Origin of the sequence: Floridaenema evergladense BLCC-F167, assembly GCF_041929205.2 — a bacterium.
In the GTDB taxonomy this organism is placed as follows: domain Bacteria; phylum Cyanobacteriota; class Cyanobacteriia; order Cyanobacteriales; family Aerosakkonemataceae; genus Floridanema; species Floridanema evergladense.
This window is the reverse complement of record NZ_CM171625.1, coordinates 1142745-1258087: the sequence shown is the minus strand read 5'-3', so window position 1 is coordinate 1258087 and position 115343 is coordinate 1142745. Positions and strand designations below refer to the sequence as shown.

The 115343-nt window shown below is 41.3% G+C and carries 97 protein-coding genes, 1 tRNA gene and 5 pseudogenes (2 of these 103 cut by a window edge); 60 read left to right on the top strand and 43 right to left on the bottom strand.

Translation table 11 applies throughout. The annotated features are described in order from the left end of the window. From petC to ACE1CA_RS05810, 5 genes are all read right to left on the bottom strand, one after another. A protein-coding gene (petC, locus tag ACE1CA_RS05830) for a cytochrome b6-f complex iron-sulfur subunit (RefSeq protein ID WP_413278484.1) crosses the window boundary here: on the bottom strand, positions 1-384 show its 5' portion. 150 nt of this gene lie to the left of the window's left edge; only the first 384 of its 534 coding nucleotides appear in the window; its start codon is at positions 382-384; the stop codon falls past the left edge of the window. Positions 385-477: 93 nt separating this feature from the next. Further along, entirely contained in the window at positions 478-2229 is a 1752-nt protein-coding gene (locus ACE1CA_RS05825) for a SulP family inorganic anion transporter (protein WP_413278485.1), read from the bottom strand. Between the two features lie 23 nt (positions 2230-2252). Next, the gene (locus tag ACE1CA_RS05820; RefSeq protein WP_413278486.1) at positions 2253-2666 is read right to left on the bottom strand and encodes a DUF6691 family protein; all 414 of its coding nucleotides are present in this window, start codon (positions 2664-2666) and stop codon (positions 2253-2255) included. Then, positions 2663-3091 (bottom strand): YeeE/YedE family protein, encoded by a 429-nt coding sequence (locus ACE1CA_RS05815; RefSeq protein ID WP_413278487.1) that lies wholly within the window; start codon positions 3089-3091, stop codon positions 2663-2665. The genes ACE1CA_RS05820 and ACE1CA_RS05815 overlap by 4 nt, the downstream gene beginning before the upstream one ends. Positions 3092-3102: 11 nt before the next feature. Continuing rightward, the gene (locus tag ACE1CA_RS05810; RefSeq protein ID WP_413278488.1) at positions 3103-3807 is read right to left on the bottom strand and encodes an MBL fold metallo-hydrolase; all 705 of its coding nucleotides are present in this window, start codon (positions 3805-3807) and stop codon (positions 3103-3105) included. 300 nt (positions 3808-4107) lie between these two features. Between ACE1CA_RS05810 and ACE1CA_RS05805 the strand changes: the two genes are divergently transcribed. Continuing rightward, a complete protein-coding gene (locus tag ACE1CA_RS05805) occupies positions 4108-5412 on the top strand; it encodes an NAD(P)/FAD-dependent oxidoreductase (protein ID WP_413278489.1) in 1305 nt (434 codons plus the stop codon). A gap of 425 nt (positions 5413-5837) precedes the next feature. On the opposite strand, the gene ACE1CA_RS05800 is transcribed toward ACE1CA_RS05805, so the two are convergent. The 3 genes from ACE1CA_RS05800 to ACE1CA_RS05790 all read right to left on the bottom strand — a co-directional run bounded on the left by ACE1CA_RS05800 (position 5838) and on the right by ACE1CA_RS05790 (position 9996). Continuing rightward, the gene (locus ACE1CA_RS05800) at positions 5838-7022 is read right to left on the bottom strand and encodes a 2-isopropylmalate synthase (protein WP_413278490.1); all 1185 of its coding nucleotides are present in this window, start codon (positions 7020-7022) and stop codon (positions 5838-5840) included. A gap of 164 nt (positions 7023-7186) precedes the next feature. Then, positions 7187-8899 carry an aconitase/3-isopropylmalate dehydratase large subunit family protein gene (locus ACE1CA_RS05795; protein WP_413278491.1) on the bottom strand — a complete coding sequence of 571 codons (1713 nt, stop codon included), beginning with the start codon at positions 8897-8899 and terminating at the stop codon, positions 7187-7189. Between the two features lie 5 nt (positions 8900-8904). Continuing rightward, positions 8905-9996, bottom strand: coding sequence for an isocitrate/isopropylmalate dehydrogenase family protein (locus ACE1CA_RS05790; RefSeq protein ID WP_413278492.1), 1092 nt, complete (start codon positions 9994-9996; stop codon positions 8905-8907). Positions 9997-10431: 435 nt separating this feature from the next. On the opposite strand from ACE1CA_RS05790, the gene ACE1CA_RS05785 reads away from it, so the two are divergent. From ACE1CA_RS05785 to ACE1CA_RS05775, 3 genes and pseudogenes are all read left to right on the top strand, one after another. Beyond that, positions 10432-11229 (top strand): Uma2 family endonuclease, encoded by a 798-nt coding sequence (locus ACE1CA_RS05785; protein WP_486517674.1) that lies wholly within the window; start codon positions 10432-10434, stop codon positions 11227-11229. Further along, positions 11226-11315: pseudogene (locus ACE1CA_RS05780) on the top strand (aspartyl protease); the annotation flags it as partial. The gene ACE1CA_RS05785 and the pseudogene ACE1CA_RS05780, both read left to right, overlap by 4 nt. Before the next feature lie 181 nt (positions 11316-11496). Beyond that, positions 11497-12759 (top strand): PrsW family intramembrane metalloprotease, encoded by a 1263-nt coding sequence (locus ACE1CA_RS05775; protein WP_413278494.1) that lies wholly within the window; start codon positions 11497-11499, stop codon positions 12757-12759. On the opposite strand, the gene ACE1CA_RS05770 is transcribed toward ACE1CA_RS05775, so the two are convergent. Continuing rightward, on the bottom strand, positions 12752-12994 hold the full coding sequence (locus ACE1CA_RS05770; RefSeq protein ID WP_413278495.1) for a hypothetical protein: 243 nt from the start codon (positions 12992-12994) through the stop codon (positions 12752-12754). The genes ACE1CA_RS05775 and ACE1CA_RS05770 overlap by 8 nt on opposite strands. Here ACE1CA_RS05770 and ACE1CA_RS05765 point away from each other — a divergent pair. The 14 genes from ACE1CA_RS05765 to ACE1CA_RS05700 all read left to right on the top strand — a co-directional run bounded on the left by ACE1CA_RS05765 (position 12983) and on the right by ACE1CA_RS05700 (position 32515). Then, the gene (locus tag ACE1CA_RS05765; RefSeq protein ID WP_413278496.1) at positions 12983-13606 is read left to right on the top strand and encodes a hypothetical protein; all 624 of its coding nucleotides are present in this window, start codon (positions 12983-12985) and stop codon (positions 13604-13606) included. The two genes, ACE1CA_RS05770 and ACE1CA_RS05765, sit on opposite strands and share 12 nt — an antisense overlap. A 30-nt stretch (positions 13607-13636) precedes the next feature. Then, positions 13637-14413: a hypothetical protein gene (locus ACE1CA_RS05760; RefSeq protein ID WP_413278497.1), complete on the top strand. Its 777-nt coding sequence runs from the start codon at positions 13637-13639 to the stop codon at positions 14411-14413. A 53-nt stretch (positions 14414-14466) separates the two neighbouring features. Next, positions 14467-14898: a hypothetical protein gene (locus tag ACE1CA_RS05755; RefSeq protein ID WP_413278498.1), complete on the top strand. Its 432-nt coding sequence runs from the start codon at positions 14467-14469 to the stop codon at positions 14896-14898. Between the two features lie 138 nt (positions 14899-15036). Further along, complete coding sequence (locus tag ACE1CA_RS05750) at positions 15037-15633, top strand: hypothetical protein (protein WP_413278499.1); 597 nt, start codon at positions 15037-15039, stop codon at positions 15631-15633. A gap of 86 nt (positions 15634-15719) precedes the next feature. Then, positions 15720-20027 carry a beta strand repeat-containing protein gene (locus ACE1CA_RS05745; protein WP_413278500.1) on the top strand — a complete coding sequence of 1436 codons (4308 nt, stop codon included), beginning with the start codon at positions 15720-15722 and terminating at the stop codon, positions 20025-20027. 107 nt (positions 20028-20134) lie between these two features. Beyond that, positions 20135-20371, top strand: a complete 237-nt coding sequence (locus tag ACE1CA_RS05740; RefSeq protein ID WP_413278501.1) for a CsbD family protein — start codon at positions 20135-20137, stop codon at positions 20369-20371. A 456-nt stretch (positions 20372-20827) separates the two neighbouring features. Next, complete coding sequence (locus ACE1CA_RS05735; RefSeq protein ID WP_413278502.1) at positions 20828-25081, top strand: beta strand repeat-containing protein; 4254 nt, start codon at positions 20828-20830, stop codon at positions 25079-25081. A 194-nt stretch (positions 25082-25275) separates the two neighbouring features. Further along, positions 25276-26556: a PrsW family intramembrane metalloprotease gene (locus ACE1CA_RS05730; RefSeq protein WP_413278503.1), complete on the top strand. Its 1281-nt coding sequence runs from the start codon at positions 25276-25278 to the stop codon at positions 26554-26556. A gap of 12 nt (positions 26557-26568) precedes the next feature. Then, positions 26569-27054, top strand: coding sequence for a hypothetical protein (locus tag ACE1CA_RS05725; RefSeq protein WP_413278504.1), 486 nt, complete (start codon positions 26569-26571; stop codon positions 27052-27054). Continuing rightward, positions 27044-28216, top strand: coding sequence for a lipase family protein (locus tag ACE1CA_RS05720; protein ID WP_413278505.1), 1173 nt, complete (start codon positions 27044-27046; stop codon positions 28214-28216). The genes ACE1CA_RS05725 and ACE1CA_RS05720 overlap by 11 nt, the downstream gene beginning before the upstream one ends. Before the next feature lie 65 nt (positions 28217-28281). After that, a complete protein-coding gene (locus tag ACE1CA_RS05715; RefSeq protein ID WP_486517673.1) occupies positions 28282-28962 on the top strand; it encodes a TIGR00266 family protein in 681 nt (226 codons plus the stop codon). Positions 28963-29009: 47 nt separating this feature from the next. Next, entirely contained in the window at positions 29010-29510 is a 501-nt protein-coding gene (locus tag ACE1CA_RS05710; RefSeq protein WP_486517672.1) for a hypothetical protein, read from the top strand. A gap of 103 nt (positions 29511-29613) precedes the next feature. Next, positions 29614-30480 carry a CPBP family intramembrane glutamic endopeptidase gene (locus ACE1CA_RS05705; RefSeq protein ID WP_413278508.1) on the top strand — a complete coding sequence of 289 codons (867 nt, stop codon included), beginning with the start codon at positions 29614-29616 and terminating at the stop codon, positions 30478-30480. Between the two features lie 244 nt (positions 30481-30724). After that, entirely contained in the window at positions 30725-32515 is a 1791-nt protein-coding gene (locus ACE1CA_RS05700) for a mechanosensitive ion channel family protein (RefSeq protein ID WP_413278509.1), read from the top strand. Here ACE1CA_RS05700 and ACE1CA_RS05695 read toward each other — a convergent pair. Next, positions 32512-33057, bottom strand: coding sequence for a Uma2 family endonuclease (locus ACE1CA_RS05695; protein WP_413278510.1), 546 nt, complete (start codon positions 33055-33057; stop codon positions 32512-32514). The two genes, ACE1CA_RS05700 and ACE1CA_RS05695, sit on opposite strands and share 4 nt — an antisense overlap. A 565-nt stretch (positions 33058-33622) precedes the next feature. Between ACE1CA_RS05695 and ACE1CA_RS05690 the strand changes: the two genes are divergently transcribed. Together ACE1CA_RS05690 and ACE1CA_RS05685 are read left to right on the top strand one after the other, a co-directional pair. After that, positions 33623-36343 (top strand): PAS domain-containing protein, encoded by a 2721-nt coding sequence (locus tag ACE1CA_RS05690; RefSeq protein WP_413278511.1) that lies wholly within the window; start codon positions 33623-33625, stop codon positions 36341-36343. A 192-nt stretch (positions 36344-36535) separates the two neighbouring features. Further along, on the top strand, positions 36536-36847 hold the full coding sequence (locus ACE1CA_RS05685) for a late competence development ComFB family protein (RefSeq protein WP_486517671.1): 312 nt from the start codon (positions 36536-36538) through the stop codon (positions 36845-36847). 323 nt (positions 36848-37170) lie between these two features. Here ACE1CA_RS05685 and ACE1CA_RS05680 read toward each other — a convergent pair whose 3' ends face one another. The 8 genes from ACE1CA_RS05680 to ACE1CA_RS05645 form a co-directional block, all read right to left on the bottom strand. Beyond that, a complete protein-coding gene (locus ACE1CA_RS05680; protein WP_413278513.1) occupies positions 37171-37422 on the bottom strand; it encodes a hypothetical protein in 252 nt (83 codons plus the stop codon). A gap of 788 nt (positions 37423-38210) precedes the next feature. Beyond that, positions 38211-40418: an FUSC family protein gene (locus tag ACE1CA_RS05675; protein ID WP_413278514.1), complete on the bottom strand. Its 2208-nt coding sequence runs from the start codon at positions 40416-40418 to the stop codon at positions 38211-38213. Between the two features lie 20 nt (positions 40419-40438). Further along, the gene (locus tag ACE1CA_RS05670) at positions 40439-40591 is read right to left on the bottom strand and encodes a DUF1345 domain-containing protein (RefSeq protein WP_486517670.1); all 153 of its coding nucleotides are present in this window, start codon (positions 40589-40591) and stop codon (positions 40439-40441) included. Positions 40592-40871: 280 nt separating this feature from the next. Further along, on the bottom strand, positions 40872-41237 hold the full coding sequence (locus tag ACE1CA_RS05665; protein ID WP_413278515.1) for a hypothetical protein: 366 nt from the start codon (positions 41235-41237) through the stop codon (positions 40872-40874). A gap of 327 nt (positions 41238-41564) precedes the next feature. Then, a complete protein-coding gene (locus ACE1CA_RS05660; RefSeq protein WP_413278516.1) occupies positions 41565-43982 on the bottom strand; it encodes a heavy metal translocating P-type ATPase in 2418 nt (805 codons plus the stop codon). A gap of 159 nt (positions 43983-44141) precedes the next feature. Then, positions 44142-44789, bottom strand: coding sequence for a DUF1345 domain-containing protein (locus ACE1CA_RS05655; protein WP_486517669.1), 648 nt, complete (start codon positions 44787-44789; stop codon positions 44142-44144). Continuing rightward, the gene (locus ACE1CA_RS05650; RefSeq protein ID WP_413280415.1) at positions 44790-45947 is read right to left on the bottom strand and encodes an IS4 family transposase; all 1158 of its coding nucleotides are present in this window, start codon (positions 45945-45947) and stop codon (positions 44790-44792) included. It lies immediately after the preceding gene. A gap of 225 nt (positions 45948-46172) precedes the next feature. Continuing rightward, entirely contained in the window at positions 46173-46496 is a 324-nt protein-coding gene (locus tag ACE1CA_RS05645) for a DUF5132 domain-containing protein (RefSeq protein ID WP_486517668.1), read from the bottom strand. Positions 46497-46988: 492 nt separating this feature from the next. On the opposite strand from ACE1CA_RS05645, the gene ACE1CA_RS05640 reads away from it, so the two are divergent. The 5 genes from ACE1CA_RS05640 to ACE1CA_RS05620 all read left to right on the top strand — a co-directional run bounded on the left by ACE1CA_RS05640 (position 46989) and on the right by ACE1CA_RS05620 (position 53625). Next, positions 46989-48122, top strand: a complete 1134-nt coding sequence (locus ACE1CA_RS05640) for an EcsC family protein (RefSeq protein WP_413278520.1) — start codon at positions 46989-46991, stop codon at positions 48120-48122. 235 nt (positions 48123-48357) lie between these two features. Beyond that, positions 48358-49530, top strand: coding sequence for an EcsC family protein (locus ACE1CA_RS05635; RefSeq protein ID WP_413278521.1), 1173 nt, complete (start codon positions 48358-48360; stop codon positions 49528-49530). 12 nt (positions 49531-49542) lie between these two features. After that, positions 49543-51036, top strand: a complete 1494-nt coding sequence (locus ACE1CA_RS05630; protein WP_413278522.1) for a YegS/Rv2252/BmrU family lipid kinase — start codon at positions 49543-49545, stop codon at positions 51034-51036. 57 nt (positions 51037-51093) lie between these two features. After that, the gene (locus ACE1CA_RS05625) at positions 51094-51939 is read left to right on the top strand and encodes a hypothetical protein (RefSeq protein ID WP_413278523.1); all 846 of its coding nucleotides are present in this window, start codon (positions 51094-51096) and stop codon (positions 51937-51939) included. A 243-nt stretch (positions 51940-52182) separates the two neighbouring features. After that, the gene (locus ACE1CA_RS05620; RefSeq protein WP_413278524.1) at positions 52183-53625 is read left to right on the top strand and encodes an MFS transporter; all 1443 of its coding nucleotides are present in this window, start codon (positions 52183-52185) and stop codon (positions 53623-53625) included. A gap of 375 nt (positions 53626-54000) precedes the next feature. Here ACE1CA_RS05620 and ACE1CA_RS05615 read toward each other — a convergent pair whose 3' ends face one another. After that, entirely contained in the window at positions 54001-54411 is a 411-nt protein-coding gene (locus tag ACE1CA_RS05615) for a DUF6335 family protein (protein WP_413278525.1), read from the bottom strand. A 181-nt stretch (positions 54412-54592) separates the two neighbouring features. Here ACE1CA_RS05615 and ACE1CA_RS05610 point away from each other — a divergent pair, with 181 nt between their 5' ends. The 13 genes and pseudogenes from ACE1CA_RS05610 (at position 54593) to ACE1CA_RS05550 (ending at position 66549) form a co-directional block, all read left to right on the top strand. Further along, positions 54593-55003, top strand: coding sequence for a DUF2267 domain-containing protein (locus tag ACE1CA_RS05610; protein WP_413278526.1), 411 nt, complete (start codon positions 54593-54595; stop codon positions 55001-55003). A 36-nt stretch (positions 55004-55039) separates the two neighbouring features. Then, positions 55040-56137: a DJ-1/PfpI/YhbO family deglycase/protease gene (locus tag ACE1CA_RS05605; protein ID WP_413278527.1), complete on the top strand. Its 1098-nt coding sequence runs from the start codon at positions 55040-55042 to the stop codon at positions 56135-56137. Between the two features lie 129 nt (positions 56138-56266). Next, entirely contained in the window at positions 56267-57145 is an 879-nt protein-coding gene (locus tag ACE1CA_RS05600) for an SDR family NAD(P)-dependent oxidoreductase (RefSeq protein ID WP_459563628.1), read from the top strand. An 18-nt stretch (positions 57146-57163) separates the two neighbouring features. Further along, positions 57164-57820, top strand: a complete 657-nt coding sequence (locus ACE1CA_RS05595; RefSeq protein ID WP_413278529.1) for a phosphoribosyltransferase — start codon at positions 57164-57166, stop codon at positions 57818-57820. 21 nt (positions 57821-57841) lie between these two features. After that, entirely contained in the window at positions 57842-58204 is a 363-nt protein-coding gene (locus tag ACE1CA_RS05590) for a hypothetical protein (protein ID WP_413278530.1), read from the top strand. A 48-nt stretch (positions 58205-58252) separates the two neighbouring features. Next, positions 58253-59422: a zinc-dependent alcohol dehydrogenase gene (locus tag ACE1CA_RS05585; RefSeq protein WP_413278531.1), complete on the top strand. Its 1170-nt coding sequence runs from the start codon at positions 58253-58255 to the stop codon at positions 59420-59422. A 33-nt stretch (positions 59423-59455) separates the two neighbouring features. Then, positions 59456-59664: pseudogene (locus tag ACE1CA_RS05580) on the top strand (acetyltransferase). Between the two features lie 242 nt (positions 59665-59906). Then, positions 59907-60245: a cupin domain-containing protein gene (locus tag ACE1CA_RS05575; protein WP_413278533.1), complete on the top strand. Its 339-nt coding sequence runs from the start codon at positions 59907-59909 to the stop codon at positions 60243-60245. 275 nt (positions 60246-60520) lie between these two features. Continuing rightward, positions 60521-61378: a manganese catalase family protein gene (locus ACE1CA_RS05570; protein WP_413262742.1), complete on the top strand. Its 858-nt coding sequence runs from the start codon at positions 60521-60523 to the stop codon at positions 61376-61378. Between the two features lie 255 nt (positions 61379-61633). After that, positions 61634-64366, top strand: a complete 2733-nt coding sequence (locus ACE1CA_RS05565) for a tetratricopeptide repeat protein (protein ID WP_413278534.1) — start codon at positions 61634-61636, stop codon at positions 64364-64366. Positions 64367-64471: 105 nt separating this feature from the next. Further along, positions 64472-65122 (top strand): Uma2 family endonuclease, encoded by a 651-nt coding sequence (locus ACE1CA_RS05560; RefSeq protein ID WP_413278535.1) that lies wholly within the window; start codon positions 64472-64474, stop codon positions 65120-65122. 12 nt (positions 65123-65134) lie between these two features. After that, positions 65135-65644, top strand: coding sequence for a DUF29 family protein (locus ACE1CA_RS05555; protein WP_413278536.1), 510 nt, complete (start codon positions 65135-65137; stop codon positions 65642-65644). A gap of 194 nt (positions 65645-65838) precedes the next feature. Continuing rightward, positions 65839-66549, top strand: a complete 711-nt coding sequence (locus ACE1CA_RS05550) for a GDSL-type esterase/lipase family protein (protein WP_413278537.1) — start codon at positions 65839-65841, stop codon at positions 66547-66549. Here the strand turns inward: ACE1CA_RS05550 and ACE1CA_RS05545 are convergent. Next, positions 66520-67068 carry a pentapeptide repeat-containing protein gene (locus ACE1CA_RS05545; protein ID WP_413278538.1) on the bottom strand — a complete coding sequence of 183 codons (549 nt, stop codon included), beginning with the start codon at positions 67066-67068 and terminating at the stop codon, positions 66520-66522. The genes ACE1CA_RS05550 and ACE1CA_RS05545 overlap by 30 nt on opposite strands. A 101-nt stretch (positions 67069-67169) precedes the next feature. Here ACE1CA_RS05545 and ACE1CA_RS05540 point away from each other — a divergent pair, with 101 nt between their 5' ends. From ACE1CA_RS05540 to ACE1CA_RS05530, 3 genes are all read left to right on the top strand, one after another. Beyond that, positions 67170-68036, top strand: a complete 867-nt coding sequence (locus tag ACE1CA_RS05540) for a Uma2 family endonuclease (RefSeq protein WP_486517667.1) — start codon at positions 67170-67172, stop codon at positions 68034-68036. A 149-nt stretch (positions 68037-68185) separates the two neighbouring features. Further along, positions 68186-68701 carry a hypothetical protein gene (locus ACE1CA_RS05535; RefSeq protein WP_413277269.1) on the top strand — a complete coding sequence of 172 codons (516 nt, stop codon included), beginning with the start codon at positions 68186-68188 and terminating at the stop codon, positions 68699-68701. A gap of 287 nt (positions 68702-68988) precedes the next feature. Further along, the gene (locus ACE1CA_RS05530; protein ID WP_413277270.1) at positions 68989-69954 is read left to right on the top strand and encodes a protochlorophyllide reductase; all 966 of its coding nucleotides are present in this window, start codon (positions 68989-68991) and stop codon (positions 69952-69954) included. A 34-nt stretch (positions 69955-69988) separates the two neighbouring features. Here ACE1CA_RS05530 and ACE1CA_RS05525 read toward each other — a convergent pair whose 3' ends face one another. From ACE1CA_RS05525 to ACE1CA_RS05500, 6 genes are all read right to left on the bottom strand, one after another. Continuing rightward, a complete protein-coding gene (locus tag ACE1CA_RS05525; protein WP_413277271.1) occupies positions 69989-72970 on the bottom strand; it encodes an ATP-binding protein in 2982 nt (993 codons plus the stop codon). A gap of 273 nt (positions 72971-73243) precedes the next feature. Further along, positions 73244-75049, bottom strand: coding sequence for an ABC transporter ATP-binding protein (locus ACE1CA_RS05520; protein ID WP_413277272.1), 1806 nt, complete (start codon positions 75047-75049; stop codon positions 73244-73246). Between the two features lie 89 nt (positions 75050-75138). Next, positions 75139-76908 (bottom strand): ABC transporter ATP-binding protein, encoded by a 1770-nt coding sequence (locus ACE1CA_RS05515; RefSeq protein WP_413277273.1) that lies wholly within the window; start codon positions 76906-76908, stop codon positions 75139-75141. A 446-nt stretch (positions 76909-77354) separates the two neighbouring features. Beyond that, the gene (locus ACE1CA_RS05510) at positions 77355-77963 is read right to left on the bottom strand and encodes a hypothetical protein (protein WP_413277274.1); all 609 of its coding nucleotides are present in this window, start codon (positions 77961-77963) and stop codon (positions 77355-77357) included. A 271-nt stretch (positions 77964-78234) separates the two neighbouring features. Continuing rightward, entirely contained in the window at positions 78235-79839 is a 1605-nt protein-coding gene (locus tag ACE1CA_RS05505) for a serine hydrolase (RefSeq protein WP_413277275.1), read from the bottom strand. Positions 79840-80005: 166 nt separating this feature from the next. Further along, positions 80006-80887 (bottom strand): RNA methyltransferase, encoded by an 882-nt coding sequence (locus ACE1CA_RS05500; protein WP_486517666.1) that lies wholly within the window; start codon positions 80885-80887, stop codon positions 80006-80008. A gap of 281 nt (positions 80888-81168) precedes the next feature. Here ACE1CA_RS05500 and ACE1CA_RS05495 point away from each other — a divergent pair, with 281 nt between their 5' ends. Together ACE1CA_RS05495 and ACE1CA_RS05490 are read left to right on the top strand one after the other, a co-directional pair. Next, the gene (locus ACE1CA_RS05495; protein WP_413277277.1) at positions 81169-81324 is read left to right on the top strand and encodes a DUF2256 domain-containing protein; all 156 of its coding nucleotides are present in this window, start codon (positions 81169-81171) and stop codon (positions 81322-81324) included. Between the two features lie 60 nt (positions 81325-81384). Next, a complete protein-coding gene (locus ACE1CA_RS05490) occupies positions 81385-82341 on the top strand; it encodes an isoaspartyl peptidase/L-asparaginase (protein WP_413277278.1) in 957 nt (318 codons plus the stop codon). Between the two features lie 252 nt (positions 82342-82593). Here the strand turns inward: ACE1CA_RS05490 and ACE1CA_RS05485 are convergent, their stop codons facing one another. From ACE1CA_RS05485 to ACE1CA_RS05470, 4 genes are all read right to left on the bottom strand, one after another. Further along, positions 82594-82842: a hypothetical protein gene (locus ACE1CA_RS05485; RefSeq protein WP_413277279.1), complete on the bottom strand. Its 249-nt coding sequence runs from the start codon at positions 82840-82842 to the stop codon at positions 82594-82596. Between the two features lie 90 nt (positions 82843-82932). After that, positions 82933-84303, bottom strand: coding sequence for a bifunctional UDP-N-acetylglucosamine diphosphorylase/glucosamine-1-phosphate N-acetyltransferase GlmU (glmU, locus tag ACE1CA_RS05480; protein ID WP_413277280.1), 1371 nt, complete (start codon positions 84301-84303; stop codon positions 82933-82935). A 92-nt stretch (positions 84304-84395) separates the two neighbouring features. Then, complete coding sequence (locus ACE1CA_RS05475) at positions 84396-85430, bottom strand: HD-GYP domain-containing protein (RefSeq protein WP_459563594.1); 1035 nt, start codon at positions 85428-85430, stop codon at positions 84396-84398. Positions 85431-85768: 338 nt separating this feature from the next. Then, positions 85769-86629: a tRNA (5-methylaminomethyl-2-thiouridine)(34)-methyltransferase MnmD gene (locus ACE1CA_RS05470; RefSeq protein ID WP_413277282.1), complete on the bottom strand. Its 861-nt coding sequence runs from the start codon at positions 86627-86629 to the stop codon at positions 85769-85771. A gap of 358 nt (positions 86630-86987) precedes the next feature. Here ACE1CA_RS05470 and ACE1CA_RS05465 point away from each other — a divergent pair, with 358 nt between their 5' ends. Continuing rightward, positions 86988-90362 (top strand): PAS domain-containing hybrid sensor histidine kinase/response regulator, encoded by a 3375-nt coding sequence (locus ACE1CA_RS05465; RefSeq protein WP_413277283.1) that lies wholly within the window; start codon positions 86988-86990, stop codon positions 90360-90362. A gap of 68 nt (positions 90363-90430) precedes the next feature. Continuing rightward, complete coding sequence (locus tag ACE1CA_RS05460; protein ID WP_413277284.1) at positions 90431-92284, top strand: GGDEF/EAL domain-containing response regulator; 1854 nt, start codon at positions 90431-90433, stop codon at positions 92282-92284. Positions 92285-92340: 56 nt separating this feature from the next. On the opposite strand, the gene ACE1CA_RS05455 is transcribed toward ACE1CA_RS05460, so the two are convergent. Next, entirely contained in the window at positions 92341-93450 is a 1110-nt protein-coding gene (locus tag ACE1CA_RS05455; protein WP_413277285.1) for an acyltransferase family protein, read from the bottom strand. A 112-nt stretch (positions 93451-93562) separates the two neighbouring features. On the opposite strand from ACE1CA_RS05455, the gene ACE1CA_RS05450 reads away from it, so the two are divergent. After that, positions 93563-94873 (top strand): PQQ-dependent sugar dehydrogenase, encoded by a 1311-nt coding sequence (locus ACE1CA_RS05450; RefSeq protein WP_459563595.1) that lies wholly within the window; start codon positions 93563-93565, stop codon positions 94871-94873. Positions 94874-94907: 34 nt separating this feature from the next. Here ACE1CA_RS05450 and ACE1CA_RS05445 read toward each other — a convergent pair. From ACE1CA_RS05445 to ACE1CA_RS05435, 3 genes and pseudogenes are all read right to left on the bottom strand, one after another. Next, positions 94908-95219 (bottom strand): annotated as a pseudogene (locus ACE1CA_RS05445) (Uma2 family endonuclease); the annotation flags it as partial. 123 nt (positions 95220-95342) lie between these two features. Then, a complete protein-coding gene (locus tag ACE1CA_RS05440) occupies positions 95343-95945 on the bottom strand; it encodes a cysteine hydrolase family protein (RefSeq protein WP_413277287.1) in 603 nt (200 codons plus the stop codon). A gap of 4 nt (positions 95946-95949) precedes the next feature. After that, positions 95950-96639 carry a lecithin retinol acyltransferase family protein gene (locus ACE1CA_RS05435; protein WP_413277288.1) on the bottom strand — a complete coding sequence of 230 codons (690 nt, stop codon included), beginning with the start codon at positions 96637-96639 and terminating at the stop codon, positions 95950-95952. 232 nt (positions 96640-96871) lie between these two features. Between ACE1CA_RS05435 and ACE1CA_RS05430 the strand changes: the two genes are divergently transcribed. From ACE1CA_RS05430 to ACE1CA_RS05395, 8 genes and pseudogenes are all read left to right on the top strand, one after another. Further along, a complete protein-coding gene (locus ACE1CA_RS05430; RefSeq protein WP_413277289.1) occupies positions 96872-97612 on the top strand; it encodes a glutathione peroxidase in 741 nt (246 codons plus the stop codon). Positions 97613-97761: 149 nt separating this feature from the next. Beyond that, positions 97762-98211 carry a hypothetical protein gene (locus ACE1CA_RS05425; RefSeq protein ID WP_413277290.1) on the top strand — a complete coding sequence of 150 codons (450 nt, stop codon included), beginning with the start codon at positions 97762-97764 and terminating at the stop codon, positions 98209-98211. 83 nt (positions 98212-98294) lie between these two features. Next, positions 98295-98426, top strand: coding sequence for a hypothetical protein (locus ACE1CA_RS05420; protein ID WP_413277291.1), 132 nt, complete (start codon positions 98295-98297; stop codon positions 98424-98426). Beyond that, positions 98423-99375, top strand: a pseudogene (locus tag ACE1CA_RS05415) (NAD(P)-dependent oxidoreductase). Before ACE1CA_RS05420 ends, ACE1CA_RS05415 begins: the two are co-directional and overlap by 4 nt. A 227-nt stretch (positions 99376-99602) precedes the next feature. Beyond that, positions 99603-99836, top strand: a complete 234-nt coding sequence (locus ACE1CA_RS05410) for a DNA-directed RNA polymerase subunit omega (RefSeq protein WP_413277293.1) — start codon at positions 99603-99605, stop codon at positions 99834-99836. A 75-nt stretch (positions 99837-99911) separates the two neighbouring features. Further along, positions 99912-100520: a hypothetical protein gene (locus tag ACE1CA_RS05405; RefSeq protein WP_413277294.1), complete on the top strand. Its 609-nt coding sequence runs from the start codon at positions 99912-99914 to the stop codon at positions 100518-100520. Between the two features lie 41 nt (positions 100521-100561). Further along, positions 100562-100933 (top strand): DUF1818 family protein, encoded by a 372-nt coding sequence (locus tag ACE1CA_RS05400; RefSeq protein WP_413277407.1) that lies wholly within the window; start codon positions 100562-100564, stop codon positions 100931-100933. Between the two features lie 46 nt (positions 100934-100979). After that, positions 100980-101053: transfer RNA gene (locus ACE1CA_RS05395), tRNA-Pro, on the top strand. Between the two features lie 165 nt (positions 101054-101218). On the opposite strand, the pseudogene ACE1CA_RS05390 reads toward ACE1CA_RS05395, so the two are convergent. Next, positions 101219-101470, bottom strand: a pseudogene (locus ACE1CA_RS05390) (transposase); the annotation flags it as partial. Between the two features lie 356 nt (positions 101471-101826). Here ACE1CA_RS05390 and ACE1CA_RS05385 point away from each other — a divergent pair. Then, complete coding sequence (locus ACE1CA_RS05385; protein ID WP_413277295.1) at positions 101827-102309, top strand: hypothetical protein; 483 nt, start codon at positions 101827-101829, stop codon at positions 102307-102309. A gap of 56 nt (positions 102310-102365) precedes the next feature. Here the strand turns inward: ACE1CA_RS05385 and ACE1CA_RS05380 are convergent, their stop codons facing one another. Continuing rightward, positions 102366-103283 (bottom strand): hypothetical protein, encoded by a 918-nt coding sequence (locus ACE1CA_RS05380; protein WP_413277296.1) that lies wholly within the window; start codon positions 103281-103283, stop codon positions 102366-102368. 58 nt (positions 103284-103341) lie between these two features. On the opposite strand from ACE1CA_RS05380, the gene ACE1CA_RS05375 reads away from it, so the two are divergent. Both ACE1CA_RS05375 and ACE1CA_RS05370 read left to right on the top strand, forming a co-directional pair. Next, positions 103342-103998, top strand: coding sequence for a hypothetical protein (locus ACE1CA_RS05375; protein WP_413277297.1), 657 nt, complete (start codon positions 103342-103344; stop codon positions 103996-103998). A gap of 22 nt (positions 103999-104020) precedes the next feature. Continuing rightward, on the top strand, positions 104021-104950 hold the full coding sequence (locus tag ACE1CA_RS05370) for a tetratricopeptide repeat protein (protein WP_413277298.1): 930 nt from the start codon (positions 104021-104023) through the stop codon (positions 104948-104950). Between the two features lie 14 nt (positions 104951-104964). On the opposite strand, the gene ACE1CA_RS05365 is transcribed toward ACE1CA_RS05370, so the two are convergent. Genes ACE1CA_RS05365 through ACE1CA_RS05355 form a run of 3 tightly spaced genes read right to left on the bottom strand, consistent with a single transcriptional unit; the run spans position 104965 to position 110676 of the window. After that, complete coding sequence (locus ACE1CA_RS05365) at positions 104965-105840, bottom strand: nuclease A inhibitor family protein (RefSeq protein ID WP_413277299.1); 876 nt, start codon at positions 105838-105840, stop codon at positions 104965-104967. Between the two features lie 13 nt (positions 105841-105853). Continuing rightward, entirely contained in the window at positions 105854-106798 is a 945-nt protein-coding gene (locus ACE1CA_RS05360; protein WP_413277300.1) for a hypothetical protein, read from the bottom strand. Between the two features lie 23 nt (positions 106799-106821). Next, entirely contained in the window at positions 106822-110676 is a 3855-nt protein-coding gene (locus ACE1CA_RS05355) for a hypothetical protein (RefSeq protein ID WP_413277301.1), read from the bottom strand. Positions 110677-110795: 119 nt separating this feature from the next. Between ACE1CA_RS05355 and ACE1CA_RS05350 the strand changes: the two genes are divergently transcribed. The 3 genes from ACE1CA_RS05350 (at position 110796) to ACE1CA_RS05340 (ending at position 112805) form a co-directional block, all read left to right on the top strand. Further along, complete coding sequence (locus tag ACE1CA_RS05350; protein WP_413277302.1) at positions 110796-111335, top strand: GNAT family N-acetyltransferase; 540 nt, start codon at positions 110796-110798, stop codon at positions 111333-111335. A gap of 829 nt (positions 111336-112164) precedes the next feature. Next, the gene (locus ACE1CA_RS05345) at positions 112165-112638 is read left to right on the top strand and encodes an after-VIT domain-containing protein (protein WP_413277303.1); all 474 of its coding nucleotides are present in this window, start codon (positions 112165-112167) and stop codon (positions 112636-112638) included. 35 nt (positions 112639-112673) lie between these two features. Beyond that, positions 112674-112805: a hypothetical protein gene (locus ACE1CA_RS05340; RefSeq protein WP_413277304.1), complete on the top strand. Its 132-nt coding sequence runs from the start codon at positions 112674-112676 to the stop codon at positions 112803-112805. Between the two features lie 118 nt (positions 112806-112923). On the opposite strand, the gene ACE1CA_RS05335 is transcribed toward ACE1CA_RS05340, so the two are convergent. The 4 genes in view from ACE1CA_RS05335 to ACE1CA_RS05320 are tightly spaced (at most 56 nt apart) and all read right to left on the bottom strand, a layout consistent with a single transcriptional unit that may run on beyond the window. After that, positions 112924-113052, bottom strand: coding sequence for a hypothetical protein (locus ACE1CA_RS05335; protein ID WP_413277305.1), 129 nt, complete (start codon positions 113050-113052; stop codon positions 112924-112926). A 6-nt stretch (positions 113053-113058) separates the two neighbouring features. After that, entirely contained in the window at positions 113059-114753 is a 1695-nt protein-coding gene (locus ACE1CA_RS05330; RefSeq protein ID WP_413277306.1) for an iron uptake porin, read from the bottom strand. A gap of 56 nt (positions 114754-114809) precedes the next feature. Then, positions 114810-115247 carry an NUDIX domain-containing protein gene (locus ACE1CA_RS05325; RefSeq protein WP_413277307.1) on the bottom strand — a complete coding sequence of 146 codons (438 nt, stop codon included), beginning with the start codon at positions 115245-115247 and terminating at the stop codon, positions 114810-114812. A 2-nt stretch (positions 115248-115249) separates the two neighbouring features. Beyond that, positions 115250-115343, bottom strand: the final stretch of a protein-coding gene (locus ACE1CA_RS05320; protein ID WP_413277308.1) for a TIGR03364 family FAD-dependent oxidoreductase. 1124 nt of this gene lie beyond the right edge of the window; only the last 94 of its 1218 coding nucleotides appear in the window; the start codon falls outside the window, past its right edge; its stop codon occupies positions 115250-115252.

Sequence of the window (115343 nt, the reverse complement as noted above, 5' to 3'; positions counted from 1 at the left end):
ACCGTGACAAGGACATTGAAATTGTTGGTCGATTTCATTCCAAGGAAATGTGCAACCTAAATGGGTACAATTATCAACAATTCCGATATTGTCGATCGCGCCGTCTGGTTTCACAATTAAGTAAGTAGGTTCGCCAGCTAAACCAGCAACTAAAGCGCGAGTTCCAGCTGGTTCTGCTAAAATTTGGCTCGCAGGAATGAGATTTCCTAATATATCTTTAGCCAAAATTGCTCCGCCTTCGCTACTTTCTGTTGGTGGAATAAAATATTTTACAACTGGATAAAGTGCAGCAGAAGCAGTAGAGGCGACGACAGCACCAGTCAGAAAATTTAGCAACTGACGACGCGACATAGAAGGATTTTCGAGGGGAAAACTATTATTCATTGTGAATTATCCTTTAATTTTTGATTCAAAAAAACAACAACGAGAATTATTTGTCAGTGCGTTATGAAACTTGCCTATTCTGAATATGAAATATCAAACACATTCCAAAGTTCGCATTGCTCGATCGGTAGTTAGGAAAATATGGTCTTTTCCTAATTCATCTATGAACCCAACTTTTAGCAATCCATCCATTACTGGCCCTTTGACTTCAGACATATAAAATTCAATTTCCCTAGTTTTTAAGTCAAGAATCAAACTTTTTAGCGTTTCCAAAGCGCTACCATCGATCGAATTAACTGCACTACAAACCAGTACTAAATGCTTTACCTCTGGGCGATCGCTTACTGCTTGGATCAAGTAATCTTCTAGATATTTGGTATTGACAAAGTAAAGACTGGCATCGACCCTGACGGCTAAAACATGAGGGCAAGTTTTAACATCATGGCGCAAAACATTACGAAAATGTTCAGTATTTCCTACTCTACCTACAACTGCAATATGCGGTTTACTAGTACGCCACAGATGCAATAAGATTGATACAGCAGCACCGAACAAAATACCTTTTTCTACGCTAGTTATTAGGACGGCAAGAAATGCTGCTATCCAAGCAATACCATCAGCTTTATTGTAAATCCATAAGCGTTTCAAGGTAGCAATATCTAGAAGTTTGCTCACAGCGATCACAATAATTGCCGCCAAACAAGCTTGAGGTAAGAAATAAAATAGCGGCGTTAAAAACATGACTGTAAGCGCAACAATTAATGCCGTAATTATTGAAGCTAAAGGAGTATTAGCACCAGCAGAAAAGTTCACACCCGATCGACTCACGCCTCCAGCAACTGGATAACCTCCAGTGAAAGCTGCGCTAATATTTGCTACCCCTAAAGCAATAAATTCTTGATTTGCCTCAACTTTTTGCCGTCGCTTACTAGCCAAAAATTTACCAACTGAATATGCTTCCATGAAACCTACAAAGCTGATGGCAACAGCAGCAGGCATTAACATATTAATCGTATTTCCATCAAGATTAGGAAAGGTTAAAGAAGGTAAGCCTTGAGGAATCTTACCAACAACTTTTATTCCCGCAATTCTATCTAGGTGAAAAAACCAAACTAGCAGCGAACTGACAATTACTAGGAGAAGTGGCGCACTTTTAGTAATTGGCATTATTGTAAATTCAATAAATCCTAATTTTTTCAGGTACTTCCCCAACCATTTTGGCAAGTAAATCAACATTAAAATGCTGACAGTACCCAAAGTTAACGTAGCCCAATTAATTGCTGTAATTCCTTGGATCAGATAAGTTAGTAATTGAGGAAAAGATTCGGTTTGGGGAATTTTTAACCCTAATAAATGTTTAACTTGGCTAAAGGCAATAACGATCGCAGCTGCACTAATAAAACCAGAAATTACCGCTTGGCTGAGAAAATTTACTAAAAATCCTAACCGAAAGACACCCATTAAAATGTCGATCGCACCAATCATTAATGCCAGCAATAATGCTAACCCCAAATATTGAGGCGTATTTTCAGCTGCCAAGGGAGCAATTGCCGCACCAACCATCAATGAATCCAATGCTACTGGAGCAACTGAAATCAGACGACTAGTGCCAAGAAACGCATAAACTATTGGTGGCAAAATACTAGCATATAACCCGATTTGAGGTGGTAAACCTGCTAATAAAGCATAAGCCATTGCTTGCGGAATCAAGACAGTACCAACAACAATTCCAGCTGTTAAATCTCCAGCTAAATATTCGCGTTGATAGTGTAAACCCCAATCTAAAATCGGAACAAATCGACTCCAGTTATCCAACCATTTTTGCTGTTGCGATCGTACAATCATTGTCTTTTTATCAAGCAGTAGAATTACTTTACAGAAAAGTTTTTAAAGGCTAAAGAACCGATAATGAACGCCACCACAAACAAAATCGGATTCCAAATACCTAACACTAAAGCAGTGATACTTGGCCCAGGACAATATCCAGCAATTCCCCAACCAATACCGAAAATAGCAGCCCCAATAACTAAAGGTTTATCGATATCTTTCTTGCTGGGTAAATTAAATGCGTCAGCAAATATTGGGTGAGGAAGTTGTAAGACAAATCGGAAGGCAATTACTGTTACCGTAACCGCACCACCTAACACAAATAATAATGTTGAATCCCAAGCACCAGTAACATCTAAAAAGCCCAGTACTCGATCGCGATCGATCATCTGTGAAAGCCCCAATCCTAAACCAAATAACACTCCTGACAACAGAGCTATTAGCTTCTCTTTCATATACTTAACCGTAAAACATGACGGACAATAAAAACTGTCAAGATAGCAGTAATCATAAAAGTGAGAACTGCTATTAGCGATCGCGCAGATAATCGACCTAATCCGCACACTCCATGACCGCTAGTACAACCGCTACCCATTCTAGTACCAAAACCAACTAGAAAACCGCCAATAATCATTGCCCAAGGGACAAATGTAGACTTAGGAGTTGGTTGAGGTGCTAGTACATATTCGGAAAATATTCCTCCTAACAACATACCCAGGATAAACATCCATCGCCAAACTTCTTGCTTGTTAAAGGCGATCGCACCATTAAAAATTCCACTAATACCAGCAATTCGACCATTAAATGCTAGTAATAAGGTGGCACTTAAACCGATGAGAATGCCACCAATTAAAGCATAAATCCAGTTAAAATTAGCCACGATCTAAATCCTCAAGCTTCTGCCATTACAGCGACGTTTCCACATTTTTGATTAGCCGGAACAGCTTCGGCAATTTTCTTCGGATTCGGCAGATTCAAGTTATTCATTTGTTCAATAAAACTCGCCCGATCTTTACCAACGAATCTGGGATTATATTGCTTTTCTTCGCCAATTGTAGAAACTAAATGTCCTCTGTAATCGTGACCAGGATAAACTAAAGTTTCATCTGGTAAAGTGAATAATTTTTGTGTAACGCGATCGTACATCAAACCCGGATCGCCACTTTGGAAATCAGTCCTTCCACAACCACGAATAAAAAGAGAATCTCCGGTCAGCAATATGTTTTGATTGACTAAGTAAGAATTATGGCTGTCAGTATGTCCTAAAGTAGCGATCGCCAAAATTTCCACATCGCCTAATTTTAATACTTCCCCATCTTTAATAAAGCCATTAGCACAAACAGCTTGGGCATTTTCTGGCACTATTCCATCACAACCTGTGATTTCCCGCAACTTACCCGTTCCCGTAATGTGATCGGCGTGAATGTGAGTTTCTAAACAATAGCGCAACGTTAATCCTAATTCTTGAATTAGCTTTAAGTCGCGATCGACTTGCTCGATTACCGGATCGACCAAAGCGGCTTCTTTGGTCTTCTCATCAGCAATTAAATAAGTATAAGTGCTGGTTTCTTTGTCAAACAATTGGCGGAATAACATAGCTGGAGACTCCTTATCAATCTAAAATTGCTGGCTCGCTGTATTTATTTATTGTTTATATTGCTATATAGTAATTTAGATTCTATAATTTGACAAGAGCAACAAAAAATTTGGCAGAGGGAGTAGATTTACTTAGACTTGCACTAGGAGGTAGAGCCTCTGTTCCTCGTTCCCAGGTTCAACTAGGGAACGAGGATAGGGAGATTCTACCTCCCCTGGGGCAAGATTTGAGTACTTACTAAATTTGCCAGAGCTTATTGATTAGCGATCGAACTCTTCTCACAACGAAAAAGAAAACTTATGATAACATCAACTTTCCAGCCTTCTGAAACAACACCCGTAATTACCAAAACTTTGCACCACCAAATCGTTTTTATTGGAGGTGGATCTGCCGGACTGACCACCGCTTCTATATTATTGAAAAGAAATCAATCCTTAGATATTGCGATTATCGAGCCATCGCAGAAACAATACTACCAACCCGGTTGGACGATGACAGGTGGAGGAGTATTCCGAATTGAAGATACAGTGAGAGATAAAAAAGATTTTATTCCTCAACAAGCAACTTGGATTGCAGACCGAGTAGTGAAACTAGACCCAGATAATAATGCTGTTCTGACCCAAGAGGGCATCTTGGTTGAGTATGATTATTTAATTGTTTGTCCTGGTATCCAGTTGGACTGGCATTTAATTAAAGGGTTGAAAGAAGCGATCGGCAAAAATGGCGTTACCAGTAATTATGCTCCGAATTACGCACCTTATACTTGGGAACTAATCAAAAATTTCTCAGGTGGAAATGCTTTATTTACATTTCCCAATACACCTGTCAAATGTGGTGGTGCCCCCCAAAAAATCATGTACATGGCAGATGACACCTTTCGCAGTAAATTTGGAGTTCGTCAACGCACTAACGTCATGTTTCTCACGCCAGCTACCAAAATGTTTTCCGTGCCAGAATATTCAGCACTATTAGATAAAGTTGTTGTCGATCGGGAAATTGATGTTAAATTTCGGCACAATTTGAAAGAGATTAAAGCTGAAACTAAAGAAGCGATTTTTGATGTTTTTGATGATAGCGGCACTGCTGTAGATGAAATTACTCACAAGTACGACATGATTCACGTCGCTCCACCACAAAGCGCCCCCAACTTTATTAAACAAAGCCCTTTAGCAGTTCCAGGTAGTACATACGGCTGGGTAGACGTGGATAAATACACACTACAGCACAACCGATATTCCAATGTATTTAGTTTAGGAGATGCTTCTTCCCTGCCGACATCTAAAACAGCAGCAGCAGCACGCAAACAAGCAGTAATTGTAGCTGAAAATTTGTTAGCTTTTATAAACTCTCAACCATTATTAAATAAATATGATGGCTATACTTGTTGTCCTTTAATCACTGGCTATGGTAAAACAATCATGGCTGAATTTGATGGCTATACTGGCACAGTGCTGTCTAGCTTTCCCCTTAATCCCATTAAAGAACGTTGGATTATGTGGCAGATGAAAACAACTCTTTTGCCTTGGATTTATTGGCATCGAATGCTAAAAGGAGAGCAGTTTGAAGGAGATTACATCAAGTTCATCCAGTGGCGAAATAATTGACTATCCCCCATAATTAATTGACTTTGGGTATCACCATGAGTACGGGAGAGCCATTCTTATTCATTCAAGACTCTCATTTTTGCGCCGAAAAAATTTGTTCGGCTGTGAGATTGAGTTCGGGGAATAGGTGTGATAAGCTGTCACGCATTTAAATCACTTATTAAGATTGCAGGGGAGCAGGGGGGCAGGGGGGCAGGGGAGAGAATTAGACGAATTTTCTTCTGTTTCCAAACAATCCAATTTAAATGCGGAACAGCTTAGGATGCGATCGCTCCCGCAAAACTGGCGCACTTGATATTCCCCATCGAGCAGCTGGTATACAGAGAGTCCTGCATTGAGCCGGAAAACTTGGAAAGGTAGTACATCATGTTTTAGCCTGACATCAAGGAGACAGAAGCTACAACTAGAGTTTCTTCTCTGAATCCTTAAAAATTATCAAATATACCATTTTTCCATAACTCTACAACCTCATTGGCTGTAAAATATCGTTCTTGTTCCAAAGCCAGAGATTTAATTGTTGAGCGCATTTTTTCGTATTTCTCTCTCGGTTGAGGATTTTGCAGTAGTTTTTCAAATAGATATTGAAAATTGCTAACTCCACTCCATTTGCCAAACACAACTTCGATCGTATTATACTGGAATACTGCATAACTTTTAGGATCGCAAAATAAAGAATTGACATGGATACCTGATTCATGGCGTTGAGTAGCCTTAGAGTAAGGAGAAGCAGGACGAATCCCCAATTTTTCAATGTAATTTGTCACCTCGGCAATAGCATCATAGTTAATTCCCTCAACTTCTATACCGAAGCGAATTCGCAACCCATTTAACACCTGCTCCAAGGCAACATTTCCGGCTCGCTCTCCTAAGCCGCAAAATGTCCCTGAAACTAAAGTGGCTCCTGCCATGACAGACTGGAGAGTATTTTCCAAAGCCATACCCATATCATTGTGATAATGTACCCCCAATGTAACTCCTGTGGTAGATTGGAGCAGATCGTTAACCCAGATATAACTTTTTTCTGGATTCAAAATACCAACTGTATCACAAAGTAAAAAGTTTTCAATATAAGGACTAAAGGAGCGAATACATTGCACTAAATAATCAAAATCGGCTCTCGAAGCATCCTCAGCAGCAAAATCTACTCTGAGTCCAGCAACCCTTGAAGCATAGTGCAAATTTTCTACAGCTAAATTAATAGCATCTTGGCGGATTTTATTAATTATTCCTGCGGGAATATTATCATCAATGGTTTTGCCTTTAAATTCGCTCATCAGTCGAACTTCGGGGTTTCGCAGAAACAGCAGTCGGTCAGAAAGCCCAAGAAACAAAATAATACGTTTAACACCGTAGTTTTTCGCTTTATCAATATACTGCTTTCCCATCATTATAGAAGCAGTGATGAGTTTGTCCCATCCTTCGCTGACTAATGATTGGACTAACTCTTCTTCTTGCTGACAAACAGCAGGCATAATGGCAAGCCCATGAACTCTTGTTTGACCAATCAAATGGGCAAGTTTATGTTTGGTTGGATAGGAGAAGAAAATGCCTGCTTGTTGTTCTCCATCCCGCAAAGTTTCATCATAAATTTTGAGTGAAATAGTTTCCATGATTTCTCCGATCGAACTAATTTCTTGTCAAAGTTAACTTCTGGCTGCGGAATTTATTTATTATTGATAGTTGCAATAACTACCTGTCTAGTATCTACCTCAGCCGATGATTCTGTTGAAATTTCTTGAACTGTATCAGTTGATATTTCAACTTTTTTTATTTTTTAAGCTAGAGCATGACTAATTTTTCCTTGTATAGCTGAAATTGCCACTGTTCTTGGAGAGGCTAAATAATTTTTACCTGATGGGTCGCCGCTACGTCCTTTAAAATTACGATTGGTTGCATAGATTCCGGTTTCTTCTTTGGCTAAAACTCCCAGGCCAGAATTAATACAAGCTCCACAACCTGACTTAAGAATCTGTGCTCCTGCTTGTGCAAAAATATCAAGATAACCTAATTCTTGGGCTTGTTGACGAATTTCTATACTAGCAGGAACTATATACAATTTTACGCCTTCTGCTACTTGCCGATCGCGTAAAACTGCTGCTGCTTGGGCAAGATCGTAAAGTTTTCCTCCTGTACAAGAACCAATAAAAGCTTTAGTAATGGGAACTTCTCCTAATTCGCTAATGTTTACTACTTGGTCGGGTTTGGGGGGACGTGCCACTTGGGGTTCTAAGTGGCTCAGATCAAATTGATAAATTTTTTCGTATTCTGCATCGGAGTCTGCAACAATTTCGGTAAATTCTTGAGAAGTGCGATCGCTCACATACTGACGAGTTACTTCATCTGTTGCTATCAAACCACACATTGCCCCACATTCGATCGCCATATTTGCCAATGTCATGCGTTCGTCGAAAGGCAATTCTTCAATAATAGAGCCGCGAAATTCCATAACTTTTCCCGTTGCACCAGCACAACCAATTTGTCCCAAAATAAACAAAATTATATCTTTGGCACTAATATTAGCAGGTAGGGTTCCCGACAACTCAAATACTAAAGTTGTTGGCACTCGAATCCACATATCTCCCATCGCAAAAATATTTGCCATATCTGTCGTTCCCACCCCAGTAGAAAACGCTCCTAATGCGCCATAAGTGCAGCTATGAGAGTCTGTTCCAGCAATTACCATTCCTGGTCGAATCAACCCTTTTTCTGGTAATAAAACATGACAAATTCCCGCTGCTTCTCCGGGTGAAACTACATCAAATAAGTGACATCCTTGAGTTTTAGCAAAGTCAATCATCTCTTCATACATTAAATAAGCTTTGTTATCTTCAGGACGAATGTCAGTAACTTGAATAAAGTGATCGGCAACTAAAACTACTTTTTGTGAGTCCCATAATTTCGCATTTTTGCCATAATTTTGATAGAATACTTTGGCTACTGGCCCAGCTACGGCATCGTGGGATAAAGCTAGGTCAACTTTAGCAAAAACTACTTCTCCGGGTGCCACGTAGGAATTACCAGAAGCTTTAGCTAAGAGTTTTTCAACTAGAGTCATCGGTCTAGGAGAAGTTAAGCTGGAAGGAATGGTAATTTCTCCCTGACGACGCTTTTGATTAAAGGGAATTAATCCTCCCGCAGCGGCGATCGCATTCACTACTGGATTCTCTCGTTTTTCCCCTAAAATTTCTAGAGTTAGCCCTATATTAATACTATTGCGATAAAAAATTTCGGCGAACGATCGCGCCCGAATTTTTTTAATTCCCGCCGCTCGCAAAGCAATAGGAGCAACTTCTCGACTCGAACCGCAGCCAAAATTTTCCCCCGCTTCAATCACATTATATTTTAATAATTCTCCCACACCAATGATATGTTCTAACGCATATAGTTTTAAATGATCTAAGTCATTATTTGTCGCTCTGGCGGCAGGAATAATATCATCAGTATTGATATCATCCCCTAAATGTAAAACGTTCTTTTGATTGTTCATATTTTTTAAAGTTCCTCCAACAAAAGGTTAACTAGAGTTTCCGTATTCACCAAAATTTCTTCTTTTTGAGGAAATAAATCGGCGGTGCGATAGCCTTTAGCTAAAACCCGCTCCTGTGCTTGCTTAATTCTTCGAGCAGCTGCTTTTTCTCCCCATTGTTCTAACATTAAAACACCAGCTGCCAGAGTTCCTAAAGGATTAGCAATTCCCTTTCCCGCAATGTCTGGAGCTGTGCCATGAATTGCTTCATAAAGACCGAATCCATTACTATTAATACTAGCCGATCCTAATAGTCCGATCGAGCCAACTAAAGCACCACCAAGATCGCTGAGAATATCTCCAAACAGATTTCCTGCCAAAATTACATCAAATCTTTGAGGATTTAGAACCATTTGCATTGCTAAATTATCCACTAACATTGGTTCAATAATTACACTAGGAAATTTGGCAGCCTCTTCTTGTACTAAACGAGTCCAAGGTAAATGAGGCAAGGCATTTTCTTTATGGGCTACTGTCAGCAATCCTCGGCGTTTTTCAGCTTGTTGTAATGCTGTACAGGCAATTCTACGAATTTCTTCATCATAATAGCGCATTGTATGATATCCGTAAATTCCTTTTTCATCTGAAGCTCTCCCCGATGGGCCAAAATAGATCCCACTGACCAATTCTCGAACGATTAAAATATCTAATTGTTTAACTTTTTCTGGTTTAAGGCTTGATTTATGTAGTAAACTGTTAAAACTGCGAATTGGTCGCAAATTACAAAAAAAATCGAAGTGTTTTCGTAATTCTAGGAGTCCGCCTTGGGTAACTGCACCAAAGACAATTCCATCGGCTCGATCGCACAATTCAATAGTCACTTCTGGTAAATAACTTCCCATTTTTTCCCAAGCAATTGCACCCAGTAAAGCATATTGTACTTCCAAAGTGAATGCTTCAAGTCTAGCTACTTCTTGTAAAATTGTTAAGCAAGCTTCTACAACTTCTGGGCCAATTCCTTCACCACTAATGGCAACAATCCGATAGGGTGAACTACGAGGCTTTTTAGGCCACAGTTCAGATGTTTTTGCCGTGGAAGTATTAGTTAAAGACTCCATTTTTCCCTAAACCTCTAAACCTAATTGAAATTACTCCTTTTGTTCCTTACAGAGTATACCTTTATGAGATTTTTGACGACAGTAGCTGGCATCATGACTATAAATTATGCAAATTACCCTAGAACTTTCCGAAATTCACCGTTGTTAAGATTAACCGAATATTTAACAAATTTGTCTATCAATAAATTAGGTTCTCCCGTACTTGTGGTGGAAAAGCCTAATTTTGGGGACTGGGGACTGGGATTCCCTATAAAATAAGCACTTTGCTAATTCATTAGGTTTACTTATCATCATGAGTACGGGAGAGCCATCCAAATTAACAGCCGTTCTGCTGGTTTTTCATGGAGCGGGTAGACAGAGAATTCAGGAACACTTAGCCGATCGCTTTCACTACTATAGATATATCCGAAAAAGGGCTACCCCACTTTAACAGCAATGTCAGAAACTACTTTACCTGCAACTCTGATTGAATCTCCGCCTACCCAAGCCGAACTTCCTTATGATGATGGTGAGCCGATGGAAAGTGCAAGACACAAAGTGCAGATGGATTTGCTGATCGATGCCTTGATTCCTTGGTTGTCACAACGAGAGGATGGGTTTGTTGGCGGCAATATGTTTGTCTACTACAGTCTGGCGCAGGTGCGAAACCAAGACTTTAAAGGGCCAGATTTTTTTGTGGTGTTGGGTGTCCCTAAAGGTGAACGCAGAAGTTGGGTTGTTTGGGAGGAGGGAAAAGCACCCGATGTGGTGATTGAGTTGCTATCAAAAAGTACCGCTGCGGCAGATAAAAACGAGAAAAAGCTGATTTATCAAAACCAAATGCGGGTGCCAGAATATTTCTGGTATGACCCCTTTAACCCTGATGATTGGGCGGGTTTTTCGATTCAACAAAGAGTTTATCAACCTCTAATTCGTAACGATCGCAATCAACTACTGAGCGAATCTTTAGGATTAGCTTTGCAGCAATGGCAAGGAAATTATAAAGGGATTGATGCAATTTGGTTACGCTGGGCAACTTTGGAAGGAGAATTACTGCCAACGCCTGAAGAACAGGAACGTCAACGCGCAGAACAGGAACGTCAACGCGCAGAACAGGAACGCCAACGCGCAGACAGGGTTGAGTCACAGTTATTACAAACTGCAAGCAACTTACTGGCAAATGGAATGACGGTGGAACAGGTTGCCAGCGTTACAGGTTTGGATGTATCTGCGATCGCAATACTACTCGGTTAAGATTGCTCAAAGAAGTAAATGTTGCTACCGCAACTGGATTTAGTAAAGCCCAGATTTTTCAAGATGCTCAAATATCCCTTTGCGGCTACAGTTGGAAAAAGTTATCAAATTATCTTAAATGTCGGAGTGTCAAAAAGTATTTTTGTGCGATCGTTAAGAAATTTTGGTACTTGTGAATCTATAACTTAGTCCCATGAGATAAAAATAGCATTTACAATTAGCCTGTTTTACGAGCAAGAAATAATCTGTAAAAATCAAATTGAGCTTATGTCATTAACCAACCGAGCCAGAATCCTCTATGATTCTCCGTTAAGTAACCCCCGCAAGGCGATACCGATCGTTCTTTTCCTAACCGTGCTAGTGATTATCAGTGCGATCGTCCTGATTCGCAATTTTTTTGGCGGTATGTCTCCTGCGGGTTTTCAAATCTTTCTCCTTAGTCTGGGAGGAACACTACTAATCTCGATTATTCCTCTATCAATTTTGTGGTTTTTAGACCGTCGCGAACCAGAATCAAAGTGGCTTTACCTAATTGCCATTCTCTGGGGTGCTTTAATCGCAACTGCGCTGGCTTACCCGATTAACACCTGGATAATTGAAAATATTGGCAATCTGGTGAAAACAACTCCCATCCTTAAGACTATTTATGGTTCTGATGCCAAAACAATTATTGGCGCACCAATAGCAGGTCCGATTGTCGAGGAAACCACCAAAGGATTAGGGATTTTGCTTTTATTCTGGCTTTTCAGGTCAGAATTTGATGGGGTGCTGGATGGGTTTATTTATGGTGCGCTGGTAGGAATTGGCTTTAATCTGCTGGAAGCGCCGTTTTATGTGGCGAAAGGATTTATCGCTACGGGGGATGTGCCTCTGTATTTTCAAATGGCCGATCGCTTTGCCCTCTTTGGTTTAGCCGGACACGCTCTGTATTCAGGTCTATTTGGCATGGGGCTTGGTTTAGCTCGCCAAACAACTCGTCAATTGCTGCGGTATGCGGCACCCGTAACTGCCTGGTTATTGGGTTTTGTAGGGCACTTCCTCAATAATGCGATCGGTCTAATTCTTTTCTCAGTAGTCTATCTGGTGACGGGTAAATCGATCGCCACACAAGAACCTGCCAAACCAGCCGTTTCTGCGGTTGTTGAACCTTTTCTCAACCAGTGGTTTCAGCATAGTGCCATCAGAGCGATCGCCTTTTTCCCATTTTTTCTGATTGTGGGGGTAATGCTCTGGCAAAGTGGTCTTTGGGAGTTGCAGGTGATTCGGGATGGACTGGCAAATGAAAAAGAACCAGTGATTACGCCAGAGGAATATGAGGGGGTGAAGGGCGATCGCTTATTTGCCACTCGTCGCATTCCTGGGTTGGATCGACGCACATCGTATGCGATCGTCCGCGCACAGAACGAACTGGCGATTCGCAAATGGCGCGTTAATCATGACGGAAAAGATGTGGAAACCGATCCTCTAGTCGCCTCCTGGCGCGAGGAGTTGGCACGGTTGCGCGATCGAGTCAAGAACGCGGTTATTTGATGAAGAAACCATAAACAAACACATCTTTTACCGCATTTGAGGTAAAATTTGATACTGGTTTATCTGAACGAGTTTGAGTTATTTCCGTTCGCGTAGCGATCGCCAAACCGGACGCATAACTATTATCAACCCTGTCACAGACACCGAATTTTACAACTACATCTACAGCGACGTAGACGAAGGTTGTTTGTAGTAACCTAATTTTTTGCCATAAGAGTAACCAATGAAAATTCAAACAATTGCCCTCGCATCTATTCTGTCTTTGACATCTCTGAGCATGGCTATTACCGCCAAAGCTGACACCGTTCAAGCTCGTTGTGACGTTTATCCCAAAGGCGAAGATCGGGCTTCCTGGTATGGCCCCTGTACCTTTTCCCAAAGACAAGGTTTTGTCAGCATTCAACTGCAAAATGGCAGACGCTACGAACTGCGTCCAGTAGGCAATCAACCCAATAACTATCGAGATCAAAATGGTCAACGCGCCTATCGGGAATCAGGAGGATTAGGTGACTCAGGAACCATTTATCGCCTTGCCAAAGAATCAATTTTTGTTTATTGGAACTCAGGTTCTAATAACAATCAATCTTCATCTAATAGTTCTTCTCCGACTCCAGTTACGAGAATTATTCGTCGCACTCCCAACCAAATTACAGTTCGGATTACGGAAGGTGAATTTAAATATTCAGGAGTTCTCAGACGCACCTCTGGCAATACTTTCATTGGTTCAGATGGGCGAGTGCGCGTGATTTACGATCGCCAAACCGGACGCATCACAGTTATCAATGCCGTCACCGGAGACGAATTTTACAACTACATCTACAGCGACGTAAACGAAGGTAGATTATAGTTAAAATAATTTTTTCGTGAGGACTACTAAATGAAAATTAACTTCAACCAAAAATTGACCGCATTAGGAACTGTAGGATTAACCATTGCCACCTGGCTTTTACCCTTCGTTCCCACAGCATCAGCAGAAGTTCTTGCCAGAGCACATGGACGTTGCAAACTCACAGAAGAAAGTTCTCAATACCCTCGATTTGACGGGCATTGTATCGTCAAGCAAAAACAACAAGGCAGCACAGTGATCTTCATAGTTGAACTAGATAACGGATCTCAGTATCGCTTTTTTGGCCCAGATAGAGAATCGCTGCAAGTAGAAACCCACGATGAACTCCACAACGTCCGCTTTAGAGATGAACCGGACAGAGGAGTATTCACTTGGGAGGAAGATGGAGCCAGACAACGCTTATCCGTGAAGCTAGACAGTCAATATCCCACCAACGTTTCCCACGATAACGATCGCAAACCATCAACAGGTGAAGTGGTTGCAGGTGTCGCAGTTGGGGCTTTAATCGTCGGACTCTTAAGCGGAAAACATGGTTCCTCTTCCTCTAACTCAAATAACTCAAATACTACCCAAGCACGAGTCGGTGCATCCGTCCCAAATTTAGAAGATTTAGTCGGTGCTAGAGCCGGACAAGCGGAAAATACCGTGCGCGATCGAGGTTACGTTTGGGTAAAGGCAACTCAACAAGCAGACAGCGCCTATAGCAACTGGCGAGAACGGCGCACCGGAAACTGCGTCGCCATTAGAACCACGAATGGACGGTATGCAGCCATTGTTTATGCTCCCAAGGCAGATTGCGATCGCTAAAACTTAACAAACCCAAAGACTAATTCAACATTAAACATTCAGAGGGTGAAATCATGAGCAATCAAAGACCAACCGGAGTAACAATTCTAGCCGTCCTGCAAATTATTGGCGCGGTTTTAAATCTGCTAATTGGCGGATTCAGCCTTTTATTTGGAGGAGCGATGTTAACGGCAGGAACAGCAGGAACAGCAGGAACAGCTGATGCTGCTGCTGCGGCACAGATCGGCCCGATGATGGCAGGATTTGGCATTGCTGGGATTATCAGTGGCATCATCGGTTTAATTGGCGGGTACGGTTTGTTTACCCTAAAAGGATGGGGTTGGACTTTAGCGATCGTATTTGCCGCCTGGAACATCATCAGCAATCTGATAGCAATTTTCACCAAGGTAGGAAATGTTGCTGGCGCAATTGTCGGAATTGTCATCTCAGGACTGATTATTTACTACCTCTCACAATCAAATGTAAAACGAGCCTTTGGTAAATAGTTAGCAGATTCATCAAAGGATGTTTGAAATGGACTGAATACTCAAAAATCAAAAGTTTTCAGTCCATTTTAATGGACTTTCGCTATTAGCCTGCGAATTGATAAGGCAGGCGGGCTAAAACCACTCCCAGAACAACCGATGAACAACAAATCTTTAACCATTGGTGGAATATTCCTTTCCCTTCTGCTAACAGGTTGTCCCACCAACCCACCACCAGAAACCACCACCTCAACCCAAGAAACTCAACCAACAGCAGCCACACTAGTAGTTGATGCTACTGAGAAAAACGCATTGCAGCAAGCCATTACCAATTACATCAAACAACAAAAACAAACAGTAGAGACAAGCGATCGCTTTTTTGCCGAGACGATCGACCTAAACGGCGACAGTATCAAAGATGGCATAGTCGTTTTCAGCAGTCCCTACTGGTGCGGCACAGGAGGCTGCACCATGCTGATCTTTCAAGGACAAAAAAACCACACCTATCGCTTAGTCTCCACCACCTCCTTAGTTCGTCCGCCCCTCACCGTCAGCGAAACCAAAACCAACGGCTGGCGCGACTTAATTTTCACAGTCAGCGGTGGTGGAATGCCAGCCAAAACCATCGCGTTAAAGTTCGACGGCAAAAAATACCCCACCAACCCCTCAGATTTACCTAGTCTGAGTGCCAAAACACCCATAAAAGGAACTAAACTGTTTCCCGAAGGCAGTCAACCTCAAACTCTATCTCTCTAAGCAACAGAGGAGTCAATCTTCTTTGGGCAAACAGTTCCTTTTTTTCACAGCAAACCAAATCCTTTATTAATTCACAGGAGTTCACAATGACTGAAGTTATTTGGGCAAAAGGTTTCGGTAGTACTGGACCCGATACAGGCAACGACATCGCCACGGACAGTAGCGGCAACCTCTACACCACAGGCAGTTTCTCTGGCAGCGTCACCTTCGGGACTACGACCCTGACTTCCCAGGGAAACCTTGATTCATACATCACCAAACAAGACAGTAGTGGCAATGTAATTTGGGCAAAAAGTGTCTCCTCTGGAACTACCAATATTGCCCAGGCTATAGTCACTGACAGTAGCGGTAACATCTACACCACAGGCAATTTCTCTGGCAGCGCCACCTTTGGGAGTGTTACCCTGACTTCCCAAGGTGGCACTGACATCTTCGTAACCAAACAAGACAGCAGTGGCAATTTTACTTGGGCGAAAAATTACGGGAGTAATGCTACCGATCAAGGCTTCAACATCACCACCGACAGTAGTGGCAACCTCTACGTCACAGGTATTTTGAGTGGCAGCGCTTACGTCACAGGAGGTACTTTGAGTGGCAACAATACTCCTGGGAGTACGAAACTAACTACCGTTGGTGGCGGTGACATCTTAGTAACTAAACTGGACAGCAATGGTAGTGTCGCTTGGGCGAAAAATTTTGGTTCTACCGCTACGGATCGAGGCTATAGCATCGCCACCGACAGTAGTGGCAACATCTACACCACAGGTTCTTTCACTGGCAACGCCACCTTTGGGAGTGTTACCCTGACTTCCCAAGGTGGCACTGACATCTTCGTAACCAAACAAGACAGCAATGGTAATGTCGCTTGGGCGAAAAATTTTGGTTCTATCACTAACGATACTAGCTATAGCATCGCTACTGACAGTAGTGGCAACCTCTACACCACAGGTAATTTCGCTGGCAACGCCACCTTTGGGAGTGTTACCCTGACTTCCCAAGGTGACAATGACATCTTCGTAGCTAAACTGGACAACAGTGGTAATGTTGCTTGGGCAAAAAGTTTTGGTTCTAACGGTAGTGACGTAGGTGACAGCATCGCCACCGACAGTAGTGGTAATGTCTACACCACAGGTTTTTTCACTGGCAGCACCACCTTTGGGAGTGTTACCCTGACTTCCCAAGGAGCCAGTGACATCTTCGTAGCTAAACTAGACAGCAGTGGCAATGTGGTTTCGGCGATCGGTATGGGGGGTAGTGGTAACGATCAAAGCAGAAGTATCACCACCGACAATAGCGGCAATGCTTACATCACGGGCGGTTTCAATGGCAGCGCCAGTTTCGGAACTAAACTTCTAACTTCTCAAGGAACCAATGACATCTTCGTAGCCAAACTTAGTCTGTTACCTACTGTTACCCTTGGTCAAACTACAATTTCTAAAGAACAGGGTCATGTCAACGGTACCTTTACGATTACCTTAGACGAACCAGCACCTCAAGGCGGTCTAGTTGTCAACTATAACCTTGGCGGAACTGCTACCAATACCACTGATTACACCTTAGCTACAGGCACGAACATTACTGCGGTTACACCCACCAGTTTTACCATTGCTGCCGGACAAAAAACTGCCACTTTAAATGTTGTCCCGGTTGACGATACTTTAGTTGAGCCAACTGAAGCTGTCCAACTCACGTTAACCAGTGGTAGTAACTATAAGTTGGATACCTCAAAAAGTGGAGCGATCGTCCCTATTATCGATGATGATATCGCCGTTCCCCCTACCCTTACTCCCACCATCTCGATTCTTTCCGGTATCAACCCCAGTGAAACAAACAGCAGCAAAGGCACCTTTCTCCTTACCCTAGACAACCCCGCCCCTCCAGGTGGTCTGACTATCAACTATGCTGTAGCTGGAACTGCTACTACTCCCGCTGACTACACTTTAGCCACAGGCAACAACATTACTGCTGTTACATCTACTAATTTTACGATTGCTGCCGGACAAACCACCGCTACCATAGATGTCAACCCCTTTGATGACAACATCGTTGATCCGAATGAAACCATCCAACTTACCTTAAACAATGGAACTGGCTATACAGTTAGTGCTACTAAAAGTAACGCTTCTCTGACCATTGCTGATAATGATGTCACTCCCCCCACTACCCCAAATCTTCCTACTCTCCCTACTATCACTATTGCGCCAGGGACAAATCCCAACGAAAGAGGTACGATCGACGGTACTTTTCAAATTACCTTAAACAACCCAGCCCCCGCTGGTGGTTTAACTATCAACTATAGTCTCGCCGGAACTGCTACTCGTACCACTGACTACACCCTCGCCACAGGCAACAACATCACCGCTGTTACCACTAACAGTTTTACCATTGCTGCCGGACAAACCAAAGCTACCTTAAACGTTACTCCCGTTGACGATGCGGTGCGGGACCCGAATGAAACCGTCCAACTGACTTTAAATACTGGTACTAATTACAATGTCGGTGCTGCTAATAATGCCACTCTCACCATTGCCGATGATGTCCGCACTGTCAGTATTGCCCCTGGTACAAATGCCAACGAAAGAGGCACTCTCAACGGCACTTTTATCATTACTCTGGACAACTCAGCCCCCGCTGGTGGTCTAACTATTACTTATAAAGTGGGAGGAACTGCTACCGAAACCACTGATTTCACTCTCACATCAGGTAGCAATATTACCGATGTTAGACCCAAAAGTTTTACTATTGCTCCTGGACAAACCACTGCTACCATAAACGTCAGTCCGGTTGACGATGCAGTATTTGACCCTAATGAAACTGTTCAACTCACTTTAGAAAACAGCACTCAGGATAACTATTCCCTTGGCACTAATGCTCAAGCTAGTATCATCATTAACGATAATACACCGACTGTTAACGTTACCTCTCAAGGATATGCTTCCGAAAGAGGTTTGGTGAATGGCACTTTTATTATTACCTTAAACAACCCTGCCCCGGCAGGTGGTCTAACTATCAACTATGGTGTGACGGGAACTGCTACCCAGAACGCTGATTATAACTTAACCACAGGTACTAATATTACCAACTTAACTGCTAATAGTTTTACGATTGCGGCAGGACAAACTACTGCTACTTTAAATGTCGCCCCACTTACTGACTCTGTATTCGATCCCAATGAAACTGTTCAATTGGTTTTAAATAATGGTAATGGTTATAACCTTGGTAGTGCTGTTAATGCTAGTGTTGCGATCGCCGATCTAGAAGATTGTTTCTGTGATTATATTACCGCTCCCGATCTAAATAATTTGCCTGGTGTATCTATCAATTTAAATCCATTTGACGATCTCCTAGATGGTAATGAAGACCCCAATTTTTTGGTCGGCAACTTTAGAAATGATGAGATTTTCGGTTTTGCTGCCAATGATTTTCTCCTTGGTGAAGGAGGTAATGATAATTTAGTTGGTGGAACTGGAAATGATGAAGTTTACGGTAGTACCGAAGAAGATTGGGTTGCTGGTGGTGAAGGCAACGATTTTCTCAATGGGAACCAAGCTCAAGATTACGTTAATGGTAATGAGGGTAATGATACGGTACGCGGCGGTCAAGATACTGATTTCGTGCGTGGCGGTCAAGGTAATGATATAGTCTACGGCGATAAAGGCGATGACATTTTAGCTGGTGATAAAGGCGACGATACTGTATTTGGCAATGGTGCTGATAATTTATCAGGAAGTACCGATGATGATATTATCTTTGGCGGTGAAGGTAATGATTTGCTCTTTGGTAATACTGGCATAGACTTTATTTTTGCTGAGGATGGAAATGATTCTATCTTTGGTGGTCAAGGACAAGATTTTCTATTTGGAGAAGCCGGAAAAGATCTGGTTTTTGGCAATAAAGGTAATGATTTTCTTTGCGGTGATGAAGGGAATGATACTCTCTACGGTGGCGATGGAACTGACCTTTCCGATCCTGATATTGATGAAATTTGTGGTGGTAAAGGTGATGATTTAATTTTTGGTAATTTAGGGACAGATTGGCTGAGTGGTGAAGCTGGTAATGATTCGATTTATGGGGGTAAAGGTGATGATACTTTAATTGGTGGAGATGGTGATGATTTCCTCAGTGGCGATCTAGGTAATGATTCGATTTCTGGTGGGAATGGAAGCGATCGATTTGTGTTAGCTTCTGGCAAAGGTGGTGATGTAATTGTTGATTTCCAAGATGGAGTAGATTTCTTAGCTTTATCTGGTGGTTTAACTTTCCAACAACTAGCGTTTACCCAAAGTGGAAATAATACGGTTATTACTCAGCTTGGTAGTAATCAATTGTTGGCAACTTTGAATGGGATTGCTGTTAATTTAATTACTCAGGCTGATTTTGTTTCTTTGCCTTAGTTTGGTACGTTGTTGCGCTTTAGCGAAGACAGCGCAACAACGTAATACTTGACATTTTTTTCTGGTTCATATAGCTTGATAATTAAATTATACGTTGGAGAAAGATTATGAGCATTGAAGACAAAATTAAAGCGGCGGCTAAAGATGCAGAAGGCAAATTACAAGCAGCTGCGGGTGAGTTGACTGGCGATCGCAAAATGAAAACGGAAGGTGAAATTAAACAAGCACAAGCAGCGGCTTTGAATACAGCAGCAGATGTTAAAGATAAAGCCCAAAATTTGCTGGATGGGATTAAGAATGCTGCTAGTGATGCGATCGATAAAGTCAAACAAAAACTGGACTAAGCGTGAACCAATATTGACTGGTTTGGGTTAACAGTTTTGGGGATTACTTAATCATAATTAACTAATTCTTGAATTGCTCTATTGAGTAAGGTTAAAAATCCCCTTTTTTAGTAATTTTATTAATGATTTATCCTGCTAAGTAAAAAAATGAAAAAAATTGGCTTGATAATACTAAGCTTCCTCCAGACAAACTGATGGTAAGCTGTTCCGCATTTAAATTGGATTGTTTGGAAACAGAAAAAAATTCGTCTAATTCTCTCCCCTGCCCCCCTGCTCCCCTGCAATCTTAATAAGTGATTTAAATGCGTGACAGCTTATTAGGGTTACGTCTGGGTAAAAGCAACTCAACAAGCAGACAGCGCCTATAGCAACTGGCGAGAACGGCGCACCGGAAACTGCGTAGCGATTAGTAACAAGATTCTCTCTTCAATCCTTAATTATTCACAGGAATTCACAATGACTACTGATGTTATTTGGGCAAAAGGTTTCGGTGGTAACTTAGCCGATCTAGGCGACAGCGTAGTTATCGACAGTAGCAGCAACCTCTACATCACAGCCTTTATCACAAAGGATATAAACGGTAGTGCTGCTAACACAGGTGTCGTAGTACTCAAACTAGACAGCAGTGGCAACCCCATTTGGGTGCAAAACATTGGTAATAGATCGAGTGGTGAAATCACCATTGACAGTAGCAGCAACCTATACACAATATCCAGCTCAACAGACAGCACTGGAAATGACGTTGATATCCTAATATCCAAACTGGATAGCAGCAGCGGTAACATCACTTGGACGAAAACTTTGGGAGGTAGTGGTGATGACTTTGCTCGGAGCATTATCACTGACAATAACGGCAACTTATACGCCACAGGACAATTCTCTGGCAGTGCCTCCATCGGGGGTACAACCCTGAATTCCCAAGGAAGCAGTGACATCGTTGTAACCAAGCTGAACAGCAGCACAGGAGATATCGTCTGGGCGAAAAGTTTGGGGGGTAGTGAGGGAGAAACTAGTTATGACATCACCACCGACAGGAAGGGCAACTCATATATCGCAGGCTCATTTAGCGGCACTGTAATTTTCGGGAGTACGACCCTCCAGAGTTCCACTTCCAACCCAGACACCTTTGTAGCCAAACTAGACAGCAGTGGCAACATCGCTTGGGCGAAAAGTCTGGGGAGTGATGGTGTAGACAGTGCTTACAGCATCACCGCTGACAGTAACGACAACATCTATATCACAGGCGAATTCTCTAACACCGTCACCTTCGGAAATACAAAACTGACTTCCAATAGTGGTAGTGCAGACATCTTCGTAGCCAAACTGGATAGTAGTGGCAACATTGCTTGGGCGAAAAGTCTGGGAGGTAGTGGTTATGATGGTGGTTTTGAGGTCACTACTGACACAAGTGGCAACATCTATATCACAGGCGATTTCAATGACACTGCCACCTTCGGAACTACGACCCTGACTTCCAAAGGACGCGATGACGCATTCGTAGCCAAACTGGACAGCACTGGAAATGTCATTTGGGCGAAAAGCCTGGGGGGTAGTGATAGAAACTATGGTAATGGCATCACCAGCGACAGTAGTGGCAACGTCTACTCCACAGGTCTTTTCAGTAGCACTGCCACCTTCGGGAATACGACCCTGACTTCCAAAGGAAGCACTGATATCTTTGTCGCCAAGCTGGGAGAAATACCCACCCTGACCATTGCCCCAGGCACTAATCCCAACGAAAGAGGCACACTCAACGGCACCTTTATCGTCACCTTAGACAACCCCGCCCCCGCAGGCGGTCTCGTCGTCGATTATAGTCTGGGCGGAACTGCCACCCTCACCACCGACTACAACTTCGGCACTACCAGCACCATTACCGCCATTACTCCCAGCAGTTTTACCATTGCCCCTGGACAAACTAAAGCCATTTTAAATGTTATCCCGGTTGATGACACAGCGATCGACCCAGGAGAAACCGTCCAACTGGTTTTAAACAGTGGTAGTAACTACAATGTCGGTACTGCCGATAACGCCACTCTGACCATTATTGATGATAATGTCCGCACGGTCAGCATTGCCCCAGGCAAAAATGCCAGCGAAAGCGGCACTGTTAAAGGCACCTTTGTCGTCGCCTTAGACAGTCCCGCCCCCGCAGGCGGTCTGACCATCAACTATGGGGTAAGCGGCAGCGCTACCCCCACCACTGACTACACTCTCGGCAACGGCAGCAACATTACCGCCCTGAATGCCAACAGTTTCACCATTGCCGCCGGACAAAGCACCGCTACCATCAACATCACCCCCATTGATGACTCAGTTGTAGAAGGCGACGAAACTGTTCAACTGGTTTTAAATCAAGGCAATAATTACAAAGTAGGGACAGCCAATAATGCCAGCATTGTCATTGTCAGTGATGACCTCCCCCCTGTGCAACCTCCTGTGCAACCTCCTGTGCAACCCCCTGTGCAACCTCCTGTCACCCCCACACTCCTGCCCACTATTACCGTAGCCCCAGGCAGCAATCCCAGCGAAAGAGGTAGCATCGACGGCACTTTTCTCCTCACCTTAGACAACCCCGCCCCCGCCACCGGAATCACCATCAACTACAGCATCGGCGGCACTGCTACCCGCATTGACGACTACACGATAGCCACAGGCAAAAACATTACCAACGTTACCAGCAACAGTTTTACCATTGCCCCTGGACAAACCACTGCCACCTTAAACGTCACTCCCGTTGATGACGCAGTAAGAGACCCTAATGAAACTGTCCAACTGGTTTTAAATAGTGGTGGTAACTACAACGTCGGTGCCGCTAATAACGCTACCCTGACCATTGCCGATGATATCCGCACCGTCAGCATTGCCCCAGGCACAAATGCTAACGAAAGAGGCAAACTCAACGGCACTTTTATCATTACACTCGACAACCCCGCTCCCGCAGGCGGTCTGACTATCATCTATAAAGTAGCCGGAAGCGCCACCCGCACCACCGACTACACTCTGACTCCAGGCAATAATATTGTCAATATTGCGGCTAAGACTTTTACCATTGCTGCCGGACAAACTACCGCTACCATCAACGTCAGCCCGGTTGACGATGCAGTGTTTGACCCTAATGAAACCGTTCAACTCACGTTAGAAAAGAGCGCTCAGGATAACTACACCTTGGGTGCTACTGCTCAAGCTACCATTACCATTGTTGATAATACACCCACCGTCACCATTGCCTCTCAAGGTTTTACCAGCGAAAAAGGTTTGGTCAATGGTCAATTTATCATCACCATAGACAACCCTGCCCCCAAAGGTGGTTTAACCATCAACTATGGTGGAGTTGGAACTGCTAACCCTACCACTGACTACAATCTGACAATAGGTAACAATATTATCAATCTTTCTGGTACTAGTTTTACCATTGCTGAAGGACAAACCAAGGCTACCTTAAATGTCACTGCTGTTCCTAATAACGTATTTGACCCAGGAAAAACTGTCCAACTGGTTTTAAATAATGGTAATGGTTACAACGTCGGTGCAGCCAAGAATGCCAGCGTGGCTATTGCAGATCAAGCTGATTGTTTCTGTGACTATATTACTGTTCCTGATTTGGAGAATGTTCCTGGTGTAAGTGAATTAGAAACTTTAAATCCGATTTATAGAATCTTAGATGGTAATAACAAAGCTAATTTTCTCTTTGGTGGGAGTCGGAATGATGAAATTTTCGGGTTTGAAGGCAATGATTTATTACTAGGGAAAAGTGGTAATGATAATTTAGTTGGTGGCAAAGGAAATGACCAATGTTTTGGCAGTGAAGATACGGATTGGGTAGCTGGTGGTGAAGGCGATGATTTCCTCAACGGCAACCAAAGTGATGATTACGTTAACGGGAACCAAGGTAATGATACAGTGCGCGGCGGTCAAAGTAATGATTTAGTGCGCGGTGGTCAAGATAATGATATCCTCTACGGTGACAAAGGAGATGATATTTTAGCTGGCGATAAAGGCGACGATACAATCTTTGGCTGTGGTGCTGAGAATTTATCAGGTAGTACCGATGATGATGTAATTTTTGGCGGTAGCGGTAATGATGTATTGTTCGGTAACACTGGGATCGATCTGATTTTTGGTCAGGATGGTAATGATACAGGTTATGGTGGTCAAGGACAGGACTTTGTGGTAGGGGGAAATGGAGATGATTTGTTGTTTGGCGATTTAGGCAATGATTTTATCTGCGGTGATGATGGCAATGATACGCTCTACGGCGGCAATGCAACTAAGACTTCTGAAAGTGATAATGATGAACTTTGTGGTGGCAAAGGGAATGATTTACTCTTTGGCAATTTAGGGGATGATTGGCTCAATGGTGATCAGGGTAATGATTCGATTTATGGGGGTAAAGGTGATGATACTTTAATTGGTGGAGTTGGTGATGATTTCCTCAGTGGCGATCTAGGTAATGATTCGATTTCTGGTGGGAATGGAAGCGATCGATTTGTGTTAGCTTCTGGCAAAGGTGGCGATCTGATTACTGATTTCCAAGATGGGGTGGATTTCTTAGCTTTATCTGGTGGTTTAACTTTCCAACAACTAGCGTTTACCCAAAGTGGAAATAATACGGTTATTACTCAGCTTGGTAGTAATCAATTGTTGGCAACTTTGAATGGAATTGCTGTTAATTTGATTACGCAAGCAGATTTTGTTTCTTTGCCTTAGTTTGGTACGTTGTTGCGCTTTAGCGAAGATAGCGCAACAACATACTTATCTCTAACTTAATTTTTGACCTTTTTCCCTCTTGTTGATAACTCAGTAGTTGACCCCTATAAAGATTACGGTGTCACAGAATACAAAAGCCAAAAGCGATCGCTATGAGAGGAAAAACTTCTTGGTTTACTGATTAAATTAATTCCATGACTAAAATAACATCTACTGAGATTGCCCACATTCTCTACGGTTCGCCCTTGAGCCGTCCTAAAAATGCAATCTTTGCCATCATTGTTCTGGTTGTGCTGTTACTAGCCAGTACGTTTTCGTTATTCCGTGTCTACTTTTCGACCCTCTCCCCAGCGGCTGTACAGGTTTACATCATGGGCTTGCTGGGCACGTTCCTGGTGACGCTGCTCCCCCTTGCCATTCTGTGGTTTCTGGATCGACGTGAACCAGAATCTCGCTGGCTTTATGTGATTGCCTTGCTGTGGGGGGCGCTGATTTCCTCTGGAATTGCCTTTCCCACTAACAACGTTTTCTTCAAGAGTATAGGTGATTTTGTGGCGCTTCACCCTGAGATCAAAGGCGTTTTGGGTGAAGATGCCGTGATGCTGCTGACCGCCCCAATTGCAGGACCACTGGTGGAGGAAACAGCCAAAGGGCTGGGAGTTTTGCTGTTGTTCTGGCTATTCCGAAGTGAGTTTGATAATGTGCGCGACGGCTTCATTTATGGAGCATTGGTCGGCATTGGCTTTAATTTGCAGGAAACTCCTTTTTACATCACCAAAGGATTTATCAGCACAGGAGATATCCCGCTATATTATGAAATCGCCGCTCGCCTTGCGATATTTGGATTTGCGGGTCATCCCCTATTTACAGGATTGTTTGGGGCAGGGCTGGGGTTAGCCCGTCAAACCACCCGTCGCTGGTTGCGCTATGCGGCTCCGGCGGGAGGCTGGCTGCTGGGGTTTTCGGCTCATTTCCTCAACAATATGATCGGGTTGACGATCGCACTGGTCATCTATTTTCAGACGGGCAAACCTGTGGCTGATACATCCGCGACTGTCACACCAGCTGTGGTGGCACCTTTCCTCAATCAGTGGGTACAGCAAAGCGCCATAAAACTGGTAATGTTTTTCCCGTTTTTCTTGATTGTGGGCGTGATGCTCTGGCAGAGCGGCATTTGGGAGCGGAATGTGATTCGAGAACAGCTTGCTGATGAACAGGAACCTGTGATTACGCCGGAAGAGTATGAAGCTGTGAAGGGCGATCGCATCTTCCAAACCCGCCGCATTCCAGGATACAATCGCCGCACTTCTGCCGCCATTGTGAGAGCGCAGAATGAACTGGCATTTCGCAAATGGCGGGTGCAGCATCAGGGTCAGGATGTAGAAACCGATACCCTGGTGACATCCTGGCGCGAGGAATTGCTGCGCCTGCGTGATGCGAAAATGCTGAACCAGCCCAGTAGTCAACCAGTTTAGTGGCGGGGGTGTATGTTCACCGCAGTCCTAATGCCTGATTTCCATCTCAATAGCCCATCAATCGCGATCGCTATGGATCATCCCGCTAAAGTTAACTTAAAAGTCCGCAACTTAATTCTAGATTATGCGCTGGGTGCGGCGATCGTTGCTCTGCTGCCAATTCCCAACATTGGTTTATTGCAAGCGATCGTCCTGGTGCTGCTCAACATTTTACTGGTGATTGGGATTGCCCGCCTCTGGCAGTTCCAGAAGGGAGGCGGTCTCTTAGCCAGGGTTGGCATTCTGTTTGGGATCGCTGGCGCAGTTTTGATGGGGTTCCTGGTCTGGTTATTGACAGTGGCAGTGGGAGTCATTGTGCCGCTGATTGGGGCGTTAGCACCTGGAATGTTTGCCTTCTCTTATTTCTGGGGTGTGGGGCAAGCTGTCAATCATTTCTATGTCAGCAAATTGTCTTTCACCTCAGATCGTCCTCCATCTGGTGAGCAAGATGAGATTTAACCGCCGATTTTTACTCTGGTCTGGATTAGGCACTACGATCGCGGCAGTATTTGGGCGCGAACAGTTGCAGCAGCAAGCGTTGCAAGCCGAACAAGCTAAATTGCGGCAATTGTACGATCCAACTCAACTGGTTGAATCTGCCTTTGGCGCTGACCTGACTGCAATTAAAGATTCGGTCGCTGTGCAACAGAGTGCTAAACTGCGATCGCCGACCATTCCCTACAACCGCGAGTGGTCTAAGCTGTTGATTACTGGCAGCAAGCTCTGTACCCAGCAATATCTCAAGGGTAAATATGACGCGAATTATGACGGTAGGATTTCAGCCTTACCACTCTATACAACAGGCTTTAAACCCTTTCGCCAAATTACATCCTTTAAAGCAGCCGAACGAGTGGAAGAGGCAATTCCCTTTGAAGTGCCACTCGCAGCGTTAGCAAACACTCCTGAGAACCTGAATGAATTGGGCGATCGCGTCAACCAAACAAAAGATATCATTCAGAATCAAGTCAAGCAGGTGGTAAATTTGAGACAACAAATCCCGGTTTATTACGGGTTTTTGTTGTCTTCTCCCAAGATGAATATCCTAATGTTTCGAGGGACTCAGCGCCAACTGGAATGGTTAGAAAATATCCTGGCGATTCAAACAAACTACGTTCATCCAGTAAAGGGAACGGTCATTGGTAAAGTTCACTCCGGTATTTATAACTTTTATCAAACGCATTTAGCCGCAGCCGTCAAGAAAGCAGTTCAATCCTTAGATCCTAAGAAACCGCTGATAATTTCTGGACACAGTTTGGGGGCGGCTCTGACGACCTTTGCCGCGATCGATCTAGCCCTGATTTTCCCAGCGTTACGACCCAGTATTCAGGTTTATACCTACGCGGGTCCCCGGTTAGGCAACAAGGCTTTTGTGGAAGCCCACAGCCAGTTGCTTCCCAATCACTATCGCATCACCAATCTGGCAGACATGATTCCCATGCTGCCCTTAAGCAAACTACTCAAGGATGACTTTGTGCACGTGGGAGAGTCATGGTCGTTTCTTTCCCAACAGGGCGACATTATGCCCAATCATTTTGTGGAAACTTATCGCCAAGCCATTGAGCAAGGAGCAGAAACCCGGTCAGATAAGGGCTTTGATAATTTACGAGTGCGTTTGTCGTAGAAAACTGGATTTGCGATCGGCATAGCTTTGTTAACCGTGTCAACCATTGATCAGGAGTATTAACCATGCAAGTTGAATTGATGTACCAAAATGCCTACACTCTGGGGCGCATCCGTCTGGCAGGAGGAGAACAGGTGCGGGTAGAGGCCGCCTCGATGGTGGGTATGTCTGGCGGCGTTACCCTGGAAACTAAGGCTACGGGAGGCTTTATGCAATCATTGAAGCGATCGCTCCTTGGCGGCGAAAGCTTCTTCCAAAATGTCTACACGGCTCCAGGCGAGGGGGGCGATGTGCTGGTGGCTCCCTCCCTCCCTGGCGACCTGACCATTCTAGACATCACTGAGCCGATGCTGGTGCAGTCTGGGTCCTACGTGGCATCTGCTATGGGGGTTGAGATTGACTCGAAGTGGGGCGGCTCGAAGTCGTTCTTTGGTACGGGTGGAGGGCTGTTTATGCTGCGTGCCCAGGGCACGGGGCAAATGGTAGTGTCCTCCTATGGAGCAATTCATGAAATCACCCTAGCGGCGGGTCAGTTGTTCACCATCGATACCGGACACCTGGTAGCGCTGCCCGAATCGATGCCCTTCCAGACCCGCTCCATTGGCGGTATGAAGACCTTCCTGTTTAGCGGTGAAGGGTTCGTGGTCGATCTCAGGGGGACCTGGCAAGTTTTTGATTCAAACGCGATCGCAGGATCAATTTCTCTCCTGGCTAATCCCCAAGCTGCCCCAGTCCAGCAGCAGTAGCAGTTGATGTTCATTTCTAAGCAAACCGTTTTTCCTACAGGACGTTTATGGTTTTCCCTGACTCCGATCCATCCCCACCCCAATCCACCTCTGTCACGGCTTTGCGAGCAATCTACGGGCAGCCCAGTCAGGCGGGATTTGGCAGTGCCGTGTTTGATGAAATCATTGAACCAGGAACAGATCTAGAACCTATTGCGTTGCGATATTATCAACACTTTGTTGGTAAGCTTTGGGAGCAGTTTGGCGCAGATGCTTGGATGAGTACCTGGAAACAGGTCTATGCGCGGACTGGCGGTGTTACGCCGGATATTGTGGCAGAACTGAGGGCGATCGCCGATCCAGCAGCGGCTCAGTTTGTCCCCGTCTTGCTGCTGGTAGACACTGACGATCGCACCAAAGCAGAGCAAGCATTGGCAGCCGTTTTTGATAATTCACAGGTCAGTGACTTGAGAGTATATGCGATCGGTGATGGTGCCGCCCTGTCCGGCTTGCTTGTGGCTGGATACCGTCCAAACGAAATCACGATTCTGATTTCTTTAATAGATTGAAGTTAGTAAGTTGGGTTGAAGCACGAAACCCAACCTCCGCAAGGGTTACGCTACGCTAACCCACCCTGCAATGAAATTATCCTTTCCTAACTGGAGATCGCCAATGGATACACAAACCGATTCCAAAATCCGCCTGTTACTACGCATCCTGCGTTTCCCGCTTACCCGCCTGCTGCTGCTATCCTACATCCTGTTCTACGTGACTTTTTCAGGCAAAGTATTCATCCAGACGTTCACCCCAAGCCCGGTGCCATCCCTGATCGTGGGCTTGTTGACCGTCGCGAACCTGCTGCTGGTGTATGTGAGCTTCGCGCATTTCGTGGAACGCCGATCGGTCAGCGAACTGACCCTGCCCGGTATGGGTCGCGAACTCGGCATCGGCCTGTTGCTCGGCTTTGGCCTGTTCACCACCTGCGTTTTGATCGCGATGGTTCTCGGCCTCTACCGCATCGAGGGTATCGACAGTTGGCAGCAAGTTCTGCCAACAGGGGGTGCGCTGGTGACTCCTGTCGGCGAGGAGATGCTGTTCCGGGGTGTGGTGTTTCGCATCTTTGAGGAAGTGTTCGGCGGCTGGGTGGCGCTGATCGTCTCGTCCGTGGCGTTCGGCCTTACGCATAGTGGGAACGAAGGTGAAACCCTCGCAGGCATCGCGTCCATCGCCATTGTGTTCGGTCCGATGCTGGCTGCGCCCTATATGGTCACTCGTCGCCTGTGGATGGGCATCGGCCTCCACGGAGCCTGGAACTACACGATGGGCAAGATTTTCTCCGGCTCCGTGTCCGGCGGTCAAACCGGGCAAGGCTTGTTCAAGACCACCTTCGTAGGCCCGGAACTGCTCACCGGAGGCAGTGCTGGCATGGAGGGCTCGCTGATCGCTATCCTGGTGTCTGCTACAGCCAGCGTGATATTGCTGATCCTGGCAGTTCAGCGCGGCAAAATCGTTCCGCCGTCCTGGAAGCGCAGGGCCTGAGCCGGAGTCCGGCATGGATGGCGCGTCCTGGCGATCGCCGCAGCCTGTATAAATGAACTAAAGCCAAATAACGTTAACTGATGGGCATCCCACAGGTGTTTATCGTGGCTTTGCTCCTTTTCAGCATGAGGAGGGGTTTTTCAAAGCGTTTGGGATTAAACCTGGCGATCGAATGTGGTTGAATGAGAAAGATCGTGTGAAAATTTGGTAAGTCATATATAGACTAATTGGATTTTTTTGACTCATGAGTAGGTTCTTATCTTATCGTTGGTTTCAAACAGTAATTCGCTGTTTCTTGATCTGTGTATTCACGTTAAGTTTGTGCATCGGCTGGACTGTTCCTGCTCAGAGTCAAATCCCTTCTTTACCAACAGCGGCTTCTAATAATCCAATGCAGCCTCCAGAGGGAGTTAGCCGGGTAGGGGAATTTGAAATTGCTAAAGTTAAGTCACCTCTGGACAATAAAATTTTGTTTGAAGTGGCATCGCCAACGATTTGGAATCGGGAAAATGTACCAGAGGGACAACTTCCAGTTGAGACTAGGGCACAAGAAATTACCGATCGACTTTGGCGAGTTATTGGTCGAACTATAAAAGCAAAAGAAACGCCGATTGTTTCTACTGCGATGTTGAATAATCGTCTGATTATTCAGATTAGTGACGATCAAAGTTCCCGTTCAGTTCGGTTAGTCACGGTGACAGAACCTGACGCTGATTATAATGGCAAAACTTTGGAAGAGTTAGCCCAAGAATGGCAAAAGATTATTCAAGAGGAAATAGTTCGCATGAAGCAACTATTGTCCCCAGAAGTTTTGCGGGAACGTTTATGGCAAGCAACACAAATCTTGTTGGGACTTTTAATTGCTAGTGCTGTAATTTGGCTGTTTTGGCGAATATTGAGTCGCCGGATAATAAGTTTGGAAGCTCGCTATCAAAAAGAATTGGAACTTGCTGCCGCAGCAGCGGAAAAAGCTCAGAAATCGCAGGATATCGCTGATGAGAATATGGAGGGAGAAGAGGCAGAAGCTAGGGAAATTGCTCATTTGCGATCGAAATTTCTCGCCAATATGCAACAGCAATTCACCGTCACAAAACGATTGGAGTTTGACAAATTTCTTAAGTGGTTGCTGTTCTGGACTTTTATCTTAATGTGGTACATTGGGATTTCTTTCATTTTCTCCCAAATTCCAATTCTGATGCAATGGAGTCTAAATATCTGGGCAACACCATTAGTATTACTTTTAATTTGGTTTGCAGTTAGTTTGGCGATTCGGATCTGTAGAAGTTCGATCGATCGCTTCATTCATCCCTGGAAACTTAATCAAGAAATTTCTTGGGTAGAAGCTCAGCGGATTGCTCTAAGAACTAAAACAGTTTCAGGAGCTTTAAAAGGACTAATTACTTTTGTTTTGATAATTCTGGGAATTATTTGGACGTTAAGTTTATTCAATGTTCCAACTAGTTCAATTTTGGCAGGTGGAGCGATAATTGGTTTGGCGATTTCTTTTGGTTCTCAAAGTTTGATCAAGGATCTCGTCAATGGTTGTCTAATTTTAATGGAAGATCAGTTTGCTGTGGGAGATGTAGTTCAAATTGGGGATAAAAGCGGATTAGTAGAAAATTTGAATCTGCGAGTAACTCAATTAAGAAATGCCGAAGGTCAACTGATTACAATTCCTAACAGTAATATTACAGATGTGAGTAATTTAACACGCCTTTGGTCACGGGTGGATTTTGCGATCGTAGTAGCCTACGAAAATGACCCCGAAAAAGTGTTAGAAATTCTCAGAGAAGTCGGGAAAAAACTTTATAGTGAACCGGAATGGCGAGTGCGTTTACCTGAACCACCTGACGTTTTAGGTATTGATGATTTATCCTACAAGGGAATGTTAGTAAGAGTCTGGATAAAAACCGCACCGATGGAACAATGGAGTGTTGGAAGAGAGTTTCGTTTGCGAGTTCGCCAAGCTTTTGCCGCAAATAATATCGAAATTGGCAAACCTCAAAGGATTAGTTACAACACCACTTTAAACTAAAGATACCCGACTCGAAATAACTGTTTTTGATACTCATCTTCAACCAAAGTACAAATTGTGATAGTTGGTTGTTTTGGTTTGCCAATATATTCTCTACCACCAAGACCAAGATAATCTACAATCCAATATTCTGGCACACCTAAAATTGCATAATCTTCGACTTTCCGAGCATAATCATTTTGCCAATTTGTACTGACAACTTCAACTATTAGTTTAATAGAGTTTCCTGAAGTAATAACAGGTTCTTGTTGCCACAATGGTTCATTTACTAATTGAGTTTGAGCTAATACAATTAGATCGGGGCGAAATGCTGTTTCTGTTCCTAATAGTTTGATTAAACATCGGTGTGGGATAAAGTATGGTAGGTTTTGGCGATCGATCTCCACATTGAGCTTTCGTCCTACAAAAGCTACTACTTGTTCATGTAGTCCAGTTGCTTCCATATTAATTAATTCGCCATCGATTAATTCATAATCTGGCGAATCACCATATTGGGTAATGAATTCATCGACAGTTAGAAGTTTTGATGCTGATTGAATCATCGTACTCGATCCAAAAGAAGATAAGTTTATTTAACAACTTGCTTCCAGTGTACGCGATAAAGTTTTTTAATTACATCTGCGGGAAAAAAGCTTTCGAGTTTAGTCCGCACAACTGCCTCAGCTTGCATTTTCTTATATAATACTGAATATAGGAGTTGCTTGGGTTTCCTGGTAAAAATTCAACATGGGTCTCGCCAGCAGCCAATTGAGTGTTTTCATATCTCCAGCACCCAAAACCCGATAAATTGTACTTAATTATCGTTATTTCAACATCTGTCGATCGGAATATTTAAAATCTTACTCTGGATTTTTATCACAACCTTAGTTTAACGATGCGACTATCAAGAAATAATTTCTTTTAAGCTTATGATTAAATCTTAATAAGTTAATTAAGTTTATTTATAATTACAACTACAACCAGAGAACAGTTCACTCCTAAGAAGGAAGGAGATTAATTTCTCTCCTCAGATAGTTGTAGCCTTCTACTAAAAGGCGTAAGTTATCCTCAACCCCAAAATCTTCATATCCAGCCTCTTCGTTATTCGAGAGAATTACCAAAATTACTATGCTCCTCCAAAACAAACGTTTCGCCCTGCTCGTTAACCTTTTGTCTCTCCTCATTTATGGGGTAGGACTCATTGGCTTATCACAAACGATCGATTCTAAATTCTCATGTGGTTGGATTAATCTGGCTGTTGTGAGTGGTGGGGTGGGAAGTATCGGTTTGTTTGGGCTAGTAACAATGCTTCTCGCCCTGACCCACACGAACGCCAGTTTTTTGCCATTCGCTGCGTTCAACGAGAAGATGCAATTTCTCAACTGCCAGCTTTCGGATACTCATGAGCAACTGAAAGAGAGTGAGGCAACAGCACGAGCTAGAGCTTTAGAGTTGGAAGCGTTTATGGAAGCGGTTCCGGCTGGGGTTTGGATTGCTCATGACCCGCTATGTCACAATGTTACTCCCAATCGGGCAGCTTATGAAATCATGCGTCGATCGCCCGATTCTATAATGACCGCAACTCCTGCCACTGGTGGATATCCCTTCCAGTTCAAAATACAACAGCAAGGTCAGGATGTTGACCCTAAAGATTTACCCATGCAACAGGCAGGTCGTACCGGGCAATCTGTTTCTGGAGAATTTGAGTTCGTCTTTGACGATGGTGATGTTTGTTATCTCTATGGCAAAGCAGTTCCACTCAAGTATGAATCAGGAGAAATTCGCGGCGTGATTGGGGCTTTTTTGGACATCACTTCTCTTAAGCAAGTAGAAGCTGCACTGAAACAAAGTGAGGAACGCTTGCAACTGGCGTTGAGAGGGGCGAAGCAGGGGATTTGGGATTGGGATTTACGGACTCAACATTTAACTTGGGACGATCGCTGCAAAGAAATCTTCGGACTCCCACCCGATTTTCCCATTACTTACGAGTGGCATATTAATGCCTTACATCCAGACGATCGTCAGCGAGTGATATCTGCTGCCACCGATACTTTGCACAATGGCAACCAATTTGAGGAGGAGTACCGCACTTTTTGGCCTGATGGCTCAATCCGCTGGGTGCTGGCGCTGGGACAAAGGTTTTATGATGCAGCAGGAGAACCTTACCGTATGTCTGGAACGGTGACAGATATTAGCGATCGCAAGCAAACTGAAGGGCTGCTCAGAACCAGCGAGTTTATGTTCCGCACCCTAGTAGAAACGATGCCGCAACTCTTCTGGGTGATTCGTCCCGATCGAGATCATGAATATTGCAATCAACGCTGGTACGACTACACCGGATTGACAATAGAGCAAGCTAATGGGGAAGGGATACATCAGATTATGTATCCAGAGGATTTGCCCCAGACGATCGAAGCTTTTAGGGAAGCTTTGGCAACTGGCAATATGTTTACTATAGAGCATCGTCTGCGTCGAGCCAGCGATGGAGAATATCGCTGGCACTTATCACAAGCTTTGCCGCTGCGTAACCAGAATGGTGAGATAGTAAAATGGTTTGGTTCTTCAACTGATATTCACGATCGGAAATTAGTCATCGAAGAACGAGCGCAAGCACTGGAACGGGAACGGGCAGCCCGGATGGAATTAGAACGTGCTAACCGAATGAAAGATGAGTTTTTAGCTGTGGTTTCTCACGAATTGCGATCGCCCCTAAATGCAATTCTCGGCTGGTCGCGTTTGCTTCGCACTCATACCTTTAACCCAGAGAAAAGAGAACAGGCATTAGCTTCGATCGAGCGAAATGCTCAAGCACAAACCCAATTGATCGAAGATTTGCTCGACATCTCACGGATCATTCGGGGAAAAATTCGGTTAAACTTACGCCCAACGAACTTAATTCCTTGCGTTCAAGCGGCAATAGATACTATCTCCCCTGCTGCTAGTGCCAAATCTATTACCCTCTCATTTCATTCAACTCTCGATCCAGAGTTCATTTCCGGCGATCCAGAACGATTACAGCAGATTGTCTGGAATTTACTCTCTAATGCTGTAAAATTCACTCCTATTGGCGGACAAGTAAAGGTGGGATTATCGTTAGTTACTGGCGATTCATCTGTAAAAGGAGCGGGACAGATAATCAATTATGCTCAAATTGAAGTGATAGACTCCGGTAAGGGAATTTCTCCCGACTTTCTGCCCTACGTCTTTGAACGATTCCGTCAGCAAGATGCCACAACTACCCGCACTCAGGGTGGTTTGGGATTAGGACTAGCGATCGTGCGAAATTTGGTAGAGTTACATGGAGGATACGTCTATGTTGATAGCGCTGGAGAAGGAAAGGGTACAACCTTCACCGTTCGATTCCCTCTATTGTCCCCTACCCTACAGCAACATCAAGTTAGTTACCAGGGATTATATCGTCACACGATCGCCGATAGCTCGATCGACTTATCCAATATTCATGTGTTGGCAGTCGATGACGAAAGAGATACCCGCGAATTTTTACAAACAGCTTTAGAGCAATATGGTGCAAGAGTTACAACTGCTGCCTCTGCCGCAGAAGCTTGGCAATTGTTGCAAACCGAAAAACCCGATGTATTACTCAGCGATGTGGGAATGCCTGATGAAGATGGGTTCGCCCTCATGCGTCGGATTCGATCGCTACCACCCAACCAAGGTGGAAAAATTCCTGCTGCCGCATTAACTGCTTATGCTAGAGAGGGCGATCGTCTCCAGGCACTAGCGGCTGGATTTCAAATTCATGTACCTAAACCGATCGAACCTATTCAACTGCTAACCGTTATCCTGAGACTAATGGAGAGTCAAAAAAAGTTAATTGAGCAATCTTAAACAGAAACGTGCCAATAAACTCTACTTTTTTCTGCTTGCCAGTTCCCCGCTACTTAGGATTTTCTGCTAAATTCAATTATGAGTGATTGATGTTATAAGGGTGCGATTATCTACTGTAAACTTTGCGATATGTAAATGGCCTAACAAAAATACATCAATCATTCAAAATATCATGTTTACATTTTTTTAGCTATGAATTCCATACATGAACCAGTTTCACTCTATCGGAATGCAATGGAAACACTAGTAATTGAAGAAATAGAACGGCAGCTACAAAGTCTCCCGGAAAATCTAGCCGGAACTATTAATCCGACTGAAGCGACAGCTTATGCGCTCAATCGTCTACCACCCTTATATGCTACTACTTCCGAGGGATACTTTTGGCAACAAAAAAGAGCTAAAGAAACGTTAAAAGACTTAATTTCTAAAGCGGCTAGTTGGGGAATAAAGGCGGCTCAAAGGGAAAGGAAGTCGCGGTCTAATGGAGGTGCGATCGCCAATTAAGATTACCATAGTTAGTGGCAACAAATAATTGGAACTTGAAAAAATTGCCCGTTATCTATCCCAAATCTAAAATTTCTGATCTTTACTTTAGTGCTTGATACATACCTTTAACTTCATCAGTAAGGCGATTTAGTTGTGCAACTACAAAAGTCAAGTCTTGTACTTTTTGGGAGTCACTGTTCTGAAGGCTCTCTACATAGTCCTCTGCCAAATCCAAGCTTCGATCGAAATCGGGCAGTGGTGCCAGAGCAGTTCCCTTTTGATAAAAGTGAGTTAAATTTTGCGTTATTATGCCGCATCTTTGCGAGCAACCTCTCGCACACTCAAGTTTCGCCCTGTGAAGGCTGATTTATCTGTTGTTGAAGTTGCTGAACTTCTTTGATCGATAAGCCAGTTCCACGAGCAACGGTTTCAATCGATAAGCCTTCCCGTAGAAAGTTGAGCGCGATCGCTCGCTTCTCGTCTCTTTGAATCGAACGGTAAATTACAGATTCTTGCATAATGTCCCTCTGCACTAAACGATAAATCACGTCCTCCTCTAATCGTAACCCAGCTAAAATCGCGGAGGCTGCCATTAAATTCGCCCGTATTGCCGGATCTCGGTCAGATTAACAGGCACTCCGAGTAACCAACTGGCAAAGTCGGCAGAGAAGTTTTCAGCAAGGAAACGACAAGTGTCATCATACATTACAAAATTGTACGACAGCCCTTGCCGCTTAACTTTAACTGAATTTCAAAGTTGCTTAAATTAACGAGCAGGTTGAAGAGTCAGTCGTCTAGTATTCCCTTCAAACCGATGGGTAGTTGTTCTTTCGCATAGAACAATTGGGAAACTCCCCGGTGTACGCATAATGACAATAGCCATATCTAAATTCCAGTTATCGGCTGTTTGAGGAAAACTCTCTTGCGAAACATGCTCAATCTCGCAAAATTCAACTTGACTGGCTGAAGTTAACGCAGGAAGGTCGATTCTGTAACGATTTAATGAATTGTTGGGTAGATTTCGCCTTGACGTGATGTTATCAAATCTTCTTAGAGAACTGCCTCGAAGCTTGATATAAAAATTGGCATAACTTCCTTCCCTCAGATCATCTCCGCCAGTATACAAAACGATATCCAAGGGTGCACTCAAAGCTACAGAAGGGAAAGCACAAATACTACTCAGGGTCAGTAGTCCAAGGACAAATTTCCTCAAGTTCATGATTTATTTTCCAGGTCATAACAGGTAATCATTCACTCTCAGTCTGCTTCCATCCGGGTAATTGAAGAAATAGAACGGCAGCTACAAAGTCTCCCTGAAAATCTAGCCGGAACTATTGAAAAAATTGCCCGTTATCTATCCCAAATCTAAAATTTCTGATCTTTACTTTAGTGCCTGATACATACCTTTAACTTCATCAGCAAGGCGATTTAGTTGTGCGACTACAAAAGTCAAGTCTTGTACTTTTTGGGAGTCACTGTTCTGAAGGCTCTCTACATAGTCCTCTGCCAAATCCAAACTTTGATTAAAATCGGGCAGTGGTGCCAGAGCAGTTCCCATTTGATAAAAGTGAGTTAAATTTTGCAATGTGTCTGTCACTTGTTGCACAAATCGATCGAATCCGGGAAAGGAATTGGTTGGCTGAAACCGATAAAGATGATAGCTGAGGCTAGTTACTGTACTGATTAAACTATTGACATTGATGAGTAATGCGATCGATCCCTCCAAATCTCCCTGAAATCGCTTCGGTTCCTGACTCATACGTTCAGTAGCAGCCATAGCATTGGCGCTGGCTAATTCAGCTTTGTGGCGCATGACATTACGGGTTTTGAGGCTTTGCTCTTTTCCTTGATAGGCAGATGCGATCGCTTGAAAATAAGTTAAACTCGCTTGCAGCAACATCGCCATTCGTTTGGGAAGGTAGCGTCGTTGCCAGATAGGCCAAATATAGTAACTAATCACTACCAAAATTCCCCCTACCAGAGTATGAAAAATGCGAACTTCTGCAAGATACCAATTTCCAGGTTTGCTGAGATTCAGTACCACAATAACCATCAAAGTGAGCAGCAGAATAAACAAAGCATAATTCACCAAACGGATCGCACCTGCTAAGAGCGCTACTATGATGACAATTCCCAGAAGTACTCTTAAGTCATGAACGTTCAAAACTAAACCAGCTGCTAGAATTGCTCCCACAACAGTGCCACTAATTCGCTGTGCAACTCTCTGCATCGTTGCACCATAATCGGGTTTGAGAACAAACAGCACCGTTAGCGCAATCCAATATCCTCTGTGCCAATAAAAGCTGGCTGAAACTAACATCGCAAAACTAGCGACTGTAGCTATCCGCAAAGCATGGGAGAAAGTTACTGATTCAAATGTCCAGTTATTACTTAAAGTTTCCCAAATTGAGAAATTAGGGGAACTAAAGGGAACCGAGTTGATCGAAACAGAAACTTGCTGTTCACTTTTAAAATCAAGGAGTAGATTAATTGTGGAATTAATCTGTTTGGCTAGGTTTCTTAAGGCGGTAAACAATGTCGGCAAAAAATGGGCGGTTTTCTCTGACATTTCCCCTAGCTTCGCATCTTGAGAATTTGTCCACTTGCGGCACTTTTTCTCTAATTCTTGCATCTGTTGTTGCACATCATCCAAAATTATCAGAGTTTCTCTAGTAATCTGCCGACGTTCATCTAAGTCTCTTGACTCCAGCACGTCATCGAGAATTTTCATTGCTTGTGTCAAGGACTGAAGTGCCTGGGTTAGTTCATGGCGAATTTTTATCAATTCAGGATGTTTCCCTCGTCCGACAATTACTTCAGTAAGGGTAATAATTTCTCTATACATCTCGGTTGCTTTTTGAATTAGTAACAGCAACCTTTTACCTTTTTGTTGAAAACCTTTTTGCGATCGCCAAACATTATGCCAAAGTTGGCGAGTTTCTCCGATCGCTATTCCCGCTTTATACTGTGCTTTAGAAGTAATTGTATCCCATAACTTATCCTCGTCGTTCATCTCCTCTTCCAACACAGTTTCTAGAAACTTCGTCAGGATACGGTAACTATTAGCCAAAGATTTCTGAACTGGTCTATAAGGATAGAATACCCATCCACTTAAAGAAAATATTGTTCCCCAAGCACCAGCCAATAAAATTAAACAAAATTGTTGTATTGCTAACTCTAAGTTACTAGAAAGGTGAGTCGAAATTAACCAAAAAATCGCAATTACCTGTCCGCTAGCAGTCGCCCCATTACCACACACACCAGCAAAGGTAGTAATAAAAATTACGATAAATGTTAATAGAACAACTAGCCAGGGAATTTGATTGCTGAGAATTCCAATCCAGACAACGCTGGCAGAACCTATTGTAGCGATCGCCATTGCCAAAAATTTATCCCCGTAGCTTCCGGGAATTCCACCGGGAATTAGGGTAATGAAAAAACCTGCCAAAGCTGGCAAGATACTCAATTCTATATGTTCAGTATATTGACCAATTAGCAAGGGTAAGGCAAAGGCGATCGCAGCGCGAATGCCGTGAACAATAGTCAAATCATTGAAGTTAGCGCGAAATAAAGATGAAGTGCTACTCATTTTTGTATTGGGCTAATTTTTTAGGAAGTGACGATCGCATTGATCGCACTACCGACGATTATTGAGTAAAAGAAAAAAGAAATTATGCTATGTAATAACACTAAACAACGAGCGCGATCGGAAGCAGCATTAACATCACTCATCGCATAAGTTAAACCGATCGTAATCACCACATCTAAAAAATCGAAATATATAGGTCGATCGACATTATAATTTATAAAATCATAGGAAACCCTAACTTAGGGGAGTAGGGAAGCAGTTAAGCTGTCACGCATTTAAATCACTTATTAAGATTGCAGGGGAGCAGGGGAGAGAATTAGACCAATTTTCTTCTGTTTCCAAACAATCCAATTTAAATGCGGAACAGCTTACTCCCCGCTCTCCACCATTCGTTATAGGAAAAGTTCAATCAAGATTTACTGACTTTTTTGCTTAGTCTCGATCGCTCTAATATTAGTGACAAATTCCCGTATAAGTTTTGCCACCATGTCGAATTTGAATCCCGCTATAGTCACGTGACAAGCTAAAACTAATCGGACTTCCTGCTTGAGATTTTCCGCTATAATTATTGTTACCTTGATAACTTGTGGAAGCTAATCCGGCAGGTTGCATTTGTCCATTTATGGATTCATTGATAGTAACAGAAATTGGTTGTTTTTTCTGCATAGTATTGTCATCTATGACAGAGGTATAAAAGTAGATTCTACTACCTTTATCTGTCTTGCCTTTGGCAATACAAATAATGCCATCACTCAAGCTAGGGGACGCTGTTGCTGTCTCGATCGCAATGCTAGGAAATAGTAAAGTTGTTCCTATCATTATACAACTCAATCTATTAAGAAAATTCAACATAATTCGGCTAGTCCTAGAGATAGATAGAGAAAATTTTCAGAGTTATTATATCACAATCAAAATCAAATTTTATTTCTCAAATCTTGAGATAACAAATTAAACTTTTTTGCCATATTAACCGTTGAAAATTTACAGTTTTTCCTATTAGATAAGCTTACACCAAAAAAGTGAAAAACTGGTTCAAAAATATGAAAGCCGAGTATTTTAAAAGCAAAATTGTGCTGGTAAAATAACTTGTAGAGACGTTGCAAGCAACGTCTCTACTACAATTAGTCTATTAAGCGTAATCAAAGCTTAGAGCGATAGTTCAACGGTGGTTTTTTTTCCATTACCATTTCCATTCGAGTGATTATTTACTGATTCACTGATTTCAGGAATGTGATAATGACTATGCAAACGTTCCTCTTCTTCTTCAATTTCCGCAACACTTAAACGATGTCCTAAAGGAGTTACATCACCGGGTCCGAGTAGTGGTCTTAGACCGTTCAATTCTGCTAAAATTGCAGTTCCATTGTTGATGACAACTGCGAGAATTGGATCGAGGGCAAAGAGAATACCGGATAGGAGTGCGCCAATATTGGGAACAGCTACGATCGCAGTATTTTGCCAAATAATGTCCATCGTATACCGTGCGACTTTAATCGCCATGATCAATCCCCGCAAATCGTTTTCCATCAACACCACATCAGCAGTTTCTCTGGCAATATCCGTTGCACCAGCAAATGAAATAGACACATCAGCATAAGCTAAAGCCGCAGAATCGTTAATCCCATCTCCACAGAAGGCGACAGTCTTACCTCGATCGTGAATTTCCTTAACTACTTCCACTTTCCGTTCTGGGAAAGCTTCCGAATAAACGTTGTTGGGATTGATGCCGAGATTCCCTGCGATCGCATTCGCCACCCGCGTCACATCACCCGTCAACATATAAGGAGTAACACCCAAACTCTTTAACTCCCGAATCACGTCTTGGCTTTCTTGACGTGGGGGGTCACAATACATCACTACTCCCAAAAGTTTACCATCACCTGCCACATAAACCAAGGATTGTCCACTAGTCAAAGCATCAGGAAAACGGCGTTCAAACTCAGTTAAATCAACATTCTCTGTTTTCATGAATCGCGGACTACCGACGCGAATCTCAATCCCGTCAATCCGGGCAGCTACACCTAAACCGACTTTGTATTCCCACTCTTCGCAAGTTTTCAAAGTTAATCCGCGATGGTTTGCACAATGAACGATCGCCTCTGCGATCGGGTGAGTTAAGCGTTGTTCTGCTGTCGCCGCTAATACCAACAGTTCATCTGAGGTAAAGCGATCGTCCATTACTGCAACGTCATTAACTCCCGCGTGCCCGACAGTTAAAGTCCCGGTTTTATCAAATACTACTGTATCAATTCGGGCGAGAATTTCTATTGCCCGACCGCTGCGAATCAACACGCCATTTCGCGCCGAGTATGTCAAAGCTGATAAAATCGAAGTCGGCACAGAAACCCGAATCCCTGTACCTAAGTCTAAGGTTAACAGTGCGATCGCGCGGTTCAAATCGCCACTAAACAAACCTACACTCGTACCGATCAATAGCGTCGGAATTACAGCTTGATTTGCCACCATTGCCGCATAGTTCTCAATCCGAGTATCATGCACGGGTGCAGCTTGCATCAAGTTCACAATCACACCTGCACGAGTATTATTTCCGGTGCGTTCGGTTAAAACTCTTAGTTGTCCATCTGATACCAAAGTAGAAGCAAAGACTTCATCGCCTTCTCGCTTCGTTACCGGAACAGATTCCCCCGTCAGTTTACTTTGATCCACCGATCCAGTTCCTTGTACCACAATCCCATCTACCGGAATCTGATCGCCAGGGAAGACAATCACATAATCGCCTTCTACAATATCTTTAACCTCGATTTCTATTTCTTGTCCATCCCGGACGACGATCGCAGTTTTCCCCAAACAATCCAACAAGTTCAACGATGCGCGTTCCGTTCCTCTGGCAGTCAAGTCACGAATCGTTTCTCCCCCTTCAACTAAACCTACCATGAACGCAGGTGCGAAGTAATGTCCTTGTGCGGTGTGTAGTGCGATCGCTAATCCATCCAAAAAGTCAATAGTTAGTTGCTTTTCTTCTTGAATCGCTTCGATCGCCCGATGAAATACTGGCATCGCACTAGCGATTACCACCGCACCTATCACAAAACTAGGAATCGGTGCTCCCAGCAATGCAGCTACACTGAGAACTAATCCAGCAACTGGCAATCCCAACCTTTCTACAAAGTCAATTTCGTTGCTGCTTTCTGACTTTTTCTCACTCTTTTCTTCGCTGATATATGTTGCTGGAACTTCCGTAATTGCGGCAACTTGAATTGCTTTAAATAATTTTTCTTCTATTTTAATTAAAGGAATAGAAGTATCTTCGGTGTTATAATTGACTGTTACAGAACTAGCGATCGCGTTAATTTGAAAATCACTCACAAAATCCAATTTTTTTAAAACATATTGGAGTTGATTTACATACTCATCGTCATAAAAAAGTTTAGGAATGCGGATACGAAATCTTCCCGCAGTCCAGTGAACTACTTTATAATGAACTGTCTCTACTTGGCAGATTGGGTTGTCATTAATTACAGTTTTTTTAGAACCATTAGACCCATTTGAAACAATTGAACTAAAAGTATTTTCACTTAATTTGGCATCGCTAGTAACAGTCATGATTTCTCCTAAAACGCAAAAGAAATTCTGTAAAAATTGGTTTTGGGGACTGGGGAAGTTTTGAGTTTTGAGTTAGGAAAATAGTTCTAAGTTAATGAGCTTCCCCTTGTCCCCTTGTCCCCTTGTCCCCCAGTCCCCAGTCCCCAGTCCCCAACTTTGTTAAACCAAATTAGAGACTAAATTTACGACCAAACCTATGATGCTAGAAACATAGATAAAAGAGACGATCGCGTGAACTAAAGTAACGCGACGCATTACTACAGATGTAATTGAAATATCTGAGGTTTGATAGCACATGGCGATCGTAAATGAGTAGTAAAGAAAATCCCAGTAATCTGCCAATCCTGGATTAGGAAAATTTAACCCACCTTCATAATTTTTTGGGGCTGATTCTGCAAGGTAGATCTTCTCTGAAGTCAGTTTTTCTTGATAGTAAATCCGAGCATAGTGAAGGGCAAAATAGGTATGAAGAAACAACCAGGATAAAAAAATCGCCAGCAATGATAGCCCAATATGAATATTAGCAATTAGTGCTGGTCGATTGTGTGAATTGTTTGAAAGAAGAGCGATCGCAGCTAGGGTGATGGCGGAAAACAGTACAATAAAACCCAAGAGTGCTGCATTACTCGGTTCTTCATTTGCTGCCCGCTTCATGGTTGTTTGTGCGGTTGAAACTGTCATCATCAGGATAATCAACCCTAAATCAACCGAAACACCCACAACGTAAGCCGCAATCAGCTGAATATCCCGGTAATCAGAGGGTAAAGGTAATAGCCAGTAAGTTAAAAAAGCCTGAAGGGGCGACAACTAAAGCGCAAAGGTAGATTTGATAAGCTTTTCGGCTCTTCGACCTCGTTGATAATATGGCAATTTATGTGGGCTTAAAGACATTAATTGAGCAGTTTGTTGGGCAAAGAATGTTAAAGATTCAGTCCATTCATAGCCGTGAATACCAATATAAAAGTTGCTATGGCGACGGTGTTTCCTGCCTGGTTCTCTCACTCTACCTACATATTTAGCTACACCTTTATTGGTGATTTTTTCCCCAGACATAATGGCGCTACTGTAAGCCAAAGTAATCAAGATAATTAGAGAAATTAAGCGATTTCCAGTCACACCTGTTGATTCAAGATTATAACCGCCACTTTTATAATCACGAAACATTTCTTCAATACCAAAGCGTTTTTGATAAGCTGATAAAGCTTGCTTTAAATCTGGAAAATTAGTCAAGATAAACCAAGCTTCCTCAACTGACCATCCCCGGTATTTACGTTTCCATTTTCCCGCAATATTAGCTGGGTTAAATCCTTTATTTTTAGTGACTTTAACTCCTTTTAAATAAATAGAAACTCCCGGAGCTACACCCAATTCTTGTAGTTGAACCCAATTATCTGGAGTCAATTCAACATATTCATTTTTTCGTAAGCGCAGACAAAAGTACGTTTGTGATTGGCTTTGTAACCATTGGCCTAAGTCTACACCGCAAAATTCTCTATCACCTAAAACTACTTTTGTGTAATTCTCTAATAAGGGCAAGACTTTAGACAGTGTTGCTATCTGTTTTTCTACATTTGAATTCCCTAATTTTGGTAGAGCTTCAAAATATATAGGTATGGCTCTTTTCTGATAAATTAGACTCACTACTATTAAATTAACAACTCCCCATTGTGTCCGATCAATAGCCAGATATAATACTGACTTTGATGGAAAATTATTATTTAGCCAATAACTAAACAACGGCCACCAAATCCTTTCTATTGTTAGGTGCGGTAACGAGAGGAATCTTTGTAATTTTTTCCGACGGCTCTCAAATAGAATTTTTTGCGGAAATAGACTTGCTAATTCTTCTAACCTCACCCATCTTTGTTTTTGTAAAATTACAACTAAGATCAACAAAATTAAAAATTCGGCTTTTTTTAGTTGGGTTTTTAAGTGTTGGGTGTAAAATTCAGGTAATAAGTTCATTTTTTTCATTAGTTAGGTCTTGTTGAGAATAACAGACCTATCTTTTTTTGACAACTCTCTGTCAAACCCGCACGCAGTAAGGGTTTGACAGAGAGTTGTCACCCCTTCAGGCAATAGCAGCTAATGGTTCAATTCCAAAGAATACTGCTTCGATCGCTTCCATGATTTATCTTCACCTTAAATTTTTAGAACAACAGGCAGTCTACTGAACTCAAATAGAATTAATTAACTGATTTCGATCTCTTGAGGAACAGCCTCAGATCCGCCATTTTCGGCTGCTTTTTGTCTCGCTTTTTTCAGGTCGTTCTTCGCTTCTGTCATCAAATCTTGGACAGATTCTTGGGCTTCCGCAACCGCAGATTGAGCATTATCAAAAGCTTGAAAAGCTAATACCATTCCTTCTTTGGCTATAGAACGGGTGCTTTCTGCTAACTTACTACCCGTTGCAGAATCGATCGCCGCTACCACAGGCGCAGCTACCGCTACACCAACTCCGATCGCTGCCGCTGTTATCGGCTCTAATCCCAATAAGAGTGCTTCCCACTCCATTTGACCAACCTCCACAATCAGAATTCTCAAAAGTACATAAAGTAATGTAACCGATAACTCAATCAAACTCAATCATTATTCAAGGAATCCGATCTCAGGTTATGACCATAATTATCTATTAGACATCTCCAAAAAATAAACTCAAAGGCAGGCAGGATGCTTACCCCACAAAAGTTACTGGAGAGGTCTATTGCATCCGATCCTCAGAAAAAATTTTCCTGAATTTCTGCTGATGCTAACCGAAGCTTATCAGACAAAAGTGACAAACTTGTGCAAAATTATTGATATTAAATTGAGCGGGAAAAATCGAGAAAGTTTAATTTTTTTTGGTTGCCAAATGACTAAGTTTCTGATAGAATTTTTAATCAAAAATCAAACATACTAATCCTAGCAGATTTGTTAGGTTTGGGAATTTTTCTAGGTAATAAATAGATCGTAGACCGCTCAAAGTTGGTGAGTATTGTCTTGAAAAAGTAACAATGTAGAGATGTTATGTTGAACGTAGAATTTAAAGTAGTTCACAAAGTTTTTGGGAGAATCCGCTTAAAAATTCCAATGTTAAAGAGCAATCCTGACTACGGATGGCTGTTAGAGAAATTGGTGAAGTCGATCGAAATGGTGAAAGAGGTGAGGATTAATCCTTTAGCTTCTTCTTTAGTTGTGGAATACGATCGCCATGCAATTTCGGAAGCAGATTTGCAAGCTAAACTTGAGAGCGCGATTCACATTGCTAATCATCCAGTTTTGGCATTGCACCTCCAGCCATTTTTGGCTTATGAGGCGATCGATCTCAGTGAATATGAAGCGACTCAATTGACAGAAATTGAAGAATGGCTAGATAAACAAAAACCATTTGGAATTAAAGAATTGACGGGCTATGTTTTCCAGTTTCTCAAGAAAATAGTAAATTTTATCGTTCCTTCTTGGGTATTTAAAAAAATTGGTACAGCCTGTGAAGCAGCGACAAAAAACTGGCAGCATGATTGGCAGAAAATTAAACCCGAAGCGCAAGTAGAGGAATATACAAAGCTACGATATAGCAAATTGGAAGTTTGCGATCGTCTTTCAGAGCAAATCATCAATCATTCCCGAAAAGAAGCATTTGCGATCGGTAGTTTTGCCGCTTTGACAGAGTTAGGAAATGTGATTGTCGGAGAAGTGGGCGATAGTATAGAAACAATGACTTACGGGCTAAAAACCATTCACCGCATTGGATTGTGCTACGGCTATGCTCCAGAAAGTCCTCAAGAGCAAGCCTTTGTTTGGGGAATTTTTAATATAGCAACTGCTCAAACAGAACAAGAGTGGGAGGAAGCGAGAAGAACTCTACAAAGCCTGAGTTTGAATCTTGATAAAGTAAACTTGGAAGAAGGCACGGTAGAAGATTTGACGGAGAAAAAGGCTAATCGAGAACTAATTGATTCTGCGGTTAAAGGGGCTATTTACACGCTAACTCAAAGCACTGCTTCTCAACTAATTCCGCTCTATAGTTTTGTCGTGGATACATTGGGAGATATGAGACTGATTGAGGGAATTGCTAAAGCTGCTAAACGTGAATATCAATTGCGATGGTTGTTAGATAATCAAAAAATTAGCTTTTTCAGCATAGCTCCTTCAACTAATTAGAAAGCTTTCAAATGTGGCAATAAATCTCCCGTAAAACTTCCTGGCAAGGGGAGATTTATTGATTTAACAACCTAAATATTCTATAAAATTACATAATTGATTTAAGTTGATTATTCTAATATTGCATATTGCACCGTCAGCTAAACCTAAGATTATAAGATCCAAAAGTTACAAACTTGTGCAAATTAATGAGAAAAAATTAATTTATTCTAAAGTCGAGAGAGGTACCTATTTTATGTTGTCAAATCAACAGATATCTGATAAAGTTGCAGATAACCAAGTTGTAAATAATGAGGTAATTACAGAGGTAAAATTTAAAGTAATTCACAAAATTCCCGGACGTATCCGCCTGGAGATTCCCATACTGAAAAGTAATGATAACTACAGGTTGGCGTTAGAGAAATTGGTGGAGTCTGTGGAGGGAGTGAAAGGAGTAAGAATTAATCCGATCGCTAGTTCCATTGTCATCAATTACGATCGCCACACAATTTCGGAAGCAGATTTGGATTGCCAACTCGCCAAAGCAATCAAAGCTGTTAGTAAATCTCCTCTCACGTTGCAGCAAAAAGAAATTTTCAGTTATGAAGTAATTCAATTAACTGAATATGAATCAAAGCAATTCAAAGAGATTCTAGACTGGCTGGATGACAAGCCGTTCTGGTTGACGGAATTGCTGGGATATGTATTAGCTGCTACTAAGGAATTAATAAGTTTGATAATTCCCGATTCAGTATTTACCGAAATGGGTGTAGCCTCCGACAAAGCGACGGCAAACTGGCAGCAAGATTGGCAAGAACTCAAACGTAGAGCGTTAGTTGAAGATTATCATCAACTGCGTTCTGGTGATTTGGAAAAGTGCGATCGACTCGCAGAGCAAGTCACCAAGAGTGCGCTAGAGCAAGTTACAACTGAGGGAGGCATCACCGAAGTTGCAGAGATAGTCGGAGAAATAGTTAATGATGGGCTAACCCTGATATTAGGTTTGGTAACTATCCACCGGATTGGATTGTGCTACGGTTACGCCCCGGAAAATGTGCAAGAAAAAGCCTTTGCTTGGGGGGTGTTTAATGTTGGCATTGCTCAAACCGAGCGAGAACGACAGGAAGCTAGGAAAAAAATCCAAAACTTGCGGTTGGCATTAGACGAACGAAAGTTGGAAAAAGAAACTTTGGAAGATTCGATCGAGGATGATACAGATGACTTACTGATTGATTCAGCGATCGAGCAGGTGCTTACCGGGCTAACAGAGGAAACACAGGGAGATTTGATTCCAGTTTTGAGCATTTTCCTCAGTTTGTGGGCAGATGACAGTATGATTTCCGAAATCAGTACAGCAGCACAGCGAGAATATCAATTGCGTTGGTTACTAGACAATCAAAAAATTGCCTGTGTCAATACAGTAAATTAGGAGGCGGCTTAAGTGATTACAACTTTCTTACCCCAACCCAGTACCCACCTGAAGCGAGCGAAAGTCTTTCAGAAAGCTAGTTTAATTTTTAATCCCGTTTGTGGACAAGGGGATGCCAATCAAATTTTGGCAAATATTAAATCGCTTTTAGAACCGCACTTACAGCTAGATGTGCGCTTGACTACAAAAGAGGTGGGGGCGGATGTTTTGGCGAAAGAAGCGATCGCCCAAGGCGCAGAATTAATTATCGCTGCTGGTGGAGATGGTACAGTTTCCGCTGCTGCTACTGCGGTGGTAAACACAGGCATTCCTTTAGCAGTGATTCCTCGCGGTACGGCTAACGCTTTCGTGAATGGTTTAGGTTTACCGAATACGGTGGAAAAAGCTTGTATTGCTATTCTCCAGGGTGCAACTCGCACGATCGGAACAGTAGATTGTAATGGAAAATTGATGTTGCTGTTAGCGGGGATTGGCTTTGAGGCGGATACAGTGCAATCTGCCGATCGCCAACGCAAAAATCAGTTTGGCATCATGGCTTACATTTTCGCAGGTTTGGAACAATTGCAAAACTTGCGTAACTTTCAAGCTACTCTAGAAACAAATCGAGAAACAATTACAGTTCCAGCAGCAGCGATTACCGTTGCGAGTATTGCCCCACCAACTTCAATTTTGGCACAGGGATCGGGGGAAATGCGCCCCGATGACGGATTATTTGATATTACGATCGTCTCTCCTCCTACCGCTTTGGATGCTCTCACCACTGCAATGGAACTGCTGGAAAATGGACTAGTACACAGTAGCAGTGAAGACGCTCACATTGGATATTTGCGATCGAATAAAGTTACAATTACCACCGATCCACCGCAGCAAATCACTATTGATGGCGAAATGTTTGGTACTACTCCAGTAACTTTTGAGGTATTACCTCAAAGTTTAAAAGTAGTGACGGATTACAATCGAGCGATCGCCCAACAGCAAAAATTAGTCGGACTCTCAGGTGTAAATATAGTAGAAAAACAAAATGCTTCTCTCAAAGAGGTAGTTCTTGATTATTTCTTACCTATCAATCCGTTAGAGGTGCTGTTAGAGGAATTTTTCCAGCTTGTGCAAGCAGCGATTAATCTTTGGCACAAGTTGACATCTGCGATTAAACATTCTGCGATTGCTGTTTGGGAGTGGGGAAAACAAATTTTTTATGAGTTGATTTGGGAGATCGATCGACTAATTAAATCTTTAGCAAATCCCCAACCGGAGAAAGAAAAAAATCTCGCTTCTTCAATTAGCATTGCTCACAAAACCAACGGACGCATTCGGCTAAAAATTCCCCGCTTATCTTTTGATTCTAATTATGCTGAAAAGTTGCGCTCAAAACTACAAACTTTAGTTGGTATTCAAGAAATTCATATTAATCAGCTAGCAGCTTCGATCGCCATTAATTTCGATCGCGATCGACCTATCTCAGAAGTAGAGCCACAAATTCTATCCACAGTTGCTCAAATTGCCTAAAAGCAAAATGTAAGGGCGGGTTTTCGCCCCTACAAACAACTCAAAACTTAATTAACTATGTCTCACAAATCTCACAATTCAGAGTCTGACAAAGACAAATCTCACAATCCGTTTGATGACCTATTTCATCACTTACACCATACTGTCGATCGAACAGTCCAACAAGCTAATGACTTAGCTACTCAAGCCTCCAACACAGTCCAAGATATTAGTAAACAAGCCGTGGACGGTGTGAATGCTGTAGTCAGCGATCCCAATCAGCTGGTAAAACAGACTGTAGACGGTGTAAATGCTGTAGTCAGCGATCCCAATCAGCTGGTAAACCAAGCATCGGAACAACTGAAGCAAGCAACCGATCTAGCTGCAAAACAAGCGTCGGAACAACTGAAGATAGTAGCCGATTTAACCGCAGATCAACTTAACCAAGTATCTGAGCATCCCACCAAACTGGTTGATATGGGGGCGGGAATGGCTGGAGGCATGGCAGGCGGGGCTGTAGGCGAGGTGATTGGAGGTACGATCGGTGCAGTGGGAGGCCCAGTAGGTGTAATTATCGGTGCGGAAGCGGGTGGATTAGTAGGGCAAGTAATTGCTACACAGCAATCTAGTCATCTTTCCCATCATCTTTTACATCCTGGGGAAAAAGAAACAGGTATCACTGAAGAAGAATTTACAGAAGCATTGCAAAAAAAAGGTGCAGAACACATTGGCGAATCATTGGGGGAAACTGCTGGTGTCTTTGTAGATCAAACTGCGCTCTCTGGGTTGGGTGGTGGTATAGGTAAGGCGATCGGAGGTAATTTAGGCAAGTTAGCTGGAGACATTGCCTTCAAACAAGATGGTAGTCATCATCAGGATACTACTTCAACTCAGGACTCGAATCTTAGTAAGGGCAATTCATGAATTGCTCTTACTTTCTTGCTGTCCCCTTTCATACTGTCGGAACTTTATTCTTTGCTAATCGTTGAAACGTGCATCTCGCCTAGCGGGTAGCACTAAGTATTCATAGAAATTCGGAACTCTTAATATCAAATTCGGGTTAGTTACCCTCGTATCTTTTGGCGATCGAAAAGGACTAAAGAATAACAGGGGTATTGAAGCGGATTTGGTATAAATCCTAATTTTCAAACTAGAGGCATTGACTGTATGAAGATTACTGAATTAGAAGAACAGAACCTTCAGAATTCCAAAAAAACCTTGCAAGAATATATAGATGAAACTCCACCCCGCCCATTAAGCGATATGCAATGGCGGTTGTGGGGAGTAGCTGCAATGGGCAAATTTTTTGAAGGGGCGGTGGTATTTACTACGGGTGTGGCTCTGCCCTTGATTGAAAAGCAGTATAATTTACCTGCCACTTTGAAAGGAACTGTGGCTGCGGCTACTTTGTTCGGTATTTTGGTTGGTGCTTCTTTATTTGGGAATATAGCCGATCGCTTGGGCAGAAAGTTCGTCTTCGTTCTAGAATCAGCCCTGTTTACAGTATTTATCGGCTTGGCGGCTCTGTCATGGAACATTCCGGCTTTAATTTTCTTCCTGTTTTGTGTGGGGATGTCTCTGGGTTCAGATTATCCCACCGCACACATAATGATTTCCGAAGCAATGCCGAGCAGCTTTCGAGGGCGGATGGTACTTGCGGCATTTAGCTTTCAGGCTCTCGGCTCTCTAGGCGGAGTGTTAGTCGGTTTGCTGATGCTCAACATTTATCCTGAAGTGGGAGCATGGCGCTGGATGTATGCTATTTGGGTGATTCCGTCATTAATTGTCTTGCTGATTCGGACTACGTTGCCGGAAAGCGCTCTCTGGCTGTTGTCTCGCGATCGCATTGAAGACGCACACCGCAGCGCCGATAAGCTGTTAAGACGTTCGGTAGAAATTGCCCCTCCACCACCAAAAGAACAAGCTCCGCAACGAAATTTCGGCGATCTCTTTTCGCCAAGATACATCAGAGCCACAATTTTAGCTGCTGTACCTTGGTTATTGCAAGACCTTTCTACTTACGGAATTGGCATTTTTACCCCGTCAATTTTGGCAACTTTGTTTACTAAAACCGAACCGAATTTTATTCTGCGCGATTTAGCTGCGACAAAGGGATCGGGAACGATCGATCTACTTTTAGTATTAGGTTTTGCTGCCTCTGTTCCGCTGGTTGATTGGGTAGGACGTATTCCTTTACAAATTATTGGGTTTATTGGTTGTGCGGCGGGGTTGGCGATCGCTTCTCTTAGTGCTGGAGTTCCCGCAGGTGATGAGAGAACCATCCTAGTTTTTGTTGGTTTTATGTTATTTAATTTCATGACTAATTTAGGCCCAAATGCCATGACTTATGTAATAGCTGGGGAAATTTTTCCCACTGAAATTCGGGGTGCTGGTGCTGGTTTTGCCGCCTCTTTCGCCAAAATTGGGGCTGTTTCCACAGCGTTTTTCTTCCCCATTCTTCGCAAGAATATCGGTACTTCTAATCTCTTACACATCCTAGTTTTTACTTCTTTGTTAGGAGCATTGGTTACTTTCCTATTTCGCATTGAACCAAAAGGCAAAAGTTTGGAAACATTGGGTAACGGTAAACCAACTTTTAATGCCCGCTAGAAATAGTTATGAGTTCTAAGTTATGAGTTTTGAGTTAATTAATAACTTAAAACTCATAACTTAGAACTTAAAATTAACGAAAGTTTTCAGTTATCACCTTTAGGACTTACACAAAGGAAATTTAATATTAATCTAAAAATCAAACATCATACTTCTACCAAAGGAATGAAAGTAGCTTTAAATAATCTATAAATTGGAATACAAATAGTACAAAAAACTCGATGTAACGCAGAAATCCTCCCTAAGATTGATAGCACTCAGTAATAAATTTTACCTGCACCATTAGAAAAAATTCCCTTTCCTAAAATGTACGTTGCTGGAGAATTTAAGATACATTATAGGTACGTTGTTGCGCTTCAGCGCTCTTACTAACATTTATTCTCGACGTTCTTGATAATCTTCGGAAGAAGTTGGGTCTAATTCCCAGCGGCGATCGTCCCTTTCATCTAAAATTTCAGTAGTGCGGAGGAAAGCGCGATCGTCCATTTCCAAACCCACAGCAGCACCCAATTCCTCAACAATACTCTGATCGGGAGTAGCAACAGTTCCACCTACAGCTTCTTCACCTTCACTATCAGCTAATTCCCACGCAGCATCCACATCACCACCACTTAATTCGGGACTAGTCGAAGTGTATTGTTTCTCCTCATCCCGCAGTCTGCGCGTACCAATATTATATCCCGGCTCTGGCTTAATTCCAGTTCCGTAAGACTCGGTGATTTCTTGCGGTAAATCAGAAATTACTTCTTCGTTATTGTTTAGGTTCTTATCTGTTTTGTCAGCCATAATACACGCTCCTTCTATTTTTCTAGGTTAGTTTCTTGCGCCAAAAATTATGTCTGACTTTAGAGCGAAACCGATCTATCTCTTTTGAATGACGAGAACTCAGAGCGAAAATACATAACCTAGTAAGAGATCCGACGAGAGATTGCAACTTTTGTTGAGATAAAAAACATCTGAGGATGCCATGAAACGTGATGAATTTGTTAAGCACGTTCAAAGTGTTGCCCAGCTTGGTTCTCGTGAAGAAGCAGAACTTGCTGTTCGTGCTACTTTAGAAACTTTAAAAGAACGTATTGTTGGCGATGAAGCTAAAGATTTAGCTTCTCAATTACCAGCAGAAATTGGCGAGTATTTACGTGGTAGAGAAGGAGAAAATGGGCAAGCCTTTTCTCTACAAGAATTTTATCAAAAGGTTGCCGAAAAAGAAAGTGTAGATCCAGTGACAGCTGCTACTCATGCGCGTGCTGTTTTCTCAGTTTTAAATACTGCCGTTACACCTGGGGAATTTGCAGATATTCGCGCTAATCTTTCGCCGGATTATTTGGACTTATTACCTTCAGCTAACCCCAGTTCACAAGTAGTTTCTGGAAGTTGAATTGAACAAATTTTACCAACACTTTGAGGAAATAAAATGGCACATCAAAACAATCACAATAATAGACGAGTGGCAATTTTAATTGAAACCGGAGTGGAAGATTCCGAGTTTCAAATACCTTATAAAGCTCTACAAATGGCAGGATTTGATGTAGTTGTTCTCGGTTCTCGGATGAACAGCACATATCTAGGAAAGCAAGGTAAACTTTCCCAGAAACCTGATGCCACAACTACTGAATCTCGCCCGGAAGAATTTGATGCAGTAATTATTCCTGGGGGAATGGCTCCTGATACAATGCGGACTAATCCAAATACGGTAAAATTTGTCAAGGATGCAATGGCGCAAGGAAAATTAATTGCTGCTGTTTGTCACGGGCCTCAAGTATTAATTGAAGGTGATTTACTGAAAGGTAAAAATGCCACTGGCTATCGGGCAATTCGCAAGGATATGATTAACGCTGGTGCTAATTACATTGATGAACCATTGGTAGTTGATGGCAATTTAATTACTTCCAGAAGACCGGGAGATTTAGCAATTTTCACCACCGCAATTTTAAGCCGTTTAGGTTATGGTGGTAAAGAAGTAGATCTGCCTAATGAAAGTGATATTACTGCTGAATGGTGGAAACTTGCTGATGCTTGGGGTGGTTCTACAAAAGGCGAGATTGTTAAAGCTTTGAATACATCTTTAGCAGGCGAGCGTTATTCTCATGAAGAGTTTCAAAAGTATGCAGAAAGAAGCTCAGATCCAGAATTGCGATCGCTCCTAGAAGAAATAGTTGCTAACAAAGCCAGCCACATTCAAATGCTCGAAGCACGCCTGAATGCACTAGGCGAAAAACCCTCTTTACCAGCACAAGCAGCTGATACTTACGCCAAAATAAAAACTGGCTTACAAGGAAGCGACGATACGTTTATGTTGCGTACTGCTTTAGGTGATATGCAGACAGCAGTTGTGGATACATATCAACTGAGTTCTCAATTTACTGATCCAGTTTCAACTGCATTGTTTTTGGAAATTGAAGAAGATTTAGCCAAATACGAACGACGGTTAGCAGACCTTTATAAAGCACGTTTTGCTGGAGAAATTGCACCAGCTGCTAAACCTTCAACAAATCCTGCTGTAGGTGTTTAATTTGCATTTGTACCAAGAGGCAGAGCCTCTATTTTCTCGTTCCCAGGTTGAACCTGGGAACAAGTTGTGGGAGGTTCTACCTCCCTTGGTGCCAGAACTGAAAATTTAGTCCTTTGTTTAGGTGAAAAGATGGAAAGACGTTTAGAAGGAAAAGTTGCCATTGTTACTGGTGCAGCAACAGGAATTGGCGAGGCAATTGCTCACAAATTCGCCAAAGAAGGTGCGAAAGTTGTAGTTAATGGACTACTCAGCGATCCAGTAGCGGAAGTAGTAACAGCAATAAAAAAATATGGGGGTCAAGCTGTTGCTTATGCCGGAGATATTTCCGAGGAAAATCATGCTCAAGCTTGCGTTCATACAGCAATTACTGAGTTTGGAAACCTCCACATTTTAATTAATAATGCTGGTGTTTTCCTGACAACATCGGAAATGCAACATTATCCGGTAGAAGACTTCGATCGCACCATCAGAATGAATATTCGTTCCGCATTTCTGATGACTAAATACGCTTTACCACACTTACAAAGAACCAGAGGAAACGTCATTTCCGCAGGTTCGGAAGCAGGTTTCAATGGTTTAGCTCAAAACGCTCCTTATGGCGGAACAAAAGGCTGGATGCACTCTTTTATGAAAGGAGTTGCTGTGGAACAAGCTCAATATGGAATTCGGGCAAATTGTGTTTGTCCGGGTGCAATTGATACAGCTTGGACACACAAAGAAACCGGGCCAATGGATGCCAAAATGGAGGAAACTTTAATTAAAGGAACGCCAATGGCGCGACGGGGAACACCGGAAGAAATTGCCAATGTTTATGCTTTTTTAGCATCTGATGAAGCCAGTTATGTGACAGGTGCATTGTGGTTAGTTGATGGCGGTGTAACTGTTGCTAAAGGCGCAGTTGGTCAAGATACACCAAACAATTTGCGAGAAGAACCTCAAGGTGAGTTGCGCTTAGATCATTCGTTAGAAGGATTAAAAAACAAAGAGACTCACGCTATCAAGAAATAAGCTAGCGGGGAGGGAAGTATGACACCATTTCGCGATCGCACAGAAGCAGGTCAATTATTAGCCAAAAACCTAACAAAATACGCTAATCGTTCAGAGGTTTTGGTATTAGCATTACCGCGTGGAGGAGTTCCCGTTGCTTTTGAAGTAGCCAAAGCTTTAAATGTACCATTGGACGTATTTATAGTGAGAAAATTGGGAGTTCCTAACCATAGAGAATTGGCGATGGGAGCGATCGCAACTGGTGGTGTCTGCTTCTTGGATGAAGAAACTATCAGAGCATTTGATGTTTCCCCAGAAGCGATCGATCTGATAATGGAACATGAAAAAAAAGAGTTAGAAAGGCGGGAAAAACTGTACCGTAGAAATCAACCGGAAGTTAATTTTCGCGATCGCACAATCATTTTAGTAGACGATGGTTTAGCCACTGGTGCTACGATGCGGGTGGCTGTAATGGCGCTAAAACCTCACGAACCAAAGTCTATTATAGTGGCAGTTCCTGTTGCTGCTACAGAAAGTTTTTCTCAGTTTGGCGCAGAAGTAAACGAAGTGGTAAGTGTAATTTTACCCGAAAGACTTTGGGCGATCGGACATTGGTATAACAACTTTTCCCAAACAACAGATCGAGAAGTTTGTTCACTATTGGAACAGGCAAACTGTCAACTTTCAGCAACTTAATTACTTAGGAGTAAGTGAGTAATGAAAACCTTCAATTTCCGCAAATTAATCGTACTTTGCGTTGCCACATTTACACTATTTTTAGGCCAAGTTTTAAATTCTGGAAACTTGCTATTAGCGCAATCAAGTTCTATCACTCCAGAAGGCGACTATTATCAAGTTGCACCAGAATATGCAGGCAAAGGCCCAGTTGATTCTGTCAAAGAAACAGTAAAAAACGCTACAGAAAATATAGTAGAAAAACTGAATTTAAATGAACCGCTACCTCCAGAAACGAAAAAGTTTTTAAATCAAGTAGAGGATTCGGTTGGTAACACTGCAAAACCAATTACAGGAAATGAAGAAGGATATTTTGACAAAGAAAATACCCAAATTAGACGCTAGTTAACTAAATAAAACTTGTTAGTCCTTTCAATTCAGGAGATTAAATTAATGAAAGCTGTTTGCTGGCATGGTGCCAATGATGTCCGGGTGGAAACCGTACCCGATCCCAAAATTATTAACCCTCGTGATGCCATTATTAAAATTACTTCAACGGCGATTTGTGGCTCAGATTTACACATTTATGACGGCTTCATTCCCACGATGGAAAAAGGCGACATTTTGGGGCATGAGTTCATGGGAGAAGTAGTTGAATTAGGCAGCGAAGTTAAAAATGTAAAAATTGGCGATCGCGTAGTCGTTCCCTTCACCATTTCTTGTGGCAACTGCTTTTTTTGCAACCGCGATCTATGGTCACTTTGCGACAATTCTAACCCGAATGCTTGGATGGCTGAAAAAATGATGGGTCATTCACCATCGGGATTATTTGGTTACTCCCATTTATTCGGCGGATATGCAGGCGGACAAGCAGAATATGCCCGCGTTCCCTTTGCCGATGTCGGGTTATTTAAAATACCTGAAGGACTAACAGACGAACAAGTTTTATTCCTCACAGATATCTTTCCAACTGGTTATATGGCAGCCGAAAATTGCCGAATAGAACCGGGCGATACTGTAGCAGTTTGGGGTTGTGGCCCTGTGGGACAATTTGCCATTAAAAGTGCTTATTTGTTGGGGGCCGATCGGGTAATTGCGATCGACAGAATCCCCGAACGATTACAAATGGCAAAAGAACAAGGAAACGCCGAAATCATTAATTACGAAGAAGTCGATGCAGGCGAAGCATTAAAAGAAATGACAGGCGGAAGAGGGCCTGATGCTTGCCTCGATGCCGTAGGAATGGAAGCACATGGAACCGGGTTAGATGCCCTCTACGATAAAGCCAAACAAGCAGTACGTTTAGAAACAGATAGACCCACCGCATTAAGACAAGTAATTGTCGCTTGTCGCAAAGGTGGAAGAGTATCTTTAGCAGGTGTTTATGGCGGCTTTTTAGACAAAATTCCGATGGGTGCAGCCTTCAACAAAGGCTTATCTTTTAAGATGGGACAAACTCATGTTCATCGCTACTTAAAACCGTTATTGGAACATATCCAAAACGGCAAAATAGACCCGTCTTTTGTGATTACCCACAAGATGAATATAGAAGACGCACCCAAAGGCTACGAAATCTTTAAGCACAAAAAAGACAACTGCATCAAAGTGGTTTTAAAACCGTAAATTAGTCAAGCAAACAACAAATTAGGAGGTTATATGCTACTCAAAAGTAAAGAAACTGGTACTCTGATTCAAATTCATGATACTGAATCTCTGATTAATCCTAATCAGCATGAAATCAGCGGCAAGATCAAGCCGGACAAGAAGAACAAAATACTACCACTTACAGCAAAGAAGAATTAGTTTTCCCATCCGGTGAAAGTCTCCCCCGTTGTTGGCTAGATGCCAATTACACAAAAGCCTAATTGTAGGGTGCGTTAGTAATCCACCGTATCTCGTATATCTTGTTAGAGCTCGTTCCCAGGTTCTACCTGGGAATGCTCTTACAGAGGCTCTGCCTCTTGGTATTTCGATCTTCACTAACGCATCATTCCACCCTATTTAGATCTAACAGTAGGGGAGGTAGAACCTCCCGGCGTTCATTCCCAGGTAGAACCTGGGAACGAGAAGTACGAGAAGTAATACCAACTTTCAAAGGTACAAAACTATGCCCGATACAAGTGTTAAAAAAGTAGATTCTGCCTATTCTCCTAAAGGTGAAATGGGGCAAAAATATCTCGCTTCTGGAAAAAGTCTTGCCATGCGCCTTTGGGAAGATGAACAACCAAGTGATGCTAAACCAGAAGCACAAAGAGAGTATGAAACAGTCGGTTACGTGATTAAAGGTCGTGCAGAATTACACATTGAAGGACAAATGGTTTTGCTAGAGCCTGGTAGTTCTTGGGTAGTTCCTAAAGGCGCATTTCATACTTACAAAATTCTCGAATCATTCACAGCAGTAGAAGCAACTTCTCCTCCTGCACAGGTTCACGGACGCGATGAGTAATGATGACTGAAGTCATCACAACGAACTTTTGGACTAGATATTATGGGTGATGTTTTTCACCCTTTTTTTGTCTATTAAAAATACATTTTGTGCCTATATAAATAGATATAAATAAAACTTAAGTTTTGTATAACTTCAGGATGAAGAGCAGAAATAATTAAACAGCTATTTATTAAGTAAGGTTAACATTCAAGGAATCGCAAAAAAACGTGGTTGAGGACAGTTTATCAAAGAATGTTTGCTGAAATGAAACCACGCAATCTTAGGAGTTTTTCATGTTTTTTCATCAGAAAAAATTGCAATATTACAAAAGACCTGAACAACCTGATGCAGTTTACGCAAAGAAAATTCAAGAACTAATTGGCGGTACATTTGGCGAAATGACCGTGATGATGCAATACTTATTTCAAGGTTGGAATTGTCGCGGGCCTGTTAAGTACCGGGATATGCTTTTAGATGTCGGTACTGAAGAGATTGGGCATATTGAAATGTTAGCTACATTGATTGCCCATTTGTTAGATAAAGCGCCTGTTTCTGAACAAGAAGAGGGAGCAAAAGATCCGATTATTGGTGCAGTAATGGGCGGATCAAATCCCAGAGAAATGATTATGAATAGCATGAATCCGCAACACGCGATCGTCTCTGGTCTAGGTGCTACTCCTAGCGATAGTGTTGGCTATCCTTGGAATGGTCGTTTTATTGTCGCCAGCGGCAATTTATTAGCAGATTTTCGTTCCAATCTTCATGCAGAATCTCAAGGTCGTTTGCAAGCAGTTCGGATGTATGAAATGTCAAACGATCCTGGTGTAAAAGATACTTTGAGTTTTATGATTGCCCGCGATACCATGCACCAAAACTTGTGGTTAGCGGCAATTGAAGAGTTAGAAAAAGACAATTTGGAAACAACTCCTGTGCCGAGTTCTTTCCCATTAGAATTGGAAAAAAGAGAATTTGCCTATCAATTCTGGAATCATTCTGATGGTACGCAAAGTGCTGAAGGACGTTGGGCAAAAGGTAAATCAATGGATGGTAAAGGCGAGTTTGAATATATCGCTAATCCTGAAGGTTTAAGTGCAGAACCAGAACCGCCAATGCCAGATCCTAAATTACATGGTACTCCGAAAGGTCGTTAAGTAAAACACTCAGAGCCCCGACTTCGTGAAGAAGTCAGGGATCTGGGTTCTATCCAATCACAAACTGGAATTTTGTACTTTTCGGTTCGTTTGTCATGGCTTTTGGGTGAAACCATACACGCCAATCATACTGTGTATTGCTCGAAGGAAGAATCTCCTTCTTGTTTCTGCCCTCAGCCTTCTGCCTTATCCTAGAATAAAGTCACTGGTAATCTAGTGAGCATTACACCTGATCGATAGGCAAAGGGAGTCCCGATGAAGCGCAAGAATCCAAAAGTCCTCGCCTTGATACTGCAAAGCAGTGTCGTCCTTTCTACTTTACTGTTTTCCCTTGGTCTTGCAAGCGCCCAAACTACTGCACCTACAAGCCCAGCAATTAACACTCTGGAACGACAAGAACTCAGACGTTTAAGAGAAGAAAGGCGCATTCAACAACAAGTTCAAGCGGAGGCAAATCTTGCTTTCAGTCGGACGACTACGTTATTTAATATTTTGTTGGCTATTTTAGGGTTACTTTTGACTGCTTCTTTGGTGGCAATTTTCCTGTTGCGGCGATCGGTATTGCGAGAGGTGGGAGTTGTTGTTAAAGAACATCTTAATGGATTAAAAGATTTAGAATTAAAATTGGCTAGTGCTAATCAAGAAGTACAAAATATTCAGTTGGTAGCAGCGGATTTAGAGAAAAAGCTGAACGAACAAGTAGATGAGTTTCAAGAGGAAATTGACGATCGCTACGAGGATGTATCGCAAATTTCTGGGGAGTTTTCGCAGTCGAAAAAACAAGCTTTAAAGGAATTGGAAACGCAACTTAAAGATGCTCAATTAGCTTTGGCGGAGGTAAGTAATGAGTTTAAGTTGCATTTGGTGGAATTGCGATCGGACGCACAACACCAAAGAATTTCAGCTGTTGAAAGTTTGGAAAGATTAGCTGGGGAATTGACTCCGCATTTAGAAAGGGTGAAAGCTGCTACCGAAGAACAAGGTAAGGAAATAATTCATAATTTGGAAAAATCCCAAGCAGATTTTGGTTCGCAGTTAAATATCTTGCTGGCAGATATTCAGAAACAACGGAATTTAATGACGCAGAATTTGCAAAAGTTGAGTGCTGAGTTTGCGCCGTTGGTTTCGCAATTGCAAACAGAGGTTAAAGCTCAAAAAGATACGACAATTCAACATTTGAAACAGGCGGAAACAGATTTTGATATTAAGTTAACTGCGCTGCATTCGGATACGGAAAGGCAACGCGATCGCATTCTCCAAACCCTGCAACAATTAGAAGCAGAATTTTCTCCCCAACTTTTGGCAATTCAAGCTAATACTGAGCAAAAAGCCAAGGAACTGCATAATTCAACTATGCAGAAGATGGAGAAATTAAGCGGGGAAATGACCAAGGAATTGAATGATTCTAAATCTCAGATTCTTGGGAGAATGAGTGAAAGTCTTCAAAGGTTACAGGCTTTAGAAAAAGACTTTACTACACAAGTGGAAGGTTGGCGATCGGGAATTTCCGCCAGCAAGGAACAAACCTTGCAAAGTCTGCAAGGTTTGGATACAGAAGTGAGAAACCAATTAACTAAGTTACAGTCAGGAATTGCCAGCAAACAAGCAGAAACTCAACAAGTTTTATCTCAATTGAATGGCGAAATTAAAAACCAAATAACTCAATTACAAGCGGAAATTCAAAAACAACAAAGTGCTAGTCAATCTAATTTGCAAAAGTTAGAAGCAACAATTAAAAATCAATTGGCGCAACTGGAAACAGCAGTTAAACAACAACAAGAGGCAAGTCAAAATCGTTTGGAAGAATTAGCCAGAGAAGCGGCAAATTTTGTGTCTCAATTCCAGGCGGAAATTCAAGCGAGAAAAGAGCAGGTAATTCAAAGTTTGGGAGAATCACAACATTCTGTGTCGCATAAATTGAGCGAAATTGAATCAGATGCAATAACACAAAAAGCACATATTCTGCAAAGATTGGCTGATACTTCTTCAGATGCGATCGCACAAACACTAATCCCTGAAACTCATTACCAACTACAAACTTTAAACGAACAAATCCAAAAATTGCAAGCTAATCATCCTGACTTGTTCTTATCACCAGATGATTACTTGAATCAAGGTAATGTGTTGTTTGCAGAAGGTGAATATCACGAAGCTATTGCAAAATACGATCGCGCCATAGAATACAAAACTGATAACACGCAAGCTTGGTATCAGAAAGGTTTAGCTTATTGGGAATTGAAGAAATACGAACAGGCGATCGCTTCTTTTGATAAAGTACTGGATATTAATCCCGAAGATACCGAAAGTTTGTATCATCGCGGTTTAGCATTGAAGGAATTAAAACGCTTTGAACCTGCATTAGCGATCTTTAATAAAGTCACCCAACTGCAAGAAAATAATTACAAAGCTTGGTTACAAAAAGGGATGGTTTTAGGCAAGCTGAAACGCCATGAAGATGCGATCGTAGCTTACGATAAAGCCATTGAGATTAAACCAGATTATCATGAAGCTTGGGTCGATCGGGGAGTCGCTTTAGGAACTTTGCAACAACACGAAGAAGCTTTTAAATCCTTCGAGCAAGCTACCACGTTACAACCCGATGATGCCGTAGCTTGGATAAATCAAGGTTTAGCTTTAGGAGTTTTGGAAAGATACGAAGATGCAATTTCTGCTTTTGAAAAAGCCATTGAACTAAATCCCGAATCTCATAAAGCTTGGAATTACAAAGGTGAAATATTGGTTAAATTAGAGCGAAATGAAGAAGCAATAGAAAGCTTCGATCACGCTACCCAAATTGAGCCAAAATATGCACCAGCTTATTACAACAAAGCCACCTGTTTTGCACTCCAAGAACAGGTAAAATTAGCCATTGAAAACCTAGAACAAGCGATTAGAATTAATCCCAAATATCGCCAAGAAGCAGCAAGCGATCGCGACTTTCAAGCAATATCAGAGGACGATCGTTTCTGGCAATTAGTAGAAGGATAATTCCCGTAGGGTGCGTTAGCACCAGCCTAACGCACCGCCAATTCTCATAGATTGTGTATAGCCTGTTTTGTGTTCCCTTTCAATCAAAATATAAGGAGAAATCTTATGCAGATAGCACTTCAGCAGATTGTAGTTTCTCCAGGAAAACAATTACTGTTAAAAAATGTTAGTTGGCAGCAATTTCAAGACATATTAGCCAGTTTAGGAGAAAGTCGCAATTCTAGAATTGCTTATAGCCAAGGAATGTTAGAAATTATGGTGCCTCTACCAGAACATGAAGATGATAAAGTAATTATTAGTGATTTAGTTAAGGCAATTTTAGAAGAAATAGATATTGAATTTAGAAGTTTAGGCTCAACAACTTTTGAAAATGAACAAATGCTTGCCGCACTGGAACCAGATGATTGTTTTTATATCCAAAATGAGGCAGCAGTTAGAGGCAAAAAGCGGTTAGATTTAAAGGTAGATCCGCCTCCAGATTTAGCAATAGAAATTGATATTACATCGAAAACTAAATTGACGAGTTACCAAAATTTAAGAGTTCCTGAACTGTGGCGTTATAACGGACAAAAGCTAGAAATCAATCTCTTACAATCAGGTAAGTACGTTCAATCAAATCAAAGTTTAAATTTTCCTAATTTGCCAATTACTGAGGCAATTCCTGAATATCTAGAACGCAGCAAAGTTATCGGCAGAAATGCCACAATGAAGTTATTTAGAGCTTGGTTGAAAACACAATTGAACAGGATTGATTAAGGAGCAATATTTATGGTTCAAGAACTAATAGATTTAAGAGCCAGTATTTTAGCAGGGAGGTATGAAGAGGCTTTAACGCTCATAGACGAATTAGAAGCAATGGGTAAACAAGCCATTATTCGGAATATTGAAAGTTTTTTAGTTAGGTTGATGATTCACTTGATTAAAAATCAAATTGAACAACGGCTTACTAATTCTTGGGCTAATTCCATATCTGATTCGATCGTGCAAATTAAAAAACTAAACCTTAAAGACAATAAAACTTCTTATTATATTAACTCAGATGAATGGCAATCTTATTTAGAAGCAGCGATTAAGTTAGCGATTCGTCCAGCGAGTTTAGAAATTTTCAATGGACAGCTAAAAGCCAAACAAATTTCCGATCGATTAGATTTACCGCAGCTTATTACAACAGCAAAAACTATGTTGGATTTGACTTATACTTATGCAGCTGAAGATTTACCAGATCAAATTGATGTAATTTTAGCTGAGTTACCAGGCGGTGAAGATTGGCTAACATAGAAATCTGAACCGAGAGTTTGTTGTACTGAAGGCCAAAAATGGCTCGGTCATAGGTTTTGGCTCCTCACCATTTTACGCTTCGGGAAACAACCCTGGCCCCAATCCCTACACTCTTCTATAAGCTGAGATATTGTATATTTTCTTGTCGTTGTGTCAAGATTTTAGTATGTTTCAGTATTTATACTTTGTGATACATGACAGCATTAGCAGATAGTACTTCCTTTCACTTACGGTTAGTGAATTACCCTTCCTTAAAGGTAGTAGCACTGGGGGATAGTTTAGTTTATGGATTCGGTGATTATGAAGGTGGAGGATGGGTAGAACGACTCAGACGGCAGTGGATGATGCCACCGAATCCGGGTCATGTTTTGTATAATCTGGGAGTGCGGGGCGATCGCACTCAGCAAGTTGCCCAACGTTTAGAAGATGAGTTTCGCAATCGGGGAGAACTGCGAAATCGTGTCCCAGATTTAATCATTCTTTCGGTAGGAGTGAATGATTCTGCGAGATTAGCTAGACCTAACGGCAGGAATTACACAGAATTTACGAATTTTGAAGTGGAAATGAGTGCTTTGCTCGATCGCGCCCAACAATTATGTCCAGTTTTATTTGTGGGCATGGTGCCAGTTAACGAAGAAAAAATGCCATTTTTAGAATGTTTTTACTATAACTTAGGCGATCAATATCGTTACAAAGAAGCAACTAAACAAGCTTGTCAGGCGCGAGAGATTCCCTATTTAGATATTTTCGATCTGTGGATGGGACGTAGTACACAATGGATGCGATCGCGCCTGACTGAAGATGGACTTCACCCCAATGTTTTGGGATATCAAAGTTTATTAGAAGATGTCTTCAACTGGGAAGCAATACAGAAACTAATGTCTGCTAAAATAATCACAATCTAAACTCTCTTTTGTCGAAACTTTAGTTACTGGATTGACACCTGCGGCGCGTTGACAAAGAAGTTTTACTTCATAGCGATCGATAATCGCATCAGTAAAGTCAGCGCCAGTAATATCTGCATCCTTAAAACTGGTATCAACCATGATTGCTGCTGTGAAAATAGCGTTTTTCAAATTTGCTTTATTAAGGACTACGCTATCAACTAAAGCCCCAGCTAAACTAGCACCTTCTAAATTAGCTTCTAGCATAATTCCCTGAGTCATAATCGCCAAATTCAGATTAGAATTTTGGAAATTAATTCCCTTCATTTTCGCCGCTGCAAACACCGCACCCTCTAAATCTGTATTAGAAAAATCGCGGTATTCCAACTTAGTTTTAGCGTAATTAACGGTTTTTTCTTGGGCTACAGCTACCGGAGTTGCACTCAACATTACCCAAAGGCAAGCCAAAATTAATGTTAAAATTGCTGTCAACAAACGTAGCCAAATTGATTTAATTATTGTGGGGAAAGGTAATACCATAGCGCGTTGCTCATAACTTTACTCAACACATTAATGTTCGCACAACATTTGCCTATATTCATCAATTAAAATTCTACAAGAGGCGATCGCAAGGTGAGCACATGACTACCACCATTCAAACACCAGTACCACAACTGGCAATTACTTGGCCTTTATTACCAGACGATTTTATTTTACCTGATGACCCAGTGGAAAACACCGACCAGCCATTACTGGCAGCAGCATTGCGTCAGCCATTAACGCCATTCCCGGAACTTTGCCAAGATGCACTAATAGTTTCTAATTTTGCCTTATGTGCGGCGATCGATGAAAGAATCATTTGTAAAGCGCCAGATTGGATGTACGTGCGCCCTGTAGAACCTTGGCGCAAAACTCCACCCCGTCGCAGTTACACACCGCACACCGAAGGAACTATTCCCCAAGTAGTAATGGAGTTTCTCTCAGCTACCTACGGCGAAGAATACTCTGTAGAATCTACAGAAAACATTGGCAAATGGTTCTTTTACGAACGAGTCATCCAAGTTCCTCGCTATATAATTTTCCGTCCAAACACCGGACGCATCGAGGTTTATGGTTTAGAGTCGGGACATTATAAACCCCAAGAACCCGATGAATCTGGGCGTTATTTAATTCCCAGATTAGACTTATTTTTGGGAGTTTGGGAAGGCACTCACGAAGACAGAACCGGATTTTGGTTAAGGTGGTGGGATGCCCAAGGAAATCTCTTACTATGGTCAGAAGAACAGACAGAAGCCGAACGCCAACGGGCAGAAGCCGAAAGTCAACGGGCAGAAGCCGAACGCCAACGGGCAGAAGCCGAACGCCAACGGGCAGAAGCCGAACGCCAACGGGCAGAAGCCGAACGCCAACGGGCAGAAGAAGCACAAGCTTTGTTAGCACAGGAAAGGGAAAGAGCCCAATCCTTACTCGCTAAACTGCGGGAAATGGGCATCGACCCTGAACAATGACAATAGTTACGTTGTTGCGCTTCAGCGCCTTCTTTAGCGCTGAAGCGCAACAACGTACTAGAAAGTCTTAACTTTCTAAAGAGAGATGAATTTACTCAATAGCTTTGATTTGCTGAGGGAGTAGGAATACTCAAGATACAACTTTGACGATGAATTATTTAGTGGCAGTTTTGTCCGATCGCATCCAGGTAGAACAAGCATATACTGAACTGGAGAAACAAGGAATCCCAACCCAACAAGTAAACATTTTGGGTAATGGTTACAAAAGTGCTGATGAGTATGGCTTAATTAATCCAAATCAAAAAGCACGTCAAGGTGCAACTAAACTCGCTGTTTGGCTAATACCCTTTGGATTTGTTGCCGGATACGTTTTTAATCTTTTAACAGGGATTAGCATTTTTTCCACATTAAATGCCTTCAGTAATCATCTGATTGGGGGGCTTTTGGGTGCTGCTTCTGGGGCTTTGGGTGCTTACTTTGTTGGTGGTGGCGTTGGTTTAACGGTGGGTAGTGGAGATGCTTTGGCATATCGAAATCGCTTGAATGCTGGCAAGTATTTAATTATTGTCCAAGGTACGGAAGAATTAACTCGTCAAGCAACTCGTGTGTTGCGTCAGTTTGAACCGGAAAATATTCAAGGATACGCAGAACTAAAAGGTGTTTAAGGAGAAGAAATCATGCGTTTAAATTTAATGTTGTTGTGGGTAACTCTGTCTTTTGTGTTAGTTGGAACCATTATGTTGTTACTTCAACCACAAATAGACTTTCATTAATGATAAAACAAAGAAATTTCTAGTTTGATTTTCCCCCTTGCTCTAAGAACCCCCCTGCTCCCCTGCTTTAGTTTAGTCTTTTCTTAAGATCGATTAAAAAGAATTTTGTCTTGGCTCTAAGAGTTCACTGTCATGAGATCCTAGAATATGGTCTCATGGTCATTAAGAGTTGGAAGACAATGGAACAAAATCGGAAGTCAACTGTTGTAATTACAGGTGCCTCTTCTGGAGTTGGCTTGTATGCTGCTAAGGCATTAGCGAAGCGGGGATGGCACGTAGTTATGGCTTGTCGGGATTTGGCGAAAGCGGAAGCAGCTGCCAAAAGTGTGGGGATGTCGCCGGATAGCTACAGTTTAATGCAAATCGATCTGGGTTCCCTGGACAGTGTTCGCCAATTTGTGAAAAACTTCCGGGTAAGCGGTCGATCGCTAGATGCTTTGGTGTGCAATGCTGCAATTTATATGCCTTTATTAAAAGAGCCATTGCGAAGCCCAGAAGGTTACGAGTTAACCATGACTACTAATCACTTGGGTCATTTTCTGCTCTGTAATATGATGCTAGAAGATCTGAAAAAGTCACCTGCACCAGATAAAAGAATGGTGATTTTAGGCACTGTAACTCATAACCCAGATGAGTTGGGCGGGAAGATTCCCCCACGTCCCGATCTAGGAAATTTTGAGGGTTTTGTAGAGGGATTTAAAGATCCGATCAGCATGGTTGATGGGAAGAAGTTTGAACCTGTGAAGGCTTATAAAGATAGTAAAGTTTGCAATGTGCTGACTATGCGAGAATTGCATCGCCGCTATCATGATTCAACGGGGATTACTTTCACTTCTTTATATCCCGGATGTGTGGCTGATACGCCGCTGTTCCGTAACCATTATCCGTTGTTCCAAAAACTTTTCCCTTGGTTCCAAAAGAATATTACCGGAGGTTATGTTTCTCAAGATTTGGCTGGCGAAAGAGTTGCTATGGTAGTCGCCGATCCTGAGTATAAACAATCTGGTGCTTATTGGAGTTGGGGAAATCGACAAAAGAAAAATGGTAAGTCTTTTGTGCAGAAGGTTTCTCCCCAAGCGCGTGATGATGAAAAGGCTGAAAAGATGTGGATTTTCAGTCAAAAGTTGGTGGGTTCGCTGAGTTAATTAACTAACTATAATTAAGTCTGTTGTGACGACTTTAGTCGTTCTTTTTAGTAGGACTAAAGTCGTTACAACGGACTAGTTCGATCGAGTTTCTTTTTGATTGATGGATGGGAATGGCGATCGCAAATTCTGCACCTTTACCCAATTCTGATTTACAAGTTAAAGTTCCGCCATGTTTTTGGACGACAATCTGACGACAAATAGATAATCCCAATCCTGTACCTTTACCTACTGGTTTAGTAGTAAATTGATAATCAAATAATTTTTCTTGCGCTTCTGGCGAAATTCCTGGGCCATTATCTTGAATAGAAATCTCTACAAAATTTTTGGATTTTAAGACAGTTGTGCGAATGGTAATTTGATCAGGATGAGCTTGCATCTCTGCAAAAGAACGGTTAAGATTTTGTTCTTCTAAGGCATCAATAGCATTGACTAAAACATTCATAAATACCTGATTAAGTTGTCCCGCACAGCATTCTACTAAAGGTAAGTTACCGTACTCTTTAATAACTTGAATTGCCGGACGTTCCGATTTAGCTTTTAACCGATGTCCTAAAATCATTAAAGTGCTGTCTATTCCCTCATGAAGATCTACAGTTTTCACTTCTGCTTCATCTAGGCGCGAGAAGTTTCGCAAAGATAATACAATGTCGCGAATTCTTTGTGTACCTACTCGCATTGAAGAGAGTAATTTAGGCAAATCTTCCTGAATAAACTCTAATTCGATTTCTTCTGTTAATTCCTCAATCTTAGGCGGAACTTTGGGAATTTCTGCTTGATAAGTTTCTACGAGTTCAAGTAACCCCGTAACATATTCGTTGGCGTGTTCTAAGTTGCCATGTATAAAATTAATTGGGTTGTTAATTTCGTGAGCAATTCCTGCTACCAATTGTCCTAAACTCGACATTTTTTCGTTCTGCACGAGTTGGGTTTGTGCTTGTTGTAAACTATTCAAAGCTTGTGATAATTCAGCTGTGCGTTGTTCGACGCGCATTTCTAATTCATGAGTTAGTTTTTGTAAAGCTGCTTCTACTTGTTGACGATCGGCAATTTCTTGTTGCAGAAGTTGATTTTGTTTATCTAATTCTTCTTCAGCTAATTCCCGGCTTTCTTCGCTCAAAACTAACCACCAAGTAACAATTCCGGTTACAACTAACAAAGCAGCATAGACAACTATAAATATTTTCAAAATTGGGTAATGAATTGCTGTTGGTACGTCTGGTGAATTTAACACTCCTTGATAGTAAACTAAACCCATAATTGTGGCGATTAATCCAGCACTTAGGGAAAATATGCCGCCAAATCTAATTACTCTTATCCCCATTTTGGGAGAGAGTTTACCATCTAGGACGCGATCGTAAAGATTTTTTGTCAGGGTTTTAATATAGCTATCAGAGGGTTTACATTTATCATGACAATGGGCATCTAAACTGCAACATAAAGAGCAAATTGGCCCATCATAAACTGGGCAAAATGCTGTATCTGCTAGTTCATATTCCTGTTCGCAAATGCAGCAGGTTATTAAAGAATTAATATCGTTAGTTTGGCAATGCAAGTTTTCCCTAGCGATGTAATATTTGCCTTTGGTAATTAGGGCAATAATGGGTGAAAGTATAAAGGCTACACCCAAGGCGATGAAGGGGGAATATGCTTGAGCATAATTGCCAAAAGCGCCGATAAAGGCGACAATTGCGACTCCAGAAGCGATCGCCATTGCCCCAAAACCTACAGGATTAAAATTATACAGGTAAGCTCGTTTAAATTCAATATAGGAAGGGCTTAAACCCCAGGGTTTATTGATAATTAAATCGGCAACTACTGCGCCTACCCAAGCGATCGCAATATTAGAATATAAACCCAAGACGGCTTCTAATGTTTGAAATACTCCTAACTCCATTAGTAGGAGTGCGATCGCTACATTAAATATTAACCAAACTACTCTTCCGGGATGGCTATGAGTTAATCTGGAAAAAAAGTTTGACCAAGCTAAAGACCCTGCATAAGCATTGGTAACATTAATTTTAATTTGGGAAACAATTACAAAAAACGTAGCAACAAACAATACCATTTTTGGGTCAGAAAAAATACTCGCAAATCCCGCTAAATACATTTGAATTGGTTCTTTAGCAACCGCGACTTCCACGCCATGCTTAATGGCTAAAGTCGCGAAAAAAGCCCCGCCTAACTGCTTTGCACATCCTAAAATAATCCATCCTGGACCCGCTAAAATTACCGCAAACCACCACTTAAATCGATTCTCTTTACCCAGAGTAGGTAAAAATCTGAGATAGTCTACCTGTTCCCCTAATTGAGCAATTAAGGAAAACGAAACTGTTGCTGCTGTACCAAATAATAAGGGATTAAAAGCTGCTCCGCTTGGTGAATTTCCCGCAAAATTTAGCCAGTTTTCTAAAGCATTTGGTTCTTTGTAAAGGACAAAAAGATAGGGTGAAATCATTAGCAAAAGCCAAATTGGTTGCGTCCACAACTGCAATTTATTGATTAGTGTAACTCCATAAAAAACCAAAGGTATTATTACTAAAGAACAAACTAAATAGCCTATTGACAAAGGCAAATTGAAATAAAGTTTCAATGCCTGAGCCATAATTGCTGCTTCTATAGCAAAGAAAATGAAAGTAAAAGACGCATAAATTAGCGAGGTAATTGTCGAACCAATATAACCAAAACCTGCGCCTCTGGTTAGTAAATCTATATCAATGTTGTATTTAGCAGCGTAGTAACTAATTGGTAAACCTGCGAGAAAAATAATTGCTCCGACAATCAGAATTGCCCAGCAGGAATTAGCAAAACCATAATTAATTACTAGCGAACCGCCAATAGCTTCTAAAGCTAAAAAAGAAATTCCCCCGATAGCAGTGTTTGCTACTAGGAATTCTGACCATTTACGAAATGATTTTGGAGCATAACGTAAAGAGTAATCTTCTAAGGTTTCGGTGGCAACCCAAGTGTTATAATCTCTTCGTTCCTTGACAATTCTTTTAGTAGTTTTAGTCATTGTTAAGTCTTTCCCCTTGACCATTTTACACTTTCTCAAAGATAATTTAATCTCATCCCTTGCGGTATTGAGTGTCGTGTAACTATCTCTCACTTAGTATGCCCATTAGGAGCAAAAAAAAGATGGTACTATAGTACAATTCTCCAAATCGATCGGAGACAGTAAAACTACTAGGGTAATAAATATTTTATTACAATACTTTATAATAAAGCACGTAATTAAATTTATTGTAACCACTTTAGTCGTTACAACGGATGGGTTAAATGGATTTGATTAGGCGATCGCAGCTACCTTACCTTTAAACTGACTCATATACAAGTCATAATAAAATTCATGTTGTGCCATTAATTCTTCATGAGTGCCTGTTTCGATGATTTCTCCAGCTTTAATTACTAATATTCGATCGGCATCTCGAATTGTACTTAAACGGTGAGCAATTACAAAACTGGTGCGTCCTTGCATTAACCGATTTAATGCTTGTTGAATCCTTTCTTCTGTGCGAGTATCTACGTTGCTGGTAGCTTCATCTAGAATTACCATGCGAGGATTTGCTACCATCATGCGAGCGATCGTTAATAATTGCCTTTGTCCTTGACTAAGATTACCGCCTCTCTCTGTTAAAACAGTATTGTAACTGTTAGGAAGACGCAAGATAAATTCGTGAGCATTTGCCTGTTTTGCAGCAGTAATACACTCTTCATCTGTTGCGTCTAATCTTGCGTAACGCAGGTTATTCATTACCGTATCCGAAAATAGGAAAGGTTCCTGCAACACAATGCCAATTTGACGACGTAAACTGTCTTGTTGCACATCATAAATGCTGTGTCCGTCAATAATAATGTCGCCTTTGTCAATGTCATAATAACGAGTAATTAAATTGATAATTGTACTTTTTCCTGCACCTGTAGGGCCACACAAACCAATTTTTTGACCGGGTAAAGCTTCAAAGCTATTCTGTTTCAGAATTGGTCTACCTTGAACATAGCTAAAGTCTACATCTTTAAACACAACATGACCTTGAATTGGTGGCATGGGAAAAGCGTTAGGTTTGTCTACAATTGCTGGTTTTTCATCTAAAATAGCAAATACTCTTTCGGCAGATGAAATTGATGCTAATAGACTATCTAAAGAGTTAGCTACGCTGGTGATGGGAATTGCAAATTGTCTGGTGTATTGTAAAAAAGTGGCGACGATACCGACATCGGCTTGATTATTTAATACTAACAACCCGCCAACTAAAGCCACTAATGCTACATCTAAGTTAGTTAAAACTAGTGTAACTGGACGACTGAGTAAAGCAATAAATCTGGCTTTAATTCCTGCTTCCATTGCGGCAAAACTAATCTGTTGAAAGTTGTAAACTGCTTCTAGTTGTTGACCGTATGCAATCACTACCTTTTCGCCGCTTACAGTTTCTTCCATTAAACCATTGAGTTCGCCAATATTTTGTTGTAAGTTATCAAAAATTGGCCCGGATACTCGACTAATAAAGCCTAGTAATGCCATAAATAAAGGTGAAATTAGCATTGCTGTAATTGCTAATCTCCAGTTCAACCAAAACATGGCAATTACAATAAAAATTAGATTGATACTTTCGCTCAATAACATATTAAGATTACCGCGAAAGAATGTAGCAATCACTTCTGCATCATTAGTGACGCTGCTCATTAATTCTCCGATCGGTTGTCGATCGAAAAAATTAATCGAAAGGCTTTGAATATGCTCAAATAAATCGCGCCGTAGGTTATACAAAGCCCGTTGCAATACTTTAGCTATAATTAACCCTTGTAGGAACAATGCTGCCCAGCTGCCAATGGCTGCGATCGTCATTAATATAACAGTATGCAACAGCAGTTTTAAGTTTAGCGAACTGCTTAAATTGTTAAGTCCTTCACCCAAAAAATAAGGGATTAACAAATTTAATGCTGTACCGACCAACAATAGTAGTATTACTAATAAGATTTGCCCAACATAGCGGGTAACGTAACCTAATAACCGAGCAAAAACTTTTCCAGCAGATTCTTGAGGCGGTTTTCCAGCTTTGGAATTAATTTGACGATGCAAAAAAGGTTTATTCATTTGATTTTAGATTTTGAATTTTAAATTTTCTCTTTCAGCAAATAGAGACTGGCAGTTCTTAGATGTTTGGTAAATTTTTATTGGTATGGTTATGCGGGTGCTCCTCCTAGTTGAGATTCGTAGATTTCTTGATATAATGAACTGGTGCGAAGTAGGGTTTCATGATTGCCTTGGGCAACGATTTCTCCTGCTTCTAAAAGGAAGATATTATCGGCAGTAATTACGGTGCTAATTCGTTGAGCCACAAATAAAATTGTGCTATCTTTCATCGAGTTTTTAATAGCTTCTTGAACTCTAGCTTCTGTTGCCATATCTAAGGCACTTGTACTATCGTCAAAAATTAAAATTTTCGGTTTGATCGTCAGGGAACGAGCGATCGATAACCGCTGTCTTTGTCCCCCAGAAAAATTAGCTCCTCTTCTAGTTACCGCAGCATCATAACCTTCAGGAATTGCACTGACAAAACTGTGAGCATCAGCTGCTTTTGCTGCTGCAATCATTTCATCTTCGGTAGCTTCTGGTTTGCCATAACAAATATTTTCTCGCACTTTACCGCTAAATAAAATAGACTCTTGCAAGGAAATTCCTACTAGTTGACGCAATGTTTTTAAAGGAATATTTCTTACATCTACACCATCAATCATTACTCGCCCGCTAGTCACATCATAAAAGCGAGGAATCAAGTTTACCAAAGTGGATTTTCCCGACCCAGTAGCTCCTAAAAAAGCAACTGTTTGTCCCGGTTCTATGACTAAATTAATATTTTTTAGCACTAATTTAGAATAGTTTTCTTCTTCGTTTTCGCTAGAATTTGCAAAATAGCCAAAACTAACATTTTCAAATACAATGCGTCCTTTAGCAGTAGCCGGATCGAGTTCCAAAGGTTGTGGTGAATCGGATACCATTGGTATTGAATCCATAACTTGAAATATGCGTTCTGCTGATGCTTCTGCTGCTGTAATTTGGGGTGTAATTACTGCTAGTACAATTAGCGGAGTTAAAATAGTTGCTAAGTACTGAGTAAAAGCGAGAATTTCACCGACTGTAACTTTACCTTGGGCGGCAAAAACTCCACCAAACCATAGTACACAAGCTATTGCTATGTTGACAATTAAAAACAGAGTTGGTTGCAAGAAAGAAACGTATTGCATAGGCAGCAGAGATGCTTTGCGAAATTCTCGATTAGCGCGATCGTAACGACGGTTTTCATATTCACCTTGCACGAAAGCTTTGACTACTCTCACCCCAGCTAAATCTTCTTGCAAAACACTATTTAAGTCATCAAGCTTTTGCTGTACTTTTTCAAAAAATTTACTAATTTTATTCACAAAAAATAGTAATACAATACTGACAACAGGAATTATAATTAACAAGATCCACATCAGACTAGGGCTATTAAGATAAATTAGAAATAATGCCCCAATAAACATGATAGGAGCTTGAGCTAAAGATAAGATTATCTGTTGTATAGCTCCTTTAATTGCGTTCACATCACTAGTCATTCTTACCATCAAATCGCTAGTGGGAAACCGATCTAAATTACCAAAAGATAAGACTTGAATCTTCTCATACAATTTTATCCGCACTGCATGAGCAGTAAATTCGCCAAATAGCACTCCATACCAAGCATTTGCAATTGTAAAGATGGCACTTAAAACTGCAAATACTACCATCCATAAAACACTCTGTTCTAACGCATTTCGATCGCCTCCTAGTAACCCTTTGTCAACTAGTTGCTGCGTCATTAACGGGATCAGCAGTGTAAAAATAGTGGCGATCGCTAACAATATCTGCGATACCCAAAAGGGTCGTTCGTAACCTCGATAAATCGTAATAAAACGTCTAAAGTTCGGTAACATAGCTGATGTTATTTAAAAATCGAATTTGCTGTTAGCTATTTTCTTTGTTGCTACTTATTCCTAACTAAAGGAGCTTTTCCTAAGTGCAGATAAAAATAGCAAATTAAATTTAATGATTAATTTTGCCATGAATTCTTGATTCTGGCAACGGTTCTTCAGCACTTCTTAAACCTATATGTTGCTAAAGCAGTTTATATAACAGTTGCAAATTAAGAATCTCAGCTAAAATTTCGTTGGAGTTGGGGATTTATAAAAATTTAAAATAATTTAGCATTCACTCTATCAACCAAGAAAAGGTTAAGAGTGGTGAGGGCTTACTGATAGATTCCTAATCAGTTGCCATTCACGCAATCTTTGATTTAATCAGTTCGTTGTGAGGACTTTAGTCCTTCCCTTGGGCAAGAAACAACTAAAGTCGTCACTACAAACTTTCATCGCCTAACGCCCTAAACTGCTGGGCGACTATATAATTGTCTTCCTGAACTTAATTGCTTTTGAATTGCTTGGCGATTGTTGATAAACCTGTATTTGTCACCAACATTACCACTAAGACGATCGCCAATGATATAGTATCTTACAGGCATTTCTGGAGCGTTAATCACAACGCGATCGGCAACAGTTGTTGCCACTCTTGGTGCATTTGGATTTTCTTCCTCCAGCTGAGCAATTACCCAGAGTTCGTTGTTCACCATATAGACATTTTGGATGTCTATATCGTAACCACCAGAAGGAACTCTGACAGTAGCCGTTAACGTTTGCTCCCTACGTTCTGCTCCAGGCAAATTAACATCAATATAGGGAACTTGAACCGTTCTTGTTTCTTGTACAACTTCAACGCGAGGCACTACAACAGTTCGTTCCACTGTTCTGACATTTACATCAGGGCCTTCAACATCATACCTGGGCAATCGTCCCGGTTCTACGTCAACATCAACATCTGGTAATCTACCAGCTCTTTCTTGCTCGATGCGACAGCCTGTAGAAAAAGCTAAGAGAATAGCAATAGGTATCAACAGCGATCGTCGCCACAAAGATTGTATTGTTAGAGTAGACATGGGTATTATTCAGATGTAAAACAAAGGGAAAAGTAAGGATTGTATTTTGACAATTGTGAATCCTTATAAAAATCGAAAGTTTTCCCTTCTCAATTTTAGGAATTAGCACTAAGCCCCCGCCTCTCTCTATGGATTGAAGCAGGAAAAACTGCAAATCCCCAATCACTAGACATCACCAGAAATTAAAGCTGCATTACCTGAAACCTGGTAGAGACGTTGTATATAACGTCTCTACCAGGTTTTTTAGAGATGTCTATTAATTACCATATATTCAGTTTGCTGTAGTTGGGATGGGTGTTTTTGGTTGAAGACTAGATTGATTAGGATTTGGTACTTGGGTATCTATCGAGGGATTTAAGAGATTTTGACTAAAGTACTGATAAGTAGTGCTAGAAATTTGTTGAATAATTTTTTGGGCGCGGACATCTCGACGGGGACGTTGTACCATGACAGCAATTACATAACGCTTACCAGAAGGGAGATTGACTATTCCCACATCAGCCAACATGGAACCGATGTTACCAGTTTTATGAACGATTTTCGCTCCTTCACCAATTCCTTTAGGCAAGAGATTGTCATTTTCTGTTTGTTGCATAATCTCAATCATCCGATCGCGCGAAGCCGCTGACAACAACTCGCCCCGCATCACTCGCGCCATCAACACCGCCAACTCTTTAGGGCTACTAGTATTCATCCCTTTTACATCTGGTAAAGAGTTACGCAATACAGTTGTAGTTAACCCCCAATCTTGAAACCGCCGATTTAAAGCATCCATTCCACCCAAGCGATCGATCAGCATATTAGTAGCCGTATTATCACTAATAGCAATCATCCGCGTCACCACATCCGAAGCCTTGTATTGACCTCCCACTTTCTGACGGCGCAGATTACCACTACCCGAAGCCAGAAACTCCGATTTTAGAGTCAACTTTTCATCCCATTGAATTTTCCCTGCTTCCACATCTTGCAGAAAAGCAATCAAAATCGGCACCTTAATAGTACTTGCCGCAGCAATAGCATTATTTCCATTCACATCCGCATAATTGCCACTTGCCAAATCAATCACAAATACCCCCGGCGTGAATAATAAATTTTCCTCAGCCACCGCCGCAATCTGCGTTTTTAAAGGCGCAATTTCCTGGACAGGGGTAGGAGTTGTAATAGTATTAGGCACAGAACTTTCCGGGGTAGTTGGACTTACCACTGCACCATTAGTTGGCGAACTTTGCACCGTAGGAGTAGCCCTAGATGGTTGGCGCGTTGCCGGGTCTAAAATTGACAACAGCGTACCCACAAACACACCCAAACCAATTCCCAAAATTAGCAATCTTGTACCATAAACCAAAGGTGAAAGCGGCTTTTTCTGGGGGCGGGGTTTGCCACGTCCAGCAGGCGAAATAGGACGAGGAGTAGAATTGTAGCCATTCTCCCGCAACTCATAACGACCATTGCCGGAGATGGGAGAAAGTTGAGATTGCCTACCCCCAGGCTTAAGAAGCTCCAAATTTCGTTCTGGTCGCCTATTTGGATTATTGTTGTTTCTAGGTGTTAATTCTACGATGGGAGCAGAGGGAGGCGGCGGATTCACCGCTGCTAAATTACCTCGACCTTGCTGAACTTTTTTGGCTGGGGATTTAGTTTTACGACCAAATAGTTTTTCCCACCAGTTTCGACCGTTGGCAGAAGTAGACCTTTGCCTTGGTTGATTTAGTCGCAGTTCGTCTGGTGATTGGTTGTCCATCATTTGTCTAGCACCAGAAGACCCAGACCGCTTGCTTGGTGTTTTGGCTAACTGTTGTTGCCGTTGTGGTGCTTGCTGTTGTTTTGTTTGTTGTCGCCGTTGGCGGCGCTTAGGGCGATTATCGAAAGCTGCCACTAATGACACCTCTTAAAGTATTCCACCAAGAACAAGAAATTGCAGGCGATCGCTCCCACTATACAACTCTTAGGGAATGATGCTACAGAAAATCAATACAAAGGAAATTTACACCAAAATCAGGGAACTGGGAACAGGGGACAAGGGGACAAGGGCGAGTTTTGAGTTAAACTTTTCCCATCCCCCCATCCCCCCATCTCCCCATCTCCCCATCCCCCCATCTCCCCATCTCCCCATCCCCCCATCTCCCCATCTCCCCATCTCCCCATCCCCCCATCCCCCCATCCCCCCATCTCCCCATCTCCCCATCTCCTCTGCCTAATGCCCATTCCATTTGGCTGATAATACCTTGAAGCATTGCTACTTCGTTAGCTGAAGGTTGGGCGCGGTTGAATAGCAGACGGAATTTTACCATGCGGCTTTCTGCGGTGTGAGGGTAAAGATAACCAATTTTTAGCAGTAAAGTTTCCAATTTTTGATAGTAGCGCTCTAGGGCATCTAAAGAAGCGGCTGTGTCTGACTCCGCTTTTTTCTCTAACTCCACTACTTCTTGGTTTTCTAAACAGTTTTGGTAAAGCTCGTAACAGCAAACTGCTACCGCTTGCGCCAAATTTAATGAGGGGTAGGCTGGACTGGAAGGAATTTGCACAAATCTCTGAGCGTATTTTAAATCCTCATTGGATAAACCTTTGTCTTCGGGGCCAAAAATTAAAGCGGATGAGTCGGCACCGAATAACCAAGGTAAGGCTTTGCGGGGGTTTTCTGGGATGACGGATAAGTGACGGGAACGGGCAGAAGTAGCGATCGATCTCTGGCAACCAATCAACGCTTCTGGTATGCTCTCAACTATCCTCGCCCCTTCCAGAACATCAAGAGCGTGTAATGCCATTTTCCGTGCCTCTTCCCCCAAACAGTCACATTGCGGTTCTACCAGTACCAACTGAGTTAACCCCATGTTTTTCATCACCCGCGCCACAGAACCCACGTTTAAACCTCCCAAGGGTCTGACTAAAACTATCTTGATTCGAGTTAAGGCTGTTTCATCCATATTTTGGGGACTGGGGATTGGGGATTGGGGACTGGGGATTGGGGATTGGGGACTGGGGACTGGGGATTGGGGATTGGGGACTGGGGATTGGGGATTGGGGACTGGGGATTGGGGATTGGGGATTGGGGATTGGGGATTGGGGACTGGGGATTGGGGATTGGGGACTGGGATTTCTTATAAATTAAGGATTACATGAAGTAATCAGCTTTACTGAATCATGATAAGTTACGAAAGCGTTAAATTTCCCAGTCCCCAGTCCCCCATCCCCAATCCCCAATAATATGGCAAAGCAGCGTTCTAAATCTGACTTACCGACAAAAGTTTGTCCTGTGTGTGAAAGACCTTTTGTTTGGCGGAAAAAATGGGCCGATTGCTGGGATGATGTGAAGTATTGCTCGGAACGTTGTCGTCGTCGTCGCACGCAAGCTTCTAGTTAGGAAGATTAAACCGCTCAAGACGCAGAGCACACAGAGGAAGAACTAGAGAGGTTAATTGTAATGTCAGCACAGCAGGTGCAACCTAAACTTATTATTCATGGCGGTGCCGGAAGTTCTCTCAAGGGTAAGGGAGGAGTCGAGATTGTCCGCAAGTCTCTTTATCAGGTGTTGGAGGAAGTTTACCCGATGTTGTTGGGGGGCGCAAGTGCTACGGCAGCTGTGATTCGTGGGTGTCGTTTGTTGGAGGACGATCCCCGTTTTAATGCTGGTACTGGTTCCGTGTTACAGTCGGATGGTCAAATTCGCATGAGTGCGTCTTTGATGAATGGTGCAATGCAGCGTTTTAGCGGTGTGATTAATGTTTCTCGCGTGCAGAATCCGGTTTTATTGGCTGAGGCTTTACAAGCTTCTGACGATCGCGTACTCTCAGATTATGGTTCGGCTGAACTTTTGCGCGAGTTGCAACTTCCGATTTATAATCCTTTGACGGATATCCGGTTACAAGAGTGGATGCAGGAACGGGATGAGAATTTTGTCAAGGAAGCTGCGGGAGTTGTGGCGGAAAAGGCTTTAGTTGATAGTGAGGCGGGACGTGGCACTATTGGCGTAGTAGCGATTGATAGTGAAGGAAATGTCGCTGCGGGAACTTCTACTGGTGGTAAGGGTTTTGAACGCATCGGCAGAGTCAGTGATTCGGCTATGCCTGCGGGTAATTATGCCACAAATCAAGCGGCGATTAGTTGCACTGGTATTGGTGAAGATATCATCGATGAATGTTTGGCAGCAAAAATTGTGATTCGGGTAACTGATGGTTTGTCTTTGCTTCAGGCGTTTGAGAAGTCTTTTGCGGAAGGTGTAAAGAATAAGCGCGATTTTGGGGCGATCGGGATCGATCGTACTGGTACAATAGCCTGGGGTAAAACTAGCGAAGTCCTCCTAGCTGCCTATCACACTGGCGAAAGAATCGGCGACACTTTAGAATGGTCTGGAACTAATCTGACAGATTCTATTTCCTAAATTTAATTGATTAACTAATTAATTAACAAATGGTGGGCTATGCCCACTTTTTTTGTGCTAATTCAAATTTTCAATCCAACAAACTTGAGAAAAAAGTACATCTCTCGAAAGCGAATTATAAAATCTTTCATCTGCTGTTACCATTTGACATTGATTGGTGACAGCTAAGGCAAGATAAACGCATAGCAAGTTCAGAATGAACCTCAGATAATACCCATTTGATTGCTACATTGGCATCAACGACAAATTTAGTCAACGATTTCTGTCCTCTCTAAGCAGTTCTACACTATCACTAAACAACTGATTGCCATGTCTTTGCCTTGCTTCTAAAAGTCTGTCTCGAAAACTTGCTCGAACAGATGGTTGAGGAGGGATTTCTGCTGCAACTTGAGCGAGAATGGTTTTGATTTCATCTTCTAAAGTGCGGTTATGTTTTTGCGCTAAGTTGCGAATTTTTTCTAAAACATCTGGATTAATATTGTCTAGAACTATTTGAGTCATGTTGCCTCCGAAATAAGTGATGAGTTTTAAATTTTAAGCTTACAATTAATTATTTTAACTCAAAACTCAAAACTCAAAACTCAAAATTGATTAACTTTTTTCGCTGTCTTGATTAGTTTTTAACCGCCAACCGGGTTTGACTACTTGACGGGAACGAGCTATAACTAAACTATCATCGGGGACGTTTTCGGTGATGGTAGAACCAGCGGCTATGGTAACATCTGAACCTAAAGTTAAAGGTGCGACTAATACGCTATTGGAACCTGTTTTTGTTCGATCGCCAATTGTAGTTTTATGTTTTTTCACTCCATCATAATTAGCTGTAATTGTGCCCGCACCAATATTTACTTTTTCGCCTAATGTGGCATCTCCTAAATAAGACAAATGCGCGACATTTGTCTTATTTCCTAACTTGGCATTTTTTAATTCCACAAAGTTCCCCAAGCGGCAATTTTCCCCTACTTCTACATGACCGCGCAAATGAGCATAAGGGCCAATTCTTGTGCCTGATTGAACTACACTATCAGAAATTACTGAATAAAGTGCGGTCACATTTTCGCCAATTTGACTATTTTCAATTAAACAACCAGGGCCAATTCTACTACCCGTTCCTATAATAGTTTTACCTCTTAAATGTGTTTGGGGTTCAATAATGACATCGGGTTGAATTTCCACTGTGTCATCAATGGTTGTGCTATCAGGATCTATTAAAGTGACACCAGCAGTCATCCAACGATCTTTAACTCTGTCTTGCAAAATTTGATGAACTAATGCTAGTTGTTTGCGATCGTTAATGCCAACAATTTCCTCGTAATCTTCCACATCAACCGCCATCACTGGCATCAGAGCATTTACCGCGTCAGTTAAATAATATTCCTTTTGGTCGTTGTCGGCTTTTAAATTTGGTAATACCCTGGCTAAGTCAGGCCAGTGAAAACAGTAAACTCCCGCATTAATGCGATTATTTTGCTTTTGTGCTGCCGTACAATCTCGGTCTTCTACTATTTGTTGAATGATGTTTTGACCGTTACAAAAAACCCGCCCGTAGCCTTTCGGATTTGGTAAATATGCAGTCAACAAAGTGGCGGGATTTTTATTTTCTTTGTGAGTTTCGATTAAATGTTTAATTGTTTGGGGGCGCAATAAAGGTACATCGCCATTTAAAACTAATAAATCCTCAGTGAAACCCTCTAAATGAGGTAATAATTGTTGAATCGCGTGTCCTGTTCCCAGTTGTTCTTTTTGTTCGACAAATTCTAAATCGGGAATATCTTTGAGAGCGTCTTTGACTTTCTCTCCTTCATAACCGATGATGACGATGCGCCTGATGGGATTAATTTCTAGACAACTTTGTATTACTCTTTCTACGAGGGAACGTCCACCCAAGGGATGTAATACTTTGGGTAGTTGCGATTTCATTCGCGTTCCACGTCCCGCCGCTAAGATTGCTACTGCTACCATTTTTTAAACACAGAGTCTACAAATACCGCAGTATACCTTGCTTCGTGTCTACTATGTATATTGAATTACCCCAGAGATTTTTATTCTGGGGATCAGCTTTTTTTCAGTTGGGTGTAAGTAATAAACTCGATAAATTGAGCGACTAACTGGGGATTTCGCCAACCTTTAGTAGTTTCTTGGTTAATAATTTTGAGGGCTTCTTCGATCGAGAATGCTTTTTTATAAGGTCGCTCACTAGTTAGCGCATCGTAAATATCGATGATTTGGAACACCTGCGCTAGGTAGGGAATTTGCTTTCCAGATAACTTGTCTGGGTAGCCGCTACCGTCCCAACGTTCGTGGTGATGGCGAATAATGGGGAGAACGCCGTGCATGGTTCTCAGAGGTTGGCAAATTTTTTCGCCGATCAGAACGTGCTGATTCATGATTAGCCGTTCTTCTTCGGTGAATTGACCTTTTTTGAGTAATACGGCATCGGGAATGCCGACTTTGCCGATATCGTGGAGATATCCGCCCCACATTAAGTCGCGAATTTCCGAACGAGAAAGCCCCAGATAAGTACCGAAGGCTTTACCCATTGCGGCTAATCTTTCGCAGTGGTCGCCTGTGTTGGGGTCGCGGCTTTCAATGGCTCTGGCGATCGAAAATACTACTTGTTCGGCGTGGTCTAAGTCTTCGTTTAACCGTTTTTGCCGTACTAGTGATTTAACACGGGCTGCTAGTTCTAGACGATCGAATGGTTTGGTAAGAAAATCGTCTCCTCCAGCTTCTATACCTCGGATGCGCGATCGGCGATCGTTAAGTGCCGTAATAAAAATTACTGGAATTAGTCGAGTTTGTTCGTCTTGTTTTAACTTATGACAAACTTCAAACCCATCCATTCCTGGCATCATCACATCCAGCAAAATTACATCGGGTTGTCTTTCTATCACTGTAATTAATGCTGCTGGGCCATTTTCTGCTTCTAGTACTTCGTAGCCCTCCACTGCGAGAAGGGCGGCTGCTGTCATCCGGCTAGCAGCATGATCGTCAACAACAAGAACTTTTGGCTGGTCTATATTGAAGCCATTTTCTGTTGAAGATGAGGTATCTAGAGTATTTGCTGCACCGAATGAATCAACAGCTATATTAAAACGAGGACTCACGGCCACTTTCGCCTTCCTAAATTTATAATGATTACGTAAAAAGAGAATTTTAACCAGGTAACTTTAGTTAATAAAGTAAAGTTACGTTTCACTAAAAAAACGACTTAAGGACGATTTTCTCCTAGATGGGGATCGCTAACAATACTAACTATAACTATAGAAAAATATGTTTTTAGATGTTTGACAGTGAGACAAAACTTTAGGTTGTGTGATTTAAATCACAAGGGTTAAAAAGTTAAAAAGTGCAAGTAGGGGAGCTCTCGGAGCAGAAGATAAAAATTCCCCTTGTCCCCTTGTCCCCAGTCCCCAGTCCCCAGTCCCTAAAACCAGCGTTTTTTCCAGTGGGAGGTGGGTTCTAAGGAGGAAGTTTGTTGTTCTAAGTGGCGACGGTGCAAGATTGTATCTGCTCGATCGCATAAATTCGGGTCGCGGTAGGGAATGGCGGCGCGAGTTTGCAGGTGTTCTTGTTCTTGCTGGGATAGGGGGGGTAAGTCTGTGGCGTTGAAGCTGGCGATCGTACCTGGGGAACGCCTACCCACAGGTGTCGTCGCTCCAATTTTTAACCCAGCCGCCAACAGCGCACTCCTGATGGCAGCAGAACAGGAATAGGTGGCAAGTTTACCTTCAGGCTTCAGATGTTTGGCTACTTTTGCTAAAAATTCTACTGTCCAAAGTTGGGGACAATTAGGAGGGGAAAAAGGGTCAAGAAAGATTGCGTCTGCTTGCCAACTGGGGGGTATTTGTTGGATAGTAGAACGAGCATCGCCAATGATTAAGGTGGCTTTGAGGTTGTCGGTTTGGATTTGGTACTGGCTCGCTAATTGATTGAGAATTTGGGGGATAGGCTGGGGCCAATTATCCATCAAGTTATGAGCTTTGGCGGCTGCGGGGACTGTGGCATCTAATTCCAAGGCAAACAATTCTACCTGACAACTGGGATTGATTTGCCAAATTGATTTTAATGCAGCTGCCGAATTATACCCCAAACCATAACAAATGTCTAGTAATTGCAACTTGGGTTTTTCCGCTTGCTGTTTCAACTGTAACGGTTGCACAAACTTGGCTTCGGCTTCTTGAATTGCACCAGTTTGACTGTGAAAAGTTTCGCCAAATTCAGCAGAAAAAAAGGTAAAAGAACCATCATCTGTAAGTTGGGGAAGGAAAAAGTTTTGCTCTGGCATTGATGATTTCTAACTAGCTTAAGTTGATGGCGCAAGAAGGTAGAAGGGAAAAAGGCTTTCATACTCAATTTTTCATCTATTTTCAACTGCTCATTCATTTTTGCCCTGCTGCACTTAGGTGAATTTGTATTTATAGTATTACAAATGACTGTAGTAAAGAACACAGTCCATAAGGTAGAGTTAAATTGAAAAAAATAAAAAAAGTTTTAGAATATTCTACAGGCTAAGTAGTAAAACAGCAAAAATTAAGTAATTATAAACAATATGTCTTACGGATGATGTGGGAATTATTGACTTGGAGATTTGAAATTGAACCCGATTGGATCTGGTAGCTTTGAAAAACTTTAAGAATTAAATTATGTGGGAAATAATTAAGAATTTTACTTCGCCTAGCCAGTTTATTCCTCATGGTCATTGCTATTTGTGGAAACCGCCTTTGGTAGGATTACACTTAGTTAGCGATCTGTTGATAGCGATCGCCTACTTTTCCATACCAGCGATGCTAATTTACTTCGTTTGTAAACGAAAAGATGTTCCCTTTCACAAAGTATTTTTGTTGTTTGGCGCTTTCATTATTCTTTGCGGTTTAGGTCACTTGCTGGAAGTTTGGACGCTGTGGCATCCAGCTTACTGGATGACAGGAATAGAAAATGCTTTGACAGCCTTTGTATCCTGCTATACAGCATTACAAATGGTAAATTTATTACCCCAATTTTTAACATTACAAACACCGGAACAACTAGAAGCATTAAATTTGGAATTGCAGCGAGAGATTATTGAACGACAAAAGGCAGAGTTTGCTTTGCGTCAGGCTTACGAAGAGTTAGAAATTCGCGTCCAAGAAAGGACATTTGAACTAACAGCAGCTAATTCAGCGTTGGAAACACAAATTAAAGAAAAAATTGCGGCTGAGGCAGCTTTACGAGAGAGTGAAGCTCGTTTAAAGACAAATAAAGATTTTTTGGATCGAGTAATGAACGCATTGTCCGATCCAATTTTTGTGAAAGACCAACAACATCGTTGGACAATGATGAATGATGCGTTTTGTCAATTAATAGGGCACGATCGCGAAGAGTTATTAGGAAAGTCAGATTACGATTTTTTAGTTCCCGAAGAAGCCGAAGTTTTTTGGGGTTATGATGACTTAGTTTTCCAGAGTGGAACTGAGCATGAAATAGAAGAAAAATTAACCGACAAAAGGGGGAATATCCACACTATTTTAACTAAAAAAATAGCTTTTCGAGATAGTGCCAACGAGCAAGTTTTGGTGGGAATTATCCGGGATATTAGCGATCGCAAACGGACAGAATTAGCCTTACAGCAACAAGCGGCAGCAATGGCAGCGGTGAGTGATGGAATTGCGATTATTGATGCAGCGGATAGGTACGTTTATTTAAATGAAGCTTATTTGCGAATATATGGCTACGAAAATGAGCGAGATTTACTAGGGACAAATTGGCGAAATCTTTACGAAAAAACTGAAATGGAGCGATTTGAAAGAGAAGTTTTGCCTGAGTTTGCTAATACAGGTAACTGTCGTATAGAAGCTACCGGAAGGCGCAAAAATGGCAGTCTTTTCCCCCAAGAAAAGACGATGACAAAAATTGATGAAACCACATCAGTTTGTGTGGTACGAGATATTAGCGAACGCAAAAAAGTAGAGTCAACTTTGCGAGAAATAGCTGATAGAGAAAGAGCGATCGCTAGAGTAATTCAAAGAATGCGCCAAACCTTAGATATTAATCAAATTTTTAGCGCCACTACTCAAGAATTACGCCAAGCTATTGAGTGCGATCGAGTACTTGTTTATCGATTTAATCCTGATTGGAGTGGAGAACTTGTCGCCGAGTCAGTAGCAGTTGGATGGAATTTATTAGTTGAAGCACAGCAACTAGAATTAACAAAAGTTGCTGTTAGTAAAGAAGAATGCGCTGTAAAAAGTTTAGATAGTGCAGATAACCAAATTCAAGATACCTACTTACAAGAAAACCAAGGAGGGATGTATCGTCATGGAACTAGTTACCGTTGTGTCACAGATATTTATACAGCTAACTTTGATGACTGCTATCTAGAATTATTAAAAAAAGTGCAAGCTAGAGCATATATTGTAGTACCGATTTTTTGTGGAAATCAATTGTGGGGATTATTAGCAACTTACCAAAACGCTGAACCCCGACAATGGCAAGAAGCAGAAATAAAAATGGTTGTGCAAATTGGCAATCAATTAGGAGTAGCTTTACAGCAAGCAGAATTATTAGCTAAAACTCAACAACAGTCAGTTGAACTAATGAAAGCCAAAGAAACTGCTGATGCTGCTAACTATGCAAAAAGCGAATTTTTGGCTAATATGAGTCACGAATTACGCACGCCATTAAACGCAATTCTCGGCTTTACTCAAGTGATGAATCGCGATCGCACTTTAGCAGCCGAACATAAAGAATCTTTGGGAATTATCAGCAGTAGTGGAGAACATTTACTCGAATTAATTAACGAAATTTTGGATATGTCCAAAATCGAAGCAGGAAGAGTGACTTTCAATGAAAATAGCTTTGATTTACCCTATCTACTAGAAAGTTTAGAGGAAATGTTCAAATTGAAAGCCAACTCTAAGCAATTGAAGCTAACTTTTGAGTGTAAGTCCGAATTGCCACAATACATTAAAACTGATGAAGCAAAATTGCGGCAAGTTTTAATTAATTTGCTGAGTAATGCTATCAAATTTACTCAAGTTGGCAGCGTTACTTTACGAGTAGAGATGGAAAATAATTCTTCTTCAGACTTAGAAAATGCTAAATTATTCTTTGAAGTTGCTGATACTGGTCCAGGTATTGCAGTTAATGAATTAAGTAAGTTATTTACTCCTTTTGCTCAAACTGCAAGTGGGTTGAAGTCTGGTACTGGTACAGGTTTAGGCTTATCTATCAGCCAAAGATTTGTGGAAATCATGGGAGGAAAAATCGCTGTTAGTAGCGAACAAGGTTTCGGTGCTAAATTTAGCTTTAAAATTCCGATTAAGATGGCTGAATCTACTCAGAAACCCCAAGTCAATTTAGAAAAGAGAAAAATTATTGGATTAGCTAAAAATCAACCAACTTGTCGAATTCTAGTAGTTGAAGATAAGTCAACTAATCGACTATTGTTAGTTAAATTGCTGACTTCTTTAGGGTTTGCGGTGCAGGAAGCGGAAAATGGTCAACAAGCTTTGGCTATGTGGGAAGTTTGGGAACCACATTTAATTTTGATGGATATGCGAATGCCTGTAATGAATGGCTACGAGGCTACCAGAATTATTAAAAATCATTTGCAAGGTCAAGCAACGGTGATTATTGCTTTAACTGCTAGTGCGTTTGAAGAGGATCGAAAAGTGATTTTATCTACTGGATGTGATGATTTTGTTCGTAAACCTTTTCAAGAACAAGAGTTGCTGGAAAAAATATCTAACCATTTGGGTGTAAAATACATTTACGAACAGGAAGAAATCAAAGATGCAGCAGTCCCAGTCAAGAATGAATCGTTAACTTCATGCTTGCAAAAGATGCCGATCGCATGGACAGAAAATTTACATTATGCAGCTGCTCAAGGAAGTGATACTTTAATTTTGGAATTGATTAAGCAAATTCCCCAAGAATTATCTGTTTTAAGTTCCACATTAAGAAATTTAGTAGATAACTTCCAGTTTGAGCAAATAATGGAATTAATGAAAAAATTTCTCAAAAATCCAAGTAGTAATTAGGGAAAGTAATATAATTGAGAGATATAGTAAAAATGAATCCGCATTTTTCAAAAAAAAGGCGAGCAGTAATGAATGTTAACTCAAAATTAACTAAGCAAGCATTAGTAAATCACAAAGAAGATATATTAATTGTTGATGATACAGCAGAAAATTTACGTCTGCTTTCATCATTTTTGGTAAATGAAGGTTATAATGTGCGGAAAGCGCTGACAGGACAAATGGCGCTAACAGCAATGGATACTCTTTTACCAGACTTGATTTTGCTGGATATTATGATGCCAGTTATGGATGGTTATCAAGTATGTGAAAGGTTGAAATCTAATCCAAAAACTGCGGAAATTCCGGTGATTTTCTTAAGTGCTTTGAATGATGCTTTTGATAAGGTAAAAGCTTTTACGGTGGGTGGTGCTGATTATATTACTAAACCTTTTCAATTTGAGGAAGTTTTAGCCAGAGTTCGCCTTCAACTAGCATTAAAAGCTGCTAAAGTACAAAATCAAAAGTTGAATGCAGAGTTAGAAGCTAGAGTCAAGGAAAGAACTTATCAGTTACAAGCGGTAATAGAAGAATTAAAACGCGAAATTCAAGAACGTAAGTTACTGCAAACAAAACTGCTTGATATGGCTCTCCATGATGCGCTGACTGGATTACCTAATCGAGCTTTTTTTATGGAGCAAATTGTGGAATTACTGAAACTTGCTCAAGAAAATCATGATTATCAATTTGCCGTGTTGTTTTTGGATTGCGATCGCTTTAAAGTGATTAATGATTCTCTAGGTCATTTAGTAGGAGATGAACTTTTAATTGCTTTAACTAATCGATTAAAGTTACTTTTATGCTCCGAAGATACGATCGCTCGATTTGGCGGTGACGAATTTGCGATTCTTATCAAACAAATTGATGATATTAACAGTGCAACTCAAGTAGCAGATCGAATATTAAAAGCTCTTTCATTTCCCTTTCAATTAAAAAGAAACGAAGTGTTTATTAATGCAAGTATCGGTATCGCTTTAGGTAATGATAATTACGAACAAGCAGAACATATCTTGCGGGATGCTGACACCGCTATGTATCGAGCAAAAACATTAGGAAAAGGACAATATCACGTTTTCGATCCAACAATGCACGCCGCAGCAATGCAAGCTTTACAGTTAGAAAATGACTTACGAAAAGCCATTCAGCAAGAAGAATTTGTTGTCCATTATCAACCAATAATCTCTCTTTGTACCGGAAAAATTACCGGATTTGAAGCCTTAGTTCGCTGGCAACATCCCACCAAAGGAATTGTTCCCCCAGGTTTGTTTATTCCCATAGCTGAAGAAACAGGTTTAATCAACTCAATTGGTAAATTAGTGTTGTCGCAAGCTTGCCATCAAGTGCAGCAATGGCATCAGGAAAAACTTATAGATGAATCTATTTTCATGAGTGTAAATATCTCGGCTAAACAATTTGCTCAAATTGATATAGTAGAACAAATTGACCAAATTTTGGCGGAGGTGAAAATCAATCCCCAAAATCTCAAATTAGAAATTACAGAAAGTGCATTTATCAATAATGCTCAATCGGCTAAAGCAATTTTACAAAAGTTGCGTCAAAGACAAATTCAACTATGTATTGATGACTTTGGTACTGGGTATTCTTCCTTAAGTTACCTGCATAATTTTCCAGTTGATACGCTGAAAGTGGATCGATCGTTTGTTAGTAAATTAGATGGAACCTTAGAAAGTTTAGGATTAATTCCTGCTATTAAAAAAATTGCCGAAACGATGAAAATGAGTGTAGTAGCAGAAGGAATTGAAACAAAAAAACAATTAGTACAATTGCGGGAATTAAACTGTGAATTTGGGCAAGGATACCTATTTGCGAAACCTTTACCGAAGCAAGAAGCAACTGATTTACTCGCTGCTTCTCCCTGTTGGTAAGAAAGGCAGAAGGCAAAAATTTGACTGGTTGCTTTGTCGCTGCATTCTGCTTTTTGTTATACTTTGAAAAACCAATTTTTATAGTACATTAAATAGGCAACTGCCCACCAAAATAATAAAGTTATTAAGGCGAATAATAAAGAACCGTTCATTTCACCTGCCCAAGATGCAAATAAGTTTTGGTAAATCAAATCGTAAAGACTGATGGCAGTTTTGCCTGTACCTATTTGAATTTTTGCCATTAATTTTAAGCCTAAGACTGAAGCTATAAAAATGAAAATGGCGTTTAATCCTAGAATTTCAAAAGGCTTTCCCCAACGGCGTAATTCGCGCACTTCTATTAATTGGTAACACCCAGCTAATAATACTATTGCCCATCCAGAGGTAAACAAGACATAAGAACTTGTCCATAACTTTTTATTGATGGGAAATAATAATCCCCAATTCCAACCAATGAACAGACAAATAATGCCGATCGATGCTAAGTTTATACTAGTGCGTGTGCTGGGAATTTGTTTACGTAACCAGTTGCCTGTCAAGTAACCTGAAAGCACTGTTGCTATGGCTGGTAAAGTGCTAAATAAGCCTTCTGGATCTCCCATTGAGTTGTAACTATCTCCTTTATAAAGATGGGTTGTTGTGATGATTAGGCGATCGATCCATGCGCCAAAATTTCCCTCTCTTGTTAACACACCTGCACCATAATTAGGAACAGGAATTAATGTCATTGTTGCCCAATAACCAAAGAGTAAAATTGCTATTAGCACCCATAAACCTTTTTTGGGTAATTTAAGAATTGCCAAAGCTGCTAATAGATAAGCTAGGGCAATTCGCTGTAACACGCCCATAATTCTAATTGTACTAAAGTCGTAATTCCAAAAGCCATTGAGCAACAAACCTAACCCAAAAAGAATGATGCTACGGCGAAAAATGTGTCTATAGACTGATGCCCTTGGATGCTTTCCATTGGTGTACTTAGAAAGGGAAAAAGACATCGCCACACCGACGATAAACAAGAAAAAAGGAAACACTAAATCTGCTAAAGTACAGCCATTCCAGTCAGCGTGACTTAAAAAAGGATATACTTTTCCTAGACTCGCTGTGTTGAATAGAATCATACCTGCGATCGCCATACCTCGAAAAACATCCAGAGAGGTTAAACGCATCTGTAAAAATTCCCTTTCTTGAGTTAATCTTTTTTAGGTTCTCATACTTTAGGATATTTTTAGAAAAATTAAATTTTTTCTCAGCAACTTAGATTAATTAAGGTTTGATATGATGAAATTCAGTAAACTTTTGCTATTAACAGCTTTAGCGATCGCTACAACTGCTTGCAACTTTTCCGCCAACTCTGGGGAAAGTCCTATCTCAAAACAAACCAAACCAACAGCTAACAAAACAGTACAAACTCAAAACTTTTCTCCCCAACCTATCCGCATTAACATTAACTCTCTACCCAAACCTTTCGCCACCCAAAGCGCCTCTAAATCTCCCCAAGTAGTTGCCATTCCTGCTAACCCAACTTTGCGAGTTCCTAATGGTTTTGTCGTCAATGTTTTTGCCGAAAATCTCAACGCACCTCGTTGGTTAGCATTAACTCCCAACGGCGAAGTATTAGTAACAGAAACTCCCGCAAATCGCATTCTCCTATTAAAAGATACCAACGGCGATGGTGTAGCAGATGTCCGAAAAAGTTTCGCTACCGCACAAAATGGGTTAAATATACCCTTTGGCATGGCTTTTGCTGGAAACAACTTTTTTCTGGGTAATACTGGTGAAGTTCTCCGCTTTCCCTATCAAAAAGGTCAGCAGGAAATTCAAGGTAAAGGACAAAAAATCACCGACTTAACTCCCGGAGGTTATCGACAACATTGGACACGAAATGTCGTTGCTTCTCCTGATGGGAAAAAGTTGTATGTTTCTGTTGGTTCTCGTTCTAATGTAGATGTGGAAGAATTACCAAGAGCATCAGTTCAAGTGATGAATTTAGATGGTTCAAATCGCCAAACTTTTGCTTTTGGGTTGCGAAATCCTGTAGGTTTAGACTTTCATCCCCAAACCAAAGAACTGTATACAACTGTTAATGAAAGAGATGGAATTGGTGATGATTTAGTCCCAGATTTTCTTACCCGGATTCGCCAAGGAGAATTTTATGGTTGGCCTTTTGCTTATTTGACACCGAATAGACTTGACCCTCGCAGAACTACAAATGGTAAAAGCGAAAGACCTGATTTAGCTGCTAAAACTCTAACTCCTGATGTACTTTTTCAAGCCCATTCTGCCGCTTTGGGGCTAAAATTTTATGATGGAAAAACCTTTCCTCAAAAATATCAGAATGGTGCATTTGTGGCTTTTCGTGGTTCTTGGAATCGCGGTCAAGGAACAGGTTATAAAATAGCATTTGTTCCTTTTAATAATGGTCGTCCAGTTGGGCATTACGAAGATTTTGTTACTGGGTTTTTACTAAATCCAAATGTGCCAACTGTTTGGGGTCGTCCTGTGGGAGTATTGGTACTTCCTGATGGCAGTTTACTATTTACAGAAGAGGCAAATAATCGTATTTATCGAGTGCAGTATCGAGGTAGTTAATAGTCATTGGTTATTGGTGGATACACTAATCTATTCATCTTGCTAAATACTCCTGCATTTTCTCGCTCGTTGCAGTTAAACTATCACTTGGAGAAAGTAATTCAACGACAAAATCAGGACAAAGGGGAAGAAATCTCTTTTGTTGTTTTGCAGTTAAAGCATTCCAACGTTCTAAAGGTATCCAAGCAAGATCAGGAGAACGAATGGGCGTAGTCCACGCTTCGCGATCGGCACCATTTGGTAATTTAAACCCTGTAGAAGAATCGAAAGCAATTCCAGTACCATCAACATCTGTCCAATTAAATAATTGTTGGGTCAATCTACCATTTCGATTTCCCGTTTCTCCTCTAGAACGCCGATTCAGTATTGTAGTCGGGGATGAGAAACCGGGTTTCTTTCCCTAGCGCAGCCGATATTTTGTTACCCCAAGCCAAAGAAACCCGGTTTCTGGGATTACTGAATTGGCGCTCTAGAAGCTTTGCGATCGCTCAATTTGTGCAATCATTTTCTGATAGTATTCGCCTATTTCTCGGTAATTAATAAACTCCAACAAAAATCCTCGGTAACGTTTTAAAACCATTTGATGTGCTTCGGGATAATCTGCACAACAATCAGCAACTATTGTTACTAAAAAACCCAATTGCGCCGCCGAAGCACTGGTAAATAGGACACAAACTGATGTAGCTAAACCTGCTGTTAATAAAAAACGTTTGTGATTTGAACGTAAATAATTGAGTAATTGAGGATTAAGAAAACCATCCATTGTTTGTTTTTCAAATACTATTTCTCCTGGTACTTCTTGCGCCACATTTAACACTTCTGCACCAGTGGTTCCTCTGACGCAAGGCGATCGACCTCTTAAGCGATATTTAGCTAACCAATCTGAACCATTTGGATTGAAGATTTCCCGTAAATGAATTACTTCTAAACCCGCATTTCGGCAAAAGGTTAATAACTGGGAAATATTAGCAGTAAAATCAGGAAATGCCTGGGCAAATTCGGGAGAGAAAAAATCATTTTGTACGTCGATTAATAATAAAGCAAATTGTTGCCAATTTTGATTTTGATTCACGGTATTAAAACTGTATTTGTTGGTTATCTCGCTGCTTTTCAATGAGATCTTGAGTCATTTTGGCTAACTTTTGCAACATTTCTTCTTGTTGCATAGCTTGTTGTTTATACTTTTGTTTTTTTTGTAATGCTGCTCTGGCTAAATCCTCCCGGTTTCGCTTTAAAGCTTCCTTAGCTACTTTTTCCCAGTCATTCATTTCTTTAAGATTTTGAGTGTATTGAGGTTGTATGTTATCCCAAGTAGTTCGGATTTGAGAAAGAGCTTCATTAACTAACCGACTAGATTCATCTTGATTACCATCTTTTAAAGAACGATTCATAGGTTCAGATAAAGTATCGACATCGATATAACGTAACATGGGAATAAAATCTACTACCTGTTGACTGAAGCTAATTCCAGTTTTACACCAAGTAGCAAAATGTTCGCAGTTATTAAAAAGTAAGTTATATTTTCTCTCTCCTAAACGACTTTCGGCGCGACGTATAACCACATCGGGAATGAAAGAAACTTGATATGTTTTAACATAAATTATGCCACCTTGAGAGAGAGTTTCTAAAGAAGTACGTTCAATTGTCTCGCTAGGTTTACGGTAATGAATAGCTGTACCGTCACCGCAGTCAATCCCATGATGTTCGTAAACACCTTTAATGTTAATAAAGTGTCTCATGGCATAGATTTGATCGCCTCGCGCCATATATTTTTGCCTTTAGTCTTTAAACTTTACAGCTAAGGATAACTTAACTTATTATACAGAAAAACTTTTCCTCGATTTTGGCATTTTATGAATTGAACTAATTAGCCACAACTGTTTTTGTTTGATAATTGTGGTAATTGCGTGCGATCGTATTAATGTTTTCTTAATAAAGAATTATCTAACAAATCGTGTTATTATCAGCAAAACCTAACAAAATCAGGAGATAGGAATAATGTTGAAAAGCCGTGAAGGGGAAAAAGTTCCCCATGTAACTTTTAGAACTCGTAAAGATGGTCAATGGTTGAATATAACCACTGATGAGTTATTTCCAGGGAAAACAGTTGTGGTTTTTGCTCTTCCCGGTGCTTTTACTCCCACTTGTTCTTCCACTCACGTTCCTGGTTACAATGAACTGTACGCAACTTTCAAAGAAAATGGAGTAGACGATATTATTTGTATCTCGGTAAACGATCCATTTGTAATGGAAGAGTGGCAGAAAGATCAACAAGCAGAAAATATTAAATTTATTCCTGATGGTAATGGAGAATTTACTGAAGGAATGGGAATGTTAGTAGATAAAAGTGATTTAGGTTTTGGTAAAAGATCTTGGCGTTACTCTATGTTAGTCAAAGATGGAGTAATCGAAAAGATGTTTATTGAACCGGAAGTAGAAGGCGATCCTTTTGAAGTTTCTGATGCCGAAACAATGCTCAAATACATCAACCCTGAAGCAGCTAAACCTCAGTTAGTTTCTCTGTTTACAAAAGTTGGTTGTCCTTTTTGTGCGCGTGCTAAAGCTGCTTTAAAAGACAGGGGAATTCCTTTTGAAGAAATAGTTTTAGGTAAAGATATTACTACCCGCTCTTTGCAAGCTGTGACTAGTGCAAAAACTGTACCACAAGTATTTATTGACGGTAAATTGATTGGCGGATCGGAAGCATTAGCTGAGTATTTAAGCGCTCACAATCTGTAATTTCAGAAAATTGTAGCAACAATAGGTTGAAAATTTTTAATTTTAATGTTGACTGTGGTTGGCAAAATGTTTCTGCTAGTAACAGTCAATATTTTTTATCAATTTCTGCTTATTACTGTTTATAATAAAAAAATGTTATGGTATTAGCTATGAATAAACCGTTAAATGCTAATCTCTCAATACAAGTTGGTCAATCTCTGAAAAAGTTGGCTAAAAATGCCTTTGAAAATGCTTACAAAGCAGCGTTACTGCATCCTGAATGCACTTATGTTCAGGGTTTTTTAATTGTTGCGGGAGAAAGTTTGCCACCGATCGAACATAGTTGGATTGAATTGGATAATAATGTTGTCGATCCATCCTTTACCCTTTGGGATAAGAAGGCGGAGGAACTATATTATTTTCCAGCACATTGTTTGACTGTGAAGCAACTAATAGCAGCCGTTGAAGAAGCGAAGGAAGATTATCCAGAAGATAACCCGCTTCCAGTGTATGGTAAAATGCCTTACGAGTATTACGGTGAGGTAATGTTAGGCGGTAAAGATTACCAAGCTGCGTATGAAGCAGCATTGGCGTTTTCTCAAGAAATAAATGTCAATTAAACAGGAAATTAATTAAGCACGAACAAGCTAAAGAAGTTCAAAGGAATTTAGAGGTTTTAGAGAAAGAGGAAAAACTGCAACAAATGGGTATTGCTACTAAAGGTTTAAATCTTTCCTATCAATGCAATGAACAAGATTTACAACCTTTGTGGCAATGGTTAATTAATTATCAAGGTATAGTTTTAAGTTGTGGAATTCGAGTGAGCAGTCAATGAAAGTAGGATTTTTGGGAACTGGGTTGATGGGTAAGCCTTTGGTGCAGAGATTGTTGTTAGCTAAAATACCTGTGGTTGTTTACAATCGCACGGCATCAAAGGTGGAAGAATTAAAAGCAGCGGGTGCTCAAGTGGTTGAGGAGCCAGAAAGTGCGATCGCCTCTGCCGATTGTATAATTTTAATGCTCACCAACGCTGCCGCAATTGAGCAAGTTTTACTTTCTGAAAGTGCCAAAACTCACCTTAAAGGACGCACAATTATTCAAATGGGAACCATTTCCCCGCAAGAAAGCCAACAGATTGAACAGCAAGTAATTGCAGCTGGAGGTGAGTATTTAGAAGCACCAGTTTTAGGGAGTATTCCTGAAGCCAAAGCTGGCAAATTAATCGTCATGTTAGGTGCAACTCCCGAACAATTTGCTAAATGGTCAAATCTATTACAAAACTTCGGTTCAGAACCTCGTTTAATTGGTGAAGTAGGTACAGCAGCCGCAGTTAAATTAGCACTAAATCAATTAATTGCTTCCCTAACTACTGCCTTTGCATTGAGTTTAAGTTTAGTCCAAAAACAAGGTGTAGAAGTAGAAATTTTCATGGAACTTTTACGCCAAAGTGCTTTATATGCACCAACTTTCGACAAGAAACTAAAGCGAATGTTGGAAAGAGATTTTATAGCAATTCCTACTTAAGTGAGGTACAGTAAAACCCTTGATTAATAAGCAATTAAGCTCGTAGAGCCGTACCTCATCGGAGCGAGAAACGCTATACTAATCCTAATTTTCCGACCAAACACCTACTCAAAGATACAAATTTGTTCCTTAACCAAGCGCAGTCAAATAACTTAAATACTTACAGTTTGGAAGGCGTGCGGCAAATTTTAGAAATTGCTCAAGAAATGGGGCTTGCTGATGCTGATTATTCGGCTTTATTTAGTGCGGTGAATCCTTGAGTTTGGGGATTGGGGATTGGCTGGAAATAATGGCTTTCCAGCACTGAATAAGTAAACCTGAGCGAGTTAATTAAGTAGGGGCAATTCATGAATTGCCCCTACCCCCATTTGGCGATCGAGCGGAGAATTTTTTCTTTTGCCGATTTCACCTTAGCGTGAAACAGCCCTGCCATCTCCCCTGCCTGCCCCTCTGCTACACTGGAATATGACCTTTAGAACAGGGTTTTATGTACAAGCGCTCCAAATTTGAGACTAGCCAAACCCAAGTGATGTATGATGCGGAAAAATTAATTAAAGCAGCTTCCAACCGTTATCGGATTACGGTACAGGTGGCAAATCGCGCCAAACGTCGCCGTTATGAAGATTTTGAAAATATAGACGATCCGATGATGAAACCTGTAATTCGGGCAATCATTGAAATGTCTGATGAGTTGACTCAACCAGAAATTATTGGCGAATAGTGTAATTAGTCATTGGTCTTTTGTCCTTTGTTAGTGAACAATAACAAATGATCAATGACTAATGACCGATAACCAATGACTAAGAAAGCGAGATTTGCACTTGTAGCCTTAACAATTTTGGGTTTAGTGGTTTTGCGATCGCACATCCCATCAATCAACCCAAATTTATTCTCTCTCCAACCTGTACTAGCACAAGATGCACCAAGTCAGAATCCCCAAAGAATTACAGTGGAGAGTGTTTGGCAAAGAGTTTATGAACTGCTGCCAGATTTCCCCAAAGAAAATCAATATATCAGCAAGGAAACGGGAAAACAGGCGACAAGTAATACTTTAGTCGGTCGCTTAATTCGATATCATCTGTTTGTTAAAGGTCGTCCCCCGATTTACCGCTTGGATTGGAAATTGACGATCGCAGATTATCTGGGCGCAAATGATGTAATGTTTGAAGGTGTGTATCCGGGTGGAGATACTTTGCGGCAAAATCCGATGGATAGCGATCGCGCCGTGATTACTCGCCTGACTCGTTCCCAAAGAGATGCTTTAGTCAACACCATCGTCAGTCTTTTTAACCCCAACGTCGCCGCTGAATCTCAACCCACCCCAACACCAACTCCCACTCCCAACCCTGGTAGGTCTTTACCTTCTTTACCTCAACCAGGAGACGCACAGCAACTCCAACCGTGACCAGGATTTTCAGATTTGAGGATTTTCATGATTTATCACAAATGACAAATGACAAATTGATTAAAAGTGGTGCAGGTTGGCGAATTGGTTGGAACCCGAAAGCTGAAAAATTTCAGGGTTTGGTGGGTGGGGATGATTGGGCGATCGAACTCACAGAAGCCGAGTTAAACGACTTTTGCCGCTTGTTCTCGCAATTAGCAGCCACAATGGAACAAATGGCGAGTGAGTTAATGGATGAGGAAAAAATTGCCACTGAAGCCGAAACAGACTTAATTTGGCTGGAAGTGGAAGGTTATCCTCATTCTTACAGTCTGCATTTGATTGTAAATGGCGATCGGCGTTGCGAAGGCAGCTGGTCAGCCGAAGCAGTCCCCCACTTATTGCAAGCAATTCAAATTTTCCAAGTTTTCTAGTTGCAGATTATTTTGTTCGTGCTATACTAGACAAGCGAAAACAAATCGGGGCGTAGCGCAGCTTGGTAGCGCACCACTTTGGGGTAGTGGGGGTCGCACGTTCAAATCGTGTCGCTCCGATTAACAAAACCCGCTTATAGAGCGGGTTTTGGCCTTTAAAGTAGCATACTTTCTGTTGCCAGACACCATCAATGGCTATGACAAACTATGTCGATTTGAGCCACCTTAAAGGATAAGTACTTAGGGCTTGCTGAAAAAGTAGGAGAAAAGGAGCAGAATGATTAACTAGCTAACAGAGTAAGAGTGATAAATAAGTTTTCTTCGGGTTAATGAATTAACAGATAATCTGTGATAATCAGTCACTCGAAAAAAGTAATTGAATCCAAAAATTGACCAAAAAATCTGTCGGAGAATGACAGAGAGATTCATGACTAAAAAGGTAATAGCAATGGCAGTTTCGGAAGTATGAGCCAATTTAGTCATGATGCGATTCAAACTAAATCCTCGTTTTCCTTGACCAAATTTCCCTTCAATAGAACCCACATTCCGCACTTCAAAATGTAGCATTAGATAATACGGAAAAATCTTTTGCTTGCTGGAGAGTGGTTGCAGTGAAAATCTGCCGGACATAGAGAGAATCAGAGTGAAAGTAGAACAAATAAAAATGAGCCAGTAGGACTAGACAATAAACAGTCAAGTCCGGGAAAAAATGATTAATTTGTCAAATTGTTCAGAGCATAAAATCAGGGACTTAAGCAGTGGAAATTAGATAATAGCGTTGACAGGATTCGGGAAAGAAATGAAGGCGACTCCTCATCGTTCCTCCCGTCGATTGTCGGTGGATTGAATCTCAAGATAAAGCAGGTAAAGGCGCACTTGTCTACAAATTATTCATGGATGAAATCTGCGATGCTTTGTCAAATTATCGGGTCAACCAAATAGAAGTTGTTAATGTTAAACATCCCGATAATGACTATTCAGAAGAGGATTTTTCCAACTCAAAATGGAAGGAGCAAAAAGTTACTTTGCAAGTGGGGACGATCGATTTACTTCCCACTCACAAAAAGTATTATCGATTTCAAGGTACTCCCATTATCCAGCTTGACGGGAAAAATTTGGGTACATTTTCCCCCGACAGTCCTAAATTGCCCCCTGGAACTACTTTCGAGGCAATGCTTTCCCCTGATAAGGGCGGTAGGTCGGTTATGCTGAGGATCGATCGCGAATCAATTCGATTACCTGAAACTCAATTGCCACAAATCGATTCACCTTCTGCCATTGCTCAAAGCGATAACACGCCCCAACTTTCAGAAACGAGTCCAAGCGCACCGTGTTTAAAGCCAACGTTCATACCGGGGAAGTCCAAATTCCCCTGACAGAGCAAGCAGCGGCTCGTTTCCAAGAGATGATTGTGGAACAAGAGAAAGCTTTGTCAAGGATTATATTCAAATTCCCAGAGCGATCGCACTCCCAACCAATCTCCAGTCGATGCTTTTCCGATTTCGTAATTGTAACTAATCTCCCAAAAGTTCAGGGTATAGATGGTGCGATCGTTCAAATTTGCATTAAAAAATTGACTCAGTTTTTGACTGTTGTATTCATCAGAAGCATATTCAACGTTGGTTTTTTCAACTGTTAGCATTTCTGCACTTTGTAAAGCCAGTTCAATAGCTAATGCTTTTGACTGAGAAAAGGCGTATACTATTTGATGTTGATAAGTGTAATTATAAGCGCCATAATAGTAGCCATAAAGAGTAATAGCTGGAAGTTCAGCTAAAATACTCCTAATTTTAGATTGCAGTTCTAAAGTTTTAGTAGTTGGGGATTTAATGGGATTTGTTAGTGTTGTTTGAGCCAAACCTTTATTATGTACTTGATCGGGAACAGTTGGCAATAAACAAAGCCAATTTTCATCGGCAATTTTTCCGATAATTATATAAACACAATAGTCTTGATGTCTCCATTCACAAGAGTCAGATAATCCTTGAGGAACGCTTAATTTAAAAGCTTGTAAATCTGATAATTCTGCTTTCAAAAGCTGTGACAATTGTTGATATGATTCAAATCGTTTGGCTTCAATTTCTGCATTCCATCCATCTTTACGTTGACTTCTTGGAGGTGCATATTCAAAATTTTTAGTTTGCTCGGTAGGGGTTCCCCAACGTTCGACAGATTGCCAATGAGCGATCGCTAAATCCACATCAGTCAAGCTGACAAAATTTTGGGCGATCGCTAAATTCCAAAGATTAAATTCCCCCTGTTCTTCTGTATCCCAAACAAACGTACAAATAAATGGATTACCGACAATAACTTCTAATGTTGCTAGGAGTTGTTCTGTTTCTGATTTCATAATTTTTCCAATTTCCGCAAATTTTAGTACAATCTAATAATGATTATGACTTAACACTATGAATCTTTCAGCGAAAACAGTCAAGCAATTTTATTCCCAAGGATATCGACGGGTTTACGACGAAGGACAACCCCTGACCTTTCCTGCGAGAAACTGGAATTTTCATATTCATGGATTAGGGGTTGAGCCAGCATTTGCGTTAGATGAAACAACTATTTATCCCTACTTGAGGACGTTACGATTTGCCTTTGACCTCGAACTAATTTGGCATACGCCTGAGTCTGGAGACTCCTTATACAGCACTCATTTTGGTGATTACTTAAAGAATTACAAAATGCCTAATTGTATGCTCAGTGATGCTCGTAGAATTCTTGAGGATGAGGGGGATATTCAATTCGATCCAAGATGCACAGGAATTGAAGAAGAGCAGATTGAGTTACCGATCGGCATTTGGGAGTCTTACAAATTTTATAGCGAACATATTACCAAGCAAGACAGAGGAAATGTTTATGGACTCAGAATCACCATTGAAGGTCAGGACACATTAATTATTCGCACTGTCACCGATGGCTCAGATGGTTGGCTAGAGGTTTTTAACCAGCAAGGGGATTTTCTTGCAGCAGCACGAACTTCTGGAGATGGGATTGCGTGGCGATCGCAGCATCAAGTCCGCAGTTATGTTTTTAATGTCTCTTATCCACCAGAACTTATGTAAGAGTAAACTTGAGAATCTACCTATGTCAACACCAACATCGTTCAGAATTAATCATAATCAAAACAAGCTAATTATAGAAAAAATGACTCCCAGTAGATCCCACCTTATGATACAAGGAGCTACTTGCATTGGTGTTTGCTTATTCCTTATTTTCGGATATTTAATCGGTCAGCTTAACGGTACTACACTTCTAAAAATCGGGAGCATATTGTTCCCATTTCTGATTTACGTGGGACTATCTCTCATTTTCTCAAAATGGCGAACAAAAGAGAATCTAGAATTTAATAAAAACTCAGGATTACTAATTTACACAAAGCATGGTAAGCATCCCTGGCTTGTCTTCAAAGCCAGATCGGTAATTGGTTTCTCTCCTCCATTTTTGATGGAGTATTTGCGCTTTCCCCTGGAGAAAATTACATCTGTTCACACCATGACAGTTGATACCGTCGATGAGTTTGAAGAGTATCTGGTGCTTTATTTTAGTGAGATCGATACCTACCTGGCTATTTGGGAACAAAACCTATCAAAAATTGGACATAAAATCCCTACAGAAATTGCTCAATTTTTGGGTCAGCCTATCGGAAAAGAGATTAACAAACCTCCGGTTATAAGTTTCAGTTTTCCTTTTTTAAATAATCTCATCCAGGAGGGAACGAATAGTAAAACAAAAAGCCTTAAAATCAATGCTAAAAAAGCATTTTTAAGCTACGATTTTAAGTTGGCAATTAGTGCAGCACTACTAACATTGGAAGAGCATCATCGAGCCGTTCAACAAAATCCGAACGATGCTTATGCACATCTAGGATTGAGTTTAACTTATTTAGGACGTAGTTGGAAAGAGTCAGCGATCGAACATTTACAAATTGCACACCGTCTTTTCAGGGATTGTGGCGATCAGCGCCATGCTAAAAAAACGCAAACTTACCTTGCTGCCTTGAAATTTTCTGCTTAATAAAACATTATAATTTAACAAGTATAGGTATTTGTCACAACACCTACCCAATCGTTTGAGGTAGTTTTTCCTAGTAGATAATGAATGGTAAGATGTTCTCCTGCAATTACGAAATCGAGATTGTAAACTTTAGAATCAGTCAATTCTGAGTTAAAAAATTGATTTAATTTTAACTCTTTATCCGAAGTTTCATATTCAGGATTTCTGATGCGAAGAAAGGAGTTAACACTACGGATATCAGTAAACTGGGCTCCATCAAGAATTTTTTCGATAATAGTCCGTCGGTTGTTAGTTAGTGCGATCGCCCATTTTGGTTGAACTTTTGTCAATTCATATTCTCGCAGTGGATAAGCCAATGAATTGGTAATTTCTTGGAGTTGTTTAGTTAAATTGGCGATCGCTTCACTAACAGTTATTTCAGGAATATTAAATTCAGGCGATGATTCTGTCGTATTGTATTGTTTAGGCGCTAATCCAATCCATTCCCCTGTAGAAGTTGCACCAATAATTACAGGTACTCCCTTAATAAGTTGAGTTTTAGTTTCATCAAAAATGGTGACTTCACTAGCAAATAAACCACTTGGTAATTTAGGAAAACAATAACTATAAACTTGTAGATCGACCAAATGAGATTGTAATAAATCCACTAAATTTTTGTATTCTGCAATCAGAGACAACGGCTTCAGATTTTCGATATTTTTGAGAAAATCTTCCCCAGAAATCGGAATTAAAGCTTCAATATTTTTGAGAAAATTCTCAAAGGTAAATTCTCCATTTTCTTCAATCTCCCAAGTGACAATCTTATAGGGTTCATCTCCAACTAAACTATAGTATAAACCATCGGTGAGCATTTCTAAAGTAGCAACAATTTGTGCGATTTCAGGTTTCATAGTTGGATACCAATTAAGGATTAAAATCAAATTCGCTTTCCACATTCACACCCAGCCAATCTCCAGTACGAGTTTGACCAATAATGTAAATATGTATCCAGTTCCAAAAACTGCAACTAATCATTTTCTTTTCCGAAAAACTTTGCTGAAAAAACCGATTTAATAAATCATATCTCGGTTTGGCTTCCGTCTCTTCATCGAAGATTTCCTTAAAATTAAATCGATGGAATTGAGCAATTTTTAACATTCCTGCTTGACGTAAAGCTTTTTCTAGAGCTTTTTCTTTGGTAGTTCCTCCAGTTAGAACGAGATGATAATTAAAACTGTAATTATAGCCACCTCCATAATATCCATAAATTGTCAATGGTTCTAATTCGGCAATAATTTTCTCAATCTTTGTTTGGAAAACTAAATTAGCTTCGCTTAACTGATGAGTGCTATTATCTTCAGGTAAATCGGAAAGGGAAAATTGATTTTCGATTTTTGTTTCTTGAGCAACAGTAGGCGAAATACAAATCCAATCATTGCTTTGAGTTTTGCCAATTAAAACACAGAAAGAATAGATCCTACTACAACTAAATTTTAATACTTCTACCTCTTGAAGTTCCGAGCAAAAAAGTTCTAATATCCCTTGATATTTCTGGGTTCTCTTAACTCTCGTAACTTCATCAACTGCATAATTTTTATTCCTGCGTCTGAGATAATACGGATCGAAATCTGGATCGAGAGAACCTTTATTTTCAACAGTTTGCCAATTCTTCAACGCGACTTCAATATCCGTTAGTTGAATCCAGTCTTCAATATAACTTAGATTCAAGATATCTAGTTCGCCTTTTTCTTCACTATCCCAAACAAAAGTAAGGAATGATGAGTAATGATTATTGGGAAGGCGAAATTTAAGTGGTGGTTCTATCAACAGTTGTAAAGTTCCTAGAAGTTGTTCAGTTTCTAAGTTCATAACAAATTACCTCCCAAATAAAATTATAAAACAGCTTTGGCAGTTGCTCTCACAATTTTATTACTATCTTGTATAAGTTGTTGGCGAATTTCGTTTGGAGTCGATGGATTATCAGCAATAGCATAACGTTCAATCCAAGATAAAGATTTCACATTTTGCTGTAGTACTTCCACTGGGGTTAAAGGATGCAATAATGCTACAAACCGGACAAAAGCATTAGGAGATTGGACGTATTCTGACAGCAATGTGGGTAGATTATCAATGTTAGGTTTGTAAATACGACTTAATCCTCGTAAAGTTGTATTAGATTGAAAAGTTTTTGATGGCAATAATAACTCTCGCAAAGTTTGGCGGATAGATTCTGGAGTATTATTATTCTGAGCAACGACACGACGAACTTCGACTTTTTCATCTTGCGCCAGTCTTTCTAACTGAGTAATCGATAGGTTAGGGTTAGATGCAGCAGCAGCACGAACAGCAAAGTTTTCTTCTTGTGATAAATACTCGATGATATAAGCTGGAGTATTGGGATTAGCAGCAATTTGCGATCGCACTTCTAAACTAACATCATCTGCTAACATTTCTAAAATATCAGATGGGCATCCAATTTGAGCCGCTACAGCTTCTCTGACTGCTATTATTTCATTTCTAGCTAAGTTTATCCAAATGTTTGATGTTGCATTTTGGTGTTGTACAACCGCACATAAAACATCTTTGTCTGTTTCATTTTCTGCTAACCATTCTAAGGTGCTACTAGGTGTATTAGGATTTTTTGCTACATCAAGGCGAATTGATATAACAGGCTTGCGAGCGATGAATTCTAAAGCAGCAGGTGGAGCATCTTTTCGCAGTGCAATTTTAGTTGAAACAGTGTGATAACAACCAATTTCTTCGGGATTATCTAATCTCGCCATTTCTATAAGAATTTCAGTCGGAGTGCGAGGATTTTCAGCTACAGTTTGACGAACCAAGTTATACTTATCAAAAGCCAATCTTTCCAGAGTATTACTAGCTGTATTCCTATGAGCAGCGACTACAAATCGAATAAAATCTATGGGATTATCGGCTAATCGATCTAACAGTTCAGTAGGTAGTTGAGGATTTTTAGCGGGGAAAATTTTCTCTAATTCCTGATTATTTTGAATTTTCAAGATTACCTCAGTTATGACGTGACTCGGTGTATTTGGATTGTTTAAAACCTTGGCTCGAACTGTCTGACAAAAATCCTTTACTAACTCGCTCAAAACTTCTTTAGGAGTATCTTGATTGAGTGCTACATTACTCCTGACAAATTCTGAGGAATCCTTAGCTAATTCTGTTAAAATTTCAGCAGCAACTTGTTGAGGAAGTTTTTTTCCTGCTAATCTAGCGCGAACTGAACTATCAGAATCACGAGCAAGTTCTAGACATAATTTGGGAGTGATATTTTTATTTTCTGTTACTACCTGGCGCACTATTGTATCGGGATGTTTGGCAAGTTGTTCTAAAATTTGAATCGGTGTTTGAGGGTTACGAGCGACTTTGTAAAGAGTTTCTTTGTTGCTAGTTTTGATTACTTCGGTTAGTGCATAAGGGCTATTTGGTCGTTTTATCATCAATTTATGTGCATTTTCTTTTTCCTGTTCTGCTTCTTTTTCTAATAGTAATCGATAACGTTCTAAAGGGGAAAAGTTAGGATTTTTGAGTACGGTTTCTCTAACTGTAGAAACATTATTTATCGTTTTTTCAACGGGTTGTCTCACCATTTGTAACAAGATTTCTGGGGGTGTTCCCGGATTTTCTGCTACAAAACTTCTGGTTGTGCTATTGCTATCTTGTGCTAGTTCTGCTAACATCCAAGCGGGGGCATTGGGATTGCGTGCGATCGCTTGACGAGCCACACCAGTTTTTGTCATCATTTGTGCTAAAATTTCCGGTAGAGTTTGCGGATTTCGAGCAACAGCTTCTTGCCAATTCTGAGAGCCAAGTTGCTGAAAATATGCCAGTCTTTCTGCTTCGGGAATCGCTGGATTGTAAGCAAGTGCTAATAGTAAATCCCGATTTTCCTTGCCACTAGAGAACGGTTTTACAGGTTGAGTAAGTTGATTCTTTAACTGTTCTCTTATCTCTACTGGCGTGTGAGGATTACCAACTAATGCAACGGCTGTAGAACGATAAAATTCACTATCTTTGATTTGGCTTTTAACCAGTTGTAAAATATCAAAAATATTTTGCACAGTTTGGTTTAATTGATCTGATGGTAATCCCGGTAATAATTCGTTCCAAAAAGTAGGTAATACTGGCGGATTGTCTCCAGCTTTTAAATCATCGATTAATCGCTCTACAATGCCAAAGTTTTGGATTGCTTCCATCCAGCGATCGACATTTATCCTAATGTTTGCCGGATATAAAACTCGGTGTTTTAAGTCAAACATTACCCAATCCGCAGTAGACTCAAAAGAGGAAGCATTTGGTTTATATTCCGATGCCAAAACTCGATGAATTTCTCGTAATAATTTAGTCTGATAAAATTCATTTTCTGCCATTGTTTGCAAAATTGAAACAGGCGTATTGGAATCTTTCGCTACTTTCGTTTTAACTCGATCGTCAGGATGGTTTGATAACACTCCCCATAACTGCATTTTGATGTCTGTTGGGGTTAAAGGATTTTGTGCTACTGCTAATTGAACATTAGGAACTTCATATTGACTTAATCGCTCTAAAATTTCCCTCGAAACTTGGGGATGTTTCGCCACATTAACCAAAAATTGCAGCTCGTCTTCAATCCATTTCTCTAAAATTTCTGAGTCAGATATATGCTGAATGTTTGCTAATTTCTCTGCTCTTAATTCCTCTACATTAACATTCGCTAATTGGGCTAAAATTTCGCTTGGTGTATTAGGTTGTTTTAACAGCAAATGTCGCAAATCATTTTGTTTCCAAATAGGTATATCTTTGTTGGCTTTCTGAAAAAAACGTTCTATAATACTAGCAGGTAAATTTTGGCGACTTTTCATCAAATGAAAGTGTGTTGGGAAGAGTCGATGCAGCATTTCCTCTGTGGCGTTAGGATGGGTGACTACAGTTCCCTGAATTGCTTTTTCTGGATGTTCTATTAATACTTCCAAAATATTGGTAGGCGTTTGAGGATTTCTCCCAACTGCAAGTTGAATTTTAAATACAGAATCTCTCGCTAATTGCATCAAAGTTTCTGCGGGAGTTGATGGATTTTGTGCTACTGCTAAACGAATCCATTTCCAACGACTTTGCCCTAATGTTTTGAGTTGTTCGCGATCGCTATTCCAATCGCTAGCTATAGCGTGCTGTGCCTCTATTAACTCAATTAATTCAGGTGGACAAATAGCATTAAATTTGACCGCCAAGCGAATTGCAAAGTCTAAGTCTCCTGCTAATTCTTCTAGAATAGCTAATGGTGTTTCTACTGATTCTGCTACTTGTAATCTTGGTTCTATAGTTGGTTCTTTAGCGAGTTTTTCTAACAGTTTGAGGCGATATCGTGAGGGTAAGTGAGGATTGTGAAGTCCCTGGATTATGTGTTCGCTCGGAACCCATTCACTGAGAAAATAATCAGGTACTGGAGCAAATTTTAATAACTCGACGGCGAGGCGATCGTTCTGTCCTAACTGCGTATTTCGTAACTCTGTATCTACCGCTTCTGGCAAATTTTCAGTTAATTCTCCCGCCCAATTTACGTGCAGTCTTGCCGTTTGCGCTACTTGCGGATCGGTACTGTGGGTGAGGACTTCGAGGAGTTGGCGCGGTGTGGTGGGATGATTGGCGATCGCTAAGTGCAAATCCCGACTTTCGGAAGCTAATCGTTCGGGATTATCCAAAAAAGTCTGTAAATCGGCTTCATTCATTGGCTCTGGTAAAGGCATAAATTCTCCCTCTTTGACAGGATTAGCGGCAAGTAAAAGCTCATCTTTATTAGTATTCCCACAAACAAATCACGCATATAGTACATTTACATTATACTTGTGGGAAAAACTTGGAAGTAATGACGATCGATCTCCGCCCTGCTACGCCCGCTGATGTGGCACTGTTACGACACTGGGATGAACAACCTCATGTGATTGCCTCCGATCCCAATGATGACTGGAACTGGGAAATAGAACTGGAACGCACGCCCGAATGGAGGGAACAATTAATTGCTCAAATTGACTATCGCCCGATTGGATTTATCCAGATTATCGATCCGGCAAGGGAGGATAGTCACTACTGGGGGAATGTGACAGAGAATCTGCGAGCGATCGATATTTGGATCGGGGAAGAGAGTGATTTGGGTAAAGGCTATGGAACAAAAATGATGCAGCTAGCACTGGCTCGATGTTTCGCCGATCCTTTAGTGATGGCTGTATTGATCGATCCACTTGCGAGTAACACCCGTGCTCATCGCTTCTACGAACGCCTTGGCTTCCAATTTGTTGAGTGGCGACAATTCGGTGAGGATGAGTGCTTTGTTTATCGTTTGAATCGAGTAGATTGGCATGGTGAAAGTGCGATCGCACAGGAGCATAAAAATTTTGGCACTATTTGATTCTTGACACCTTGGAAATTAATGTAATACACTGTAGTATAAAGTTAGGATACCTAGATTAACAAGGCGAAACATCAACGACCTTGGGCAAAATCTTGTAAATAGATATAAAACCCGGATGCCAGCTATGAAATAAATCAAAAATCGAAAATCAAAAATTGAAAATCGAATGACTGGAGGAATTATGACCACCCGTGAAACTGTTGCAGCTGGAAGTGAAAAATTTAATTATACTCTGAAGAAACGAAGTGGTGGTCCCGGTTAATATGCGCGGGTAATAGGACAATTGGAAGCGTGCGATAAACTATTTATCTTTGAAAATCGAGTTACCAGAACACCAATTCAGTAATCCCAAAAACCGGGTTTCTTTGGCTTGGGGTAACAAAATATCGACTGCGCTAGAACACCAATTCAGTAATCCCAAAAACCGGGTTTCTTTGACTTGGGGTAACGAAATATTGACTGTGCGAGCGAAAGAAACCCGGTTTCTCATCGCCGACGACAATACTGAATCGGCGTTCTAGTGGTGCAATTGAAGTACCATCCGAGTTTATTGGTGCTGTGCAAAGTAATTTGTTATCCCTACGTGCAGTACTCACAGGGTTAAATTAATAGCAGGAACAACAAAATAAAATCTCTGCTATTTCGGATTAAGTAATTCAGCTACTAATCTTCTGAAACAAAAACACATTCTTAGGAAACAGGAGTTTTGCCTTTTAGAAAAAAGAGTAAGCTGTTCCGCATTTAAATTGGATTGTTTGGAAACAGAAGAAAATTCGTCTAATTCTCTCCCCTGCTCCCCTGCAATCTTAATAAGTGATTTAAATGCGTGACAGCTTATCGTGGGGGACAAGCTTGCAATTCAGTTGTAGGGGATTTACGAGGACGGGGATATGGGGGACAAGCATCCCAATCGGTACCGAAGCTTACAGAGGAAGAACGCAAATTAATATTAGCTAGAAAATTAGCAGTCAACTCACCAAGAGAGATTCCTGTTGTTCGTCTCCAGATCGAAAACACGATAATGCTACGCATCGTTGACGCGATCGGACTGGATGAAAAGGCGATCGAACTGCTCACAAACCATCTACAATCAATTAAGCTACCAGAAGGATGTAGTGGTGATTTAGTGTTTGAATTGCGGGTGAAGAAAAGGCGAGTTAGACAAGTTGTTTGGGATGAAGAAGCATCTTCTTTGAAAGAACAGAGTACGATCGAGCTAATTAGGCGTAAGCTCTTCACTTGGCTACCTCCGCGAACTATTACTGGTACAATTCTCATTCAGATCAGAATTCAAGCATAGTCTAAAGCAGCAATCAATACTGGAATTTTCCAGTATTGATTTCTCTGTTCGGTGGCATAATTATTGCGATCGGGAATTTGTCTGAAGAACGCCAACAAGAAGTATTAGATTTTACTTGTGGGTTGGAGCAAAAGCGATCGTGTTCCCAATGCGATCGACTTTTGTGATGGTTAACCCTGTTTGGTTAAATCAAGAACGATCGCTTCCACAATTTTGTACCCGTGCAGAGTTAATTACACAAAACTCTGGGCTACAAACCTTGTCTATTAAAGAATCTGCCAAAAATCAGTGTGTAATTAATTCTGTCCAATTACTTAAAGCGTGTTCTAGTTGACTGACCGCTTCTCCACCATACTGTCGATCGCCACGCGATCGCAGAATCTCCACTATCTGATGTAAAGTCGGTCTAGTCATAGAAAATTAGAACTTAAACGTAGTTCGCACAACTCCAACCATGATTGTATCATTGTCGCTGTTGTGTTCCGGGCTAGTAATCACAATTACCCCCGGAGTGATGGCAATATTTTTGTTAATTTGGTAGCGATACAAAGCTTCAAAGTGAAAAGATGTATCTCGATCTTCATTAGCAGCGATCGTGTTTCGCGTCACTTTCGGTGGAACACCAAAAACAATAGCGCCCAAATTGCCTTTTTTCCCCAAATCAGGGAAGACTAAATTGGTTGTAAAGTTCAAGATATTCGCATTTTCATCGCTCACTTTTGAGTCAGCGAACATATAGTCAAACCACCCAGAAAGCACTACTTTTGGGGTGATGCGAAAACTCGCGCCAAACTGCACCGAATCAGTAGTGGTACTCACATTACCAAAAGGTCGGCGAGCCAATAAACTACCAGTACTAAAAGTAGTATTGACACCAGTATTCCCACCACCAGGAAAGTAAGAATGGCTGTAAATTAGTCCTAATTCTAAAGTTTTCACTGGTCGAATTAGTAATTGTGCCAAAGCCGAGTAATAGCCATTAAACAGACCATTTTTATCTGTAGGATTTGCCGCATCACCAGCTAAATAGCCTAACGTTAGTTCAAAATTTTGGCTAAATTTATGTTCGATCGTTGCACCTGCACCAAAGCCCCGGTAAATTGGGCTGTAACGTCCAAAGCGGGAGATTGAACCGTCGCCACTTCCTTCTAGATAAGGGTTGATCGTGTAGATCAAATCGCTATATTCAGCGTTGACAGCTGAAAGGTGAACGGTTGTTTTTGGAGTAGGACGAAAGCGGTAGTAAATGTAATCAATATCAAACTGATTGTTGTTATTGCCATCGAACGATAAACGAGTCATATTTGTACCCGTAAAACTCCCAGAAAAGGAAGTGATATTTCTCGCTTGCAATCTTACCCGCAGACGATCGCTACCCACAAAACTAGTATCAAAATTCAAACGCACCCGACTAGCTAAAATCGTGTTGGTGACATCATTACGGAAACTCGCTTCATTAGCAGCAGTTAATCCACTAAGACCAGCGGTGTTAAGGTTGCCAGCACCGTTCCGGGTAGCTCGATCGCCAAAAGTATCAGCAACAGCAAATATAATCTCTGCATTAAGTTTTGTTGTTGTCGAAAACTGTTGACTTTCCAACTTCGTAGTCCGAGCTTCCAAAGCATCAACTCGACCCCGTAAATTTGCCAATTCCGCTGCAAATTCTTCCTGCAATCGTCTCAAAGCTTCTAAGTCTTCTTTGGTTACAGAACTGGTGTTAGAAGCAGCAATTAATTCTTGAATTCTGTTTAAACAGGCATTAAGTCCAGCCGCAAATTCGTAGCGAGTCATTGCTCGATTACCACGATAAGTGCGATCGGGATAACCCTCAATACAACCATAGCGCTCTACCAAAGACTGCAAAGCCTGAAAAGCCCAATCTGTAGGGCGAACATCAGATAATTGCGAAACCGCTGTTACTTGAAGTTGAGTTACTGGGTCTACATCGACAATCTGTGCAGGCTCAACGGAAGAGTTAGTATCTGTATTAGCATAAGCTGGACTCGCTATCGACATGGTTAATAGCAGCATTCCCAAGGAAAAGTCAAAAGTCAAAAGTAAAAAGTTAAAAGAAATCTTTTGACTTTTTTCTGCCTTCTTCATTTCTGTTTTCATAAAAGTCTCCTCACATCCACATAAAATTTGATTTGCACGCTGGCAACCTGAATTTCTCAAGAATTAATAAAGCCAGCTGCTTTTAAGGCACTCCACGCACGATTTGAACAAATTTCTGGGTTTAGATCGGCGATCGCAACCCATTGAATCCCCTTTGCACCAATTTCTGGGTCATTGCTGGTAAACGTTAGCGGTTTGAAGTCCAGAGAGCATTGATAAATTAAATTCAGCGTGTGCAAAAGTTGTCCTTGTGGTTGAGGAAAAAAGCCTTCCACTACCGTTAACAACCGTTCCACCTGAAACTGCTCTAAACCTGTTTCTTCTTTAATTTCTCGCCTCAGTCCGTCCAGCAACCTCTCACCGGGTTCTAATCCGCCTCCCGGCAAGTCCCAACAGTCTGGTTCTGGTGGGGTAACTTGATGCAGCAGCAAGACTGTATCGCCATCGATAAATAAACCGACAACGCTAACGCGAAAATGAATATTTGCCTTCATAATTACAACTCCATTGCAACCACCTCCTCTGCCAGTCCAAAAGATAAAGTCATGCCAGCCCCTCCCAGTGCATTGACAATGGTTACTCCCGGTTCT

What these genes read in the sequence shown, in the direction of transcription:
- ACE1CA_RS05825 (WP_413278485.1), bottom strand. Translation starts at nt 2,229, where the DNA reads ATGATTGTACGATCGCAACAGCAAAAATGGTTGGATAACTGGAGTCGA.
- ACE1CA_RS05820 (WP_413278486.1), bottom strand. Translation starts at nt 2,666, where the DNA reads ATGAAAGAGAAGCTAATAGCTCTGTTGTCAGGAGTGTTATTTGGTTTA.
- ACE1CA_RS05810 (WP_413278488.1), bottom strand. Translation starts at nt 3,807, where the DNA reads ATGTTATTCCGCCAATTGTTTGACAAAGAAACCAGCACTTATACTTAT.
- ACE1CA_RS05805 (WP_413278489.1), top strand. Translation starts at nt 4,108, where the DNA reads ATGATAACATCAACTTTCCAGCCTTCTGAAACAACACCCGTAATTACC.
- ACE1CA_RS05800 (WP_413278490.1), bottom strand. Translation starts at nt 7,022, where the DNA reads ATGGAAACTATTTCACTCAAAATTTATGATGAAACTTTGCGGGATGGA.
- ACE1CA_RS05795 (WP_413278491.1), bottom strand. Translation starts at nt 8,899, where the DNA reads ATGAACAATCAAAAGAACGTTTTACATTTAGGGGATGATATCAATACT.
- ACE1CA_RS05790 (WP_413278492.1), bottom strand. Translation starts at nt 9,996, where the DNA reads ATGGAGTCTTTAACTAATACTTCCACGGCAAAAACATCTGAACTGTGG.
- ACE1CA_RS05785 (WP_486517674.1), top strand. Translation starts at nt 10,432, where the DNA reads ATGTCAGAAACTACTTTACCTGCAACTCTGATTGAATCTCCGCCTACC.
- ACE1CA_RS05775 (WP_413278494.1), top strand. Translation starts at nt 11,497, where the DNA reads ATGTCATTAACCAACCGAGCCAGAATCCTCTATGATTCTCCGTTAAGT.
- ACE1CA_RS05765 (WP_413278496.1), top strand. Translation starts at nt 12,983, where the DNA reads ATGAAAATTCAAACAATTGCCCTCGCATCTATTCTGTCTTTGACATCT.
- ACE1CA_RS05760 (WP_413278497.1), top strand. Translation starts at nt 13,637, where the DNA reads ATGAAAATTAACTTCAACCAAAAATTGACCGCATTAGGAACTGTAGGA.
- ACE1CA_RS05755 (WP_413278498.1), top strand. Translation starts at nt 14,467, where the DNA reads ATGAGCAATCAAAGACCAACCGGAGTAACAATTCTAGCCGTCCTGCAA.
- ACE1CA_RS05750 (WP_413278499.1), top strand. Translation starts at nt 15,037, where the DNA reads ATGAACAACAAATCTTTAACCATTGGTGGAATATTCCTTTCCCTTCTG.
- ACE1CA_RS05745 (WP_413278500.1), top strand. Translation starts at nt 15,720, where the DNA reads ATGACTGAAGTTATTTGGGCAAAAGGTTTCGGTAGTACTGGACCCGAT.
- ACE1CA_RS05740 (WP_413278501.1), top strand. Translation starts at nt 20,135, where the DNA reads ATGAGCATTGAAGACAAAATTAAAGCGGCGGCTAAAGATGCAGAAGGC.
- ACE1CA_RS05735 (WP_413278502.1), top strand. Translation starts at nt 20,828, where the DNA reads ATGACTACTGATGTTATTTGGGCAAAAGGTTTCGGTGGTAACTTAGCC.
- ACE1CA_RS05730 (WP_413278503.1), top strand. Translation starts at nt 25,276, where the DNA reads ATGACTAAAATAACATCTACTGAGATTGCCCACATTCTCTACGGTTCG.
- ACE1CA_RS05725 (WP_413278504.1), top strand. Translation starts at nt 26,569, where the DNA reads ATGTTCACCGCAGTCCTAATGCCTGATTTCCATCTCAATAGCCCATCA.
- ACE1CA_RS05720 (WP_413278505.1), top strand. Translation starts at nt 27,044, where the DNA reads ATGAGATTTAACCGCCGATTTTTACTCTGGTCTGGATTAGGCACTACG.
- ACE1CA_RS05715 (WP_486517673.1), top strand. Translation starts at nt 28,282, where the DNA reads ATGCAAGTTGAATTGATGTACCAAAATGCCTACACTCTGGGGCGCATC.
- ACE1CA_RS05710 (WP_486517672.1), top strand. Translation starts at nt 29,010, where the DNA reads ATGGTTTTCCCTGACTCCGATCCATCCCCACCCCAATCCACCTCTGTC.
- ACE1CA_RS05705 (WP_413278508.1), top strand. Translation starts at nt 29,614, where the DNA reads ATGGATACACAAACCGATTCCAAAATCCGCCTGTTACTACGCATCCTG.
- ACE1CA_RS05700 (WP_413278509.1), top strand. Translation starts at nt 30,725, where the DNA reads ATGAGTAGGTTCTTATCTTATCGTTGGTTTCAAACAGTAATTCGCTGT.
- ACE1CA_RS05695 (WP_413278510.1), bottom strand. Translation starts at nt 33,057, where the DNA reads ATGATTCAATCAGCATCAAAACTTCTAACTGTCGATGAATTCATTACC.
- ACE1CA_RS05690 (WP_413278511.1), top strand. Translation starts at nt 33,623, where the DNA reads ATGCTCCTCCAAAACAAACGTTTCGCCCTGCTCGTTAACCTTTTGTCT.
- ACE1CA_RS05685 (WP_486517671.1), top strand. Translation starts at nt 36,536, where the DNA reads ATGAATTCCATACATGAACCAGTTTCACTCTATCGGAATGCAATGGAA.
- ACE1CA_RS05680 (WP_413278513.1), bottom strand. Translation starts at nt 37,422, where the DNA reads ATGGCAGCCTCCGCGATTTTAGCTGGGTTACGATTAGAGGAGGACGTG.
- ACE1CA_RS05675 (WP_413278514.1), bottom strand. Translation starts at nt 40,418, where the DNA reads ATGAGTAGCACTTCATCTTTATTTCGCGCTAACTTCAATGATTTGACT.
- ACE1CA_RS05665 (WP_413278515.1), bottom strand. Translation starts at nt 41,237, where the DNA reads ATGATAGGAACAACTTTACTATTTCCTAGCATTGCGATCGAGACAGCA.
- ACE1CA_RS05660 (WP_413278516.1), bottom strand. Translation starts at nt 43,982, where the DNA reads ATGACTGTTACTAGCGATGCCAAATTAAGTGAAAATACTTTTAGTTCA.
- ACE1CA_RS05650 (WP_413280415.1), bottom strand. Translation starts at nt 45,947, where the DNA reads ATGAACTTATTACCTGAATTTTACACCCAACACTTAAAAACCCAACTA.
- ACE1CA_RS05645 (WP_486517668.1), bottom strand. Translation starts at nt 46,496, where the DNA reads ATGGAGTGGGAAGCACTCTTATTGGGATTAGAGCCGATAACAGCGGCA.
- ACE1CA_RS05640 (WP_413278520.1), top strand. Translation starts at nt 46,989, where the DNA reads ATGTTGAACGTAGAATTTAAAGTAGTTCACAAAGTTTTTGGGAGAATC.
- ACE1CA_RS05635 (WP_413278521.1), top strand. Translation starts at nt 48,358, where the DNA reads ATGTTGTCAAATCAACAGATATCTGATAAAGTTGCAGATAACCAAGTT.
- ACE1CA_RS05625 (WP_413278523.1), top strand. Translation starts at nt 51,094, where the DNA reads ATGTCTCACAAATCTCACAATTCAGAGTCTGACAAAGACAAATCTCAC.
- ACE1CA_RS05620 (WP_413278524.1), top strand. Translation starts at nt 52,183, where the DNA reads ATGAAGATTACTGAATTAGAAGAACAGAACCTTCAGAATTCCAAAAAA.
- ACE1CA_RS05615 (WP_413278525.1), bottom strand. Translation starts at nt 54,411, where the DNA reads ATGGCTGACAAAACAGATAAGAACCTAAACAATAACGAAGAAGTAATT.
- ACE1CA_RS05610 (WP_413278526.1), top strand. Translation starts at nt 54,593, where the DNA reads ATGAAACGTGATGAATTTGTTAAGCACGTTCAAAGTGTTGCCCAGCTT.
- ACE1CA_RS05605 (WP_413278527.1), top strand. Translation starts at nt 55,040, where the DNA reads ATGGCACATCAAAACAATCACAATAATAGACGAGTGGCAATTTTAATT.
- ACE1CA_RS05600 (WP_459563628.1), top strand. Translation starts at nt 56,267, where the DNA reads ATGGAAAGACGTTTAGAAGGAAAAGTTGCCATTGTTACTGGTGCAGCA.
- ACE1CA_RS05595 (WP_413278529.1), top strand. Translation starts at nt 57,164, where the DNA reads ATGACACCATTTCGCGATCGCACAGAAGCAGGTCAATTATTAGCCAAA.
- ACE1CA_RS05590 (WP_413278530.1), top strand. Translation starts at nt 57,842, where the DNA reads ATGAAAACCTTCAATTTCCGCAAATTAATCGTACTTTGCGTTGCCACA.
- ACE1CA_RS05585 (WP_413278531.1), top strand. Translation starts at nt 58,253, where the DNA reads ATGAAAGCTGTTTGCTGGCATGGTGCCAATGATGTCCGGGTGGAAACC.
- ACE1CA_RS05575 (WP_413278533.1), top strand. Translation starts at nt 59,907, where the DNA reads ATGCCCGATACAAGTGTTAAAAAAGTAGATTCTGCCTATTCTCCTAAA.
- ACE1CA_RS05570 (WP_413262742.1), top strand. Translation starts at nt 60,521, where the DNA reads ATGTTTTTTCATCAGAAAAAATTGCAATATTACAAAAGACCTGAACAA.
- ACE1CA_RS05565 (WP_413278534.1), top strand. Translation starts at nt 61,634, where the DNA reads ATGAAGCGCAAGAATCCAAAAGTCCTCGCCTTGATACTGCAAAGCAGT.
- ACE1CA_RS05560 (WP_413278535.1), top strand. Translation starts at nt 64,472, where the DNA reads ATGCAGATAGCACTTCAGCAGATTGTAGTTTCTCCAGGAAAACAATTA.
- ACE1CA_RS05555 (WP_413278536.1), top strand. Translation starts at nt 65,135, where the DNA reads ATGGTTCAAGAACTAATAGATTTAAGAGCCAGTATTTTAGCAGGGAGG.
- ACE1CA_RS05550 (WP_413278537.1), top strand. Translation starts at nt 65,839, where the DNA reads ATGACAGCATTAGCAGATAGTACTTCCTTTCACTTACGGTTAGTGAAT.
- ACE1CA_RS05545 (WP_413278538.1), bottom strand. Translation starts at nt 67,068, where the DNA reads ATGGTATTACCTTTCCCCACAATAATTAAATCAATTTGGCTACGTTTG.
- ACE1CA_RS05540 (WP_486517667.1), top strand. Translation starts at nt 67,170, where the DNA reads ATGACTACCACCATTCAAACACCAGTACCACAACTGGCAATTACTTGG.
- ACE1CA_RS05535 (WP_413277269.1), top strand. Translation starts at nt 68,186, where the DNA reads ATGAATTATTTAGTGGCAGTTTTGTCCGATCGCATCCAGGTAGAACAA.
- ACE1CA_RS05530 (WP_413277270.1), top strand. Translation starts at nt 68,989, where the DNA reads ATGGAACAAAATCGGAAGTCAACTGTTGTAATTACAGGTGCCTCTTCT.
- ACE1CA_RS05525 (WP_413277271.1), bottom strand. Translation starts at nt 72,970, where the DNA reads ATGACTAAAACTACTAAAAGAATTGTCAAGGAACGAAGAGATTATAAC.
- ACE1CA_RS05520 (WP_413277272.1), bottom strand. Translation starts at nt 75,049, where the DNA reads ATGAATAAACCTTTTTTGCATCGTCAAATTAATTCCAAAGCTGGAAAA.
- ACE1CA_RS05515 (WP_413277273.1), bottom strand. Translation starts at nt 76,908, where the DNA reads ATGTTACCGAACTTTAGACGTTTTATTACGATTTATCGAGGTTACGAA.
- ACE1CA_RS05510 (WP_413277274.1), bottom strand. Translation starts at nt 77,963, where the DNA reads ATGTCTACTCTAACAATACAATCTTTGTGGCGACGATCGCTGTTGATA.
- ACE1CA_RS05500 (WP_486517666.1), bottom strand. Translation starts at nt 80,887, where the DNA reads ATGGATGAAACAGCCTTAACTCGAATCAAGATAGTTTTAGTCAGACCC.
- ACE1CA_RS05495 (WP_413277277.1), top strand. Translation starts at nt 81,169, where the DNA reads ATGGCAAAGCAGCGTTCTAAATCTGACTTACCGACAAAAGTTTGTCCT.
- ACE1CA_RS05490 (WP_413277278.1), top strand. Translation starts at nt 81,385, where the DNA reads ATGTCAGCACAGCAGGTGCAACCTAAACTTATTATTCATGGCGGTGCC.
- ACE1CA_RS05485 (WP_413277279.1), bottom strand. Translation starts at nt 82,842, where the DNA reads ATGACTCAAATAGTTCTAGACAATATTAATCCAGATGTTTTAGAAAAA.
- glmU (WP_413277280.1), bottom strand. Translation starts at nt 84,303, where the DNA reads ATGGTAGCAGTAGCAATCTTAGCGGCGGGACGTGGAACGCGAATGAAA.
- ACE1CA_RS05470 (WP_413277282.1), bottom strand. Translation starts at nt 86,629, where the DNA reads ATGCCAGAGCAAAACTTTTTCCTTCCCCAACTTACAGATGATGGTTCT.
- ACE1CA_RS05465 (WP_413277283.1), top strand. Translation starts at nt 86,988, where the DNA reads ATGTGGGAAATAATTAAGAATTTTACTTCGCCTAGCCAGTTTATTCCT.
- ACE1CA_RS05460 (WP_413277284.1), top strand. Translation starts at nt 90,431, where the DNA reads ATGAATGTTAACTCAAAATTAACTAAGCAAGCATTAGTAAATCACAAA.
- ACE1CA_RS05455 (WP_413277285.1), bottom strand. Translation starts at nt 93,450, where the DNA reads ATGCGTTTAACCTCTCTGGATGTTTTTCGAGGTATGGCGATCGCAGGT.
- ACE1CA_RS05450 (WP_459563595.1), top strand. Translation starts at nt 93,563, where the DNA reads ATGAAATTCAGTAAACTTTTGCTATTAACAGCTTTAGCGATCGCTACA.
- ACE1CA_RS05435 (WP_413277288.1), bottom strand. Translation starts at nt 96,639, where the DNA reads ATGGCGCGAGGCGATCAAATCTATGCCATGAGACACTTTATTAACATT.
- ACE1CA_RS05430 (WP_413277289.1), top strand. Translation starts at nt 96,872, where the DNA reads ATGTTGAAAAGCCGTGAAGGGGAAAAAGTTCCCCATGTAACTTTTAGA.
- ACE1CA_RS05425 (WP_413277290.1), top strand. Translation starts at nt 97,762, where the DNA reads ATGAATAAACCGTTAAATGCTAATCTCTCAATACAAGTTGGTCAATCT.
- ACE1CA_RS05420 (WP_413277291.1), top strand. Translation starts at nt 98,295, where the DNA reads ATGGGTATTGCTACTAAAGGTTTAAATCTTTCCTATCAATGCAATGAA.
- ACE1CA_RS05410 (WP_413277293.1), top strand. Translation starts at nt 99,603, where the DNA reads ATGTACAAGCGCTCCAAATTTGAGACTAGCCAAACCCAAGTGATGTAT.
- ACE1CA_RS05405 (WP_413277294.1), top strand. Translation starts at nt 99,912, where the DNA reads ATGACTAAGAAAGCGAGATTTGCACTTGTAGCCTTAACAATTTTGGGT.
- ACE1CA_RS05400 (WP_413277407.1), top strand. Translation starts at nt 100,562, where the DNA reads ATGACAAATGACAAATTGATTAAAAGTGGTGCAGGTTGGCGAATTGGT.
- ACE1CA_RS05385 (WP_413277295.1), top strand. Translation starts at nt 101,827, where the DNA reads ATGGATGAAATCTGCGATGCTTTGTCAAATTATCGGGTCAACCAAATA.
- ACE1CA_RS05380 (WP_413277296.1), bottom strand. Translation starts at nt 103,283, where the DNA reads ATGAAATCAGAAACAGAACAACTCCTAGCAACATTAGAAGTTATTGTC.
- ACE1CA_RS05375 (WP_413277297.1), top strand. Translation starts at nt 103,342, where the DNA reads ATGAATCTTTCAGCGAAAACAGTCAAGCAATTTTATTCCCAAGGATAT.
- ACE1CA_RS05370 (WP_413277298.1), top strand. Translation starts at nt 104,021, where the DNA reads ATGTCAACACCAACATCGTTCAGAATTAATCATAATCAAAACAAGCTA.
- ACE1CA_RS05365 (WP_413277299.1), bottom strand. Translation starts at nt 105,840, where the DNA reads ATGAAACCTGAAATCGCACAAATTGTTGCTACTTTAGAAATGCTCACC.
- ACE1CA_RS05360 (WP_413277300.1), bottom strand. Translation starts at nt 106,798, where the DNA reads ATGAACTTAGAAACTGAACAACTTCTAGGAACTTTACAACTGTTGATA.
- ACE1CA_RS05355 (WP_413277301.1), bottom strand. Translation starts at nt 110,676, where the DNA reads ATGCCTTTACCAGAGCCAATGAATGAAGCCGATTTACAGACTTTTTTG.
- ACE1CA_RS05350 (WP_413277302.1), top strand. Translation starts at nt 110,796, where the DNA reads ATGACGATCGATCTCCGCCCTGCTACGCCCGCTGATGTGGCACTGTTA.
- ACE1CA_RS05335 (WP_413277305.1), bottom strand. Translation starts at nt 113,052, where the DNA reads ATGACTAGACCGACTTTACATCAGATAGTGGAGATTCTGCGATCGCGT.
- ACE1CA_RS05330 (WP_413277306.1), bottom strand. Translation starts at nt 114,753, where the DNA reads ATGAAAACAGAAATGAAGAAGGCAGAAAAAAGTCAAAAGATTTCTTTT.
- ACE1CA_RS05325 (WP_413277307.1), bottom strand. Translation starts at nt 115,247, where the DNA reads ATGAAGGCAAATATTCATTTTCGCGTTAGCGTTGTCGGTTTATTTATC.